The sequence below is a fragment of the Rhodococcus sp. MPR-R1B genome, from assembly GCF_058793255.1.
On record NZ_JBXAFO010000010.1, the window covers coordinates 82,402 to 197,744 of the forward strand.

General features: G+C 62.8%; 101 protein-coding genes (2 of these 101 only partly in view). 24 read left to right on the forward strand and 77 right to left on the reverse strand.

The window, feature by feature from the left end; genetic code table 11:
- The 6 genes from AC1Q61_RS16050 to AC1Q61_RS16075 all read right to left on the reverse strand — a co-directional run.
- Positions 1 to 11,731 carry the 5' portion of an amino acid adenylation domain-containing protein gene (locus AC1Q61_RS16050; RefSeq protein WP_492654893.1) on the reverse strand. The gene continues 731 nt to the left of window position 1, outside the view, so only the first 11,731 of its 12,462 coding nucleotides appear in the window; its start codon is at positions 11,729 to 11,731; its stop codon lies off the left edge, out of view.
- A 208-nt stretch (positions 11,732 to 11,939) separates the two neighbouring features.
- The gene (locus AC1Q61_RS16055; RefSeq protein ID WP_019748153.1) at positions 11,940 to 12,392 is read right to left on the reverse strand and encodes a flavodoxin family protein; all 453 of its coding nucleotides are present in this window, start codon (positions 12,390 to 12,392) and stop codon (positions 11,940 to 11,942) included.
- Positions 12,393 to 12,439: 47 nt separating this feature from the next.
- The gene (locus AC1Q61_RS16060) at positions 12,440 to 13,087 is read right to left on the reverse strand and encodes an isochorismatase family protein (protein WP_019748152.1); all 648 of its coding nucleotides are present in this window, start codon (positions 13,085 to 13,087) and stop codon (positions 12,440 to 12,442) included.
- A 36-nt stretch (positions 13,088 to 13,123) separates the two neighbouring features.
- The gene (locus AC1Q61_RS16065; protein WP_492651073.1) at positions 13,124 to 14,788 is read right to left on the reverse strand and encodes a (2,3-dihydroxybenzoyl)adenylate synthase; all 1,665 of its coding nucleotides are present in this window, start codon (positions 14,786 to 14,788) and stop codon (positions 13,124 to 13,126) included.
- A gap of 41 nt (positions 14,789 to 14,829) precedes the next feature.
- Entirely contained in the window at positions 14,830 to 15,630 is an 801-nt protein-coding gene (locus AC1Q61_RS16070; protein ID WP_021344032.1) for a 2,3-dihydro-2,3-dihydroxybenzoate dehydrogenase, read from the reverse strand.
- Positions 15,618 to 15,848 carry a phosphopantetheine-binding protein gene (locus tag AC1Q61_RS16075; protein WP_003942230.1) on the reverse strand — a complete coding sequence of 77 codons (231 nt, stop codon included), beginning with the start codon at positions 15,846 to 15,848 and terminating at the stop codon, positions 15,618 to 15,620. The genes AC1Q61_RS16070 and AC1Q61_RS16075 overlap by 13 nt, the downstream gene beginning before the upstream one ends.
- 201 nt (positions 15,849 to 16,049) lie before the next feature.
- On the opposite strand from AC1Q61_RS16075, the gene AC1Q61_RS16080 reads away from it, so the two are divergent.
- Complete coding sequence (locus AC1Q61_RS16080) at positions 16,050 to 17,207, forward strand: isochorismate synthase (RefSeq protein ID WP_492651074.1); 1,158 nt, start codon at positions 16,050 to 16,052, stop codon at positions 17,205 to 17,207.
- 7 nt (positions 17,208 to 17,214) lie between these two features.
- Here AC1Q61_RS16080 and AC1Q61_RS16085 read toward each other — a convergent pair whose 3' ends face one another.
- Entirely contained in the window at positions 17,215 to 17,613 is a 399-nt protein-coding gene (locus tag AC1Q61_RS16085) for a DUF1801 domain-containing protein (protein ID WP_133729341.1), read from the reverse strand.
- 202 nt (positions 17,614 to 17,815) lie between these two features.
- On the opposite strand from AC1Q61_RS16085, the gene AC1Q61_RS16090 reads away from it, so the two are divergent.
- Positions 17,816 to 18,763 carry a hypothetical protein gene (locus tag AC1Q61_RS16090; RefSeq protein ID WP_492651075.1) on the forward strand — a complete coding sequence of 316 codons (948 nt, stop codon included), beginning with the start codon at positions 17,816 to 17,818 and terminating at the stop codon, positions 18,761 to 18,763.
- A 47-nt stretch (positions 18,764 to 18,810) separates the two neighbouring features.
- A complete protein-coding gene (locus AC1Q61_RS16095) occupies positions 18,811 to 19,467 on the forward strand; it encodes a thioredoxin-like domain-containing protein (RefSeq protein ID WP_492651076.1) in 657 nt (218 codons plus the stop codon).
- Positions 19,468 to 19,501: 34 nt separating this feature from the next.
- On the opposite strand, the gene AC1Q61_RS16100 is transcribed toward AC1Q61_RS16095, so the two are convergent.
- Both AC1Q61_RS16100 and dapB read right to left on the reverse strand, forming a co-directional pair.
- Positions 19,502 to 19,966, reverse strand: a complete 465-nt coding sequence (locus tag AC1Q61_RS16100) for a hypothetical protein (protein WP_003942246.1) — start codon at positions 19,964 to 19,966, stop codon at positions 19,502 to 19,504.
- On the reverse strand, positions 19,963 to 20,718 hold the full coding sequence (dapB, locus tag AC1Q61_RS16105) for a 4-hydroxy-tetrahydrodipicolinate reductase (protein ID WP_492651077.1): 756 nt from the start codon (positions 20,716 to 20,718) through the stop codon (positions 19,963 to 19,965). Before dapB ends, AC1Q61_RS16100 begins: the two co-directional genes overlap by 4 nt.
- 111 nt (positions 20,719 to 20,829) lie before the next feature.
- On the opposite strand from dapB, the gene AC1Q61_RS16110 reads away from it, so the two are divergent.
- Positions 20,830 to 22,869 (forward strand): ATP-binding cassette domain-containing protein, encoded by a 2,040-nt coding sequence (locus AC1Q61_RS16110; RefSeq protein ID WP_215515866.1) that lies wholly within the window; start codon positions 20,830 to 20,832, stop codon positions 22,867 to 22,869.
- Positions 22,866 to 23,600, forward strand: coding sequence for an energy-coupling factor transporter transmembrane component T family protein (locus AC1Q61_RS16115; RefSeq protein ID WP_042922596.1), 735 nt, complete (start codon positions 22,866 to 22,868; stop codon positions 23,598 to 23,600). The genes AC1Q61_RS16110 and AC1Q61_RS16115 overlap by 4 nt, the downstream gene beginning before the upstream one ends.
- On the opposite strand, the gene AC1Q61_RS16120 is transcribed toward AC1Q61_RS16115, so the two are convergent.
- Positions 23,566 to 24,222: a TetR/AcrR family transcriptional regulator gene (locus AC1Q61_RS16120; protein ID WP_007735111.1), complete on the reverse strand. Its 657-nt coding sequence runs from the start codon at positions 24,220 to 24,222 to the stop codon at positions 23,566 to 23,568. The two genes, AC1Q61_RS16115 and AC1Q61_RS16120, sit on opposite strands and share 35 nt — an antisense overlap.
- 225 nt (positions 24,223 to 24,447) lie before the next feature.
- Here AC1Q61_RS16120 and AC1Q61_RS16125 point away from each other — a divergent pair, with 225 nt between their 5' ends.
- Together AC1Q61_RS16125 and AC1Q61_RS16130 are read left to right on the forward strand one after the other, a co-directional pair.
- A complete protein-coding gene (locus AC1Q61_RS16125; RefSeq protein WP_030535581.1) occupies positions 24,448 to 25,395 on the forward strand; it encodes a metal-dependent hydrolase in 948 nt (315 codons plus the stop codon).
- Positions 25,395 to 26,555, forward strand: a complete 1,161-nt coding sequence (locus AC1Q61_RS16130; RefSeq protein ID WP_492651078.1) for a DUF7802 domain-containing protein — start codon at positions 25,395 to 25,397, stop codon at positions 26,553 to 26,555. Before AC1Q61_RS16125 ends, AC1Q61_RS16130 begins: the two co-directional genes overlap by 1 nt.
- Positions 26,556 to 26,600: 45 nt before the next feature.
- Here the strand turns inward: AC1Q61_RS16130 and lplAB are convergent, their stop codons facing one another.
- Positions 26,601 to 27,650 carry a lipoate-protein ligase LplAB gene (lplAB, locus tag AC1Q61_RS16135; RefSeq protein WP_166502205.1) on the reverse strand — a complete coding sequence of 350 codons (1,050 nt, stop codon included), beginning with the start codon at positions 27,648 to 27,650 and terminating at the stop codon, positions 26,601 to 26,603.
- A gap of 276 nt (positions 27,651 to 27,926) precedes the next feature.
- On the opposite strand from lplAB, the gene AC1Q61_RS16140 reads away from it, so the two are divergent.
- On the forward strand, positions 27,927 to 28,082 hold the full coding sequence (locus AC1Q61_RS16140; protein WP_003942131.1) for a hypothetical protein: 156 nt from the start codon (positions 27,927 to 27,929) through the stop codon (positions 28,080 to 28,082).
- 19 nt (positions 28,083 to 28,101) lie between these two features.
- Here AC1Q61_RS16140 and AC1Q61_RS16145 read toward each other — a convergent pair whose 3' ends face one another.
- From AC1Q61_RS16145 to AC1Q61_RS16155, 3 genes are all read right to left on the reverse strand, one after another.
- Positions 28,102 to 28,917 (reverse strand): MerR family transcriptional regulator, encoded by an 816-nt coding sequence (locus tag AC1Q61_RS16145; protein WP_052027951.1) that lies wholly within the window; start codon positions 28,915 to 28,917, stop codon positions 28,102 to 28,104.
- A 52-nt stretch (positions 28,918 to 28,969) separates the two neighbouring features.
- Positions 28,970 to 29,476: a VOC family protein gene (locus AC1Q61_RS16150; protein ID WP_042922656.1), complete on the reverse strand. Its 507-nt coding sequence runs from the start codon at positions 29,474 to 29,476 to the stop codon at positions 28,970 to 28,972.
- 71 nt (positions 29,477 to 29,547) lie between these two features.
- Complete coding sequence (locus AC1Q61_RS16155; protein WP_042922591.1) at positions 29,548 to 30,729, reverse strand: GDSL-type esterase/lipase family protein; 1,182 nt, start codon at positions 30,727 to 30,729, stop codon at positions 29,548 to 29,550.
- A 108-nt stretch (positions 30,730 to 30,837) separates the two neighbouring features.
- Here AC1Q61_RS16155 and AC1Q61_RS16160 point away from each other — a divergent pair, with 108 nt between their 5' ends.
- The gene (locus AC1Q61_RS16160; protein ID WP_030535586.1) at positions 30,838 to 31,413 is read left to right on the forward strand and encodes a TetR/AcrR family transcriptional regulator; all 576 of its coding nucleotides are present in this window, start codon (positions 30,838 to 30,840) and stop codon (positions 31,411 to 31,413) included.
- Positions 31,414 to 31,587: 174 nt separating this feature from the next.
- On the opposite strand, the gene AC1Q61_RS16165 is transcribed toward AC1Q61_RS16160, so the two are convergent.
- The 4 genes from AC1Q61_RS16165 to AC1Q61_RS16180 form a co-directional block, all read right to left on the reverse strand.
- Positions 31,588 to 32,502: a tyrosine-protein phosphatase gene (locus AC1Q61_RS16165; RefSeq protein WP_042922589.1), complete on the reverse strand. Its 915-nt coding sequence runs from the start codon at positions 32,500 to 32,502 to the stop codon at positions 31,588 to 31,590.
- A 313-nt stretch (positions 32,503 to 32,815) separates the two neighbouring features.
- A complete protein-coding gene (locus tag AC1Q61_RS16170) occupies positions 32,816 to 34,405 on the reverse strand; it encodes an amidohydrolase (protein ID WP_492651079.1) in 1,590 nt (529 codons plus the stop codon).
- The gene (locus AC1Q61_RS16175) at positions 34,402 to 35,898 is read right to left on the reverse strand and encodes a sodium:solute symporter family protein (protein ID WP_492651080.1); all 1,497 of its coding nucleotides are present in this window, start codon (positions 35,896 to 35,898) and stop codon (positions 34,402 to 34,404) included. Before AC1Q61_RS16175 ends, AC1Q61_RS16170 begins: the two co-directional genes overlap by 4 nt.
- Positions 35,895 to 36,152, reverse strand: coding sequence for a DUF3311 domain-containing protein (locus tag AC1Q61_RS16180; RefSeq protein ID WP_003942271.1), 258 nt, complete (start codon positions 36,150 to 36,152; stop codon positions 35,895 to 35,897). Before AC1Q61_RS16180 ends, AC1Q61_RS16175 begins: the two co-directional genes overlap by 4 nt.
- A gap of 196 nt (positions 36,153 to 36,348) precedes the next feature.
- Between AC1Q61_RS16180 and AC1Q61_RS16185 the strand changes: the two genes are divergently transcribed.
- Entirely contained in the window at positions 36,349 to 37,551 is a 1,203-nt protein-coding gene (locus AC1Q61_RS16185; RefSeq protein ID WP_042922652.1) for a PucR family transcriptional regulator, read from the forward strand.
- Between the two features lie 16 nt (positions 37,552 to 37,567).
- Here the strand turns inward: AC1Q61_RS16185 and AC1Q61_RS16190 are convergent, their stop codons facing one another.
- A complete protein-coding gene (locus tag AC1Q61_RS16190) occupies positions 37,568 to 38,488 on the reverse strand; it encodes an alpha/beta hydrolase (RefSeq protein WP_042922586.1) in 921 nt (306 codons plus the stop codon).
- A gap of 176 nt (positions 38,489 to 38,664) precedes the next feature.
- On the opposite strand from AC1Q61_RS16190, the gene AC1Q61_RS16195 reads away from it, so the two are divergent.
- Positions 38,665 to 40,128, forward strand: coding sequence for a glycoside hydrolase family 5 protein (locus AC1Q61_RS16195; RefSeq protein ID WP_042922583.1), 1,464 nt, complete (start codon positions 38,665 to 38,667; stop codon positions 40,126 to 40,128).
- A gap of 51 nt (positions 40,129 to 40,179) precedes the next feature.
- Here AC1Q61_RS16195 and AC1Q61_RS16200 read toward each other — a convergent pair whose 3' ends face one another.
- The 3 genes from AC1Q61_RS16200 to AC1Q61_RS16210 form a co-directional block, all read right to left on the reverse strand.
- Positions 40,180 to 40,842 carry a GAP family protein gene (locus tag AC1Q61_RS16200; protein ID WP_042922581.1) on the reverse strand — a complete coding sequence of 221 codons (663 nt, stop codon included), beginning with the start codon at positions 40,840 to 40,842 and terminating at the stop codon, positions 40,180 to 40,182.
- Positions 40,843 to 41,155: 313 nt separating this feature from the next.
- On the reverse strand, positions 41,156 to 42,583 hold the full coding sequence (locus tag AC1Q61_RS16205; RefSeq protein ID WP_042922580.1) for a hypothetical protein: 1,428 nt from the start codon (positions 42,581 to 42,583) through the stop codon (positions 41,156 to 41,158).
- 103 nt (positions 42,584 to 42,686) lie between these two features.
- Complete coding sequence (locus AC1Q61_RS16210; protein WP_162113608.1) at positions 42,687 to 44,351, reverse strand: alpha/beta hydrolase; 1,665 nt, start codon at positions 44,349 to 44,351, stop codon at positions 42,687 to 42,689.
- 764 nt (positions 44,352 to 45,115) lie between these two features.
- Between AC1Q61_RS16210 and AC1Q61_RS16215 the strand changes: the two genes are divergently transcribed.
- Positions 45,116 to 46,909, forward strand: coding sequence for an ATP-binding protein (locus AC1Q61_RS16215; RefSeq protein WP_252194384.1), 1,794 nt, complete (start codon positions 45,116 to 45,118; stop codon positions 46,907 to 46,909).
- Positions 46,910 to 46,991: 82 nt separating this feature from the next.
- Here the strand turns inward: AC1Q61_RS16215 and AC1Q61_RS16220 are convergent, their stop codons facing one another.
- From AC1Q61_RS16220 to AC1Q61_RS16330, 23 genes are all read right to left on the reverse strand, one after another.
- Positions 46,992 to 48,809 carry an ABC transporter ATP-binding protein/permease gene (locus AC1Q61_RS16220; RefSeq protein WP_081557759.1) on the reverse strand — a complete coding sequence of 606 codons (1,818 nt, stop codon included), beginning with the start codon at positions 48,807 to 48,809 and terminating at the stop codon, positions 46,992 to 46,994.
- 31 nt (positions 48,810 to 48,840) lie between these two features.
- Positions 48,841 to 49,590, reverse strand: a complete 750-nt coding sequence (locus tag AC1Q61_RS16225) for a DUF6390 family protein (protein WP_042922579.1) — start codon at positions 49,588 to 49,590, stop codon at positions 48,841 to 48,843.
- Entirely contained in the window at positions 49,590 to 50,660 is a 1,071-nt protein-coding gene (hypE, locus tag AC1Q61_RS16230) for a hydrogenase expression/formation protein HypE (RefSeq protein ID WP_042922576.1), read from the reverse strand. The genes AC1Q61_RS16225 and hypE overlap by 1 nt, the downstream gene beginning before the upstream one ends.
- Positions 50,650 to 51,762: a hydrogenase formation protein HypD gene (gene hypD / locus AC1Q61_RS16235; protein WP_042450712.1), complete on the reverse strand. Its 1,113-nt coding sequence runs from the start codon at positions 51,760 to 51,762 to the stop codon at positions 50,650 to 50,652. The genes hypE and hypD overlap by 11 nt, the downstream gene beginning before the upstream one ends.
- A complete protein-coding gene (locus tag AC1Q61_RS16240; protein WP_003942168.1) occupies positions 51,759 to 52,058 on the reverse strand; it encodes a HypC/HybG/HupF family hydrogenase formation chaperone in 300 nt (99 codons plus the stop codon). The genes hypD and AC1Q61_RS16240 overlap by 4 nt, the downstream gene beginning before the upstream one ends.
- A gap of 16 nt (positions 52,059 to 52,074) precedes the next feature.
- The gene (hypF, locus tag AC1Q61_RS16245) at positions 52,075 to 54,363 is read right to left on the reverse strand and encodes a carbamoyltransferase HypF (protein ID WP_050655148.1); all 2,289 of its coding nucleotides are present in this window, start codon (positions 54,361 to 54,363) and stop codon (positions 52,075 to 52,077) included.
- Positions 54,360 to 54,647 carry a HypC/HybG/HupF family hydrogenase formation chaperone gene (locus tag AC1Q61_RS16250; protein ID WP_042450715.1) on the reverse strand — a complete coding sequence of 96 codons (288 nt, stop codon included), beginning with the start codon at positions 54,645 to 54,647 and terminating at the stop codon, positions 54,360 to 54,362. The genes hypF and AC1Q61_RS16250 overlap by 4 nt, the downstream gene beginning before the upstream one ends.
- Before the next feature lie 3 nt (positions 54,648 to 54,650).
- Positions 54,651 to 55,145, reverse strand: coding sequence for a hydrogenase maturation protease (locus AC1Q61_RS16255; protein ID WP_003942183.1), 495 nt, complete (start codon positions 55,143 to 55,145; stop codon positions 54,651 to 54,653).
- Positions 55,146 to 55,151: 6 nt separating this feature from the next.
- Positions 55,152 to 55,271 (reverse strand): DUF6893 family small protein, encoded by a 120-nt coding sequence (locus tag AC1Q61_RS16260; protein WP_003942178.1) that lies wholly within the window; start codon positions 55,269 to 55,271, stop codon positions 55,152 to 55,154.
- Between the two features lie 48 nt (positions 55,272 to 55,319).
- Positions 55,320 to 56,681 carry a hypothetical protein gene (locus AC1Q61_RS16265; protein ID WP_042922573.1) on the reverse strand — a complete coding sequence of 454 codons (1,362 nt, stop codon included), beginning with the start codon at positions 56,679 to 56,681 and terminating at the stop codon, positions 55,320 to 55,322.
- Entirely contained in the window at positions 56,678 to 57,316 is a 639-nt protein-coding gene (locus tag AC1Q61_RS16270) for a DUF6084 family protein (protein ID WP_042450719.1), read from the reverse strand. The genes AC1Q61_RS16265 and AC1Q61_RS16270 overlap by 4 nt, the downstream gene beginning before the upstream one ends.
- Entirely contained in the window at positions 57,313 to 57,933 is a 621-nt protein-coding gene (locus AC1Q61_RS16275) for a DUF5947 family protein (protein WP_042922570.1), read from the reverse strand. Before AC1Q61_RS16275 ends, AC1Q61_RS16270 begins: the two co-directional genes overlap by 4 nt.
- Before the next feature lie 19 nt (positions 57,934 to 57,952).
- On the reverse strand, positions 57,953 to 58,855 hold the full coding sequence (locus AC1Q61_RS16280) for a NifU family protein (RefSeq protein ID WP_042450723.1): 903 nt from the start codon (positions 58,853 to 58,855) through the stop codon (positions 57,953 to 57,955).
- 3 nt (positions 58,856 to 58,858) lie between these two features.
- Positions 58,859 to 60,652: a nickel-dependent hydrogenase large subunit gene (locus AC1Q61_RS16285; RefSeq protein WP_007735075.1), complete on the reverse strand. Its 1,794-nt coding sequence runs from the start codon at positions 60,650 to 60,652 to the stop codon at positions 58,859 to 58,861.
- Between the two features lie 54 nt (positions 60,653 to 60,706).
- On the reverse strand, positions 60,707 to 61,822 hold the full coding sequence (locus AC1Q61_RS16290) for an NADH-quinone oxidoreductase subunit B family protein (protein WP_042922651.1): 1,116 nt from the start codon (positions 61,820 to 61,822) through the stop codon (positions 60,707 to 60,709).
- Positions 61,823 to 62,003: 181 nt separating this feature from the next.
- Positions 62,004 to 62,816 carry a hydrogenase nickel incorporation protein HypB gene (gene hypB, locus AC1Q61_RS16295; RefSeq protein WP_030535604.1) on the reverse strand — a complete coding sequence of 271 codons (813 nt, stop codon included), beginning with the start codon at positions 62,814 to 62,816 and terminating at the stop codon, positions 62,004 to 62,006.
- A 2-nt stretch (positions 62,817 to 62,818) separates the two neighbouring features.
- Positions 62,819 to 63,148: a hydrogenase maturation nickel metallochaperone HypA gene (hypA, locus tag AC1Q61_RS16300; RefSeq protein WP_073512368.1), complete on the reverse strand. Its 330-nt coding sequence runs from the start codon at positions 63,146 to 63,148 to the stop codon at positions 62,819 to 62,821.
- A gap of 160 nt (positions 63,149 to 63,308) precedes the next feature.
- On the reverse strand, positions 63,309 to 65,003 hold the full coding sequence (locus AC1Q61_RS16305) for a cutinase family protein (protein ID WP_007735070.1): 1,695 nt from the start codon (positions 65,001 to 65,003) through the stop codon (positions 63,309 to 63,311).
- A gap of 181 nt (positions 65,004 to 65,184) precedes the next feature.
- Positions 65,185 to 66,297: an alcohol dehydrogenase catalytic domain-containing protein gene (locus tag AC1Q61_RS16310; RefSeq protein WP_198531556.1), complete on the reverse strand. Its 1,113-nt coding sequence runs from the start codon at positions 66,295 to 66,297 to the stop codon at positions 65,185 to 65,187.
- Positions 66,298 to 66,325: 28 nt separating this feature from the next.
- Positions 66,326 to 67,684: a M16 family metallopeptidase gene (locus AC1Q61_RS16315; protein ID WP_003942169.1), complete on the reverse strand. Its 1,359-nt coding sequence runs from the start codon at positions 67,682 to 67,684 to the stop codon at positions 66,326 to 66,328.
- Positions 67,685 to 67,811: 127 nt separating this feature from the next.
- A complete protein-coding gene (locus AC1Q61_RS16320) occupies positions 67,812 to 70,082 on the reverse strand; it encodes a polyribonucleotide nucleotidyltransferase (RefSeq protein ID WP_003942275.1) in 2,271 nt (756 codons plus the stop codon).
- A 452-nt stretch (positions 70,083 to 70,534) separates the two neighbouring features.
- Positions 70,535 to 70,804, reverse strand: a complete 270-nt coding sequence (gene rpsO / locus AC1Q61_RS16325; protein WP_007735061.1) for a 30S ribosomal protein S15 — start codon at positions 70,802 to 70,804, stop codon at positions 70,535 to 70,537.
- A gap of 158 nt (positions 70,805 to 70,962) precedes the next feature.
- Entirely contained in the window at positions 70,963 to 71,943 is a 981-nt protein-coding gene (locus AC1Q61_RS16330) for a bifunctional riboflavin kinase/FAD synthetase (protein WP_003942148.1), read from the reverse strand.
- 117 nt (positions 71,944 to 72,060) lie between these two features.
- Between AC1Q61_RS16330 and AC1Q61_RS16335 the strand changes: the two genes are divergently transcribed.
- Complete coding sequence (locus tag AC1Q61_RS16335) at positions 72,061 to 72,807, forward strand: metal-dependent transcriptional regulator (RefSeq protein ID WP_030535607.1); 747 nt, start codon at positions 72,061 to 72,063, stop codon at positions 72,805 to 72,807.
- A gap of 9 nt (positions 72,808 to 72,816) precedes the next feature.
- On the opposite strand, the gene AC1Q61_RS16340 is transcribed toward AC1Q61_RS16335, so the two are convergent.
- The 12 genes from AC1Q61_RS16340 to rimP all read right to left on the reverse strand — a co-directional run bounded on the left by AC1Q61_RS16340 (position 72,817) and on the right by rimP (position 84,479).
- The gene (locus tag AC1Q61_RS16340) at positions 72,817 to 73,293 is read right to left on the reverse strand and encodes a GNAT family N-acetyltransferase (RefSeq protein ID WP_030535608.1); all 477 of its coding nucleotides are present in this window, start codon (positions 73,291 to 73,293) and stop codon (positions 72,817 to 72,819) included.
- Positions 73,290 to 74,210, reverse strand: a complete 921-nt coding sequence (truB, locus tag AC1Q61_RS16345) for a tRNA pseudouridine(55) synthase TruB (protein WP_020907442.1) — start codon at positions 74,208 to 74,210, stop codon at positions 73,290 to 73,292. The genes AC1Q61_RS16340 and truB overlap by 4 nt, the downstream gene beginning before the upstream one ends.
- Before the next feature lie 24 nt (positions 74,211 to 74,234).
- Positions 74,235 to 74,894, reverse strand: coding sequence for a 4'-phosphopantetheinyl transferase family protein (locus tag AC1Q61_RS16350; RefSeq protein ID WP_003942126.1), 660 nt, complete (start codon positions 74,892 to 74,894; stop codon positions 74,235 to 74,237).
- Between the two features lie 13 nt (positions 74,895 to 74,907).
- Entirely contained in the window at positions 74,908 to 75,831 is a 924-nt protein-coding gene (locus tag AC1Q61_RS16355; RefSeq protein ID WP_042922556.1) for a metallophosphoesterase family protein, read from the reverse strand.
- Complete coding sequence (locus AC1Q61_RS16360; protein ID WP_054188593.1) at positions 75,816 to 77,219, reverse strand: MATE family efflux transporter; 1,404 nt, start codon at positions 77,217 to 77,219, stop codon at positions 75,816 to 75,818. The genes AC1Q61_RS16355 and AC1Q61_RS16360 overlap by 16 nt, the downstream gene beginning before the upstream one ends.
- Positions 77,220 to 77,229: 10 nt before the next feature.
- Positions 77,230 to 78,222 (reverse strand): DHH family phosphoesterase, encoded by a 993-nt coding sequence (locus tag AC1Q61_RS16365; RefSeq protein WP_042922553.1) that lies wholly within the window; start codon positions 78,220 to 78,222, stop codon positions 77,230 to 77,232.
- Positions 78,223 to 78,234: 12 nt separating this feature from the next.
- Positions 78,235 to 78,714, reverse strand: a complete 480-nt coding sequence (gene rbfA / locus AC1Q61_RS16370) for a 30S ribosome-binding factor RbfA (protein ID WP_003942248.1) — start codon at positions 78,712 to 78,714, stop codon at positions 78,235 to 78,237.
- Positions 78,715 to 78,980: 266 nt separating this feature from the next.
- Positions 78,981 to 79,271 (reverse strand): DUF503 domain-containing protein, encoded by a 291-nt coding sequence (locus AC1Q61_RS16375; protein WP_003942205.1) that lies wholly within the window; start codon positions 79,269 to 79,271, stop codon positions 78,981 to 78,983.
- 113 nt (positions 79,272 to 79,384) lie between these two features.
- Positions 79,385 to 82,327: a translation initiation factor IF-2 gene (gene infB / locus AC1Q61_RS16380; RefSeq protein ID WP_215515861.1), complete on the reverse strand. Its 2,943-nt coding sequence runs from the start codon at positions 82,325 to 82,327 to the stop codon at positions 79,385 to 79,387.
- A gap of 108 nt (positions 82,328 to 82,435) precedes the next feature.
- Positions 82,436 to 82,786 carry a YlxR family protein gene (locus tag AC1Q61_RS16385; RefSeq protein ID WP_019748063.1) on the reverse strand — a complete coding sequence of 117 codons (351 nt, stop codon included), beginning with the start codon at positions 82,784 to 82,786 and terminating at the stop codon, positions 82,436 to 82,438.
- A gap of 44 nt (positions 82,787 to 82,830) precedes the next feature.
- A complete protein-coding gene (nusA, locus tag AC1Q61_RS16390; RefSeq protein WP_003942738.1) occupies positions 82,831 to 83,862 on the reverse strand; it encodes a transcription termination factor NusA in 1,032 nt (343 codons plus the stop codon).
- Positions 83,859 to 84,479 carry a ribosome maturation factor RimP gene (gene rimP / locus AC1Q61_RS16395; RefSeq protein WP_003942795.1) on the reverse strand — a complete coding sequence of 207 codons (621 nt, stop codon included), beginning with the start codon at positions 84,477 to 84,479 and terminating at the stop codon, positions 83,859 to 83,861. Before rimP ends, nusA begins: the two co-directional genes overlap by 4 nt.
- A gap of 271 nt (positions 84,480 to 84,750) precedes the next feature.
- Here rimP and AC1Q61_RS16400 point away from each other — a divergent pair, with 271 nt between their 5' ends.
- On the forward strand, positions 84,751 to 85,203 hold the full coding sequence (locus AC1Q61_RS16400) for a hypothetical protein (protein WP_003942726.1): 453 nt from the start codon (positions 84,751 to 84,753) through the stop codon (positions 85,201 to 85,203).
- Positions 85,200 to 85,655 carry a ferritin-like domain-containing protein gene (locus AC1Q61_RS16405; RefSeq protein ID WP_080726667.1) on the forward strand — a complete coding sequence of 152 codons (456 nt, stop codon included), beginning with the start codon at positions 85,200 to 85,202 and terminating at the stop codon, positions 85,653 to 85,655. Before AC1Q61_RS16400 ends, AC1Q61_RS16405 begins: the two co-directional genes overlap by 4 nt.
- A 53-nt stretch (positions 85,656 to 85,708) precedes the next feature.
- Here AC1Q61_RS16405 and AC1Q61_RS16410 read toward each other — a convergent pair whose 3' ends face one another.
- Positions 85,709 to 87,133, reverse strand: a complete 1,425-nt coding sequence (locus AC1Q61_RS16410) for an MFS transporter (RefSeq protein WP_215515860.1) — start codon at positions 87,131 to 87,133, stop codon at positions 85,709 to 85,711.
- An 83-nt stretch (positions 87,134 to 87,216) separates the two neighbouring features.
- Here AC1Q61_RS16410 and AC1Q61_RS16415 point away from each other — a divergent pair, with 83 nt between their 5' ends.
- The 3 genes from AC1Q61_RS16415 (at position 87,217) to AC1Q61_RS16425 (ending at position 89,273) form a co-directional block, all read left to right on the forward strand.
- Entirely contained in the window at positions 87,217 to 87,852 is a 636-nt protein-coding gene (locus AC1Q61_RS16415; RefSeq protein WP_003942694.1) for a TetR/AcrR family transcriptional regulator, read from the forward strand.
- A 93-nt stretch (positions 87,853 to 87,945) separates the two neighbouring features.
- Entirely contained in the window at positions 87,946 to 88,443 is a 498-nt protein-coding gene (locus AC1Q61_RS16420; protein WP_007735030.1) for a nuclear transport factor 2 family protein, read from the forward strand.
- Positions 88,440 to 89,273 carry an SDR family NAD(P)-dependent oxidoreductase gene (locus AC1Q61_RS16425; protein ID WP_003942723.1) on the forward strand — a complete coding sequence of 278 codons (834 nt, stop codon included), beginning with the start codon at positions 88,440 to 88,442 and terminating at the stop codon, positions 89,271 to 89,273. The genes AC1Q61_RS16420 and AC1Q61_RS16425 overlap by 4 nt, the downstream gene beginning before the upstream one ends.
- Here AC1Q61_RS16425 and AC1Q61_RS16430 read toward each other — a convergent pair.
- Entirely contained in the window at positions 89,235 to 90,191 is a 957-nt protein-coding gene (locus tag AC1Q61_RS16430; RefSeq protein WP_007735024.1) for a DMT family transporter, read from the reverse strand. The genes AC1Q61_RS16425 and AC1Q61_RS16430 overlap by 39 nt on opposite strands.
- A 91-nt stretch (positions 90,192 to 90,282) precedes the next feature.
- Positions 90,283 to 91,575: an MFS transporter gene (locus AC1Q61_RS16435; protein ID WP_492651116.1), complete on the reverse strand. Its 1,293-nt coding sequence runs from the start codon at positions 91,573 to 91,575 to the stop codon at positions 90,283 to 90,285.
- Between the two features lie 160 nt (positions 91,576 to 91,735).
- On the opposite strand from AC1Q61_RS16435, the gene AC1Q61_RS16440 reads away from it, so the two are divergent.
- On the forward strand, positions 91,736 to 92,161 hold the full coding sequence (locus AC1Q61_RS16440; protein ID WP_003942732.1) for a pyridoxamine 5'-phosphate oxidase family protein: 426 nt from the start codon (positions 91,736 to 91,738) through the stop codon (positions 92,159 to 92,161).
- A gap of 75 nt (positions 92,162 to 92,236) precedes the next feature.
- Here AC1Q61_RS16440 and AC1Q61_RS16445 read toward each other — a convergent pair whose 3' ends face one another.
- The 5 genes from AC1Q61_RS16445 to AC1Q61_RS16465 form a co-directional block, all read right to left on the reverse strand.
- Positions 92,237 to 93,016, reverse strand: coding sequence for a nuclear transport factor 2 family protein (locus AC1Q61_RS16445; RefSeq protein ID WP_030535621.1), 780 nt, complete (start codon positions 93,014 to 93,016; stop codon positions 92,237 to 92,239).
- A complete protein-coding gene (locus AC1Q61_RS16450; RefSeq protein WP_007735018.1) occupies positions 93,013 to 94,743 on the reverse strand; it encodes an acyl-CoA dehydrogenase family protein in 1,731 nt (576 codons plus the stop codon). Before AC1Q61_RS16450 ends, AC1Q61_RS16445 begins: the two co-directional genes overlap by 4 nt.
- Before the next feature lie 58 nt (positions 94,744 to 94,801).
- Positions 94,802 to 95,461 (reverse strand): rhomboid-like protein, encoded by a 660-nt coding sequence (locus AC1Q61_RS16455; RefSeq protein ID WP_021343988.1) that lies wholly within the window; start codon positions 95,459 to 95,461, stop codon positions 94,802 to 94,804.
- Between the two features lie 22 nt (positions 95,462 to 95,483).
- The gene (locus tag AC1Q61_RS16460; protein ID WP_042450748.1) at positions 95,484 to 96,155 is read right to left on the reverse strand and encodes an O-methyltransferase; all 672 of its coding nucleotides are present in this window, start codon (positions 96,153 to 96,155) and stop codon (positions 95,484 to 95,486) included.
- A gap of 79 nt (positions 96,156 to 96,234) precedes the next feature.
- On the reverse strand, positions 96,235 to 97,980 hold the full coding sequence (locus AC1Q61_RS16465; protein WP_042450750.1) for a proline--tRNA ligase: 1,746 nt from the start codon (positions 97,978 to 97,980) through the stop codon (positions 96,235 to 96,237).
- 55 nt (positions 97,981 to 98,035) lie between these two features.
- Between AC1Q61_RS16465 and yaaA the strand changes: the two genes are divergently transcribed.
- The gene (yaaA, locus tag AC1Q61_RS16470; RefSeq protein ID WP_007735009.1) at positions 98,036 to 98,779 is read left to right on the forward strand and encodes a peroxide stress protein YaaA; all 744 of its coding nucleotides are present in this window, start codon (positions 98,036 to 98,038) and stop codon (positions 98,777 to 98,779) included.
- Positions 98,780 to 98,791: 12 nt separating this feature from the next.
- Here the strand turns inward: yaaA and AC1Q61_RS16475 are convergent, their stop codons facing one another.
- From AC1Q61_RS16475 to mqo, 10 genes are all read right to left on the reverse strand, one after another.
- Positions 98,792 to 100,300 carry a protein adenylyltransferase SelO gene (locus AC1Q61_RS16475; RefSeq protein WP_051649759.1) on the reverse strand — a complete coding sequence of 503 codons (1,509 nt, stop codon included), beginning with the start codon at positions 100,298 to 100,300 and terminating at the stop codon, positions 98,792 to 98,794.
- Between the two features lie 35 nt (positions 100,301 to 100,335).
- Complete coding sequence (locus tag AC1Q61_RS16480) at positions 100,336 to 100,764, reverse strand: CBS domain-containing protein (RefSeq protein WP_007735005.1); 429 nt, start codon at positions 100,762 to 100,764, stop codon at positions 100,336 to 100,338.
- Positions 100,765 to 100,844: 80 nt separating this feature from the next.
- A complete protein-coding gene (locus AC1Q61_RS16485) occupies positions 100,845 to 102,311 on the reverse strand; it encodes an MFS transporter (protein WP_042925809.1) in 1,467 nt (488 codons plus the stop codon).
- A 59-nt stretch (positions 102,312 to 102,370) separates the two neighbouring features.
- Complete coding sequence (gene cobA, locus AC1Q61_RS16490) at positions 102,371 to 103,597, reverse strand: uroporphyrinogen-III C-methyltransferase (RefSeq protein WP_047271356.1); 1,227 nt, start codon at positions 103,595 to 103,597, stop codon at positions 102,371 to 102,373.
- Positions 103,594 to 103,977 (reverse strand): cobalamin biosynthesis protein, encoded by a 384-nt coding sequence (locus tag AC1Q61_RS16495; RefSeq protein WP_003942729.1) that lies wholly within the window; start codon positions 103,975 to 103,977, stop codon positions 103,594 to 103,596. The genes cobA and AC1Q61_RS16495 overlap by 4 nt, the downstream gene beginning before the upstream one ends.
- A 13-nt stretch (positions 103,978 to 103,990) precedes the next feature.
- Complete coding sequence (locus AC1Q61_RS16500; RefSeq protein ID WP_215515858.1) at positions 103,991 to 105,367, reverse strand: cobyrinic acid a,c-diamide synthase CobB; 1,377 nt, start codon at positions 105,365 to 105,367, stop codon at positions 103,991 to 103,993.
- Positions 105,361 to 105,975, reverse strand: coding sequence for a cob(I)yrinic acid a,c-diamide adenosyltransferase (gene cobO / locus AC1Q61_RS16505; RefSeq protein WP_003942784.1), 615 nt, complete (start codon positions 105,973 to 105,975; stop codon positions 105,361 to 105,363). Before cobO ends, AC1Q61_RS16500 begins: the two co-directional genes overlap by 7 nt.
- A gap of 21 nt (positions 105,976 to 105,996) precedes the next feature.
- Positions 105,997 to 107,958, reverse strand: a complete 1,962-nt coding sequence (locus tag AC1Q61_RS16510; RefSeq protein ID WP_042925829.1) for a magnesium chelatase subunit D family protein — start codon at positions 107,956 to 107,958, stop codon at positions 105,997 to 105,999.
- A gap of 224 nt (positions 107,959 to 108,182) precedes the next feature.
- The gene (locus AC1Q61_RS16515) at positions 108,183 to 108,659 is read right to left on the reverse strand and encodes a GNAT family N-acetyltransferase (protein WP_003942808.1); all 477 of its coding nucleotides are present in this window, start codon (positions 108,657 to 108,659) and stop codon (positions 108,183 to 108,185) included.
- Positions 108,660 to 108,670: 11 nt separating this feature from the next.
- Complete coding sequence (mqo, locus tag AC1Q61_RS16520; RefSeq protein ID WP_003942820.1) at positions 108,671 to 110,209, reverse strand: malate dehydrogenase (quinone); 1,539 nt, start codon at positions 110,207 to 110,209, stop codon at positions 108,671 to 108,673.
- A gap of 146 nt (positions 110,210 to 110,355) precedes the next feature.
- Here mqo and AC1Q61_RS16525 point away from each other — a divergent pair, with 146 nt between their 5' ends.
- Both AC1Q61_RS16525 and mtr read left to right on the forward strand, forming a co-directional pair.
- A complete protein-coding gene (locus tag AC1Q61_RS16525) occupies positions 110,356 to 111,405 on the forward strand; it encodes an alpha/beta hydrolase (RefSeq protein WP_003942674.1) in 1,050 nt (349 codons plus the stop codon).
- Positions 111,402 to 112,778, forward strand: coding sequence for a mycothione reductase (mtr, locus tag AC1Q61_RS16530; protein WP_042925811.1), 1,377 nt, complete (start codon positions 111,402 to 111,404; stop codon positions 112,776 to 112,778). Before AC1Q61_RS16525 ends, mtr begins: the two co-directional genes overlap by 4 nt.
- Before the next feature lie 77 nt (positions 112,779 to 112,855).
- Here the strand turns inward: mtr and AC1Q61_RS16535 are convergent, their stop codons facing one another.
- Entirely contained in the window at positions 112,856 to 113,401 is a 546-nt protein-coding gene (locus AC1Q61_RS16535; RefSeq protein ID WP_003942671.1) for an alpha/beta fold hydrolase, read from the reverse strand.
- Between the two features lie 209 nt (positions 113,402 to 113,610).
- Complete coding sequence (locus AC1Q61_RS16540) at positions 113,611 to 114,072, reverse strand: PPOX class F420-dependent oxidoreductase (protein ID WP_042925813.1); 462 nt, start codon at positions 114,070 to 114,072, stop codon at positions 113,611 to 113,613.
- Positions 114,073 to 114,193: 121 nt separating this feature from the next.
- Here AC1Q61_RS16540 and AC1Q61_RS16545 point away from each other — a divergent pair, with 121 nt between their 5' ends.
- Both AC1Q61_RS16545 and AC1Q61_RS16550 read left to right on the forward strand, forming a co-directional pair.
- Complete coding sequence (locus AC1Q61_RS16545) at positions 114,194 to 115,063, forward strand: PhzF family phenazine biosynthesis protein (RefSeq protein ID WP_231915130.1); 870 nt, start codon at positions 114,194 to 114,196, stop codon at positions 115,061 to 115,063.
- Between the two features lie 85 nt (positions 115,064 to 115,148).
- Positions 115,149 to 115,343 carry the beginning of a DUF6069 family protein gene (locus tag AC1Q61_RS16550; RefSeq protein WP_042925815.1) on the forward strand. It continues 231 nt past the right edge of the window, so only the first 195 of its 426 coding nucleotides appear in the window; its start codon is at positions 115,149 to 115,151; its stop codon lies beyond the right edge, outside the window.

Sequence of the window (115,343 nt, forward strand, 5' to 3'; positions counted from 1 at the left end):
ACGCCGACTCGTCAAGGTGTGCTGCAAGTTCTGCAACTGTCGGACGGGCCATCAGCGTTCCCACACCGACGCTCACCGACAGGTCGTGCTCCATCTCCCCCACCAGTCGCATGGCTCGAAGCGAGTCGCCGCCGAGATCGAAGAAACTCTCTTCGGGATCGACTGCCTCGACGCCGAGTACGCGCGCAAAGACCTGGCACAGTTGCCTTTCCATCTCGGTTCGCGGTGCTCGGGCCGCTGCTCGGGCGGGGGGTGCCGGCAACGCACCGCGGTCCAGTTTTCCGTTGGGCGTCAGCGGGATCGAATCCACGACGACGATGTCCGACGGAACCAGGTGCGCCGGTACGCGTTCCCGCAACGCAGCTCGCAGATCGGTTGAATCAGCGCCGGGTTCTTCGATGACGTACCCGACCAGTCGCGGCGGCGCACCGCCTTCGCTACGGACTGACGCTGCCGCTCTCAACACTCCCGGCAACGACGCCAGCGCGGATTCCACTTCACCCAATTCGATCCGAATGCCTCGGATCTTGACCTGATGGTCTGCGCGACCCAGATATTCGAGTTCGCCGTCGCGGCGACGCAGAACGACGTCACCCGTGCGGTACATGCGGTGACCGACCGAGTAGGGATCCGCGACGAATACGGAAGATGTCAGCGCGGTCCGGTGAAGGTAACCCATCGCCGTTCCGTCACCGGACATGTACAGCTCGCCCGCCGCTCCGATCGGAACCTCCCGCAGCCCCGAATCGAGTACCCTCGCGGACGCGTTCAGAATCGGACGACCCAAGCACGGTGTCTCGCTCCCCTGAACCGGGGATCCCATCGCGTTGATCGTGAACTCCGTCGGCCCGTAAAGGTCGTACCCGTCGACACCGTCCTGATCGCGCAATCGCGACCACAGCTCGGCAGGTACAGCTTCTCCTCCGAGCATCACCAATACAGGCGTCCGCTGCCCGTCGAGGAGACCGGCGGCCATCAGTTCCCGTGCATACGAGGGGGTTACATTCACGACGTCGATACCGACTTCGCGGTAATGCTTCACCAGAGACGCGGGGTCCAGTCGCGCCTGCTCGTCGATCACGTGAACTTCATGCCCCGCGAGCAACCAGAACAGTTCCTCCCACGACATGTCGAACGAGAACGAGACTGTGTGCGCGATGCGCAAACGTCGGCCACCCACACTGTTTTCGGTCGGAGTGAAGATCTCGGCCTTGTGATTGTGATACATCGTCGTCAACCCGCGGTGACCCACCACGACGCCCTTGGGTTTTCCGGTACTGCCCGAGGTGTAGATGACGTAGGCAGGCTGGTCCGGTGAGGTCGGCCCGCACACCGCGGCCTCGTCGACTACAGGTGCCGGGGACTGCCCGTCGAGTACCCCGGTTACGTCCGGGTCGTCGAGGACCAGACATACCTGTCCATCCGGAACAACAAGGTCACGCGTCTGAGTCGTGGTGATCACCAGCGCCGCATCGCTGTCGAGGATCAGTTCGCGCAGGCGTGCAGGCGGGTGAGCCAGATCCAAGGGAAGGTATGCCGCTCCGGTTCTCATGACCGCGAAGATCGCTACGACGTGATCGGCGGTACGCGGAAGTGCGAGCGCCACAACACGGGTCGATCCCGCGCCTGGCACCGACTGCCCCAGCGCCGAAGCGAGTATCCGTGCCAGCCTGTCCACTCGAGTGTTCATCTCGGCTGCGCTCAGTGTGACGTCTCCGAAGACCAGCGCCGTCTCGTCCGGAGTTGCCGCTGCCCTTTCGCGGAGCAAGGCGTCCACGCTACCGCCGGCCTGGTCCGGCCGCGGCATCACAATGTGCTCCGAAACGAATTCCGCGGGGGTGCGCGAAAGCGGAACCGCCGTGTCCGCCACCGTGGCGGTATCGGAATTCGCCATCACTTCGAGGATCGTGATGGTGCGTGAAAGAACGTCCCGAGCCACGTCGTGGGGAATCAGGTCGGGACGATTTTCGAGAGTGAGCGCCATCGGCGCATCCCCGGCACCCGGATCCACGTCGAGCGTGAGCGCATAGTGGGTGCCGTCCACTGCGTCGAACCCGACGATTCCACTGCGCCCGAACGTGTCTCGACGTGCCTGTTCGTCACGAGGCGTGTTGCGGAAGACGTATAACGTGTCGAACAGTGTTGCGAACCCAGCGCTTCGCTGCACGTCGCCGAGCCCGAGCTGGTGATGCCCCAGCAGCGAACCCTGTTCACGGAACAGGCGTCCGAGCAACGCCGAGATCTCCTCGCCTGGCCGGACCCGGACACGCACGGGAATGGTGTTGAGCGCCAAGCCCACCATGCGGTCGGCGCCCTCGACCTCGGGTGAACGTCCCGAAACCGTCGATCCGAAGACCACGTCGTCACGCCCCGTCACGGCGCGCAATGCCAGGCCCCACGCCGCAGAAACGACGGTGGACAGCGTCACTCCGCTACGTCTGGCCAGCTCGCGAACGTGCTCGGTGATGCTCTGTTCGAGCTGAACGCGGGTGAACACCGGCAACGGAGCGCGTCCGCCTGATCCCGTACCACCCACGAGTGTGGGTTGCTCGAGATCCGCGAGGTAGTCCTTCCAGGACGAGAGGGCGTCCGTGCGATCCGCTTCGGCGATCCATCGCAGGTGATCACGGAAGTCCGCAGGCTTGTCGAGCGCGCCGTCGAGTCCAACCGGGTCCGTGCCGTGAGTGCGAGCAAACTCGTAGAGCGCAAACAACTCCGCGTACATCAAGGTCTGCGACCAACCGTCGGTCAGCAGGTGGTGCTGAGTGAAGACGAGATGCGCTCCCCCACCCGGTAACCAGACCAGCACCATTCGAATGAGTGGTGGTGCACTCAAGTCGAAGAGCGTGCCGAATTCGGCCTCGTCGACGGCGCGAACCTCGCGATCGATGTCCTCGGTCGCAACTGCGCTCAGATCGATCTCGCGGAAAGGCATTTCGGCTGCCCTGGGCACGAACTGCACCGGAGCGTCGAAACCGGCGTGTGTGAAGCCGGCCCGCAGGTTCGGATAGCGCCGCAAGAGCGCATCCCCCGCTGCTCGGAGTGCGCGAACGTCGACGGCAGCATCGGCGGAGAACTCGAATCGCGGCTGCATGTGATAGACATCCGTACCGCCGGCGCCGTCGAGAACCGACTGGAAGTACATGCCTTCCTGCAATGGACCGAGTGGTAGCACGTCCTGCCATCCCGGGCTTAGCGACTCGAGCCGTGCCCGACGATCCGCATCGACGTTTACGAGTGGGCTCGGCACACGATCCGGCGCGGTGTCGGGCAATGCCTTTCGGTCCACCTTGCCGTTGAGGGTGAGCGGGAGTGCTTCGAGCACCGTGATGCTCTGCGGCACCATGTGCTCGGGGAGCAGCCGCGCAATCTCCTTGCGCACCAGTACCGAATCGAGCGTGGTTCCACCTTCGGGAACCACATATCCGTGCAGACTTCCGGTACCCGCCGCATCGACACGGACGGTGGCTGCCGCGCGGAACACACCGGCCACCGATCCGAGCGCGCCTTCGACCTCGCCGAGCTCGATGCGGAAACCGCGAACCTTCACCTGATCGTCCGCACGACGAAGGAAGTGCAAAACCCCTCGCCTGCGTCGGACCAGATCACCGGTGCGGTAGAGGCGTGCCCCCGGCAGAGAAGGATCGGCAACGAACCGAGCTACGGTCAGATCGGGGCGATTCAGGTATCCGCGGACCACCTGCGCGCCGCCCAGATACAGCTCGCCCGCAACGCCTTCCGGAACCTCACGCAGGTCGTCGTCGAGGATTCGCACGTGCACGTCGGTCCAGGGCTGACCGATCGTGACTCGGTCGCCGGTCGTGATGACCGAAGATGTCGCCCACACCGTGGCCTCGGTGGGTCCGTAGACATTCCGGACCGAAGCAGCGTTGGCCACCAGATCGTCAGCCAGATCCTGCGGGAGGGCTTCCCCTCCCACCAGGGCTCGCACCATGGCGAGCCCGACTGCGTTCTCGTGTTCGGTGACCACTCGCCACAGCGCCGGCGTTGCCTGCATCACTGTCGCATTGCTTGCGATGATCAACGCCGACAACGCATCCGGATCGAGAACCGTCCTGCGGTCTGCGATCACGACAGTCGCGCCCGCTGCGAGCGGGCACAGCAACTCGAGTGCGGCGATGTCGAACGACACCGTTGTCACCGCGACGATGCGATCGCCCGGCCTGATCCAGCAATCCTCGAGTACCGTGTCCGCGAAGGCCGCGAGGTTGCCCGTCGAGACCATCACGCCCTTGGGGCGACCCGTCGAACCGGAGGTGTGGATCATGTAGGCGAGGTGATCACCCGCCGCGGGCGGTGAAGGAAGCACAACGCCCGAGTTGGTGAACTCACCGTCCACGAAGACACTCGTGGCGACCGTCGACGGAAGTTGCCCGGCGCTGTCGATACTGGTCAGGACACACACCGGGGCCGCGTCCTCGATCATGAACTCGAGCCGCTCACTCGGGTAGTCGACGTCGAGTGGCAGGTACGCCGCACCAATACGCAGTACCGCGAGCAGTCCGGCCACCAGATCCGCATCTCGATCGAGCGCGACGGCGACTACCTTCTCGGGTCCGGCGCCGGCCGCGAGAAGTTCGCGGGCCAGCTCGTCGACGCGCGCCGACAGTTCCCCATAGGTAATTCCGACCTCGCCGGAGATCACCGCGACGTCGTCGGGGTGACGGCTGACGTGTCGAGCGAACAACTGCGAGATCCCCGACGGCGGCGTCGCGCGTCGGCCCGGATCGCGATCCCACTTGCTTTCCGACAATCGCAGATCCGCGACGACAGTGCTGTTTTCGTGACCGAGGACCGCGATCACACCGTCGAGCAATGCGTCCGCAGTCGCGCCGTCGAACAGCCCGGCATCAACCGTCAATCGAAGTTCTGTTGCGGTTCGGACGAATTCGAGGTCGACGCTATTTCCGGGCGAGTGACCGACACGGGCAGCGAACAGACTGCTGGTGGGACGCCCGAGTAGATCGGCGATTCGGTCCAGGCTGACATCAGAATGCGCAAGTGCCTCAGAGACAGCGTTTTCGACTCGTCGAACGACATCGGCAATTCTCGGCCGACCGGACAGATCGACCCGAATCAGGCTGTCAGTCCCTTCCAAGAACAGTCCGACCGCAAGGTCCCGACCGCCACCGAAGCCGTTCAGCGTCGCCGCCACTGCGGCCAACAGCACCGCGTCGAATCCTGATCCGTCACCGAACCGAGCATCGCGTAGCTGACGAACGTAGGTGTGCGGGCGGTACTCTTCGCCGCGCGGGCGATCGTAGGGAAGGTCCGTTTCGAGGGGCAAGCCCGCGAGCGTGCGAACCCAATACCGCTCGTGATCAGGATTTCCCGCCACTGCCGGGGCGCGGAACGTCGCCACGGTCACGGCGGGTCGATCGACGACAGCAACCGAATCCGGCGAGAACTTCTTCTGATCGACGCGTGCGGCCACGGCAAGACCGAGGGGGGTCGGGGTGTCGAAGACATCGGAGACGACGACGCGTATTCCCAGCTTCCGCAGACTTCCCACCAACCGCATCGCTGTGAGCGAGTGACCGCCGAGAGTGAAGAAATTGTCACCCGGATCGACGTCGGGAATCTCCAACACCGTTGCGACACAGGCGCACACTGCATCGACGACCGCGGGATCGACATCGATCGCAGGATCGGACGCGGCCACCTTTTTCGTGACAGCCACATTTTTCGTGACAGACACCGCATCGGCAACGGACGCTGCCTGTCGGACAACCGTGAGCACCGCGGATGCGGGAGCTGTCGGCTCGGTCAGCAACCCACGCAGGATCTCCGCGAGCCGTGTGACCATTCGCTGCGCCGTGGCTTCGGAGACAACTGCCGGATCGTGGTACAGGACCAGATCCAGACCGGTGCTCGGCGGCGCCATCAACGTCATCGGATAGTGCGTGACTCCGCGGTTGGTGAATCCCTCGACTCGAAGTGTGTGCGATGCAGGCTGTCCCGCACCGGAGTTCGGGAAGTTCTCGAACACCAGGAGCGTGTCGAACAGTTGACCGATCCCGGCGATGCGTTCGATCTCGGCCAAACTGGTGTGCTCGACGTCCACGATGTCGAACTGCGCGTTCTGCAGACCGACGAACTGATCCAGCAAGGGCTGATCCGCGACGATGTCGAGGCGGGCCGGAATCGTGTTGCTGAACAACCCGACCATTCCCTCCACCCCGGAGAGTTCGGCAGGTCGGCCGGACACCGTGGCCCCGAACACGACGTCCCACTGTCCCGTCGCTTCGGCGAGCGCCGCTGCCCACGCACCCTGAACCAGGGTGTTGACCGTCAGCGCTCGCGCACGACCGAGTTCGATCAGCGCTTCGGCGTCCGATGTCGCGAGAGGAACCTCGAGCGCGACGGGCACACTTCGCGGCGCCCCTGCGTCGGCAACGAGAGTCGGCGCGGTGAGCCCACGCAGACGCTCACTCCACACTGCGCGGGCAGAGTCCTGATCACGGCCGGCGATCCATGCCAGGTAGTCGCGATACGGCGTCGGCGCAGGAAGGTGCGCATCGCCGTCGTGGTAGACGTTCATCAGCTCGCGCAGGACGATCGGAGTCGACCACCCGTCGGTGAGCAGGTGATGCGCATTGAGGACCAAACGGTGCACCCCGCCGGGCAGCCGAATCAGCAGCGCACGCAGCAGAGGCGGTGTACTGACATCGAAGACGTAATCGGCGGCCTCGTCCTCGAGCTGATCTGCAGAGCGGAATGCAGTGTCAGCTGGAACGGAGGTCAGGTCGACCGAACGCCACTCGACTTTTGCGCCGCGCGGAATGATCTGAACGGGCCGTTCGAACTGCTCGTAGTGGAAAGCTGCGCGTAGGTTCGGGTGCCTGTCGATCACGGTCTCGAACGCGTCGGCCAACTTCACCTCGTCCAACGGGCCGGAGAGGTCGAAGCGTGCAGTAAGTGTGTAGACGTCTGCTTCGCCGTCACGGACCGCATGGAACAGGAGGCCTTCTTGTAGCGGCGACAGCGGAAGTACATCGGCAAGCGGTCCGTGGACGGCTTCGAGTTCGTTGATCCCGGCTTGATCGACCACCGCGCCCTGGCCGAAGATCGTCGCCGAGCAATCGGAAGGCGTCAAACCACCCTCGAAGAGCGCGGCATGCGCGGTCAGTGCAGCGAGCGCACGTTCCCAATGCTCTTGCAGCTCGACGATCGTCGCGGCGTCGAGCACTGAACCCGCCGCAGTCCATTCGACTGCCAGCGTCGTCGAGTCGTCCTCTCGGACAAATGCGTTGAGCGCCAGCACTTCCGACATTGCCTTGCTCGCCGGTTCGATGACCGCGAATGGATCCTGCTCCGGCAATCGCCATCCGGTTCCGGGTAGGGACGGGAAGCGGCCGAGATAGTTGAGCAACAGTTCAGGTGTAGCGCACGCGGAAAGGTCAGGTGCGGTGTCGCGATCCAGATGCCGCAGAACTCCGTAGCCGACTCCACCTCCGGGTACGGCGCGTTTTGCTTCCTTCACCGCACGAAGCAGATGCCCGGCAGCTGCTCCGCCGCTCAGTGCGTCGGCAAGATCGTCTGCGGTGAGCAGTGCATCGGTGGGAACCCGGACGGGGAACTCACTGGTGAACCACCCGATGGTTCCGGCGAAGTCGGTGTCGCTGGTGAGCGCGTCGCGGCCATGGCCTTCGACGGTGACTGTCTGCGCGGGCAGGCCGATGAGGCCGCGGCCGTGCTGCCATGAGCGCAAGGCAAGCATCAAACCCGCGAGAAGCACTTCGTCGGCCTTGGCTCGATACGCCGCCGGAAGCGTGGTCAACAGCGCGTCGGTGACAGCCGGGGGTGCAACAGTTGTCGTGCGAGAGGCGGTTGCGGTGAGGTCGACTTTCGGGTCGAGACGACGACTGCCGATCGGCTCGTCGTCCGCCTGTACCGACGCGGACTTCCAGTACTCGAGCTCCGATGCCATGCTGCCCGAGGTCCCGAATTCTGCGAGCAACCCCGCGTATCGGCGCCACGAACTTCCGCCAGCACCCAGCCGGGCCGACCTACGCTCGCGCGCTGCATCGGTAGCTTCGTGGAGGTCTGGAAGCAGAATTCGCCAGGACACACCGTCGACGATCAAATGGTGAGCCACGACGATCAATTGGTCGGGTCGACCGGCCTCGGTATTGACCAGTACGACTCGCAGGAGTTCACCGGCGCGTGGGTCGAGACTCGCCGCCGACGCCTCCGCGAGCTCTCTGATCCGGGACGGCTCGGAGGTGTCGGACACCTCGTGAACGAGCCCCTCGCTGCGCACCGCGCCGACGTCTCGGACGATCAATTCGGTAGTGCCGCTGTCATTGTCACGGCGCAGGAGCAGACGTAGAGCGTCATGGTGATCGAGGATCGTCTGCACGCCGGACTGCAGGTCGCCAAGCGAGAGGCCGTCGTCGATGCGCACTGCGGTCCACTGCGTGTAGCCCGCGATTGCCTCGTCTGTCGGATTCTTGTCGATCAGTGCCCGAACGATCGGCGGAGCGATCACGGTGCCGGTCGCCACGTCCGCAACCGAGGCTACGGCGTCGGCGTCATCGGCAATCTCACGCGCCGCAGCGGCGATGGTTCCCAGATCTCGCTGTGCCAGTAGCTCTTTCGGAGCGACGACCAGTCCGCGCACCCGCAGGCGACTGCTGACACTGATTGCCGTGATGCTGTCACCACCGAGGCCGAAGAAATCCTCGTCCACACCGACGCGCTCGCGGCCTAGCACCTCGGCCACCACGTCACAGAGGATTTCCTCGTGTGGTGTGGATGCAGCGCGACCTTCCGATTCGGTGGCCGGGGCTGGTAGTGCCGCACGATCGAGCTTTCCGTTCACCGTGACGGGTAGTTCGTCCAGAACGACGATTGCGGCGGGAACCAGATGATCCGGTACGCGACCGGCGAGGTCTCGGCGCAATTCTTCCTGCGGCGGAAGCGTCGTACCGGCGGCGGCTACAACGTAGCCGACCAGGCTGGGCCGTCCTCCATCCGTACGGATCAGCGCGGCGGCCGCGCCGATTCCGGGCACCGATCCGAGAACAGCCTCGACCTCGCTCAACTCGACGCGATGTCCGCGGATCTTCACCTGCTTGTCGCTACGACCGATGAAGTCGTATCCCCGCCCGGGTACCCAGCGCGCGACGTCCCCGGCGCGGTACATCAAATCTCCCGGAGCCCCGAAGGGATCCGCGACAAAACGCTCGGAGGTCGCGCCGGCCCCACCGAGGTATCCCCTGGCCAATTGCGGTCCGGCCAGATAGAGCTCACCTCGTTCACCGTCGGCGACCGGTTCGAGCGCGCTGTCGAGCAGGTACGCACGGGTTCCCGCGAGCGGGTACCCGATACGCGGTCCGGCGCCTTCGACCGTGGTCGCGATCGCGTCGACCGTCGTTTCGGTGGGGCCGTAGAGGTTTCGAGCGGGAACGCCGGATTCGATGATCGCGTCCCACAGTGCGGGCGGTGCCGCCTCGCCGCCCACGACAAGCAGGTGCAGCCGCTGCGTGCGCAGCAATCCGTTGTCCACCATCGCTGCCGCCATCGACGGCGTCGTGTCGACCACGTCGACGCAATCTCGCTCGAACGCCGCAACCAGGGCAACTGCGTCCTTCTGCAGTTCTTCGTCGTATACGTGCACCCGATGACCACACAGCAGCCACAGCAGTTGATCGAGAGACGCATCGAAGGCGAACGACGCCGTATGCGCGGTGTGCAGTTGCCGGTTTCCGACGCGCTCGGCCGTGTCCCGATAGATGGTGGCGCGGTGATGGTGAAGCAGGTGCGCCAATCCACCACTTCTGACCAGCACTCCCTTGGGCTTGCCTGTCGATCCCGAGGTGTAGATGACGTAGGCCAGGTGATCGACATGCCGCGCCGTCGCCAGTTCACCGAGTTCGAGTGGAAGCTCGGAATGGGCACGGAGTTCTTCGCGCACTGCGGCGGAATCGAGTACGAGCGGGTCGGGTCGAGAATCTCCGACGAGTTGCTCAGCCAGTGTGGAAGTGGTGAGCACCACCTTCGGCTGCGCGTCGTCGATCAGATCCCGCAACCGCTCGGCCGGGTGCTGCGGATCCAGGGCCACGTACGCTGCGCCCGCGTTCAATGTCGCGAGCAGAGCCACCACCATCTCGGAAGTACGCGGAAGTGCAAGTCCGACAATGTCGTCCGGGCCGACATCGCGAGCCCGAAGCAACCGGGCGAGTTTGTGGACGCGGCCACCGAGTTCTTCGCCTGTCAGACGTTCCTCACCGCACACCAGGACCGTGTCATCCGCATGATCGGCGACGATGCGGTCGAAGACGTCCGGGACGAGGGCGACGGAGCCAGGCACAGGTTCAATTTCACGGCCGGCAAGGATCCGCGCAGCTTCGGGTGCCGGCATCATCTGCACCTGTCCGACGGCAGGGTCTCCCTCCCCCACCATCGCGTTGACGATGCTCACGAAACCAGCGAGGCGACGCTGAACCGAATCCCGAGTGTTGGTGCGCGCGTCCACTTCGAACCCGAGGAGAACTTCGCCGTCCGCGATGGGGGTGACCGTCAAACCCAGGTCCTCGGGCGGACCTCCGGCGACGTTACGTAGTACACCCACAGCGCCGGCGAAATCGAGGGCGAAGTCGAAAGCCTTGAGATTGATTCCGATCCCGTGAAGCAGTGCGCCCGTGCCGGCGACGCCCAGGTCCCGAGCAAGATTCTCACCGCGGTAGCGCTGGTGTGCGCGCAGGCTTTTCATCGTGGCGGCCACCTGCTTGCTCAGGTCACCGAGTCGATCGTGGCTGCGAATCGTCAACCGGAGAGGCAGAACGTTGACTGCCATCGCCGGGGTCTTGAGTGCCGTGCGCCCCACGCGCGCCATGAGTGGCATCGCGATGACAACATCCGTCTCACCGAGCAACCGGTGGAGAAACGCGCCGTAGCAGGCGATCAGCGCCTCGGCCCACGTTGTTCCCGTCGCGTCTGCCACCTCTTTGAGGCGGCCGAGGGCGTCGGCACTGATGACCTCGCGAACCTGGATCGTTCGTTCCGCCGGACCGGTGACCTGCTGGCCGCGTCCGTCCAACGCGGGCAAAGGCGTCAGGACATCACGCCAATAGTCACGATCTTCGACGAACTGGTTGCCCGCCCGGTACGCCTCGTCCTCGGCGACCAACGCACTCATCGAACCGAATCGCGTTGGTGCGACGTCGGTTCCCTTCTTCGCGGCCGTGTAGTGCGCGGCGACACGACGCGAAATCATGGCTGCGCTGTATCCGTCGACGATCAGGTGGTGATAGAGCTGGATGCACCAGATCTCGCGATCGGACAGCCTGATCAGCGAGTACGTGTAAAGCGGGCGCTCCACCATCAAGCGGCAGTACTCGGACGCCCGGCTGCGCTCGGCGTCGACCAGTGCGTGCGCCACGGCTACGGGATCGCGCTCGTCACGGACGTCGGTGATCGGGATGATGCCAACCGGCTCGTCGGAGATGTACTGACGCGGGCCGTCCGCCGTCTCGATCATCCGCAGCCGCATGGTTTCGGCTTCGCCGATCGTCGCCCTGATGGCGGTCGTCAGACGTTCGGTGTCGATCGGTTCGTCGCCCGAGATTTCGAGCACCTCACCGACGAGATAGCTCCGAGATTCGGGATCAAGCCTCTGTGCGTTCCAAATCCCGAGTTGAGCTCCTGTGAGAGCAAACGTAGCTTCGTTTGCCGCTCCGGAGTTCGAACCTGGAAGAACGCTCACACTGATCCCCTCGTCTGTGGACACACGTCACCCAAGGGTGACCTAACGTCGTTTTGGGTAGCCTAAACTAAATGTCGATGAATCGGGGAATCCGCCTCGCCGGTGACCCGAGAACCGACGGCTCCCGACGCGTTCACCAGAGGACACGCGCTTCTACAACCGCTTGCGGGACAGTCTCTTTCGTGAACCGAAACGAGAAAGTGGAAGGCTAGTCCATCAGCGTTGCTGCGACGGTTCCGCCCAGTTCATAACAACCATCGCGGACAGATTTGTCCACGCTCACAGTCACTTCGAGCGGATCCGCCACCGCGACCAACCCGAGCCCTGTCGCGAGTTTGCGCACCGACGACACGGCACCAGCAGTGTCGTTGTTGCCGTGAACCCACAGGCCGTACGGCCGATCCGACACCGCACCGAGACATTGGTAGTACGTGGTGTCGAAGAAGTACTTGAGCGCGCCCGACATGTATCCGAAATTGGCGGTGGTACCGAAAAGATAGCCGTCAGCAGCGAGTACGTCGGGCACCGTCGCCGCCAACGCCGGCACCACCTTCACCTCGACGCCCTCGATCTCCGGATCGCGAGCACCGGCAAGGACTGCATCCAACAATTCGTGGGTTGTCGGCGAGGGCGAGTGGTGAACCACCAACAAAGTCTTCACACACCTGACAATACGGCGACGGGTGGCGCACCCGTCGCCGTTCACGCCTACGCCGAAACCGTTTCCGCGCTCATCGCCTTGACCAGGTCATCGGTTCGGGTGACCGAGGCGCAGCGCCCGGCCGCGTACTCGAGGGCGCCGACATGCTCGCCCAGGGAGAAGTCGGCCACCGCGTCGCCCACGAAGAAGATCTGCACGTCTTGCATGAACCCGTCCAAAGCGGTAGTCAGGCAACCGATGTGGGCATAGATTCCGGTGATGATCAGCTGGTCACGCCCACTCTCGCGCAGCCGCTCACGCAGATCCGTTTTGATGAAGGCGCTGTAGCGCCATTTTGTGAGCATCACGTCGTCCGGATGCGGAGCCAACTCGGCGATCACGTCGGTGTGAGCGGGATCTGCCTTCAGTCCCGGTCCCCAGAAATCCGACAGCAACGCACGCTCCTCGGGATCCTGATCTCCGGGTTGCGCGGTGTAGACGATCGGGATTCCGGCAGCTCGCGCCGACGAACGAAGCCGGTCGATGTTCGGAACCACGGTTTGGAGCGGGTCGACGCTTCGGTCGTACGCGTTCACGAAATATTCCTGCATGTCGTGCAGAAGCAGCACCGCTCGGGAAGGATCGAGAGTCCAGTCGACCCGATTCTGCGGAAACTCGGTGGGCATCTCGTATCGCACTGCTGTGGGTAGCGCCATGATGAATCTCCTCGAAAATGTGGGGGTGGGAACCGATCAACTCGACAGAGTCTGTGCGGCAATCGATTCGCTGAGAACACGGCGCAAGGCCGCCTTGCTGGTCTTTCCGACGCCGGTGACGGGGAACTCGGTCACGAACTCCACTCGATCCGGAACCTTGTACGCCGCAACGCCTCGGCCTCGTATGTATCGCTTGATCTCGCCGACGGTCGGTGCATCTCCGGAAATCACCAGAACGGCGCAGGTTCGCTCGCCCAGGTACTCGTCGGGAACAGCGACGACGGCCGCATCGTGGACAGCAGGATGCGAGAGCAGGTGGTTCTCGATCTCCTCGGCGGCCACCTTCTCGCCGCCGCGGTTGATCTGGTCCTTTGCGCGGCCCTCGACAATCAGGTGTCCCGTATCGGTGACGCTGACCAGATCGCCGGTGCGATAGAAACCTTCGGCGTCGAAGACCTCGGCATTGTGCGCATCCGCCCGGTAATAGCCACGGATCGTGTACGGCCCCCGAGTCAGTAAGTGCCCCGTGGTTCCGGGCTCGACGAGCGCGCCATCGTCATCGACTACACGAACCTCGTCGTCCGGTGAAATGGGCCGGCCCTGCGTGCTGACGATCAATTCTTGCGTGTCGTCGAGGCGGGTGTAGTTGACCAAACCCTCAGCCATGCCGAACACCTGCTGAAGGGTACAGCCCAGCTCCGTGGGTACGCGTGCGGCAGCTTCGGCGCTGAACTTCGCTCCGCCGACGCCGAGAACCCGCAAGCTCGACAGGTCGTGATCTGCCTTGCTGGGGGCGGCCATCCAGGCCAATGCGATCGGTGGAACCAGCGACGCGTGCGTGACTCGCTCTGATTCGATCAGACCGAAAGCTGTGGACGGCATGGTGTCCGGCGCCAGAACCACGGTGCCGCCCGCGTGGAAGACACCGAGAATGCCCGGCGAACTCATCGGAAAATTGTGCGCAGCAGGGAGAACCACCAACATGCGCGTCGAATCGTCGACGCCGCAGATCGGGTTGGATGCCCGCACCGAGTAGAGGTAGTCGGCGTGCGTTCGCGGAATCAGCTTCGGAACACCGGTCGTGCCACCGGAAAGCTGAAGAAAGGCGACCGACAACGGATCGACGTCGGCAAGAACGGGAATCTCGTATCCGCGTAGCGAATCGAAACCGACAAACTCTTCGGGGTCGCCGGCCACGATCACAACAGGCGGAGTCTCGAGGCCTTCGTTCACCTCACGCGCCAGTGGGCGGTAGTCGAACCCGCCATGACGGTCGGCGACGATATAGGCAGCGACATCAGCGAACTGGCAGAAGTATCCGATCTCGGTTCGGCGATGCGCCGGCAACCCGAATACCGGCAGGGCGCCGAGCTTCAACACACCGAACAATGCTTCGACGTATTCCACGATGTTCGGCAGCTGCAGAAGCACACGGTCACCGGCGCGAACACCCAACCCGGACAGGCCTCCGGCCACTGCCGAGCTGCGACGATCGAGGTCGCAATACGTCAGCCGTGTTTGTGCCCCGGTGGCATCGCTGCCTACTACCGCTTCGTTGTCGGGATGCCGTGCGGCCGCGGCCGTGATGAATCCGGCCAGCGTCTCGTCAGTCCAGTAGCCTCGTTCCCGATAATGCGTCACCAATTCGGGTGGATACTGTGCGACGGGCGCCAAGGGCTCGCGAGCGATCCTCGATGTCATGCAAGTGACTCCTCTTCGAAAGTACTGTCAGCAAATACATCTCACGCTTTTAGCGTCGCTCCGCCGTCGACGTACAGCGCCTGCATGGTGATGTGGGCCGCCCGGTCGGACAGCAGGAAGTGCACCGAGTCCGCGATATCGTCTGCGGTGGCAAGTTTTCCGAGCGGAATGCCCAGGCGATAGCCCGCCAGATTGCCTTCGATGACAGCGTCGGCACCCGAATCGTCGGAAGGGTCCGACCACAAAGACCGCTGCATCGCTGTGTCTGTGGAACCCGGAGCGACAACGTTGACGCGAATCCCGTCGACAGCCAACTCCAGGCCCGCGGTTCGAACCAACATGGTGGCAGCAGCTTTGGACGAACCGTAAGCACCCATCCCGATACGTGGGACACCGGCCGCGTTGGACGAGACCACCACGATCGACCCAGCCCGCCGGCGACGCATTTCCAGTCCCACACTTTGCAGAACGTTGAGCAATCCGAATACGTTGACGCCGAATATCTTCCGCCACTGGTCTGGATCGGAGTCAAGCACCGATCCGGTGTCCAGAATTCCGGCGACGTGCGCGAGCGCGTCGATCCGGCCGAACGTATCCATCGTGGAGGCCACTGCAGCGTCGACTGCCTGCCGATCGGTCACGTCCACGACGTGACTCTCGATATCGGCGCCTTCGACGATTGTTTCTGCCAATTCCGCAGTTACCCGCTTCAATTCGACGTCGTCGCGATCGAGAAGCGCCAGCGAATACCCGTCGCGCGCAAGAGTCCGGGCAACTGCGGCGCCGATACCAGCCGCAGCACCGGTGACTACGGCAATTCGGCGATCGCTCACTGCGGGCACAGCACCTGAACCCAGGCATTGATCGTCGGTTCTTCTGCCAACTCCGCGAAGTCGGCATCCGCGCCCGCTCCTCGCCAACGTTCGACGAGCGTCATCAAGCGAACCGAGTCCAGGCCTTCGTCACCCAGGTCCGCGTCGTCGCCGAGTTGTTCTGCCCTCATCGACAGAACCTCGGCGACGTCGCGCACGATCTGGTCACGGTCCACGGTGTTGCTCATCGGTCTCCTCGAGTAGTGGTCGACGCGCTCAGATCGAGCCAACCCACCCCTCGTGTCGACCCCGTCCGCACGCCATTACTTTAGGCCAGCCTAACCATAACGGTACGGAAGTACACAACCCGGATGCTCACGACACAAATTCACCCGAACTAAGGCTAGCCTCAACATAGCAAGTAATCCTGTCGAACTGGAAGGGTGTCCATGTCAGCACTCGCCGAAGTCTCCGAATTCCCGTTGCGCAACAACCGGACTGACGATGAAACGGACTCCGTTTTCCTGCTCTCACGTAGGCAAACGTCGATCCGCACTTCGGGAGTAGTCGAAGAATTCGACTCGGCCTTCGACGCCGCTGAAGCCCTCAAAACGGGCCGCATCGACTCGATCGTCGGCGCCCTGCCGTTCTCCCCGGAGACGCCGTCCGCCCTCACCGCGCCACTGAGTTTCACACGAGTCCGCGGTGATCTATATCACTCGAACGTGCCGACGCTACCCACTTCGCGGGTAGCCGGATTCGAACCCAGCCCGCAGATCCACACCGACAGGGTCCGCGGCGCCATCGAACGTCTTCGAGCAGGCGAACTCGACAAAGTTGTCCTCGCACGCTCCCTGACCATCGAGGCCGAGTCCACGATCTTTCCCGCCGATCTGGCCGAGAAACTGATTGCACTCGATCACGCGCACAACGGTTTCTGCGTCGACTTGTCCCCCGCCGGAGGAAAGTACCGCGGGCGTTCGCTGGTCGGCTCGACGCCCGAGGTTCTGATCGAACGGCGAGGCGACGTCGTCACCTGCCACCCGTTGGCGGGCTCGATTGCACGGCACCCGAATTCGGATCAGGACGAGGCGAATGCCGAGCAACTCCGCGCGTCGACCAAAGATCTCGCCGAACACGCGTTTGTCGTCGACTCCATCAGCGCGATACTCGGACCACTGTGCACATCATTCAATGCACCCAGGGCACCGGAACTCCTTCGGACACCGCAACTGTGGCACCTCGGGACCAAGATCGAAGGTGTCCTGACCGATCCGAACCTGACCTCGCTCGAGCTGGCAATGGCGCTGCACCCGACCCCCGCCATCTGCGGAACACCGACGGGCGCCGCACGCGAGCACATCACCGCGACCGAAGGGGACCGCGGGTTCTACGCCGGTGCCGTGGGCTGGTGCGACCGAACCGGAGACGGCGAGTGGATGGTGGCTATTCGTTGCGCCGAGATTGCAGCAGACGGCCTCTCGGCGCGGGCGTACGCAGGCGGCGGAATCGTCGCTTCCTCCGATCCGGAAATCGAGCTGATAGAGACCAGTACAAAATTTCGCACGTTACTCAGTGCGTTCGACCTCGCTGAACATCAGCTCTGACCAGGCATCACTTCTTCGAGGTGTTCAGGGTAATCGCGGCGTGAACGAGTGCCTTGAACGCCTTTTCGTCGACGGCTTCACCTTCGTGAAAATCGATCGCCCGTCTCGTATTGCCCTCGAGGCTGGAGTTGAAGAGACCTGAGGCGTCGTCGAGTGATGCGCCTTTGGCAAAAGTCACCTTCACTGCACTCTTGTAAGTCTCACCGGTACAGATCATTCCAGCGTGGTACCACACGGGAACTCCTCGCCACTTCCATTCCTCCACCACATCCGGATCCACCTCTTTGATCAGAGTTCGTATCCGGGAGAGCATCTCGCCCCGCCAGTCTCCGAGTTCCTCGATTCGCTGGTCGATCAACTGAGACGGGGAATCTGCGCCTTGCTTTTCGGAATCACGCTTCGCCATCGCTTCGTCACTTCCTGCTCGTTGCCGCCGATCTCCGGTGAGTCGAGTATCCCCTCCTGCACCAACATTCACTCAGCGAATCACTGACGCATCACGACGTCTCGGCAAGCGCGATTTCTTGGAATTCGGACAAAGTGAGACGGACGTCCAGTATTCTCTGGGTACTAAGTCCCGATTCTTCGGCCCGGAGGACTGCATCGTTGTGTGGAATCGCCCGCTCGCCCATTCAGTCGCTGCGGCTGCCGGATCGGTTCTTCTCGCCGCCGCAGTCGTCGGCGTTCACACTGTTCCGGCGGCGGCGCAACAGGCCCCGCGCGTCTTCGACGTACTGTGCACACCCACCGATGCAGGCCTTTCCGAGCTGTCCGGACTCACCCTCACCGCGGCCGGGATATACGCAATCGGCGACAGCGGCTCCGATGATCGAGTCGCCGAACTCGATTCGAACTGCCACGTTCAGCGCTGGATCAACGTGGGCACCCCTCGTGTCGATATCGAGGATCTCTCGTCGACTCCCGACGGCCACCTGTGGCTGGCAGACATCGGCGACAACAACGCGGTACGAACGTCGATCGGGCTGATCGAACTCGATCCGACTTCAGGTGCCGCGACCTCCTACCCCCTGGTTTATCCGGACGGGGCGCACGATGCCGAGACACTGCTGATCCAGAGCAACGGGCTTCCCGTCATCGTCACCAAGGATTACCTGGGCGCAAGCGTGGTCTACACAACCGCTGAACGACAGCAGGTTCAGGATCTGAGTACGGCGTCGCCGACCATGTTGGCCAAGGTAGGTCAGCTCAGATTTACTCCCACCCTCACTTCCGGTGGACCGGTCCCCCATGCCGGAACGATGGCTGTCACCGGAGGCGCCGTGAGCAAAGACGGCACGGTGGTAGCGCTGCGCACCTACACCGATGTCTACCTCTACACAGCTCCCGACGGCGATGTCGCGAAAGCCTTGACCACCAATCCTATTCGTGTGCCCCTTCCCGACGAGCCACAAGGTGAAGCGATCGCGTTCGACGCGGCCGGTGATCTGATCAGTGGCTCCGAGGCATACCAAGGGCCGCTGCCTCCGCTCCGAATTCTTCGAGGCGCCAGTGACATCGCGCGCTCGGGCGGAACCACAAGCTCTCTCGGGTCGTAGTCGATTCACGTCTCGGGAAAGCGGACAGGCGCCGCTATCATGGCCGAGTGAACAAACAACTTCGAGCAACAGTGGCGATCTCGACAGTTCTCGCGCTGGCTTCGTGCGCGAATTCTCTCGAAGGAACACCTCGACCGGATGCGTTTGTTCCGAGCCTCGACAATCCGGATCCGTCCGAATCCATCGACGGAGTTGTCACGGTCGACTACCCGGCAGCTCAACACGTACGGCCGAACGAACGTGTGGCGTACACACATTCACCGCCCTTCGGTGGTCGCCATGATTCGGTCTGGGCAAACTGCACCGGAGTTGTCTACCCGCAAGCCATTCGAACCGAGAATGCGGTCCATTCCCTCGAGCACGGGGCAGTGTGGATCACGTACAACCCCGACCTGGTCTCGAGTGAGGATCAGGCGCGCTTGGCACAGCGAGTCGAAGGCATGAGCTACACCTTGATGTCGCCGTATCCGAACCTGGATTCGCCGATTTCGCTGCAGTCCTGGGGCCGTCAACTCAAACTCGACAACGCTGAGGACGCTCGCATCGATCAATTCGTCTCGGCGCTACGAGTCAACCCGAACACGTATCCCGAAGTGGGCGCGACGTGTTCGGTGCCGATGACTAGCTTCGACCCGAACAACCCGCCGCCATTCGACCCCACCACTCCGGATCCGTCATCTCCCACAACCGTTCCGGAGCGGTAGCGTCTCAGCAGGCCCCGCTCCGCGGCGTAGACACCTACTTGCCTCGTGAACGGCGTTCCAGTTCGACTGCCCGTCGCATGGTTTCCCGAGCCCGGCTTCGGTCACCGGCATAGTCGTAGGCGCGAGCAAGTCGGAAGTTCTGCTTCCAGTTGTCCGGGTCTGCTTCCCAGTCGACCTTGATCTGGGCGAACAACTCGTCGGCAGCCGCTCGCTCGATCCGGCCCGAAGGCAATTTCGGAAGCGCAGACGCATCGACAGCGAGGCCCTCGTCGTGAATCTGCTGCGCGAGGCGCTGGTGCGTGAAGCCGGCACGGAGTGTGGCGATGACGAGCCACAGCCCCAGGAACGGCAGGATCAGCACGCCGATCCCGAGACCGATCGCGGCGCCGCCACCGTCCTGGATGAGCTGGATTCCGCGCTGGCCGAGCAGCACGAAGTACACCGCGAGCGCAATGCAAATCGCGACGATCAGTGCGACGGTGCGGGTGGTCTTGTTCATAGATCGAGAAAGGAATCGATACCGACCGTCAGACCCGGACGCGAGCCGATCTGGCGGACACCGAGCAGAACGCCCGGCGCGAACGAATTCCGGTCGATCGAGTCGTGGCGAATGGTCAGCGTCTCGCCCTGAGTTCCGAGAATCACTTCCTGATGCGCGACCAGTCCGGCCATCCGCACGGAGTGAACCCGGACGCCGTCGACGTCGGCTCCACGCGCACCCTCGAGCTCGGTCGTGGTGGCGTCAGGGCTGCGTCCGACGCCTGCTTCCGCGCGAGCCTCGGCGATCATGGCGGCCGTTCGGTATGCGGTGCCCGAGGGAGCATCTGCCTTGTTGGGGTGATGGAGTTCGATGACCTCGACGGAATCGAAGAAGCGCGCCGCGGCAGCCGAGAAGCGCATCAACAGCACAGCACCGATGGCGAAGTTCGGGGCGATCAGAACACCCGTTGCCGGCTGGGCGTCGAGCCAGGACTGCACAGACGCAAGCCTGGACTCGTCGAAACCGGTGGTGCCGATCACTGCATGAATTCCGTTGGCCACGAGGAATTCCAGATTTCCCATGACGACGTCGGGGTGCGTGAAATCGACCACTACCTGAGTGCGGGTGTCGACAAACGTCTCGATGCGATCACCGGTGTCGACCTGAGCGACGAGTTCCAGATCGGGAGCAGCTTCCACTGCCTCGCAGATCGCTCGACCGACCTTGCCCTTGGCTCCCAGAACCCCGACCCTGATGAGTGCTGCACTCACGTCTTCCACGCTCCGTCCGATGCATTGTTTGAGGTGAAGCCTACGCAATCACCCCGATGCGCTCACCATCAGTCGGGCGGGAGTTATGTCACCACTGGCACACTGGACGTAGTGAGCAACCGTCCGCAAGTCCGCGAAACCGGCAACCTTCGACCACTCGAGTTGGCAACGGGTGCCGTCATGGCCGGATTCACGGTCGCGTTGTCCGTCATTGCCACGGTCATCCCCATGGCCAGCGCCCTCAACCTCGTGGCCGCCGTTCCGATGGGAATTGTTGCCCAGCGCTTCCGAGTCCGCGCCGTGACGACGGCCGGTATCTCGGCTACGGCAGTCGCCTTTGTCGCGGCGGGTTCGGGATCTGCGGCGGCGGTCGCATTGAGCGCTCTCCTCGGCGGAATCATCGGTACGGTCAAGCGGCGCGGTCTCGGCTTCGTCTCCGCATTGCTGTCGTCATTGGTCATCGGGCCCGCGCTGGCGTTGTTCTCCATAGTCCTGTTGCTTGTTCTCGCTCCGCTGCGCACCTTGTTGTTGACCTCGCTCGAGAACACCGCGTTGGGCGTGGCCGAGATCTTGAAGCGTGCCCCCACACTCGTCGGCGCAGCCGAATGGATCGAGAACAGCATCGGCTCGATCATCGACTACTGGTGGTTGTGGATCGGCGTGTCCATCATCTCCGGAATCGTCCTAAGCACCGTCGTCTCCTATTTCGTCCTCGGCGCCGTCCTCGACCGATTGGCTGCACTCCCTTCGGCCGACCCGCTCCAGACAGCACCCGACGACCGTCCGATCGATCCGCTGCCGGTCACTTTCGATCACGTGGGCTTCACCTATCCGGGTGCAACGACACCGGCCCTCGTCGACGTCAACTTCACCGTGCGACGAGGAGAGTTCGTCACCGTCGTCGGCCACAACGGCTCGGGCAAGTCCACACTCACCCGGTTGCTCGCCGGTCGCGCGCCGACTGTCGGGACGCTGACGAGACCCGGGTCCGCCGGTCTCGGCCGACACGGCGGAACCGCCGTCGTCCTCCAACGACCCGAAAGCCAGATCCTCGGAACCCGCGTCGCGGACGACGTCGTCTGGGGGCTCCCCCCCGAGTCGCATCCCGACGTCGATGCACTGCTGGCCGAGGTGGGACTCGCGGGCATGGGTATGCGTGAGACCTCCGGGCTGTCCGGTGGCGAGATGCAACGTCTGGCTGTTGCAGCCGCGCTGGCGCGGCGCCCCGCTCTGCTGATCGCGGACGAAGCCACCGCGATGGTCGATCAGGCCGGCCGGGAGGAATTGGTCTCGCTCCTCGCCGAACTTCCGCGACGCCACCCGATGGCCGTGGTACTGGTCACCCATCACCACGCCGACACCCGCAACGCAGATCGGGTGATTCAACTACAACGCGGACGGCAGATCGATCACCAACCCGGTTGGATGACGTCGACGTTCGGGGGTCCGCCGTCTGCGCCGTGGCCGGTCAGCACTCGAGCTGTCCTCCGACTCACCGATGTCACCCACACGTACAACGACCGGACTCCGTGGTCGCGGCGCGCACTGTCGGACGTCAATCTCACAATCGGCGACGGCGACGGGCTGCTGGTTCTGGGCGGCAACGGTTCCGGTAAATCGACTCTGGCCTGGATCATGGCGGGCTTGATCGCACCGAGCAAGGGAACCGCAGTCTTCGACGGCAAACCCGTCTCACGCCAACTCGGCACCGTCGGTCTCACGTTCCAGCATTCGCGACTGCAGCTGCAACGCCGAACCGTCGCCGAAGACATCGAGGCCGCCGGAGGTCCGGAGATCGGATCGGTGCAAGTCTCGTGGGCGCTCGACGCCGTCGGACTCGACCGTCACATCGCCGGCCGCAGCATCGACGAGTTGAGCGGCGGACAGATGCGACGCGTCGTCCTGGCCGGTCTCCTCGTGCGCCAACCGCGGGTACTCATCCTCGACGAACCGCTGGCCGGTCTCGATCCACCCGGTCGACACGAAATCCTGAACGTACTCAGGTGGATTCGTCGGAACGGAACCGCAGTAGTCGTCATCTCCCACGATGTCGACGGCATGGACGCCGTGTGCAGCAGAACAATTCGACTGTCGGAGGGTCGCATCCTCGACCCTGCCGCCAGCAGCGCCTTGGAAGGATCGACGACGTGACAACACTTCTGCGCGAAGTCCCGACTTCATCGCCGATCCACCGATTGTGGGCCGGAACGAAGATCGTTGCCGTCGTTCTCGTCAGCATCGTGGTCGTGACCGCTCCGTCCTGGCCGGCGATCGGCGTCGTACTCGGATTGTTGTTGCTGACCGCGGTGATCGGACGCATCCCCCCGACTGCAGTTCCGCGACCTCCGTGGTGGTTGTGGGCGCTGATCCTGCTCGGCGCGTTGATCAATCTTCCGATCGGCCTCGACGCAGTGTTCATCTACCTGCAAGCTGTGACGTTCGGTCTTGTATTGCTCTGCGTCTCACTGATGTTGGCATGGACCACGTCGATGAGCGATGTGGCGCCGGCACTGGCAACGCTCGGTAGACCGCTGCGATTCCTCAAGATCCCGGTCGACGAGTGGGCGATCGCGACGGCCCTCTGCATTCGTTCACTTCCGCTCTTGATCGACGAGATGCTCACCCTGGTGGCGGCGCGACGACTACGCCCGAAAGCTGTGGTGAACAGCGCTGCCGACAATTCGATAGTCGATCTGATCACCACGACCATGTCGGTGGCAATTCGGCGCTCTGCCGAGATGGGTGAAGCGATCTCCGCTCGCGGGGGCACCGGTTTGATCGCGGCCTACCCCAAGCGCCCTCAGCTCGCCGACCTCGTCGCACTGACCGTCGTCACCGCCGCGTGCGTCAGCGCGGTTGTTTTGACTCTGGTTCTGCGCTGATCGGGTCACCGCTGACAGAATTTCCCTGGGCGATGATCGCAGAACCCATCCAGCGCCGTAGGTATCGCCGCAGTTCTTCGTCGCTCCGCTTCGGGTCGCCGGGCGCGAGGAAAAACGACTGCATCGTCCGCAGGACGTATTCGACCAGTTCCTGAAGTGATGCGTCGTCGTATCCGAAACGCACCCAGTCCACGTCGAAGCGGGTGATCATCGCCATTCCGAAGGCCTGCGCCTCCTGAGAGGTCAGACCCTCGGGATGAAGACTCGAATTCGTGCTGGTGAGCAGAATGCCGAGATGCGGCGTTCGGTGGACCTGGGTCAGGGTGTAGACGACACCCTCGGTCATCGCCTCGACGGGATCTTCGATACCGCTCACGTGTGTGGTGAGTCGATCGAGATAGCCGTCGACCGACGCGATCGCCGCTGCCCGCATCAGAGCGTCGGCGCTGGGAAAGTATCGATACACGGTCTGCCGGATCACGCCCAGTGACTCGGCGACGTCGCCGATGCTGATTTCCGAACTTGTCCGTCCGATCAACTCGACCGCGGCCTCGACAATGCGACGAGACGCATCTTCGTCACTGTCCGGTGGATTGCCGCCCCACCCACGCCTTCGTGCCACTGCCCACTTCCTCGCTCGAACGAGGCTCGAACCATGTCTTTGCGCTCGAAGTCCAAGAGCCACAGGCTAACACAGGCAGGTTTTGCATCTGCGCCCCTCGAATTCACTCCCCTCGTCGAAAGTGAACATACAACTGCACACCAATATGTATGATTACCGCCACACGTGGCTTCCAGTGCCAGAGCGGCCACCTGACCAGCCCCTCCGAAAGACGAGGTTCGACAAGTGACCAACCTTCAGCCCCGAAAAATGGATTTCGGATTCGAGGATCAGGACGTTCCCTTCCTGTGGAACCCGGAGAACCCGGCCTGGTCGAGCATGTCCAACGCGGTCTCGTTCCTGGCCATCGGTTTCGAGAAGATGATCGTGAAGATGATCATGCAGACCAAGTCGCGGATCAGCGATCCTGAAGTGGCCGAGGAAGCCGTGGCGTTCATGCGTCAGGAAGGCCATCACTCGACCGCGCACCGCCAGCATGTGAAGGCTCTGATCAGGCGCTACCCCGGACTACAGAACACGCTCGACGCTGTGATCGGTGAATTCGATCTACTGACCGAGGCGACCTCGCTGAACTACCGGCTTGCATACACCGCAGATCTGGAGGCGACCTTCACTCCGGTGTTCAAGCTGATGCTCGACAACGAGGCGACCTTGTTCCGCCCGGGAGACGACCGCGTCGCGTCACTGTTCATCTGGCACTTCGTCGAGGAGGTCGAGCATCGCAGCTCGGCACTGATCATCTTCAATTCCGTTGTCGGAAGCGAGCTTTACCGGATGCGAATGGCGCCGTCGATCTTCGCACACGTCATGAAGGTGATTCGTATCGCCTGCGCAGGCTTCAACCAGCACGTTCCGCTCTCCGAGCGGCAAGTCGACTCACTGTCGATGTTCGCCACCCACCGCACCAAGCAGAAGATTCTGACGTCGTTCGCTCCGTATCTGACCAAGGGCACGATGCCTCGCGCCTTCGATCACCTTCAACTCGGAGAACAACTCGTCGCACTCGGCGGTGTCTTCCGCAGCCAGATGCCCAATCACAACCCGGACCACGAGAAACTCCCCGCACTCGCCGACCAGTGGTTCAAGCGTTACGACGACGGCTACGACTGCACACGCTGGTACACCGCCGAATCTCAGGCACAAGCCGAGTCGATCACGTCAGGGGCCAACTGATGGCAGAACACTGCTCCCCCACGTTTTCCCAGCTCGCAACAGAACTCGGTTTCTCCTGTCAGGAAGCAGGTGGACTCGTCGAGTTCCGTAACCCGGCGGCGCTGGAGAACTGGACCCTGCCCGTCCTCGAATGGACCATCATCGTCGGCTCGGTGCTCGCACTGGTCCTGGCGATCGTGCGGTTGCGCCGCAACGGCGACCCCACCAATCTGGTTCTCTGGTTCGGCGCCACCGCCTACCTGTTCATCATCGAGCCTCCGCTGTACTTCCCGGCGGCGTTCGGCATCGAAGAACAAGTGGACACGATGTTCGCGCACAACGTGTTCACCGTCGACTTCATGTGGGGTCGACTGCCGCTGTACATCGTTGCCATCTATCCACTGATGGCGACGTTGGCCTTCGAAATAGTCAGAATGCTCGGCGTTTTGCGCAAATACGGTCCACTACTGGGCGCTGTCTGCGTCGGCTTCGTCCACCATGCGTTCTACGAAATCTTCGACCACCTGGGGCCCCAGTTGCGGTGGTGGGAGTGGTCGACGTCGAACCCGATCAACCAACCCATGTTCGACGCGGTTCCACTTCCCAGCGTGGTCGTCTTCGCCGCGCTGTGGCCGATGTCGTTGGCATTCTGCGTCCAGTACTTCGTCGGACGGCACGTCGATGCCGGCAAGCACTTCTCCGGACTTCAATTGGTATGGCGCACCATCGTGATCGGCCTGCTGGCCTCGCTGGGTACGTTCATTCTTCCGCTCCCGGCGACGGTCTTCGGTATGGGAAGCGACACTGTCCGCGGGTTCCTCTACGCCGCTGAACTTGCAGTCCTCACAGTGGTCGCGATCGTGGTTCTCGTCCGCCAATGGACGCACCTGCGCTCGGCAGAATCGAACACTCCTGCACACACCAACAGGTTCGTGCAGATCTACAGCGTGGTGTACCTGGTTGTCATGGCCGTCCTGTGGGCGAGTGCGCTTCCCGACTTCTTCGACGCGGTCGACGGTTCCACCAGCGCTGGAGATCCCATCGGGAACCTCTGGTACACAGTGGCGTGCTTCGTCATCGCAATCCTGTGCGTGAGCGCAACTTTCACCATTCCGAAGCGGAACTCCGGGACGGCCGACGCCGAGCTCCTCGGGGCAAACTCAGCGACTCCGGCTACCTAGGCGACCGGGACGAGACCGCTCGGGTCTCGTCCCGGTTTCTCGGTTTCACGGGACGCGGTGAGTCCACTCTTCGGTTCTGAACTTCGTGTCCACCAGCTTGCGCGCCTGCTCCAACTCCGAGTCCGTGTAATCGCTGTCGTGGGTGTCGTATTGACCTCGGAAGTGCTGCGCAAACGACTCCAGGATTGCTGCACGCGTCATTCCGGTCTGCGAACGCAGCGGATCGACGCGCTTGGCCGCACTCTTGGTTCCCTTGTCCGACATCTTCTCTCGTCCGATTCGCAACACCTGCGTCATCTTCTCAGCGTCGATGTCGTAGGCCATGGTCACGTGATGGAGCACAGTGCCGGACGCGAATCGCTTCTGAGCGGCGCCGGCGATCTTGCCCTTGTCCGAGGCGATGTCGTTGAGCGGCACATACCGAGCGTTGATACCGACCTCGGCAAGCGCTCCCATGACCCACTGATCGAGAAACGCGTAGGACTGCTCGAAACTCAAACCCTCGACCAATGACGCCGGTACTGCCAACGAGTACGTGATGCAGTTGCCCGGTTCCATGAACATCGCGCCGCCACCGGAGATTCGGCGCACCACCCCGATGCCGTACCGCGCAGCCGCCTCGGAGTCGACCTCGTTACGCACGGACTGGAACGATCCGATCACGACCAAGGGCGAGTCCCAGTCCCAGAAACGCAATGTCGGCGGACGCTCACCCGATGCGACCTCACGCGCGATGACCTCGTCCAGCGCGACGTGCATCGCGGGATCGAGAACCACCGGCGGGATGAGGTCGAAGGTGTGATCCGCCCAGCTCGTGGCGTGGCCGAGTGCGCGCCGGATCGCGATGCCGACCGACTGCGGCGTGAAGCCGATCATCGAGGCGGACTCGTCGAGCGCAGTGGAGATGGCATGCGCCAACTGTTCTGCATCCGAGTCGGCGGGCATTCCGCGCAACGCCGCGTTGATGTCGTCGAGCGCGCTGTCGGGCTCGAGGAAGAAGTCCCCCGAGACTGCGACTTCGGACAGCCGACCGTCCGCCACCTCGACGTCGACCGCGACCAGTTTTCCACCAGGAACCTTGTACTCTCCACGCATCCGTCCAGCCTATCCCTGCGGGATTCTCTGCGGTGAGCACCGTCGAAGATCACACCGCGCGCGCAGTGCGCATCTGTTCGGAAGGCAGGGCGACCAAGTAACCACACCTGTAAGTCGCTGCGGGGCTGCACAATCGCGCGGACGGGACCGCACGTGTCGACCCCTGGCAATTTGGCCGAGCAACGGCCCTGCTTCTGCCGACAGGCGAGATGATCTCTGTGGTGGGAGGATTGCCGCAACGAGCCAACTCCCTGGCGAGCCACAACGGAGGTAGACATGAAGGTCCCGGCGTTCCACTCGACGGTTCCTTCGGATCTCGACGTCTATCACGACAACGAAAGCTGCATTTTGGCCGCGCGCATCGCAGTGTCCCATCGTGCGCCCGGAGTCGACGGCCGACCGTGGTGCACTGCGTGTGCGTCTTTGGACTGACGAGCGACCACCAGCTCACTCACACCCACGTCGCCGATTCGGGGACAACCCCGTTGGCCCGAGCATTCGCATCGATGACAGCGCGGAGCCACACTGTCAGACCGGTCTCGACCTGCTCGTAGAACGCGGTGAATCCCGGATCGGCCACGTACATCCGTCCCAGACACACCTGCATCGAATGTGTGCAGTCGAAGTAAACCCCGATCGACGCTCTGTGCCGTTCTGCCAGCAAATTTGCCTCGGCGCTTCCCGGTTCGACACCGGATCGGCAGGCCAGCGCCAGATTTTCGTTGAGCGTCTCGACGCAGTCGGCGATCTTCTGCCAATCCTCAGCGGTCCTACCCGCCGACCGTTCCGCGTGCTGCGCCCACTGCGCACTGTCACCCCAACGCTCGTGCGCCTCAGGTCCCCATGACGGCTGCCAGTGTCGGCCGAAGATCGAGACCTGCTCGTGTGCCGGCAACAGCACACCCGACTTCCTGGCATCGATGATGCGATCCAAGGACTCGCCCAGTTCCTCCAAGTCGGCTATCCGTTGCCGCAACTCGGCGCGCTGCCCACGCAGCGTCTCGTCCACGTGGGCTGCGGGCGCATCGAGCAATATCCTGATCTCGTCGAGCGACAAACCCACGTCACGGTAGACAAGCACCCGGCCGATGCGGCCGAGGTCCGCGTCGGTGTACTGCCGGTAGCCCCCGTCACTGCGCCCGGACGGACGCACCAAACCGATTGCGTCCCAATGATGGAGGGTACGTACGGTTATGCCTAGTCGTGATGCGGCAGCACCGACAGTGAGAGCACTGTCTGCCTCGTCTCCGAAGAGTTGGTCCGTCACGTGATCCAGTCTGACAGACGCGGTTCGGGAGGCCACAGCGTCAGACCTCGGTTCAGTCGACGGGTCCGTCAATTCCCATGCCTCGCAGATGCTCGGCCTCGGCACTGTTCGGGTCGTACGGACGAGCGGCCGTCATGATCACACGCGCGTTCTCCGGTGTCACAATCTCCAACTCCAGTGAATTCCACGGCTTCAGATGTGGACCGCTGGTGCATCCGGGCCGCAATTCCTCACACGCCTTGGCTATCTGATCGATCTGACTCAGCACACACGCAAAGCTCACGCTGACGGACGGTGGTGAATCTGCACATTCGCCGGGCACGAGCAGAACGTCTTGAAATGCCCAGCGTCGCAGGTGCGTCAGTCGATCCGGTACCGAAAAGAGGTCGAAGAAACCGAGCCCACGGATCCAGAAGTCGGCAGATTCGGCCAGATCCGATGTCGGAACCGACACGAACATGGGCATTCCGTAGAGACCTCGGAACTGTTCCGGAGGCACGGCGTCTGTAGCGGGGACAGGGACGGGGCTGATGTCGAATGCCGGGTAAGTATCGGTCATGAAGTCATCGTGAGCCCTCACGCTACGTCAGGGTCAAATCGTGTGAAATCCGATCGAACCAGATTGCGCGATCACACCGTGCGTGCGAATGCGCCGTCGTCTGCGAATACCCGTTGGGCAAAGCGTTCGCCGATGAGACGGTGCGTCGCAGCGTCCGGATGGAGCTGATCGGGAAGCGGCAACTCTTCGTTCTCGGCCGCACCATAGAGATCGCACCCGTCGACGTAATGCAGATTGGGATCAGCCGCCGATCGCTGGGTTACGATGCGCGCCAACTCTTCCCGAATAGAGCGCAGCGTCAGCTTTCCGGCTGCACGCTCGGCAGGATCGCCGGTAGCAACGAATCGCATTTCGCCTCTGGCAAGCGCGTCGAAATCGAATGCACCAGGTCCAGGCGTGTCTTCGTGAATCGGGCAATAGACAGGCGAGACGACCAGCAGTGGAGCCACTGGATGGCCGTCGCGGACCGTGTCGAGGAAGCCGTGCATTGCCGACGTGAAGGCCCGCAGGCGCATCACGTCGGAGTTGACCAGATTGATGCCTATCTTGATGCTGATGAGGTCGGCAGGAGTGTCTCGCATAGCGCGGGCGACGTACTGGTCCAGCAGAGCGCTGCCGCTGAACCCGAGGTTGATCAGATCCACGCCGCCGAGGGAGGCTGCGAGAGCAGGCCAAGTGCGGGAGGGACTTTCAGCGCCGGAGCCTTGACTGATCGAGCTTCCGTGATGGAGCCACACATCGCGCTTCGTGCCGACTGCGAGTTCGAGCGGGGCGTCGGTTCGCAATGCGACAAGTTCGGTGGTTTCGTTGTGCGGCAACCAGATCTCGACGGTCTTGGATCGCGCGGGCAAGTCCGCGAAGCGGATGGTGCTGACGGGTCCGGATTGTCTCTGAGCGGTACCGGTCGCCATGTCGATCGTCACCGTGTTGCCACCCTCAGCGATTGCGTGCCCGGTTGGTTCGCCGTCGACGATCAGGTCGTACACCCCTTGCGGCCTCGGCGGGGCACCGATGTAGATCATTTTCGTGGGCAGAGTGTCGAGTTCGATGGCCGTAGCGCTGGTTCGGAACACCAGCCGCACTCCGGACGGTTGTGATTGCGCCATTGCCATCTGCCCGTCAGCGAATTGCGTGCGAGCTCTGGCAGGCAGACGGTGTGTCAGCACACCGCGTTCGGTCCGCTCGAGCTCGAGGGCTCCGCGCACGATGTCCTCGGAAATTGCGGTAGTAATCCAGCTGCTCTGGCTGTTCATCTCATTCACCTGTAGATAAGTTGCGAAGGTTTTAACTACAGCACACAGTAATTTGCCTATACTATTTAGGCAAGCGGTTTCACTTCTCGACGAACAGGACCAACGGACATGCCTCGCGCAGGACTGACACCCGAACGCCTCGCCGTGGCGGGCGCCGAATTGGCCGACGAGGTGGGCTTCGAGCAGGTGACCGTATCGGCGGTCGCCAGAGCGTTCGACGTCAAGGTCGCAAGCCTGTACTCGCACGTGAAAAGTTCGAACGACCTCAAAACCAGAATCGCGCTGCTTGCCTTGGAAGAGATGGCCGACCAGGCTGCCGACGCCGTGGCCGGTCGGTCCGGCCGCGACGCCTTGACCGCCTTCGCGAACGTGTACCGCAACTACGCGAGGTCACACCCTGGTCGGTACGCCGCGTCACAGATGCGCCTCACCCCGGAGGCCGCGGCCGCGAGCGCGGGTTTCAGACACTCGCAGATGATGCGATCGATTCTGCGCGGGTACAACCTCACCGATCTCGATCAGACCCACGCAGTTCGGTTGCTCGGCAGCGTTTTTCATGGGTACGCCAGCCTCGAGCTGGGTGGATCGTTCAGCCACAGTGCACCGGACAGCGCCGAAAGCTGGGCAAGAATCCTCGAGGCTCTCGATTCGATGCTGACCAATTGGCCAGCGTCAAGTCCATGACCAGGCGTGATTCTTGCGCGCCAAGTTCTTGCGCCACTTGGTGATCGCACACGGCCAAGAAACCTCGGGCCCACCCCAGGAGCGGCGCCACACAATCGCGCGCTCCCGCAACCACAGGTCGCACTGGGACAGAAGAAGGTCCGAGTAGGCAAGAAGCCGGGCGTGGAGCTCCGCTTAGAGGAGAAGCTTGGCGCGCAGTGAGTCGACAGTGCCCTGGTCGACGCCGAGGCCCTCCCGTACGTAATTATCCATACCGCCGTAGAGCCGGTCCACCTGTGCATACGCCGCATCGAGCCACGACAGGTCCACCGCGTCGTCCCGGCCCAGGTACGTGTTCGACGCCATGAAATCGGCACTGATGACCTCACGCGGGACACCGAGGATGGTCAGCAGGATCGCGGTACCCCAACCGGTGCGGTCCTTCCCTGCACTGCAGTGGTAGACGGTTGCGCCGTCGGAGTTGTTCGCGATCGCAGTCAGCAGGTCACGGAAGGCGACATCGGAACCACGGTAGTTGACCATGAACGGGTAGCCGATGCTCTGGCCGATGTTCGAGGTTCCCTTGACTGCGCCGTCGATCAACGCGCGACCGAGGGTCAGGGGAACGAACTCGTGGAACGCGATGCCGTGTTCGATACTGACGACGTCGGCGACCTGGTAGGTGACCCCGGCGGGGATCCGATCGGGATCCTCCGCACGTTCGGAGGCGTTGCGCAGGTCGACGTCGAGGGTGAGGTTCGCGGCGGTGAGTTTTGCCAGATCAGTCTCATTGAGCGAGCTGAGCTTGTTGGAACGGAACACCAGGCCTGTCCGGACGGTCCTGCCGTCGGTAGTCCGATACCCGCCGATGTCGCGGAAGTTCCGCGCCTCGTCGAGCCTGATCTCGGCCGCGGACGGCGGTGGGATCTCCGGCAGCGGCGGTTGCTCCCCGGACGATCCGAACTGACTCGAACCCAATTGCAGGTCGCCGCTCGAGGCGGAGGCGAGTGTGGGGCCGGTCAGGGCCGCACCCATGGCGACCAGCGCAGCGAGGGCGATTCCGAAAGGGCGCGCCCCTCGGCGGCGCGTGTAGACAGTTGTCACCTTCATCCTCTCATTCGCTGTGCGGGATACCCCGCGCCCCGCAAACTCCCGTGCGAGATTACAAGGGTGGCACGCTCCTCGTCCCGACTTTGCTCCAGAAACCGGACATGTGTTCAGGTGCCCGGCCAGCCGCCATCCGGCAGGAAGAAACTCTTGCCCGTCACTGCGTCGCCATCGACCACGCCGGGCCCGTTCGAACGACAGACCGCGGCCGCGGCGGCAGCCGTAACTGCACAGCGCCGAACAACTTCACTGTCGAGCAACTGCACGAATCTCCACCTCGAGCTGGTAACCGTTGGGACGAAATCAATCTCATGCGCTACCTGCCGTCGACCATGACCAGTGCAGGCTGAGGAATGTCGGACGAAGCGTCTGCGAGAGCAGCAAGAGTGCCGTCGAGCGCGACAAGGTCCGCACGACGACCCGGCGCCAAGATCCCCGCCCGTCCTTCGTCATGGACCAAGTACGCACTGTCCACAGTCATGGCCTGCACTGCACGCTGCACTCCGATCCGTTGGTGGGCGCCAAGCACGGCACCGCCCATGGTCAGCCGATTCACAGCAGTCCTAATCGTCTGGAGGGGATCCATCGGCGTTATCGGGCAATCCGAGTGCAGCCCGAATTTCAAGCCGATGTCATCGGCGCACGCCAGCGGGTCCAGGTTGCCGGCTCTCTCAGGACCGAGGAAACGGTCACGGTGACGATCGCCCCAATGAAAAACATGGTTGACGAAAAAGCTCACCCCGATCTCGGCATCACGTATCGCCTCGAGATCCGCAGGCCTACTCACCTGGCAGTGCTCGATACGGTGCCGCGCTCGACGTCCGTCACTGCGGTGCGCACTGCGCAGCGCCGCGATGGCGGCGGCTACAGCCGCATCGCCGTTGGCGTGCACCGCGACCTGACCTCCCTCGCGGTGCACCTGGAGAACCATGTCGTCGAGTTGCTCCTGCGGATAGAGCAGATCACCGTGATGGTTCGGGCTGCAGGTATACGGAGTTCGCAAGGCTGCAGACAATCCTTGAATGGACCCATCCGCCCAGAATTTGGCGCCGGCCAGGCGGAAGCGTGACCCTGGGGCCGGTGCAGCCGTGAAAGCGATGTTCCTTTCCTCCAGTTCTGCGATCGCGAGATCACCCCGAAGGAAGCCAACCGTGTGCACGGGCATCTCGCCCATGGTGTCCAGGGCACGATAGGCGGCCAACTCCTGCATGCCCGCCGACAGGCCGACCCCTAAATCGTGGACGGTCGTAATTCCTCGCGAACGCGCCAGTGTCAAGCTACGCAGCAACGCGGTCTGCACCTCTGCCTGTGTCAGGTCTGGTATCGCGCCGCTCAACCGTGCCACGGCGTCGATTTCCCAGGCCATCCCTGTGAGCCTCCCGTCCGCCCCACGCGGAAACTGCGAGTCCCCGGGATCCACCGTCGATTCGTCGATGCCTGCAGTTGCAAGCGCAACAGTGTTTGCCACCGCAAAGTGCCCCGAGATGTGCAGAACGATGATCGGGCGGTCGGTGCAGACTGCGTCGAGGTCATCGCGTGTGAGATGGCGACCTTCTCGAAGTTGTGTGTCGTCGTACCCCCATCCACGTATCCAGCCGTGAGTGGGAGTGGAGTTCCGCAGAGCCCCTTGGATATCCGTGATCGAGGCGCACGGTGGCGTCCGGCAATCGGCCCATCCGTCAGTCAAGCCGGAGTAGGTCGGGTGAATGTGCGACTCGATCAGCCCCGGGATCACAGTAGCGCCGGCGAGATCGAGCCGACGAGTTTCCGGTCCGGCGTACTCCCCCATGTCCTTTCGACTTCCGGTGACGACAACCAGGCCTCCATCGAGGACGAGCGCCTCAACCTGGGGTGACGCTGCGTCTTGGGTGAGGATTGCATCTGCGGTGAGTAGTGTCCGAGTCATCGGATATCCGCCTTCGTGGTCGGGGCTGCGGGGCAAGGCACTGGTGCCGATCGATTTTCTGCACGGAGGCCCGAAACCGCTTCGACAGGAGGCCACATCACTCGGGTGGCGGACACGAACAACACGTTCAGAACGAGCGCTGCGGCACCGATGTTCATGCCTTTGTCCGCCAACCACATCGATACCATGCCGTGTGTGTCGAGGTACAGCCAGAGCACCAGCACGTCGCCGAGCACCACGCCCATCGCGAGCGCTGCCGGTCGCAGCTTCCATCCGAAGATCATCGTCGCGAACACCACCACGGCCTGGGTCACCCCGTAATACGCGGTATTCACCAGCGTCAGCAGCAATTGGGGTGCGGCGAGGGTGAGGATCAGCGACAGGCCGAGGTAGGCGACGATGACCCCGCGCACCCACACTCTCTGACGTGATTCGGGTATTCCAGGAACGATGTTTCGCGAGACGATCGAGCCGATTCCCAGCGCCGAGCCACACAGAACAACGATCGCGCACAGTGCCGCACCACCCGCCACCACTCCGGTCAGCCAGTCCGGGAGCACGAGACGGGACAGTTGCAGGAGCACCTCATTGGACTCTGCGCCCTCGAGCTTGTTGGGCAGCAATGAAATTGCGCCGAAGGCAGCAGCGACGAGGAAGGGATACATGAGCATGTACAGCGGGTTGAATCGGGCGACTCGCTTGAGGGTTGCCTCGGACTTCGCCGATAGCACCGCTTGCACGATGAAGGGGAAAACGAAAAAACCGAGTGACTGGAACACAATTGTGGTGAGAACGAAGGTCAGCGACGAACCGGTGACGGTGGATTGCGAGGCTTGCCCGGCCCCATGGGATGCCGCATCGGCAAAGAGCTTCGTGATACCGCCCGATTTGGCCGTGGCGGCCAGTCCGATCAGGATCGCTCCCAACAGCAGAGCTGCGTCCTTGACGTAAGACACGAACGCCGGTGCACGCACACCCGAAAGCAGGAGGAAGAGCAGAGCAAGCGCAGCGCCGACGAAAACCGCCACCGTCGGGTTGATGGTGATGCCAAGTCCGCTCAGTGCGACCTGGAGGCCGGCAAGCTGCAACTGCCCCCAGGGAATGAGGAAGACTACCGAGGCAATCGCGATTGTCAGTTCCAACCCGCGCGACCGAAAGTGCCGCCCTGCCACATCGGGCAGCGTCATCGCGTTATACCGCTTGCCTGCCCGCCAGAGATAGGGCGCAAAGAAGTATCCGATCGGGTAGGCAAGCAAGATGTATCCGATGAACCAGACGCCGTAGCTTGCCCCGTGGGCGTACACACCCCCGGGAAATCCAATGAGCGTGCCGATGCTGTAGGCCTCACCTGCTCCCAGGATGAAAACCAGCACGGGACCGAAAGACCGCCCGCCCACGAGGTAGTCGGAGATCTCTTTTTTGCTTCCACGGCGTGAAAGCACTCCGGCGCCGAGCGCGAGGAGTAGCACGAGCGTAAATGTTGCAGCGATCATGTCGGATCCCCGATCTCGGTCTTGGCCTGAGCCAGTTCGTTTCGTTCCGCTTCCTCGAAGTCCTTGCGGTCAAAGAACTTCCATGCCATGTGGAGACACAACGAGGTCAGCGGCATCCACAGGAAAAGCCACGCGAACAAAATGGGAAATCCGAGAACAGTCAGTTCGGATCCGGAGAGCGCAACTATCCCGCCCAGCACCCCGACGAACGGAACTCCGATTGCGAGCAAGGCACTCTTCGCCTCGTTGGACATGATTGTGGCTCCTTAGCCGTTGATCGATCCGGAGCAGATGAGGCGAGGGGCGTTTTGCCGTCGAATCGTCGTCCGGTCTAGCGTTGAGTGTGCCTCCCGTCACTATGGCGGGACCATGGGTGAACCCCGGAATCCACGACGCTCGTTCGTGAAATTCACGGGACGCAAGACCAAGCACGCACAAAGGAGTAACCCCGTGGACGTAACCGACGTCGAAGAAGAAGACACGATCCGTCGGTTGTGTCGCGAGGTTTCCGACGAGCTCGAAGCGCTCACCGAACGCGCGGTACAACAGATTCGCAGCGAACTCCCGGCCTACTCCGCGGTACCAGTGGCCGAGCAAGGCAACTACATCCGCAAACAGTTGTCCGCAATGCTGTGTGCCGTCGCCGAGAACGAAACGATCACCACAGAAGACACCGACCGAAACCGCGAACTCGGGCGCCGTCGCGCGATGCAAGGGCTCCCCCTCTCCGATGTCATCGAGACCTATCACATTGCATCTCGTGAGCTCTGGGACACGATGGTCCAGCGGTCCACGAAACCAACACACGAGCTGCTGCAAGCAGGCGGCAAACTCTGGGACCTCGTTCACGCCGCGACGAGCGCAGTCGCAGTCGGACACTCCGAGGCAACGCGCAGCGAGCAGGCCATCCGCGCCGGCGTTCGATACCGATTCTTCGAAACACTGCACAGTGCAACGGATATGGAACTGAGCAACGCCCGAGAGCTGGCACAAACCCTCGGATTCGATACACAGAAATCGTTCCAAGCACTGTCGGCCGTCGAGGAGGAATGGTCAGAAGCACAAGTGGAAAACCTGCAACGAACCCTGGATTCCGTGCATGCTGTCGCGCATTGCAGTCGACATGGCTCCCGAGTAATCGTGATGTGTCAGGGCGAACCAACCGAAGTCATCCACGCAATCATGCGAGATCATCCACGAACGTCACTAGGTATCGGGATGCCCCGGGTCGGGCTCGTCGGCGCAGCTCAAAGCATCAAAGACGCCGAGCGCACATTGCAGTTGGCGACAGCGCCGGGCACGACGGTCAGTTTTGCCGACGAATGGCTCATCGCCACTCTTGCCACCCACCAGGACGAGCTGCTGCCGCTTCTACAGGCTGGGGCGTCCGTGGCCGAAGAGCACTCACATCTGATGGATGCCGTCCGCGCCTTCGCCCGAAGCGGGTTCTCCGTCAGCGCTGCCGCCCGTGACATCCACCTGCATGCGAACTCTGTCACGTATCGACTCGACCGCTGGCAGCATCTGACCGGATGGGATGCGCGAACCCTCGACGGCCTGATGAAATCTATCGTGAGCCTCGAACTGTTTCATCGCCGAACGCTCGACCACCATCTGACACCGAACACGCGCCGCGTGTCCTCGGCACGCTGAACCGCGCCCGTGCTTGTCACTCCGACTCGCCGTCGAGACATTGCCCAAGCCAGGCACCCATATCCGACGCAGCGCGGCGGGCAACAGGCGTTGGATGGTTTGTAAATCCATGCGGGACATCAGGATAGAGACGCAAGTCGACGTCGTTTCCGGCCGCCGACAGTCGCGCCACCATGGCAAGGTTCTCTGCCAGGACCACGTCTTCTGATCCAACGACAACGAGGGTCGGCGGCAGGCCGCTGAGGTCGCCGAATGTCGGAGAAATATCCGGGAGAGTGCGATCATCGACATGGCCGACGTAGGCTTCGATGAAGTATTCGTCGCTGATGGTGCGGCCCGCGGGAGTCTGGGCACTGACGTCGTACGTGCCCGCTTCCAGCACCGCACCCGAAAATGCCTTGGCCAGACCTCGATCACGAAGGCGCAGCAACGTCGTCGTCACCAAGGTTGCTCCCGCCGACATGCCACCGATGGCGAGCCTGGTCGTCCCGAACCGTTCGGCAGCGACATCAAGCAGCCACAAGGCGACTGCCTCACAATCGTCCGGCGCTGCCGGCCAAGGGAATTCCGGTGCAAGCCGGTAATCGACGGTAACCACTACCACCCCGACCTCGTCGGCAAGTCTCATGCTTCGGGCGTCAGCGCTGGCCGCTGAACTCATGTAGAAACCCCCACCCGGAAGATACAGATAGACCCCGTTGACATCGCCGTCTTTCGGAGTGACTACGCGCACCGAAACGGATCGGCCCTCGATGTCGAGTGTGTGTTCAACAGCCCGGCTCGCCGTGGGATCAACCACCCTGGATGCTCGCACCACAAGCAGTTCTTGCAGGGAACTCGGACCGACACCGGCAGGCCGCGACGCATAGAACGCTCGCGTACTCGCCAAATCGTCACGAGGCATTTGTTCGATCAGATCAGTCAATGCAAGCTTCACCAGGGCTCCCTCGGGTCGAGACTTGTCGACAATGATGACACCTCCAGCAGGAGCACGTGTCCGACGTGTTCTCGGCAACGCGGGGCCGTGACAGGTATGAGCAAACCGCGCCGGAAACGGGTCTTCTCACGCTAGCCTCGACTCGGAATTGGACGTTTGTCTAGAAAGGTCGATGGATGCGTGCGCTGTTGCTTGCCACCCTCGCAATCCTGGTCCTCCAGATTGCAACTCCGGTGGCGAACGCTGCACCACCGGATCCGGGCTGGACTCTCCCTCAACTGACCGTCGCAGATCGAACGATCAAGGACGTCGACGGACGAACGGTGTTGCTCCGCGGCGCGAACGCCAACGGTCTCAATGACTACGCAACCAACGGCACCGGTCTACCCACCGTTACGCCGCTGGGAAGAACGGACTTCGCGCAGATGGCAGCGCTGGGCTTCAACGTCGTCCGGCTCAACGTCGCGTGGTCCCTCCTGGAACCGACCCGCGGTGCATTCGACACTGCGTACGTCGACCGCGTTCGAGTAGCGGTCGAGGATGCAAAAGACCACGGCATCTACACCGTTCTCGACATGCATCAGGATGCATGGGGCCCGTACGTCGGCACTCCGAGCGACCAGTCGTGCCCGTCATTCATGCGGCCGGGAGTCGGCTGGGACGGCGCACCCGAGTGGGCAACCCTGACCGGCGGATGGACAACCTGCAACATCGGTGGACTCAGGGAAGCCGCACCCGCGATCGCCCATGCCTTCCAGGCGTTCTACGACGACGAGCAAGGAATCCAGAGTCGCCTCGTCGCGACGTGGGCGCGGTTGGCTGCCGAGTTCAAAGACGAACCAGCTGTAGCCGGATACGACCTGTTGAACGAACCGAACCCCGGCCTGCGCGATCCATTCACGGCAGCTGATCAGATCGGGCAGTTCTACAAGCGGGCCACCGACGCCATCAGACAGGCCGAAGCAGGAGGATTTCCACACCTCGTGTTCTTCGAGCCCAGCGCGATCTGGTCGGCTTTCGGCCTCGACGCGCTGCCTCCACGCCATTACCTGACCGATCCCCTGGTGGTCTTCTCGCCCCATCTCTACAGCGAATCGATAACGGTCAGTAGCGAATTTCCCGGAATCGAAGACGGATTCAAGATCGCCGACCTCGCTGCCGCCTGGTACGACGCACCGTTGTGGACAGGTGAATGGGGTTGGTTCGGCGACGCCGACGAGCAGAGAGCAGACGTCGACCGCTTCGTCGATGCCACCGACAGGTACCGGATGGGCGGCGCGTGGTGGTCGTGGACACAAGCGTGCGGTGACCCCCACCCGGTTCGCGACGGCAATACCCACCAGCCGCAGGGAAATCTGAATCGCATCGACTGCCCGTCCGGTGAATCACTCGGGCTCGTAGAGGGATTCACCGCGCCACTCTCGCGAGCGTATCCGCGGGCAGCGCCCGGCTCGCTGACGGAGGTATCGCGTGACGGGTTTGACGGGAGCGGCACCGGACGGGTCGAGGCCTGGTACCCCGGCACCGACCGGCCACAGCTCGAGACCACGAATCTCTCCGACGTCCGACTGTCCCCGATCGAGGGCGGATGGCAACTGATCGGTCACGCCGACGGCGACTACGCGGTCAAGCGCGCCTGATCGAACGATCATCCGGGAATCGCGCGTTCACACCACGCGAAAGAGCGGGTATCAGAAGATTCCGCCAATTCCCTTGCCGATCAGAACAACTCCGACGACCAAGATCAACACACTCATCACCGTGGTGTTGTTGTCCTCGAGCCAGACTTTGAGATTGGCCAATGGCTTTCGCAGGCGATCAGCAGCCACCAGGTATCCGATGACCGGGATCGCGACAGTTGAACTGGCGATGACCGTGAATACGAGAATCGAGGTGATCGCTCCGCTGGTCGCCAACGACGCCGAGCCGATCGACACTCCGGCCGCGATGCACATGAGCAGGTTCTTCGGGTTGATCGCGGCGAGCGCGAATCCAAGGCCCAATCCCTTGACCGCGGTCATCTCGTCGACGGCTTGCATCCACTTCGGTGTTTCGTGCTCGCCGCTGCGCCCCCGCCACTGCTTGACCCCGACGGCCAACAGGAGGACACCGAGAGCTAGTTTGATCCACGAAACCGTGGCGGACGGTCCGTCGTCTGACGTGCTGACGGCACTGGACAAGATGACGAAAAGAACTGTAGCGATGAAGATTCCGAGTAACCAGCCCACCGCGAACCCGGCGCTGGTGCTACCCGCTCGCTTGGAGAGCAACATCAAGATGGTGGCGATGACGGCCACCGGCGACACGGCGACACCGACGGCCAATGGGAGAAGTTCTCCGACAACGGAACCCATGTCAAAACTCATTTCTGATTGCGGCAAGCAGGATAGGCGGTAGGCGAGAAAAGCCGCCCCTGTCCGCCACGACGGACAACAGAGCACAGCTGATACCGCTGCGCGACAATGCTGACACTGCGAGCGCCTGCGTAGTTGATGCCTCATTCGAAAGGGATGAGTGCCTGAACCGCAGGCCCCGATTCCCCACCGAAGATCGCGAAAAGACTTGGTCAACGGTGTGTCGGCTGCGCTCGCAGCAGAGCGCAGCCGACATCATCGAGGAGGATCACCAGACACAATCTCGAGTAGTGACCTCACGCGTAGGGACGGGTTACTTCGCGCAGCCACTGCCCTCGAACGCGAGCTTGGACGTATATTGCCCGTCCGGCAGATACTCTCCCATCACTGCCTTCTCGTCACCGGGCGTCTTGGTGTCGTGTGCAGCGTGGCTGAAGTCCTTGGCCGGCAGCATGTTCCGCATGATCAAGAGGGAATCGTCGGGGTGCCCTGCGCCGTCACCGGCCGGCGAGAGCGAAAGCCATGACACCCCGCATTCCTTCGTAGCGTTTGCGGGTCGGTCTTCAGGGAGCGACGCGACAATCGTGTAGCGACCATCCGCATCAGTGGCCATCTGCTCGTCGAACAGACACGTCGCTACCTTCGTCGTTGCCAGCGATTCATTGCTGCACATCGACCAGAACCGCATGTCGACTGCGCTGTCGAGATTCTTTGCGCCGCCTGTCGTCTTCGGAGTCCTCGGCAGCTCTCCCCGAAGTACTAGAACTTCGCCGAACCCACGGTTGACTTCGGCGGTGACGTAGCTGTTGTCGATGTTGGAGTACTGCCCGCCCACCCGCTGGGGTGTGCCATCGCATTTGCCGAGATAGGTACAGCCGAGCGTGAACTCGGCGCTGTAGTACGCCCGCCAGACTGGTGTCTGCTCGGAAGGGAATGTCGCAGGCTTGCCCGGTTGGTCACGCAATGCCTTGTACGTGTCCAGCGGCAGCGAAGCCGGCTTCAAGATTCCGTTGTCCGCACCGACCGCTGAACACAGATCCTGCCCGCGCAACACCTGACCACCCGAAAGGTGCAGCTCTGGCTCCGGCAGTCCAACGCCGCCGGTGAGATCACGCCCGTTGTCCGGCAGGTAGATGCGATAAAGCAGGCTTATCCGGTCCTGACCTGGCACACCGGCATACAAGGTGTTGGGTTTCGGCTCAGCAGGCGAGGCCTCGTTGAGGACGGAAGCCGTGTACGACCTGGCACTTTCGTTCGATCGATCGGCACCGGGAAGATAGGTGTTGCGCGAACCTGCGTCGGGAGCTGTCGAAATGTCATTGAGGACGGCGGTCGGCATCGCGGTTGCTGCGTTGTACGAGTTCAACGACTGATAGCGCGCATGCGCATACTGCCCTCGGATAACCAACTCGGCGTTCTCGGGGATTGTGAACTGCGCAGCCCAGTAAATCGCCGCAGGGTCAGGAAAGGCGTAGTTGAGCTGTGGGTCCGCGCGCTCGGGATTGATCGGCACGGACCAGAAGCAGGTCGACACCGGATGCTCGACGTCCGGTCCGCCGGATCCGAAATCGACAGAACCAGATTCGGATCCGCTAGCCGAACCGGTTCCTGATCCGGATCCGCTCGACGAACCGAAATCGACAGATCCGACCGCCGGCGCGGCAACCGCGGACCCAGCCCCGGCAAATACAGTGATCGCGCTCAGCGCCACCGCAGCTACGAGTGTTCTTGATGAATGCATCGCGCTCCTTGTTAGATAGCTGACAAACAGTGATAGAACGATCTAGAGCGAGTACTCCCGGTCCAACGACGAGAGACCGTCACGAGGTCCGCACTCCGCACTACTACTTGGTGGGTTGAAAGTCGTTCGTCAGAGCGCCGCGAATCGCGTCGGTGTCCGACTGAGACCAGTTGTCGGGGTGCAGGATCCGCGCCCACATGTCCGCCGCGTCGGCACCGTAGTTGTGCCCGTGACCTGGCGGAACGTCCGCCGAGAAGACCATGTCGAGTGTCACCTGCCAGAATGTCACGAACGGTATCCACGTCATTCCCGGATCGACATCACGGCCGAGAGGCTCGGCAAGCCAGTCCGGCTTGTTCAGAAGCAGGTCGAAAGACCACCAGACAATTGGGTCGCTGGCGTGCTGCCAGTACACGACGCGTGAGTCGTTCCACGGCGCATCCAGTTCGAGATCCTCCGGATAGGCAGCGAAACGAATCGACTGCCCGTCGTCGATCACCGGCACGGCTTCCCGTGAGCCGGAGTCACGACTGCTGGTGATCTCCTGCCATTGAGCGGTGAAGTTCGGAGTCCCCGACCACAACGCCCCATCCACCCGCGTCGCCATGTCCTGTGCTCCCGCGAACGCGGCCTGTCCCCCGTACGATCCGAGGCTCTCGCCGAAAACGACAAGCTTGGGGCGCTTGTCGAGCGGCAGATCGATCCACTTCGCATAGACAGAGTTGAACAGCGCCCGGCCTGCGGCCATCGGGGTTTCGCGATCGGCGATGAATGCCAAAGGGCTGGGAAGGAACGAGTACTGCATCGCCGCGATGGCGGTATCGCCGCCCTGGACGTATTCGAAAGCGGACGCCACGTCGTCGTTCACCCAGCCGCGGCCGGTGGTGGTCACTACTGCCAGGACGGCACGGTCGAAGCCGCCGGTGCGCTCGAGTTCGTTGACGACCCGCTGCGCGACACCGTCGACGGAATCCGACGACTCACGGCCGGCGTACACGCGGATGGGTTGCTTCGCGTCCCGGCCGGTCAGCGCGGAAATCTGCACCGCAGACGGCCCGCTACCCACGAAAGTGCGACCCTCCTTGCCCAGCGAATCCCATGCCTCCGCAGACATGGGTGAACCACTGCGTTCGGCGATCAGAGGCTGGTCGATACCATCGGGCGTGTCGTTGTCCGCGCCGGAGAAACTCCAGTTCGCAAAAGCGATGAGCCCGTTGTAGAGGGCACCGTTGACGACGAAGATCGCCAACGCGAAGACGACGACCAAGCTCGCGACTTTCGCTGCTTCCTTGGGAACAAACCGCAGAGCAACGGCAGCGAGTCCTCTGGTGAGATGCCGCAGACCGCGACCCGCCTCCAGCAAGATCAACCACACCACTAGCGAAACCAGCAGCACCAGAAGATAGTTCGCCCGGTTCACGCGAGGCGCCTCGACCAGATCACGGACGATCTGCTGCCACCACGAACCCAAGATCAGAAAAAGAGGCACCAATATCACTGCCAGTACGGCGAGTACGGCCCAACCGATCCGCTTGGTCCGGTCCGACCATGTCGGTTCGACTCCGCATTTGCGGATCATCCACGCCACGCTCACACCGATGCCGTACCCGGTGGCGACGGAAATACCGGTTGCCACGCCCTGCAGGTACCACGCGCGCGGTAAGAGGGACGGGCTCATCGAGAGGACGAAAAACACCAGACCGAACGACAACCCGACCGAGTGCAGCGTCTTGCCGTAGCGCCGCACACCTTCCCACACACGTTTCATGCCCGAATCGTAAGTGCGCCAGAAAGATGAAATGCGCCTCTCATCCCTTTCGAATGAGGCGCGAACTACGTCGGTGGAAAGTGTTCGCTATTCCGCGTCATGCACCGAAAAGCTTCGGCCCAACGGCAATCACGGGCGAACACCGGTGGTGCGTTGACAGATTTCACACACGCGATTCCGCGTACACTGTGTGGGGTCAATCCACTCAGCACGTACAAATTCGGCGCGATTCTCATGGCGGCAAAACGAGGAAACCTACCGATCGAACTGAGCAGTTTCGTCGGTCGTCGGTCCGAGGCCAAAGAAGTCCGACGCCTGCTGTCGGACTACCGGCTTATGACCCTTACGGGCCTGGGTGGGGTCGGCAAAACCCGCTTGGCGCTCCGTGCCGCCGATGATTCCTCCCGTGCGTTCCCGGGGGCGTCTGGTTCGTCGACTTCAGCGAACTGCGGGAGCCGGCACTTCTCGATCAGACGATTCTTGCCGCACTCGGAGTACAAGACCGATCTACGCGGTCACCGCGATCGGTACTGATCGGCCGTCTCGTCGACGAACGTGTCCTGCTTGTTCTGGACAATTGCGAACACCTCATCGGCTGGGTTGCCGACACCGCCGCCGAACTTCTCCGGTGCTGTGCCCGATTGGCACTTCTGGCGACCAGCCGAGAACCGCTCGACATTCCCGGCGAGATGGTATTACGGGTGCCGCCTCTGCGATTTCCCACCGAGGCGCCGTCGCCAACCGACACCCGTGATGGTGATGCGATGATGCTGTTCGAGCAGCGGGCACATTCCTCCGTGACGGACTTCCGCATCACCAGCGAGAACAGCGCGGCTGTGGAGAAGATCGTCCGCCGGTTGGAAGGACTACCGCTGCCGATCGAGTTGGCGGCTGCCCGACTGAGGGCGATGTCGGTCGATCAGATCCTGCAAAAACTCGACGACCGCTTCCAACTGCTGACGCGGGGCAGCCGGAACGCTCCAGCGCGTCAACAAACGCTTGCACAGAGTATCGACTGGAGCTTCGATCTGTGTACGCCGCCGGAGAAGTCGTTGTGGGCGAACTCGAGCGTATTTGCGGGTAGCTTCGATCTCGGGTCCGTCGAAGGAATTCTCGCCGACGAAGCACAGAACGACGACTTGGGCGATCTCGTGATGTCCCTTGTCGACAAGTCGATCCTCATCCGTGAACAAAACGGCTCGTACGTCCGCTACCGCCTACTCGAGACTCTTCGCGACTACGGGCGTGAACTGGTGTCAGTCGACGAGTGGGTCTCGCTGCAGCGCAGGCACAGTGAGTGGTTCAGGCAACTCGTCTTCCGCGCCGGAGTCGACTGGACGGGGCCGCACCAAATCGATTGGATGACGCGGATCGACCGCGACTTACCCAACGTGCGCACCGCGTTGGAATTCGGTCTGACCGAACCCGACTCGGTCGAAGCCACATTGCGTACCGCAAGTGCCTTGCATGATTACTGGCTTGCACGTGGTCGATTCAACGAAGGTCGCTACTGGTTGGGTCGCGCCCTGGCCGAGGTGCCCGAACTGACCGAGGGCACTCTCGGTGAGGCGGTAGTCGAGGCCGCCGCGACAGGCGCACTGCTGGCAGCCCTCCAACGAGATATCGCTTCGGCGACAAGCATTGCCGAAGAGGCTCGGCGACAGGCCGAGATGCAGCGGAACGACGACGGTCGCATACTGGCGCGGTACACGCTCGGATTCGTCGCGGTCGCCGACGGCGATCTCGTGCGCGGCGCCGAGTACCTGGAGCAGGCTGTCGCAGCATTCCGGGCAAACGACGACATCGCCCGTCTGGTACCCGCGCTCTACTGGTTCGCCTTCGTCGTCGACGCACTCGGCGAAACTGACCGGGCTGCAAGCATTTACGAGGAGGAGTTGGCCCTCACCGAATCGCGCGGCGAAATCTTGTGGCGGTCGATGACGATGTCGGACTACGGATCCGCCCTGTGGCGTCATGGCAACCACGCTCGCGGTATCGAGCTACTCGAAGATTCTCTCCGATTGCTTCGAGGGCTGGGTAACCAGTTCGGATGTGCATGGTGCCTCGAGGAAATCGCGTGGACGCTTGTCGACCGGGACGCAAAGCTGGCAGCCACACTGATGGGAGCTGCCGACACGCTGTTCACCGCCACGGGCAGCCCGATGGACACCTTCAGGAGCATGGTCCCGTACCACGAAAACAGCGTGACCGAGGCTCGTAACCGGATCGGAGACAGGGTGTTTCAAACAGCATTCGATCATGGACGAGCTCTGACTCTCGACGACGCAGCGGCCCGCGCGCTGAGAGAGCAACCGCCCGGTGGATCACCGAAATCGGCGGCTGACGAAGTGCTGACTCCGCGGGAGCAGCAGGTGGCCGAACTCGTCGCACAGGGCCTGACAAACCGAGCAATCGCGGACAAGCTGGTCATTTCTCAGCGCACTGTCGACGGCCACGTCGATCACATACTGAACAAACTGGGGTACGGCTCGCGCACCAGGATTGCGGCCTGGGTGCTCCAGCGCACAAACGACTTCCGCAACCCTTCGACCTCGTGACGGTCGGTGTCTTCGATCGATCGCGGCGCGGCGGGTAACCCGGCCGAATCCTGTCGCAAGAATCCGACCGTCGAAAGTTTTCTCAGCCTTCGTGATCAGCGAGAGTCCAGTGTCCTGCACCGCGCAGTTCGAGTTGTCGATTGTGAAAAACGTCGAGAGTGCTGCGATGCCCGACGCTGACAATGATGCTGTCGGGCAGTTCACGGCGAAGGATGTCGTAGAGCGTGTACTCGAGGCCTTCGTCGATTCCGGATGTCGCCTCGTCGAGAAATGCGGTTCGCGGTCGGATCAGGAGGACTCGGGCGAACGCCAACCGTTGTTGTTCGCCCGGCGACAGAATTCGAGTCCAATCAGCCGGCTCGTCGAGCCGACCGATCAAATGTGCGAGATGCACCTCGGCGAGCGCGTCGTGGAGCCTGCGGTCGTCGAAGTCCGAGCGCCCGGTGTTCGGCTGACCTGAGGGCAACTGGTCCGGATATGCCAAACCCGCGCGCAGAGAACCCAATGGTAGGTATGGCCGTTGTGAGAGGAACAGGACGTCTCCGACCGGGGTGGTCACGGAACCGTTTGTGTACGGCCACAACTGCGCGATGCTGCGGAGCAGCGTGGTTTTGCCGCTACCCGACGGACCCTTCACCAGCAGTGCATCGCCGGGCCCCAGTGACATGTCGAGTTCGGAGATCAACGCCTCACCAACCGGCGTGCGCACGTCGAGTCCCCGAACAACCAAATGACTGCCAGCGGAGAACGCGTCGAGCACGGGAAGTGCGCGGGCACGACGATCGGCATCGGCGAGCCCGGTCAAACGGATCAGTGTGGCCCGGAAACTTGCAAAATCGCTATAGGACTCTCGAAAGAACGACAACGAATTGTGCACCTGGCCGAATGCTTGAGCAGTTTGCATCACGTCGCCGAAAGTGATCTGCCCGCTGAACAATCGAGATCCCTGGACCAGAAACGGAAACACCACCGCTGTCTGATCCACTGCCAGATTGAAGCCACTGAACTTGAGCGTCCGGAAGACGATCGCCCACATATTGCGGATCACTGCAGCAAAACGTAGTCCGAGCGTGCGTCGTTCGACGTTCTCTCCGCGATAGAAGGCGATGCTTTCGCCGTACTCCCGTAGTCGAACCAACGCGTACCGGAAGGTGGCGCCGAGTTTCTCGTTCAAGAAGTTCAGCATGATCAAAGGCCGGCCGATCCAGAATGCGAGTGCCGTGGTCACCAACACGTAGATGTAGACGAGAAAGATCATCGCTCGCGGAATCTCGGCACCGAAAACAGTCAACGGCCCGGACAGATCCCACAGGATCTTGGTGAAGCTGACGATCGACACCATTGCGGCGACGGCGCCCATGGACAACGTGCGGGACGACGTCGCGAATGCGGTGATGTCTGCCTGAATACGTTGGTCCGGATTGTCGACGGGGTTCTCCAGGAAGTTTCCGCGATAGTAGGCGCGGCCGTCGAGCCAATCGTCGGTCAATGTGTCATTGAGCCAACTGCGCCAATTGATATCGAGTGTTTGGCCCACCAGGTAGACGACGAGTGAGCTAGCGACGTGGACTGCGGCCAATATCGCGAACACTCGCAGGTAGTGCCAGAAAGCGGTTTCGTCGAGGTTCTGAATGGCGTCGTAGAAATCCTTGTACCAGTACGAGAACAACACCGTCACGCGGACACCGAATATCGTGAGCAGCAGCAGTAACGCGAGAATCGACAGCGGAATGACGGTGCGCCGGGGATCGAAGTAGGGCCAAGCCATTCGCCGAAACTGGTTGCCCCAGCGGGTATACCGAGCTAGCAGCAGCGCGGTGACGACGAGAACCGCTACCGTGATCGCATATGCCTCTGCCAACCACAGTGCGCTGTCCGTTACCGCGCTACCCCAATTCACCGTAGCCTCCGTCCTGGAGGGGAACTGACGATCACATATCGGTCGACAGCATTCGGTTCGCGATCCGCAATCCCGAGTCTTCCGCGGCATCCAATGCACGTGATTGCTCTGCCGTTATCCTGTCGCACACCCAATCCCAGTGCATCGTCACCACAGCGCCGGGGACGGGCATCGCCGCAAGCGCGTTGCCCTCGACCCTCCACCGCACTCTCTGCGTTGCCGGTCGGCCGCGTGCGAGTTGCTCACCGTCGAACTCGAGCGGGGACGAAACCACCAATGCATGCTCCTCGCCGACGTCCTCGACCACTCCCCATCTGATCCGGCAGTTCTGGAGGACGGACAGTGGGACCGCACCGCGCTTCCGAAGAAGCTTGACCCACGGATACACCAGAAATACGTGAAAACTGTGGTGCGCGAGCGCGCGGTCCCGACCCCCGAGGACGGGGAGGAACCCGGTGTTCTCGCGTTCACCGAATGCTTTTCTCAGGTGCTGCAACAACTTCCCCGAATCGAGAGAGTCGAGGAGATCACCTCCCACCCAATAGGCTTCGATCACTCGCGAATCCAGAGGGTCGTCGATGCCCGCTCCTACAGCCAATGCCTCGAGGTACGGCCACGCACCGTCGAATTGACGAGCGCGATCACGGTCGCCGCTGCCCGAGTTGCCGCTGGCCAGACGAAGCAGCACTGAAGGATCGTCGGGTCCGCAGTAACCCAACTCGTTCGGCGGATACGCGTAGCGGGCAAACAATGCCGGCCCGTTCATACCGACGGCAGTCATCAGCAGATCCGCGGGAGTTGTTCACCTGCCGGCAGATCCACTACCCGATTGCCTCCCAATGCCGTACGCGCCACCACCATTGTGCGATGTTCGGCCACACACTCCCCGATCACGGCGGCTCCCACACTCAGTGGATTGCCGTGCATCGCTTCCAGAACCAGGGCGGCATCTTCGCGTGGAACGAAAGCGATCAACTTGCCCTCGTTTGCGACGTACAACGGATCCAAGCCGAGTAGCCCACAGGCGTCGCGCACGTCAGCGGGAATCGGCAGATCTCGCTCCACCAGCGCAACCCCGATGTTCGACGCCTGAGAGATCTCGTTGAGGGTCGCGGCGACTCCGCCCCGCGTAGGGTCGCGCAGGACGTGGATGTCGACACCGGTGGCAATCATGTCGGCCACCACGCCGTTCAGGGCCGCACAATCACTGCGCACTTCGGTCCCGAATTCGAGACCTTCGCGACAACTCATCACGGCCACGCCGTGAACGCCGATGTCGCCGCTGACGATCACGACGTCACCCACTTGTGCGCGAGTGGGGCTGATGTCCACCCCGTCTGCGACAATCCCGATTCCTGCGGTGTTGATGAAGACTCCGTCGCCGTGACCGGCATCGACGACCTTGGTATCACCTGTCACCAGCCGAACGCCGGCAACGTGCGCGGCCTCACCGAGCGCCTTCGCGATTCCCGCGATGTCGGTCAGTGCCGTCCCTTCTTCCAGGATGAATGCCGTCGACATCACCAATGGCTGCGCTCCCACCATCGCCAGGTCGTTCACCGTTCCGTTGACAGCGAGATCGCCGATCGTTCCGCCGGGAAACACCATGGGTTTGACGACATACGAGTCGGTCGAGAACGCGAGCCGCACCCCACCGACGTCGAATACGGCCGAGTCACCGAGTTCTGCATCGGCAGCGCTTCCGAACGAGGGCAGGAACAGGTGCTCGATGAGCTCGGCGGACATCGCTCCTCCACCGCCGTGCCCCATGACGATGTTCGGCGAATCACGCAGCGGCAGTGGGCAGACCCACGCCGACAAGTCCACGACAGCGGTCTCCTCAGCCGGCATGACCCGCCTCCTGAAGTTCCAGGCGCCGGTACAGGTAGTACGCGGCGCACGCCCCCTCGGACGACACCATCGTGGCACCGAGCGGATTCCGCGGAGTGCATTCCTTCCCGAAGGCACTGCACTCGTGTGGCTTGATCAAACCTTGCAACACTTCTCCGGAACGGCAGACGCTCGACTCGTCAGTGTGGATATCGGTCACCGAAAAACGCTCTTCGGCATCAAAATACGCATACTTCGGTGCCAGCTGCCAACCGCTGTCCGGGATCGATCCGATGCCGCGCCACGTCCGGTCCGACACGGCGAACACATCCTCGAGCATCGCTTTCGCTGCGGTGTTGCCCTGCGCGGTGACGGCACGGGCGTAGGCATTTTCGACCTCGTATCGACCCGATTCCAACTGCAGCACCGTCTTTCGGATGCCCTCCAGCAGATCCAGCGGCTCGAATCCGGTGACGACGATCGGGACCTTGTACTTCTCGGCCAGCGCCGGGTACTCCGACGTTCCCATCACACTGCACACATGCCCGGCCGCCAGAAATGCCTGCACGCGGCACTCTGGCGAATCCATGATCGCGGCCATCGCCGGCGGGACCAGAACGTGCGAGACGAGTAGCGAGAAGTTCTCGATACCCAGGCGATTGGCCTGATAGACGGTCATGGCGTTGGCCGGCGCGGTGGTCTCGAATCCGATCCCGAAGAACACCACTTGCCGGTCCGGATTCTCCTTGGCGATAGTCAGTGCATCCAACGGTGAGTACACCACCCGCACGTCACCGCCGGCGCTCTTGATGCGGAACAGATCCGACGAACTCCCCGGAACTCGCAACATGTCCCCGAAGGAGCAGAAAATGACATCGGGTCTTGCCGCGATTTCGAGAGCTTTGTCGATGATCTCGAGCGGGGTGACACAGACCGGGCATCCGGGTCCGTGGATCATCTCGATCTGTTGGGGAAGTAATTGATCGATGCCGTGTCTGATGATCGAATGTGTCTGACCACCACACACTTCCATGATCGCCCATCGCCGTGTGGCCAGCGCACGGATCTGATCCAGCAGTTTGCCGGCCAGTTCCGGATCGGAGAACTCGTCCAGATATTTCATGATTCCGTCTCCTTCGGTTCGATCCCCGCGGCCCGGGCAGCCCTTTCGAACCCGTCACCGAATTCCTCTTCGAGTACGCCGAGGTGCTCGAATTCCGCCAGCGTGCTGCGAGCGGATTCCTCGTCGAGTCGCTGGATGGCAAATCCGACGTGCACCACGACGTACTCGCCGACTTGGGCGCCCGGAATGTACTCGAGGCACACTTCTTTTCGGACGCCACCGAAGTTCACCACCGACATCGTCGTTCCGTCGCGTTCCTCCAGGGACTCGATACGTCCCGGTACGGCTAGGCACATGACACAACTCCTGACCTCATGACGAACTCCCCACCAGCACTTGGCCGTAGGCGAGACCGCCGTCGTTCGGCGGCAACTCCAGTCCTGTCAACGGCGTGAATCCAGCGTCTGAGAGCAGAGCACACGCCCGAACGAGCAGTAGAGGGTTCTGAAAGACACCTCCGGTGAGTACTACCTCGTCCACTCCCGCCAGTTCCCGGCCACGAATTGCCCACTCGAGCACCAGGTGCGCTACGGATTCGTGGAAACGGGCGCCGATCACTTCAGCGGGCAACTTCTCCCGGAGATCGCGGACAACAGCCCGAATGACCGACCGCGGATCTGCTGTCCACGAATCGTCGTCCGACTGCGTCCAATCGAAGGTGTACCGCGAACCGGCGCTGTCGACTCCCCTCGACACCCCCTCCAACTCGATGGCAGCCTGCGCTTCGTAGTCGACCCTCTGTCGGACCCCGGTCAGCGAGGAGACTGCGTCGAACAACCGCCCCATGCTGGAGGTGTCCACGCACCCGAAACCGGTTTCCATCTGGTGAAGTAGGACCGACTGCTCTCGGGGCGGACAGGCTGCCACGGGCGCGAGGTCGGATTCCCAGTCCAACCCGGCATGCCACAGGTGGGCGAGCGCCATTCGGTACGGCCGTTCCACTCCGGCATCGCCACCGGGCAGCAGTACGTATCCCAGATGCGCGAGACGGCGATAACCCTTGTACGTCGCCAGCAGTAGTTCCCCTCCCCACACTGCGCCGTCCGCCCCGTAGCCGGTGCCGTCGAACGCTATTCCGAGAACTGGTTCGCTCCCGTCCCGGCCGTTCTCCCCCATCACGGAAGCCACATGTGCGTGGTGATGCCCGACGATGCGCACCGGTCGGTCACCACTACGACTGCGAGCCCACGAGGACGAGCGATACCGAGGATGCTCGTCACAGGCGATCTGGTGCGGCACCACCCCTGTGATCGATTCGAAGTGACTCTCCGACGCAGCAAAACTGTCGATGACAGCGAGGTCGCCCATGTCTCCGATGTGCTGACTCGGCCACACATATCCGTCCTCGGCAAGACAGAAGGTGTTCTTCAGGTCGGCCCCGACCGCCAAGGTAGGCGGTACGTCGAACGGCGCGGTGACGGGCAGCGGAGCATATCCGCGCGAGCGACGAAGCAACTGTCTTCCACTGCCGACTATTCGCATCACCGAGTCGTCACACGGCATCAAGATCGGACGGTTGTGGGTCAATACCCCGTCGGCCAGGTCACCCAATCGTTCGAGATCGTTGTCGGAGTACAGAATCGGCTCACCGCCGATGTTCGCCGATGTCATGACCAACACCGCTGGGCCCGCCTCTTCTCCGGCCAAACCTAGAAGAAGATGCTGAATCGGGTTGTAGGCCAGCATGATTCCGATATCCGGAATGCCGGGGGCAATCAAGGGGGAAAGCGCGTATCCAGACGCTTTGGCAACCAGCACAATCGGGCGCTCGCGCGAGGACATGGCATCAGCCTCGGCATCACCGACCACACCCAACTCTCTGGCTTCTGGCACATCGCGCACCATCACCGCCAACGGCTTGCTTGCTCGATGCTTGCGTTCACGCAACTCGTGAACCGCGCGGTCGTCGCGGGCATCACAAGCCAGGTGAAATCCTCCGATTCCCTTGACAGCAAGAATCTTCCCGTCTCGCAGTAGGGATCGGGCTCGTAGCAGTGCACCCTCACCGGTCACGGCGGGCGCGTCCCCTTCCACGAACGATAGCGTTGGACCGCACTGCGGGCAGGCAATCGGTTGCGCATGAAACCGGCGGTCGGCGGGATCCACGTACTCCGCCGCACAGTTCGCGCACAACGGGAATCGCTTCATCGTCGTAGCGGCCCGGTCGTAGGGCAGCGATTCGATGATCGTGAATCGCGGACCGCAGTTGGTGCAGGTGATGAATGGATGACGATATCGCCGATCGCTCGGATCAGTCAGTTCCCGGAGGCAGTCGTCGCAGATCCCGACATCCGCCGGCGCCAAGGTTCGCCCGACCGACCCCGCATCCGTCTCGACTATGCGAAACCCCTCACGACCAACCGGCCGCGAGTCCTCGCGCTCTACCGACTCCACCCGTGCCAGCGGTGGGGGGCGGTTTCGCACCCGAGCGACAAATGCATCGATTGTCTCTCCGTCGCCTTCGACGTCGATCACGACACCGAGAGCAGAATTTCCCACCGAACCCGACAGTCCCAGTTCGGTGGCGGTCGCATGGACGAACGGCCGGAAGCCCACCCCCTGGACTACGCCACGAACGATGACACGGCAGGCGATCTTCATGTCCCGACCTCGCCGTTACCAGTATCGGAGTCGACTATCTCACCGTCGTGGCCACCACGGCCCATCAGTTCGAGGCCGGCCCGAGCGTGGCGAGCTTCCTGCTCGTCGACCTTCTCGACTGCAAAGCCCATGTGGATCACCACCCAGTCACCTGCAGTGACGGTGCCTTCGTCGAGCATTCCGATGTTGACCTTGCGTGGTGCCCCCTCCACGTCGACGAGAGCGAGTTGACCGCCGTATCCGTCCAGTAGTTCGCGTACCCGTCCCGGAATCCCCAGACACATGACTCACACCTCCGGCCCCAGTGTGGTGGCATCACAGTCCACGTCGATGGACCGGACGAGTGCCAGCACCGCCGAAGCGGCTTGCCCTACCGAATCACGCATCTCCGCACTCAATCCGATTCCGTCGCCGATCGATTTCGCATGTGCCCCCACCACGAACGTCCGCGGGAGTGTTCCGCCGAGGGCCTGCAGGCTGGCAAACACCGAACTCGGATGCATCGAGTGCGCGTCGAAACCTCCTTGCGGGCCTTCACTTTCGGGGTCCACTTCGATGATCGCGAGCTTGCCCGGAACTCCGGTCGCCGGTAAGGCATCGATCAGGACCAGGGCGTCCCACGACTCCAACAAGTCGTACGCCAGATGCACGCCCCGAATCCCGTAGTCGACCAGGCGAGCTCCCGATGGGAGATTCTCATGCTGCAGCGCCCGAACAACTTCGGGGCCGAATCCGTCGTCTTCGAGAAAAATGTTTCCGACACCTGCAATCAGCACGCGCACAGCGCTTTACATCTTTCGCATTCGCAGATAGCGCTGGATGTCCGGCATCGACACCACCAGGACGATCGCGGCTGCGATCGCGGTGGCGCCGAGAAGTGCCGTCGACAGCAATCCCATGCTCCTCATGGCGAGTTCTCCTCTCGATAGCTGTGAAGTTCGATACCTGTGAGTACGTCACGCGCTGTCGCGCGGCATCGGCTCTATCTCGTCCGGCGCGAAGTACAGGTAGCGGCCGTACCAGTTGTGCAGATCGGCGGCCGGATCGTCCAACAGTGTCACCCCAACATGAATGTCGCCGTCCACGTCTTCATGAATGGTGGCGACGTGGGCGATCCGGCCGTCGAAGAACAGGTCCTGAGCATCAGCGCGGCGTGAGGGGTGGAGCCGAACCGTACTTCCACCAGAGACACGGACGCCGTTGATCAGAACTGCGTCGGTGCGTGGTTGAACACTGGTGTCGGCTTCCGGGGTCCACCAGTCCACACCGTCAGGCACCTCGGGTATCAGATCAGAACCGGCATTCGAATCTCGCAGCACGCCGTGCAGGCCGGCTAGATCGTCGTCCGTCAATCGCTCACATCGGTCGATGATGTCGGCAGCTCTGGAGTCGGTAGCTCGCGCCCGCGCCTTTTCCTCGTCGGTCATGGCAAGGATTCTCAGGGTGAGAATTTCGTCGATCTCGGTCGAGTCGAAGAGAGATCCCTCGCTCTGCGGCGCAATCTCGGGAAAGTCGTACAGGATGATCGGTGACACCAGAACGGTGGGCGATGTGCCAGGGTGAGTGGGGTTCTCGGTCCCCGCAAGCACCGGATAACAGCGATTTTGCCGCAACTGCTCCGAGTGATCTGCTTCTTCGAACAACGACAGGAACCTCGAGCCTGTGCAGTTCACAATGACGTGAGTCCCCAGCATCGATTGCGCGGTGGCCGTGCCCTTGTCCCGTACGTCGACGCTCGTGGCGTTCATGATCTCCACCGAAATCACCGTGCGTCCGTCCCCGGCGGAGGCGCTCACCGCCAAGAGGCCATTCACCGGAAGCCGTGTCCGAATGATCCGTCCGACCACCCTGCCCCGAGAGTCCGACAGAGTCTCTCCTTCGACAACTCCGGCCGCACAGAAGGTTTCTTGGACGCCGGCCTCGAGTTCGTCCAGACCCCACGGACCCAACACGATCTCGGACTCGGTGGCTTCGTCCCACGAGATGGACTCCCGCTCGTCGACTACCAACCGATCGACCGGGATCCACGCCCCGCCGGCGCCGAGTCGTTCAACCGTCCGCGACTGGTGGTGCAGAAATCTCACAGTCGCAGTCACTTCGACGCCGTTCCGCTCGAATTCGCCGAGCAGACATTGCGCGGACATCGACGGTTCCTCGCCGACTCCGACCTCGGCGGCGCCGGGCGGTCCGAGAACCCCGAACTGCCAACGGGATTGATTCTTCGCCGAGCCGGCCCGGTAGGGATAGAGAAGATATCCCTCGTACAGGACGGCGTCGGCCACGGCCCGAACGTCGTGATCCATCCCCGTTCGAGTCATCGCGGCACCTGGCTCGCCGTCAGCAACTGCCGCACGGCTGAATCGAGGTCCGTGAGGCCGTGCGCTGCCTTGAACCGCACGAGATCGGCAATCGTCTCATGGTCGAGGCGTACCCAACCAGACGCCGGATAATGCGCAGCCATCAGCTGTTTCCACACGTCGACCGGCAATTCGTAGGTAGCAGATCTGTCCCACGGGATCTGCTGCACGGAGAAACCACGCGGTCCGTCGGTGAATACCGTGCCGCTCAGTAGAACTACGATCGGAATCGTTCCGTCTCCGAGTGCGTGCATGTACTTCGACGCCGTCACCGAGAAGTCGTACGTACACGCCATGGGCAAGGCCGCGACCGTTGTTCCGGTGAATCCTTGAACGACCGTGGAACATTCCATCCACAGGAAGGTGCGCAGCGTACTCGACCAACGCTCCCGCGGACCGAAGAGATCGCGCAGACCTTCGCCTTCGGCGTCGGAGTACGGTCGGCGGTGTGGTTCGATTCGTACCTGCGCGCGCAGAGCCACCGCACGGACGGTCGTGCCGGTGGATTCCGACATTCTCAATCTCACCGTCAGATTCGGCGTAACCGCGTACGGTTCCACCTCCATGTTGTCGATCGAGAAGTCGAGAACAGTCATGCCGACCTGCTTCGCGCCTCGACGCGCCCGAAGAACTCGTCCACTGCGCGTGCGGCATCCTGGCCACCGTCGAATCCGCGCCACACGGTGCGCAATCGTCCCACCAGTTCGTAACAGGCGTCGATGGGAACAACGAAGCATCTCGGCGATTGTCCTGACGTGGGCACCGACACGATCAACGCCTCGACGTCGGCCCGCATCTGCGCGAGCCCCGGATTCTCCTCGAGCACAGTCTCGAACGAGTCGATGGGCAACTCGGATTCGGTAGCTCCGGCCGGTCCCGGATAGAAGACTATGTACTTGTCGAGGAGTGAGTTGCGGAAGAAGAATGCCAGGCCGACGGGGATTTCCAGAGACTCCCACCGGCCAGGGCCGAGGTCGAAGTCCGGAAACTCGAGGTACCGATCGGGAACCGCTTTGTATCGAAGGTCCGCGTCGACCGGTGCAAAGAGTAGATAGCACGGTCGGCACACGCACATCAGGCTCCGGACCTGTACGTCCACGACGTGCTGGTGTTCGTCGCCTATGCCCGCCGCACACATCTCACACCTCGGTCCGGTCGGAACGACACGCGACGAGGCGATTCGTGTGAGCACCTCTCCCACAGTGACTTTCATGACGGGGCTGCGTTCACGGCTAGGTCACCGGTATCACAGACTCGTCAGCAAGCGCGACCGAGAGCACTCCGTCGCGAATCAGCACCGGCACAGGCGCCAGGTGCTCGGAGCCGGTGCCCACCCGCGCTCCCGCCCCGTACACACTGAAGTGGGCAGAGCACGTCGGACAGGTGAGGACAGCGGCGTCTCGGGCAGGACGGCCCATCATGCGTTCGAGCACAGCCCCCGCCATCGAGTGCTCACACACCGGGCAATGGTCGCGATACGCGTACAGATCGTCACCGGAGCGGCAGACCAACAGATCGGTGCCCGACACGCGGAAGCCCGCGACCTCTCCCACCTCGACTTCGGCGAATTCGGGGACCTCCACCCAGTGCGTACCTCCCCCGTCGGCGTGAACGTGCGAGAACAGGGACTCGACCGAAATCACACCCGACTTCAGCTCGTGCGAATCCGGTGTTTCGACGTCGATTCCGGTGGTCTCGGGTGCCGCCGCCTGCACCGCGTCCTGGACCGCGGTTTCGAGGGTCACCGAGGACGAAGGGCAACTGTTACAGCTTCCGAGAAGCCGTAGTCGCACTACGCCGTCCGCCACCTCGATCAGTTCGACGTCGCCTCCGTGCGAACCGAGGTACGGACGCACGCTGTCGAGCGCAGTGCGGACGCGGGTCTCCACGTCGTGCGGGTGAAGTCCGTGCACCAGTAGCATGCTGGACACCAGATCGTCGCGAACCATCGCATCCATCGTGGCCGGATCTGCCAGAGCGACGGTGCGTTCGAGTGCTGCGCCGTACAACTGCACGACCTCACGCACCAGTTGCTCGGCGCGATCTCTCGCCACCGGGCCTGCGCCGGCGTTGGCCTGCAACAACGTCTCGATGCGCTCACCTGCTCCGCGCCAGTAGTCGGCCGATTGCTCCATCGATCACTCCCCGGTCACGGACTGCGTCGGAGAGTGCAACTTCTCCAGGGTCTTGCCACCGCCGAGATACATGTGAACACCACACGGCAGGCAGGGATCGAAACTACGCACGGTCCGCATGATGTCGATGCCCTTGAAGTGGTCTCGATCGTTCTCCTCGAAGATCGGCTGACCCTGCACGGCATCCTCGTACGGACCGGGGGTTCCGTAGCTGTCGCGCGGGCTCGCATTCCACGGTGTCGGTGGGTACGGGTGATAGTTCGCGATTTTTCCGTCACGAATCACCATGTGGTGTGAGAGAACTCCGCGGACGGCTTCGGTGAATCCGCAACCGATACCCTCGTCCGGGACCTCGAACGACTCCCACGTCTTGGTCCGGCCGGCCCGGATCTCGACAAGCGCCTTCTCGGCGAAATGAAGGGCAGCCGCGGCTGCGTATGCCTGGAAATATGTTCGCGCGCGGTTTCTTTCGAGGGTATTGCTGCCATGTTCGGGAATCTTCCACTCGAGCGAGACAGGACCCTTCAGTGCTGTTTTCGGAAGATTGATCTTCACACTGTGTCCGGTCGACTCCAGGTATCCGATGTCGACCAGGCCGGCCAGAGCGGTGCTCCACAGACGAGCCAATGCTCCCCCGCCCGTGTCCAGAGCAAGGTTGTCTTTTCCGTCGAACCATCGCGGTGACATGACCCAGCTGTACTTGTCCTCGAGGTTCCGCTTCTGCGGGTGGGGGTTGGTGTGCTGATTCCACGGGTGCCTGCGATCGACCGGGTTACCCAGCGGATCGGTTTTGACGAACATCTCCTGATCACTCCAGTCCTCGTAATACGAGGAGCCCAGCATGATTCGGATACCGAGGTTGATGTCCACCAGATCCGTGGTGACCAACTTTCCGTCGACAACCACACCGGGAGTGACAAACATCTTCCGGCCCCAGTCGGTCATGTCCTTGTAGGAGAAATTGCAGTACTCGGGGTCTTGGAACGATCCCCAACAACCCAGCAGGGTCCGCCGCAGGCCAACCTTTTCGTAACCAGGCATCGCCTGGTAGAAGAAGTCGAACAGGTCGTCGTGCATCGGCACGACCTTCTTCATGAATTCGACGTACCGCATCAGCCGCGACATGTAGTCCGTCATCAGTTCGATCGTCGCGACGGTGCCGACGCCGCCGGGATAGAGCGTCGACGGGTGAACGTGCCTGCCCTCCATCAAGCAGAACATTTCGCGAGTCGAACGCGAGACTTGCAACGCTTCGCGATAGAACTCACCCGTGAACGGATTGAGAGTCCGCATGATGTCCGCGATCGTGCGATACCCGTGCTGCTCCTCGTGCGGGCAGCGCGTGTTCTCTGCCTGCGCCAGCACACCGGGATTCGTCTCGGAGACCATCTTCTCGCAGTAGTCGACGGCGACAAGATTCTCTTGAAAGATGTTGTGGTCGAACATGTACTCGGCGGCCTCGCCGAGATTGACGATCCACTCGCCCAGATGCGGCGGCTTGACGCCGTACGCCATGTTCTGTGCGTAGCACGAGCATGTGGCGTGATTGTCACCGCAGATGCCGCAGATACGACTGGTGATGAAATGCGCGTCGCGCGGGTCCTTCCCCTTCATGAACAGGGAATACCCGCGAAAGATCGACGACGTGCTGTGGCACTCCACCACTTCGCGATTGGCGAAGTCGATCTTGGTGTAGATGCCCAGACTGCCGACGATTCGGGTGATGGGGTCCCACGCCATCTCGACAAGACCGTCGCGGTCCGCAGTCGAGGTGGGTTCGGGAACGATGGCCGTCATTGCAGTGCCTCCCAGAGACGTTGCTCACGAACTGATTTGAATGTATCCGGTCGGTCACCACGTACGCGTCGCACCGGTGAGTAATTTCGACCCCCGCTCGCGCCAGTGCGGTTCCTTGTCCAACGTGTTTCCGGTGATCCGGCGGAGACTGTGGATCACGGACCCGTACATTCCCACCGCATTGGTGGAGAGTTTGCCGCCAGGTGGTTCATCCATGAACGGCATGAACTTGTCGGGGAATCCCGGCATCGTGCACCCGATGCAGATCCCGCCGACATTAGGACACCCGCCGACTCCGTTGATCCAACCACGTTTGGGGACATTGCATTTCACGACCGGACCCCAACATCCGAGTTTGACGATGCACTTCGGTGACCCGTACTCCGTCGCGAACTCACCCTGCTCGTAGTACCCACCACGGTCACAGCCCTCGTGTACGGTGGCACCGAAAAGCCACTGCGGGCGCAGGGATTCGTCCAAGGGAATCATCGGCGCCTGATCAGTGGCCATGTACAGAAGGTAGGTCAGGGTCTCGGAGAGGTTGTCCGGCTGAATGGGACACCCGGGAACGCAGACGATCGGGATGCCCGCCTTCGATTTCCAGGTCCACCCGAGATAGTCCGGCACGCCCATCGCACCGGTCGGATTGCCGGCCATCGCATGTATGCCGCCGTAGGTCGCGCACGTACCGACCGCAACTACCGCAGTGGCTTTCGGTGCCAGCTTGTCGAGCCATTCGCTCGTGGTGACCGGTTGGCCGGTTTCGCGATTGTTCCCGAAGCCGCACCAATACCCCTCGTCGTGAAGTTTCTCGTTCGGTATCGATCCTTCGACGACAAGAACAAAGGGTTCCAGTTCTCCGCGGTCGGCTTTCCAAAACCACTCCAGGAAATCGTCAGCGCCACCCTGCGGTCCGCATTCGAAGTCGATGAGCGGCCAATGAACCGCTACCTGCGGCAGGCCGGGCAAGGCGCCGAGCGCGATCTCCTCGATACTGGGTTGCGTGGCTGCAGTGAGCGCCACCGAATCTCCGTCGCAACTGAGACCGGCATTGATCCACAGCACGTGGATCAGAGTTTCTTCCGCTTTGGCCGCTGCGCTTGCGGGGGTAGCTGCGCTTTCGGAGGCAGGTTCCGCCGTGGTGCCAGCAGTCGATTTTTGTGTGTCCATGTCAGCCGCTTTCACGGGTGCACTTGCGCCTTGACTCTCAGCGCCGCGACTGGCCTGACACGCTATGGCCTCAAGACTCTGTGGCCTCGAATTGCCGCGGCACCGAAACGCTGACGCCACCGGAGTCGAACCTCGGCCCACTTGCGTGGCACCCACTCATTTCATTAACTACCCGAGCAGATCAGTTGTCAACGGCCACCGGAGAAATCGCCGAACGACTACCGATCCACTCGTACCACTCGTCCATGCCCTCACCTGTCGTGGCAGACAAAACAACAACGCGCACAGCAGGATTGAGTATTCTCGCCTGCTCGACGCAGGCATCGACGTCGAACTCGACGTATGGGAGCAAGTCGATCTTGTTGATCACCACGAGGTCCGCGACAGCGAAGATGTGTGGGTACTTTTTCGGCTTGTCTGCCCCCTCCGGCGTCGAAATTAGGACAACCTTGCCTTCCTCGCCGAGGTCGAAGAGCGCGGGGCACACCAGGTTTCCGACGTTTTCGATCAGAAGCAGCGATTCTTCAGCGGGATCCAAGGCGCGCAGTGCGCGGTCGATCATCGCGGCATCGAGGTGACATCCGGCCCCGGTATTCACCTGCACCACCGACGCGCCGGTCTCTCGGATCCGCTCGGCGTCGAGCCGGGTTTCCTGGTCACCTTCGATCACGGCTATCGGTCGCTGACATCCGAGCTCCCGGATGGTTCGCGCCAGCAATGTCGTCTTCCCCGCGCCGGGGGAACTCATGATGTTGAGCGCCGTGATTCGGCGGTTCCGCATCCACTGACGATTGTGAACCGCAATGCCGTCGTTCTTGGCGAGCACCTGCTGCTCGAGAATCACGGTGTGGTCGGGGTGGCCGCGCTCATGGTCATGCTCGTGACCGTGCCCATGACCGTGCCCATGATCGTCGTGTTCCTGCTCGTGTTCTCCGTCTGCGACTACCGACACCCGAGGTCCTGTGGTGTCCCCGCACCCACACGTCGCGCACATGCTCAGCTCACTTCCATCGACAGGATCCGTAACTCTCGGCCGGCAAGCACCTCGACATCAGCACTGCCGCATTCACACAGCAAGAACATGTCGGGCGGCGAGAACATCACGCCGCAGCTTTTGCATCGCGCGCTGGTTGCAATCTCATCGATGTGCAAGCTGGCACCTTCGGCGTGAGTACCCGCGGTGACGACGTCGAAGCAGAACAGCAGAGAGTGTGGAACCACCGCGCAGAGTTGCCCTACTTCAAGCCGCACGCTCGATACTCGTCGCTCGCCGGCACGCTCACACACGGCTTCGACCACACTCTGCGCAATGGACAGCTCGTGCACGGTGAAACCCACGATTCGTGATCCGGAAACCTCCCTTCCACGATAAGCACCAACGGTCGTTGTGCGTAACCCGTACACGAAAACAGGCTGCGATCCGCAACTAATTGCGGATCGCAGCCTGTGACAGCGTTATTCGTGTGACGAACGCCGGCGAGAAGGATTACGGGTTCGGAACCGGCACCTTCGTCGTCGTGGTCGTCGACGTCACTGTCGTAGTCGGGGGCGCCGTCGTTGCATCCGTTCCCGCTACCGGTGTGGTCGGAACTGTCGACGTCGGCGTCACTGCCGCCGAACCCGTCGGAGTGGCAACCGCTCCCGATGTGACCGACGCCGATCCCGCCGCAGGCACCTGTGACGTGGTTGCGGGCGCTCCAGCAGATCCCGTGGAGCCAGTGGTCCCGGCCGGTGCCTGACCGGTTCCGGTGCCTTCAGCCACCGCGGCGTCGCCCTCAGCATTGCCGTCAGCCATGTAGGCATCGACAGCAGCACTGATCTGTTCCGGGGTCGGCTTCGCAGTTGTGTCGACGGGCTTTCCTTCCTTCGCCTGCTGGGCGAGGTAGGTGAGCCAGGCCGCTGCGTACTCAGCTGAAGTCAACGGCTTGCCGTTGGCCGCATCCGCATCTCGCCAGTAATCGAAGTGGTGTCCGACGTCTGGAGCGAGTGTCTGCTGGTAGGGGTCGCTCAAGATCACGGGAATCGTGTTCTGGTTGGTAGCAATCAGACCGACAATCTCCTTGAAAAGCTTCTGCGGCAGATATGCCAGCGGAGACACCTTGTCGGTGGACACCGTCTCGCCCTCGGCTACCGGCGCCGGCGCGGGTGTTTTTCCGGGCTTGTACTCCGGATCCGAGACCTTGAGCATCACCTGAAGGAATGTCTCGTCACTCTGCATCCAGTTGGGATTGGACGAAATGTCTGCGAACGCCTCGAAGACGATCTGGCCGAACACCACCGCGACGTCCTGACCGGTGGCCGGGTTCAGACCCTGCGCTTCGAGTTGGTCGATGTTCAACTGCCGACCGACATTTGCCGCCAAGATCAACAGAGAGATGTTGCTGGGAGCCGAGCAGGTGAAGTCACCGTCCGAGCAGAAGGACGCGACCTTGCCGTTCAGCTTGCCGAAACCTCCGGCAGTGCCGGGGAGTACACCTTCGCCAGGTGTCGCGGAGGTGCCGTTCTGGTACTTCGTATTGAAGTTATCCGGGTTCGTGAACGGATTCGTGGCACCGAGGAACGTGCCGTCGCCCGCTTCACGGCCTGCATCCGCCAGCATGACCACACCGACAACCTTGTCCGGGTCGACCCCGAACTCGTTGTTCTCCTGCGTACCGATGTCCATCGCGACGCGACGCACCACATCGGCGCCTTCGCTGTACCCGACGATCGAGAACTGAGTCTTCGGGCATTCCTTGGCGATGGCACTCATCACGGACTGCGTATTTGCAGCGCCGGCAGCGACGGCATCCTCGTAGGACGCCATGTTGGCCGGGTACGCGATGTACACAGCCGCGTACGAGCCGGGCTTGTTCGCGTTGACGGAGCCTGCCGGGTTGATCACCTGGTCGACGCGTTCACTCTTGTAGTCACCGGACAGGGCGGCCGGCAGCGGCTTCCCGTCGGCTCCCAGCAACATCTTCACCGTCGAAGCGTCCGGTGTGTCGTGTCGACCGGCAACCGCGATGCTGACCATGTCGTGACACTCGGTGACCGACGACGTCAATTGTGTCTCGATCGTGCGTGACTCCGGAGAGTCCACAGCGACCGCAACCGCGACCAGTGCGGCCACGCCGAGCGCTGCGGGCGCTACTGCACCCGCCAGTATTCGATGTCGCGAAAAGAACCCACGAACCGGCATATCTTCTCCCCAATCAACTTTTGGAAAACGTACGACCGACCCCCGGGGCGTCACGCAACGTCATTCGAGTAGTCGTCCAGTACGAGAGGAGCGTTACAACGGGTAACGATTTTCCGTGGCGACTCGGGAGGGAATCGGGAGCGCAAACGCCTCATTTCCGCTGCATAACACCGACGTGCACCTACTCGGCGTCGAAGATAATGACCTGTCGGATTGCTTTTCCGTCGGCGAGTTCGTCCATACCCGAATTGATGTCGGCCAATTCGATTCGCGAGGAAATGAGCTTCTCGACCGGCAGCTTCCCGTCGCGCCACAACTGCGCGTAGATCGGGATGTCGCGGGACGGGACCGCAGATCCCAGGTAGCTGCCGATGATGGTCCGCGCTTCGGCGACCAGTCCGAGAGGTGAGATCGACGAGCGCGCGTCAGGCGCCGGCAACCCGACCGTGACGGTCGTGCCACCCGCTGCCGTCGCAGCCACCGCTGTCTCGAAGGCCCGAGCATTTCCCGCGGCCTCGACGACGATGTCTGCGCGAGCGCCACTCTCGGACAGGCCGGACGGTGTGAAGACCTCGGTCGCGCCCAGTTCCAGCGCCTGAGCCAGCTTGGACTCCAGTGCGTCGACACCGATGACGTTCTCGACCCCGAGTGCCCTAGCCGTCAGGATTGCGGCCATCCCGACGCCACCCAAGCCGACCACCATCACGGTGTCTGCCGGGCGAGGCTTCGCCGCGTTGAGGAGCGCTCCCCCACCGGTCAACACCGCGCAACCGAGTACGGCTGCAATTTCGGCCGGGATGTCGTCGTCGACGGGAACAACCGACTTGGCGTTGACCACAGCATGCGTCGCGAAACCCGAAACACCGAGATGATGTTTGACGTTCTCGCCGGAGCGCCGCAGTCGATGCGCGCCACCGAGCAAACTGCCGTCGTTGTTGGCGGCGCTACCCACCGCGCAAGGCATCCGGCCGTCAGTGGCGCATCCCGCGCATTCACCACACCGCGGAAGAAAAGTCATCACGACGCGGGTGCCCACCGACAACGAATCAACTCCGTCGCCGAGTTCGATGATTCGACCTGCCGCCTCATGGCCCAACAACATCGGCACGGGTCGTACCCGATTCCCGTCGACCACGGAGAGGTCGGAGTGACAAAGCCCGGCAGCTTCGATCTTGACCAGGATCTCACCCGGGCCCGGGGATTCGAGGTCGAGTTCCGAAATCGAAATCGGAGTCGAATCTGCGAAGGGACGCTTCCGGCCGATCTCTTCGAGCACTGCACCACGGATCTTCAACTGCACACCCCGATTTCGATAGTTCGAACTACTTGCCCACGATCCCGCGTACCGACGCGGGGAGGTCACGAACCCGCTTGTACGGACCCACGACGGCGGCTGCAAACGGCCTCGTCAAGAGCACCTGCGCCACCTCGAGCACCTCTTCGGAGGTGACTGCGTCGATGGTCGCGAGCGTCTGCGCAACACTGCGATGGTTGCCGTAGTTCAGTTCACTGCGACCGATACGGTTCATGCGTGAGCCTGAATCTTCCAGTGCCAGAACCAATCCGCCGCGCAGCGATCCCTTGGCGCGGGCGATCTCGGCATCGGTGATTCCGTCCGTCGCCACGTTCGCGAGTACCTCGCGGATCACTGTGGCAACCTCCCCGAGGTTCTCCGGCTGGCAACCTGCATACACGGAGAATGCTCCGGTGTCCGCGAAGGTGTCGACGCCCGAATAGACGGAGTACGCAAGCCCGCGCTTCTCCCGAATCTCTTGGAACAGACGAGAACTCAGCCCACCGCCCACTGCGGCGTTGAGCACCGACAGCGCCCAGCGATGGCCCTCGTGCCGGCCGAACGCGCGCACCCCGAGCGCAAGGTGGACCTGCTCGCTGTCGCGGTGGGTCAAGCTCAGTTCAGGCATCGTTCGCAAACGCAGAGTGCCTTCGCGCCGCGGCGCCGGCTTGACCCCGCGCTCGAGATGTCCGGCAAATGCACGGCGAGCGAGCGTCACAACCTGCTTGTGGTCGACGTTTCCCGCTACGGCCAGCACCATCCGCTGCGGTGTGTAACGCCGAACATGGAAGGAATGCAACTGATTGCGCGACATCGACTCGATCGATTCGACGCTACCGATGATCGGACGGCCGACAGGATGATCGCCGAACAACGCGGTCAGGAACGCGTCGCCGAGCAAGTCTTCCGGATCGTCGTCACGCATCGCGATCTCTTCGAGCACTACTTGCCGCTCGACGTCGACGTCCGCGGTTCTGCAACGCCCTCGCAGCACGACGTCGGCGACAAGGTCAACCGCCATCGGAAGGTCGTCGTCGATCACGTGCGCGTAGAAACAGGTGTGTTCCTTCGACGTGAATGCATTGAGTTCGCCGCCCACACCATCCATGACCTGCGCGATGTCCAACGCCGTCCGTGACGGCGTCGACTTGAACAGCAGGTGCTCGAGAAAATGCGCGGCACCGGCCACACTCGGCTGCTCGTCGCGCGAGCCGACTCCGACCCACACACCGACGGAGGCGGAACGCACACCGGGAATGAACTCGGTGACGACGCGCAGGCCGCCGGGAAGGACCGTGCGCTGTACTCCGGATTCGGGAGTCGCATCGATCGGCGATTTCAGCACAGCGCTGCGGCTGCGCGTGGTGTTGGGAGTGGTCTTTGCCATGAAAAGGTTCAGCAGTCCTCGGTGCAAGTGGTCAATCAGGTATCTACAGGCTCTGTGTCTACAGACAGTACAGATGCGGCCCCGCACGGAAATCCGCGCGGGGCCGCATCAGAGTACGAAGTGAGATCTACTCGGAAGCAGCCTCGTCGGCGGCCGGAGCGGCAGCCTCGTCGTTGCCCTCTTCGACCGGGATCAGCGAGATCTTGCCGCGAGCATCGATGTCGGCGATCTCGACGCGGATCTTGGATCCGACGTTGACCACGTCTTCGACCTTGGCAATGCGCTTACCGCTGCCCAGCTTCGAGATGTGCACCAGTCCGTCGCGTCCCGGCAGGAGCGAAACGAAGGCACCGAAGGCGGTGGTCTTGACGACCGTGCCCAGGAACCGCTCGCCGACCTTGGGGAGCTGCGGGTTGGCAATGGCGTTGATCATGTCGATCGCGGCCTGTGCAGACGGTCCATCGGTGGCGCCGACGAACACGGTGCCGTCGTCTTCGATGGAGATGTTGGCACCGGTCTGCTCGGTGATGGAGTTGATCATCTTGCCCTTGGGGCCGATGACCTCACCGATCTTGTCGACGGGGACCTTGATGGCCGTCACGCGGGGAGCGAACGGGCTCATCTCGTCCGGGGTGTCGATGGCTTCCGCCATGACCTCGAGGATCGTGGTCCGTGCGTCCTTGGCCTGCGAGAGTGCACCGGCGAGGACCTGCGACGGGATGCCGTCGAGCTTCGTGTCCAGCTGCAGGGCCGTGACGAAGTCCTTGGTACCTGCGACCTTGAAGTCCATGTCGCCGAAGGCGTCTTCGGCGCCGAGGATGTCGGTCAGCGCGACGTAACGGGTTTCGCCGTCGACCTGGTCGGAAACCAGACCCATGGCGATACCGGCAACCGGAGCGCGAAGCGGCACACCGGCGTTGAGCAGTGCGAGCGTGGACGCGCACACCGAGCCCATCGAGGTGGAACCGTTGGAGCTCAGAGCCTCGGAGACCTGGCGAATCGCGTAAGGGAACTCTTCGACGCTGGGCAGAACCGGCATGAGGGCGCGCTCGGCGAGTGCACCGTGACCGATTTCGCGACGCTTCGGCGAACCGACGCGGCCCGTCTCACCGGTGGAGTACGGCGGGAAGTTGTAATGATGCATGTAGCGCTTGGTGGTCTCGGGACCGAGCGAGTCGACCTGCTGAGCCATCTTCACCATGTCGAGAGTGGTGACACCCAGGATCTGGGTCTCGCCGCGCTCGAACAGTGCGGAGCCGTGTGCGCGCGGGATGATCGCGACCTCGGCGGACAGCGAACGGATGTCCGTGACGCCGCGGCCGTCGATGCGGAACTGATCGCGCAGGATGCGCTGGCGAACCAGCTTCTTGGTGAGCGAGCGGAACGCTGCTCCCAGTTCCTTCTCGCGGCCTTCGAAGTTGGGTGCAACCTGCTCGAGAACCTCGACCTTGACCTCGTCGGTCTTGTCGTCGCGTTCCTGCTTGCCGGCGATTGTCAGTGCGGCATTGAGCTTTTCGGACGCAGCAGCCTCGACGGCAGCAAAAACGTCGTCCTGGTACGCCGGGAAGACCGGGTAGTCACCCGTGGGCTTTGCAGCCTTGGATGCAAGTGCTGCCTGTGCAGCGCACAGGCGTGCGATGAACGGCTTGGCGGCCTCGAGGCCCTCGGCGACAATGGCCTCGGTCGGTGCCTGAGCGCCGTCGGCGATCTTCGCGATGACGTTGTCGGTGGCCTCGGCCTCGACCATCATGATCGCGACGTCGGCGTTGTCACCGCTACCGGAAACGACGCGGCCGGCGACGACCATGTCGAAGACGGCGTTCTCGAGCTGATCGACCGTCGGGAATGCAACCCACTGGCCGGTCTTGTTCTCGTCCGAGACGATGAGTGCAACGCGCACGCCACCGACGGGTCCGGAGAACGGCAGGCCGGCGATCTGCGTCGACGCGGAAGCGGCGTTGATGGCCACGACGTCGTACAGATCCTGGGGGTTGAGGCTCATGACCGTGACGACGACCTGGATCTCGTTACGGAGACCGTCGACGAAGGACGGGCGCAGCGGCCGGTCGATGAGGCGGCAGGTCAGGATCGCGTCGGTGGAGGGGCGTCCCTCACGACGGAAGAACGAACCGGGGATGCGGCCCGCTGCGTACATACGCTCTTCGACGTCCACCGTCAGGGGGAAGAAGTCGAAGTGCTCCTTGGGGTGCTTGCTGGCGCTCGTGGCGGACAGCAGCATGGTCTCGTCGTCCAGGTAAGCAACGACGGCGCCGGCGGCCTGCTGAGCAAGGCGTCCGGTCTCGAAACGGATGGTGCGGGTACCGAAGGACCCGTTGTCGATCACGGCGGTGGATTCGAACACGCCTTCGTCGACCTCTACTACGGAATTCTCTGTCATTCTTTTCTCTTCACTTCCCTCTCGTCTTCGCCGTACCCGCGCGGGCGTTTCCACCCTCCTGGTGGAAACTGCGCACCGAGGGACGTCCCCCTCTTGAATTGCAGACGCTCCTTGCGATGCGAGCGATTTCTGCTTCGGGACGTCACGACGTTCGGGCGGCCGTCGATCGAAGTCCGCCGGAGCTTTCGGGCACTTGCCCGGTCCGGAGAACCACTACCGACAACCGACACCACGTTCTCTGGTGCATACGGTGTGCTGGCTGCGCACTGCACAACTGCGCATAAACAACGGCGCCTGGACAACTGTGCATAGCGCCGACAGCGGAAACTGCCTTGCGGCAGCTAACGCCGAAAGCCAGCGAAGCCCAGTATATGCGTGGCTTCGCCGGCTGACGGAGTGTTCGGCAAACCGAAGCATGCCGTGTTGCTTTCGATCAGCGTCGTGAGAAAAATCTAGCGACGCAGGCCGAGACGCTCGATGAGCGTGCGGTAGCGAGCGACGTCGGTCTTTGCCACGTACTTCAGCAGACGACGACGGCGACCGACCATCAAGAGCAGTCCACGACGCGAGTGGTGGTCATGCTTGTGGGTCTTGAGGTGCTCGGTGAGATCGGTGATGCGCTTGGTGAGCATTGCCACCTGAGCTTCAGGCGATCCCGTGTCGGTCTCGTGCAAGCCGTACTCGCCGAGAACGGCCTTCTTTTCTTCCGTGGTCAATGCCACTTGATTCACTCCTGTGATGACGTTTGCGTGAAAGGAACTAGATCGGGCGCGGCCACCGCAAACCGCAGCACGCACCGAGAGAAGATCCTACCAGCAACAATGAGGCGCTCTCGCCCACCTGGAGCGAATGTGGCGCCCGCCACTGACACAGGAGGAACTCAACCGACGCTGCGTTCTGCATCCTCACTCAGAATCCGGCGTGCGCGTTCGACATCTCGGTTCATTGCCGTGATGAGCGACTCGATCGAGTCGAACTTCTCCATACCGCGAATCCGCGAAACCAGGTCGACCGCGACGTGTTGTCCGTACAGGTCAGCTTCGGTGTCGAGAACGTATGCCTCGACGGTTCGGGTCCGGCCGGAGAAGGTCGGATTGGTACCCACAGACACCGCGGCTTGGTATCGGCGACCGGGAACGACGGTTCCGAGTTCCTCGCCGGCACCGAGCACCGTGAACCACGCCGCGTACACGCCGTCGGCCGGAATCGCCGAAAACATCGGCGGTGCAACGTTGGCCGTCGGGAACCCCAACTCGCGTCCACGCTTGTCACCGTGGACGACCACACCTTCGACACGATGTGGACGGCCCAGAGCTTCGGTAGCCGCTTCCATGTCGCCTGCGTCGACGCACGAGCGGATGTAGGTCGACGAGAACGTCACCGCATGCTCGGCGAGCAGCTGGACGCCGTCGACGGCAAAGCCGAAGCGAGCGCCCATTTCACGAAGAAGATCGACATTGCCGAGCGCCTTCTTGCCGAAGGTGAAGTTGTCCCCCACCACGACCTCGGCGACATGTAGACGTTCGACGAGAATCTCGTGGACGTAGCGCTCCGGCGTCAGCTTCATGAAATCAGCGGTGAACGGCATCACGCAGAACACGTCGATGCCCAGATCCTGAGCCAATTCCGCACGCCGTTGCAGCGTCGTCAACTGGGCTGGATGACTACCCGGCCGCACAACCTCCATGGGATGCGGGTCGAACGTCATCAACACGCTCGGAACACCACGTTTGCGGGCAGCGGTAACCGCTCTCGCTATCAATTGGGCATGCCCACGATGCACACCGTCGAACACACCGATAGTGAGCACACAACGACCCCAATCGGCCGGAACTTCGTCGAGACCACGCCATCTCAGCACGATTGGCAGCCTACGGGTCCACCGGCGGCGGGTCACGTTCGGACCCGCCCAGCGAATCACCGCTGTGCTGCCGCTCACGTACGGAAGTTCCGGATTTCGTAGCCTAAGCTAAGCGTTGTGGCAGCTCACAAGACCGGAACCTCGGAAGCATCATCGACGTCGGATGGCGACAGCACTTCGGCGCACGACGCGGCAATCGACACGCTCGCACTCTCGTCGGTGGCCCAGGACTACCTCAAGGTCATCTGGACTATCCAGGAGTGGTCCCACGAGCGGGTTTCCACCAAGCTCCTGTCCGAGAAAATGAGCGTCTCGGCCTCGACGGTGTCCGAGGCGATCCGCAAACTCTCGGACCAGGGCCTGGTCGATCACGCCCGCTACGGATCCATCGCCCTGACCGACAGCGGCCGCGCCGCCGCCGTCTCCATGGTCCGGCGCCACCGGTTGATCGAGACCTATCTGGTTCAGGAACTCGGATACGGCTGGGACGAAGTCCACGACGAGGCCGAAGTCCTCGAACACGCCGTTTCCGATCTGATGATCTCGCGGATGGACGCCAAACTGGGCTTCCCCGAACGTGACCCGCACGGTGATCCCATTCCCGCCACCGACGGTTCGGTGCCGACTCCCCCGGCCCGCCAGCTCAGCGACTTCGCCAACGGTGAGCGGGGCCGCGTTGCCCGGATCTCCGATTCCGATCCCGAAATGCTCCGGTACTTCGATTCCGTCGGCGTCAGTCTCGATGTCGAGATCACCGTCGAGGAGCGCCGCGATTTCGCCGGGACAGTGTCCGTTCGACTCGGCGACAGCCCCAACACCATCGACTTGGGAAGTCCAGTCGCTCAAGCAATTTGGCTCGTCTAGCCGAGGTAGTCAAAGCGGCAGTCGGTATCGGCGTTCCACGGGCCGGACGCCGTCGGTCCGGGTCCAGTCGGCGAGCCTCTCGTCGACGTACACCCACCCTCGACGCTCGTACAGTGCGATCGCCGGCAGAGCGTCGTCGACGACGTCGAGCACCAGTTCCAACCGACTCTCGGCTGCGAAGTCCGTCACGGCATCGAGTAGCGCATCGCTGAGGCCGTTTCCACGTGAGCCGGGATGAACGAACAATCGCGACACGGCTATCGATCCCGCGGTTGTGGGCGCACCTGCGACCTCGCTGTCGACGGCCACATGACCGACAACACGACCGTCGCTCTCACCGACCCACGCCTTCACCACCGTGGGCGAACTGAGCCAGCGGTGCGGGTTCTGCGGCCACGTGTTCGGATATCCGTCGCACTCGTGGACCTGTGCCAGCGCATCGACGCAACCGTCGAGGTCGCCGTCGACACGCTCGCGGACGATCACCCGCGAAGCGTCGCCGGTCGCACGACCATCACCGAACTGGCGCGTCGACCCTTCTCCTGCAGAAGCGCAATCGTGTGACCGGTGGGATCGATCGCCGCACAGATCCCCTTCATCCCGATCGGCTCGAGCCAGCGCCCCTGGCTGATCGCCTCGGCTTCCTCCGCCGTGATCTGCCGATGCGGAAAAGCCGTCTGCGCGGCCTGATCGATGTCGAGGCTCACACCCGGCTGATCCGCGAGATCTTCGAGCGTGCGCGCATGTTCGAGAGTGAACGGCCCGACGCGGGTGCGGCGCAATGCCGTCAAATGACCGCCGACGCCCAATTCACGACCGAGGTCGCGGGCAAGCGAGCGGATGTACGTACCGGACGAGCACTCCACGTCGACGTCCAGATCGACGAAGCCACCCGGGACATCTCGCCGAGCCAGAACCTCGAAAGTCGACACCGTTACCGGGCGCGGCGCCAGCTCGACGGTTTCTCCCGCACGCACCAGAGCATGTGCGCGCTGACCGTCCACCTTGATAGCGCTCACGCTTGCCGGGATCTGCTTGATGTCCCCGGTCAGCGTGGCCACGATCGCCGCGATCTCCGCGTCCGTCACCTGCGAAGCGTCTGCGGAGGTCAGGACCTCCCCCTCGGCATCGTCCGTGTCCGTCGCTGCCCCGAGGCGAATGGTCGCCGAGTACGCCTTGGTTGTCAGCGCCAGGAGTCCGAGCAACTTGGTCGCACGCTCGACGCCGAGAACGAGAACACCGGTCGCCATGGGATCCAGCGTCCCGGCGTGTCCCACCTTCCGGGTGTTCAACAACTTGCGGCACCGAGCGACCACGTCGTGGCTGGTGATACCCGCCTCTTTGTCGACAATCAGAATTCCGGCGCCGACAAGACCGGAGGAAGGCTTTTCACGAGCTGACACGTGTGCCGATTCTGCCAGTCGCGCTCACTGCACCGAAATTGCCGTCAGGATGAGTCCGTCCGACACCAACCACCTGCCGTCGAAAGAGGTGAGCGGCGGACCGGACGTCGCCTCACCGGGGACCAGCAGACGCGAGTTGAAAGTGCCGGACGTTTCCGACTCCGCCTCGAACGTGATGTGGGCGTCCTCGAAACCCAACCAGCGCCCGGTGAGTGGAAACCACGCCTTGTACGTGGCTTCCTTCGCGCAGAAGAGCACTCGATCCCAGTGCACCGGACCGCCGGTTTCCTGAGTGTCCAACCACGTTCGTTCCGCCTCGATGCTGACCGCGGGCAATACCCCGTCCGGCAGCGGGCCGTGCGGTTCGGCGTCGATACCGAGTGAGCGGACCTGCATGGAGTACGCCAGGACAGCGCCGCGGTAGCCGTCGCAATGGGCGAGGCTCCCGACCACTCCCTGCGGCCAGAGCGGCGCACCACGCTCACCGCGCATGACAGCGGCAGACGGAACACCGAGCTTGCCCATCGCCTGACGCGCAAGGTGCCGGGTGGTCACGAACTCACGACGACGCTTCTCGACCGCGCGGCCGATCAACGCCTCCTCACTGGGGTGCGGAACCAGACCGGGCGGATCCACGAAGGCCTCGGCCGTCGCAACTCCACCGGGAAGAATCTGTTCGATCACGTAGCGATACCTCTCAGCGTCCGGCGCGCATGCGCTCGACTTCGGCTTCCTGCTCCGGCGTGACCTTGAAGTGGCCACCCCACTTGTTGAGCGTTCCCGGCGGGTACTCCGGAACGGGAAGAATCTGACGCAACAACTTCTCCGGCAGTCCACGCCGACGCCACTCGCGCGGGTATCCGAGTGAGACTTCCTCGAAGCGGACGCCGTCGTAGTACGTGGTTCGAGGGATGTGCAGGTGCCCGTACACCGAGCACACCGCGTTGTACTTCACGTGCCAGTCGGCGGTCGCGGTGGTTCCGCACCACAGTGCGAACTCCGGATACATGAGTACGTCCGTCGGCTGCCGGACCATCGGGAAATGGTTCACGAGAACGGTTCTTGTGCCTTCGGGAAGCGCATCCAACCGCGCCTGGGTGTAGTCGATCCTCGCCCGGCACCATGCGTCGCGCGTCGCATACGGCTGCGGTGAGAGTAGGAACTCGTCGGTGGCGACGACGTTCTTGTCACGCGCGATCTCGAGCCCGTGTTCCTTGTCTCGCGCACCTTCCGGCAGGAAGGAGTAGTCGTAGAGAAGAAACATCGGGACGACCGTGACCGGTCCATCGTCTCCCTCCCACACCGGGAACGGGTCCTCGGGTGTGATGACGTCGAGTTCGCGGCACATGTTGACCAGGTACTCGTAGCGCGGCGCTCCGTGAATCTGAACCGGATCCTTGGCGGTCGTCCACAGTTCGTGGTTGCCCGGAATCCAGATGACCTTTGCGAATCGGCTGCGAAGGAGCTTCAACGCCCACCGAATGTCGTCAGTTTTCTCGGAAACATCTCCGGCGAGAATGAGCCAGTCGTCAGGCGAATCCGGAAACAGTTCCTCCGTCATCGGCTTGTTGCCGTTGTGACCGACATGAATGTCGCTCACCGCCATCAGCTTTGCTGCCACGATCCCTCTGCTTCCTCAGTTGAACTTCCGCGCTTCGCCGTCGCCGGACCTGTCACTGCCCACTTGCCGGAAAACGCTCGCCACGACACCGCGACCATCCGAAGTACTACGAACACGGTAAGCCCTGCCCAAATTCCGGCGAGCCCCCAGTCGTAGGCGAGAGAGAGCCAGATCGCGGGCAGAAACCCGAGAACTGCGCACAGCATGGTCGCGTTGCGCAGAAACACCACGTCCCCGGCGCCGAGTAGAACACCGTCGAGTGCGAAGACGATTCCCGCCACCGGCATGATCGCGACGAAGAACCACCATGCGATCGACATCTGACCGAGCACCTCGGCGTCGGACGTGAAGAGTCCGGGGATCACGGAGTGGCCGGCGGCGAAGAAGATCGCGAGCACCACGGCAAATACCGTCGACCATGCGGTGATCCGCCAGGTCATCCTTTTCGCCGCGGCTGCGAATCCACCGCCGAGCGCCGCTCCGATCAGCGTCTGAGCTGCGATCGCCAAGGAATCGAGAAGGAGCGAAACCAGGTTCCACAGTTGGAGGACGACTTGGTGTGCACCGACTACAGCCGCACCGAACCTCGACGCCACTGCAGCCGCGGAAACGAAACACGCTTGGAATGCGAGGCTGCGCAGAATCAGGTCACGGCCCATCAGCATCTGCGCCCGCATGATCGCAAAATGTGGTCGAGCCGAAACCGGTTCACGAAAGAGCGCCCAGGCGAACAGCACACCCGAAACACTCTGGCCCACCAGATTCGCAACAGCTGATCCTTCAAGTTCCAGACGCGGAGCACCGAGCAAGCCATGCACCAGAATCGGACACAACACCGCCGAAATACCCAGGCCGACAAGGACGAACCGCAGCGGTCGCACCGTGTTCTGAACCCCGCGCATCCAGCCGTTGCCGGCCAGGGCCACCAGGATGAGTGGAACACCCAACACCGCTATCCGGAGCCAACTTTCCGCAGCCGCGGCGATGTCGGGAGTCCCGGCCACCGCCGAAGTCAGCGGGCCGGCGATCACCTGCACGATCACGACCAAGGCCAAGCCGATCGCGGCCGCCAGCCAGGTCGCCTGAACACCCTCACCCACCGCGTCGCGCTCGCGGCCCGCCCCGTGAAGCCGTGCGGCCCGCGCCGTGGTGCCGTACGACAAGAAGGTCAGCTGCGTACTCACCAACGACAGGATCAGACCACCGACTGCCAACCCGGCCAGCGGGAGTGCCCCGAGTCGGCCGACCACGGCGATGTCGAACAACAGATAGAGGGGTTCGGCTGCCAGCACCCCGAGTGCCGGAAACGCCAGGGAAAAGATTCGTCGCCCAGTGACGTCGAAATCAGCTGCCGAAGATCCCGCCGAGGTGGCGTCAGATTCGCTCAATGCCGCGGATTCAGCCGAGTGCCGCGACGAGCGCGGCAACAATCTCGTCGCTGGAACTGGTCGACGTGTATCCGGCCGACAGCCGATGTCCGCCGCCACCAAGACTTTCAGCGACCGCCGACACGTCGATCGCCGACTTTGCACGCAACGAGATCGACCAGCTTCCGGAAACCGACTCTTTGAGTACTGCGGCAACTTCGGCTTCCGAAGTGGTTCGCACGATATCGACGACGCTCTCGATCTCCTCGGAGCGAAGATCGCCGATGTCACTGCGTCGGATGACCGCGTACACCAGCCCACGGCCGTCCGCGGCTTCCGGGACCAGCACCGCGGACCCGAGTACCGAAGCCAGCATCGGCAACCACCCGAATGGATGGGTGTCGAGCAGCTTTCGCGCAATCGCGTCGCCGTCGATGCCGGTCGCCAGCAAACGCGCCGCGAGCACGTGCGGAAGCGGACCTCCCCACCGGAAGGAGCCGGTGTCGGTGACCAGTCCGGCATAGAGACAGTGCGCGATATCGCGATCGATCGCGACTCCCCACGCATCGAAGAATCGTGCGATGAGCGCCGTCGTCGAAGCCGCGGTTTCGTCGACGACGTTGATACTTCCGAATTCGGAATTGGAGCGATGGTGATCAAGGACGATCGTGCGATTCGCGCCGGCGAGTCGACTCGACAACTCACCGAGACGGCCCTCGCTGCCGACATCCACCGTCACCAGTACATCGACACTTTCCCGAACATCAGTGGGCGCCACGAGCAAGTGGAGACCGGGGAAATCGCGCATCGACTCGGGCAGCACCGACGGCCGACTGAACGCGACCTGCACCGAAACTCCCCGACGCTCGAGAACGAGACCGAGTGCAAGTCCGCTGCCGATCGTGTCCGCATCCGGCTGCACATGGCAGAGAATTGTCACCGTGTGTGCCGATTCGAGAACCTCGGCCACCTGAGCGAACTTCGCCTCGCAGGGGTCGACGTCCGAAAGTGCGGTGATCGTCATTCTCGGTGCGCGTCAGTCGGCTTCACGAACATCTGGCGACGCCTCGTCTTCGTCCGAAGCCACTCGCGGCTCCTTGTACGGATCTGCATCTCCGGCCGGTTGTGCATTCTCACGCGCCTTGGCGACCTCGTCGTCGGCGGCCTTGGCACGGGCCAGCAGTTCTTCCATATGACGCGCGGTGTCGGGAACGGTATCGGCGACAAACGTCAGAGTCGGTGTGAAGCGAACTCCGGTTCCGGCACCGACCTTCGAGCGCAGAACACCCTTGGCCTTCTCGAGACCTGCGGCGGCGGCTTCCACATCGGGTGCGGAATCGACCTTCTCGCCCATGACTGTGTAGTACACCGTCGCGTCGTGCAGATCGTTGGTGACCTTGGTGTCCGTGATGGTCACGAATGCGAGTCGCGGATCCTTGATCTCGTGATCGATCGCCGTCGCGACGATGGTTCCGATACGCTTTGCCAACTTGCGTGCCCGGGCTGGATCTACCATGACTGTCAGTCTCCTCTACCTGGCCACTCGAATCGAGGTGACTCGATCGATCAAAGTTCTGGTTAACAAGAATTATTCCCGACAACAGTCTCGTCCATCGGCTACCCGGCAACCAAATCACCATCGGTAGAGGTCAGTTGTCGCATGCGTCGAGCGTGAGCACAAACACCGCCACAGTTGGTCCCGAAGCCACCGAATCCCTTGCCGACGAACTCGATTCGTTACGGCGTCTGGAAGAGTGGCTAAGCGACACAGATCGGTGACGCTCAGTCTTCCGGGCCGAAAATTCGCCTTCGCACAGCCAGCAACTGAATCTCCGGACGCTCGGCGACCGCCCGCTCACAATGATCGAGAACGTCGTGCAGGTGATCGACGGACGAACTGACCACACCGACGCCCACGAGCGCACGACGCAGGCGTCCCTGCTCCCCCGCCTCCGCTGCACTCACACCGAATCGACGGAGTTCCGTCAGGATCGGCGACAGCATCGAACGCTTTTCCTTGAGTGAGTGGACATCGCCGAAAAGGATGTCGAACTCCAGTGCCCCTACAAACATTTTCCCCCTAGACAGAGCCGAATGGACTCTCTCGGACTTGTATGTTCAAGTCCGAGAGAGTCCATGTCAGCTAGTACTCACGTGCGTCCGCCCCAACGCCCGTGTCGACATAATCAGTCGCGCGGCTTCTCGCGAAGCTCGTAGCACTCGAGAACGTCACCGATCTTGATATCGGAATAGGTGACGGTCAAACCACATTCGTAGCCTTCGCGAACCTCGGTAGCGTCTTCCTTCTCCCGCTTGAGCGAGGAGATGGTGACCGTCTCGGCGATGACCTTGCTGTCGCGGATGAGACGTGCCTTGGCGTTGCGACGGATGCTGCCCGACGTGACCAAGCAACCGGCAATGTTGCCGATCTTGGACGAACGGAACATGGCGCGGATCTCTGCCTTGCCCAGCTCGACCTCTTCGTACACCGGCTTGAGCAGACCCTTGAGTGCCTTTTCGACCTCGTCGATGGCCTGGTAGATCACCGAGTAGTAGCGAATGTCGACGCCCTCACGGTTCGCCAGCTCCGTTGCCTTGCCTTCGGCGCGGACGTTGAAGCCGATGATGATCGCGTTGGACGCAGCAGCCAGGTTGACGTTGGTCTCCGTGATGCCACCGACACCGCGGTCGATGACGCGCAACTGCACCTCGTCGTCGATCGGAATTCCGAGGAGAGCCTCTTCGAGGGCCTCCACGGTTCCCGAGTTGTCACCCTTGAGGATCAAGTTCAGCTGTGAATGTTCCTTCAGAGCTGCATCGAGATCGTCGAGGCTGATGCGCTTACGACTCTTCGCTGCAAGCGCGTTGCGCTTACGTGCGTTGCGACGGTCCGCGATCTGACGAGCGATACGGTCCTCGTCGACCACGAGCAGGTTGTCGCCTGCACCGGGGACCGACGTGAAGCCGATGACCTGGACCGGACGTGAAGGCAGTGCCTCGTGGACGTCCTGACCGTGCTCGTCCACCATGCGGCGGACGCGGCCGTAAGCATCGCCGGCAACGATCGAGTCGCCGACCCGCAGCGTTCCGCGCTGAATGAGCACGGTAGCGACGGGGCCGCGGCCACGGTCGAGGTGCGCCTCGATGGCAACACCCTGAGCGTCCATGTCCGGGTTGGCGCGCAGATCCAGGGAAGCGTCGGCCGTCAACAGCACTGCTTCGAGCAGTGCGTCGATGTTGAGACCCTGCTTCGCCGAGATGTCGACGAACATGGTGTCTCCGCCGTATTCCTCGGCCACCAGTCCGTACTCGGTGAGCTGCTGCCGGATCTTGTCCGGGTTCGCGCCTTCCTTGTCGATCTTGTTCACCGCGACCACGATCGGCACGTCGGCCGCCTGGGCGTGGTTGATCGCTTCCACCGTCTGCGGCATGACGCCGTCGTCGGCTGCGACAACAAGGATCGCGAGGTCGGTGGCCTTGGCACCACGAGCACGCATGGCCGTGAAGGCCTCGTGACCGGGGGTGTCGATGAACGTCACGAGACGCTCGTTGCCCTCGAGCTCGGTCAGCACCTGGTAGGCACCGATGTGCTGCGTGATGCCGCCGGCTTCGCCCTCACGGACATTCGCCTTACGGATCACGTCGAGCAGACGGGTCTTACCGTGGTCGACGTGGCCCATGACGGTGACCACAGGCGGACGGGACTCGAGGTCCTCTTCTCCGCCGGCGTCCTCGCCGTAGGTGAGGTCGAAGCTGTCGAGCAGCTCGCGATCCTCGTCCTCCGGGCTGACGACCTGCACGACGTAGTTCATTTCGCCGCCGAGCAGCTCCAGCGTCTCGTCGTTGACCGACTGAGTTGCCGTGACCATCTCACCGAGGTTGAACAACGCCTGCACGAGTGCTGCGGGGTTCGCGTCGATCTTGTCCGCGAAGTCCGACAGCGATGCGCCGCGAGCGAGACGGATGGTCTCGCCGTTGCCGCGTGGCAGCCTGACGCCGCCGACTGCGGGAGCCTGCATGCTTTCGTACTCGGCGCGCTTCGCCCGCTTCGACTTACGTCCACGGCGAACTGCTCCGCCGGGACGACCGAATGCACCTGCCGCTGCGCCGCGCTGACCGGGACGGCCACCGCCGCCGGGACGACCGCGGAATCCACCGGCCGGAGCTGCTCCACCGGGAGCACCTGCACCAGCACCGGCGCCGGGAGCGCCGCCACCGCGGTATCCACCGCCGCCACCCGGACGACCACCGGGAGCGCCACCGGGACGACCCGGACGTCCGCCGCCACCGGGCGCGGGACGAGCGGAACGAGCAGGCATTGCACCCGGGTTCGGGCGAGGAGGCATGGAGCCGGGGCTGGGACGGGGTCCGCCCTGACCTGCAGGCGGACGGGGTCCACCCTGACCGGGAGCCGGACGGGGACCGCCCTGACCCGGAGCCGGACGAGAACCGCCCTGACCGGGAGCCGGACGGGGACCGCCCTGACCTGGAGCCGGACGAGAACCGCCCTGACCTGCGCCCGGACGCGGTGCGCCGGGAGCCGGACGAGGTGCCGGACGCTCGGCGGGTGCCGAGGAGTACGGGTTGTTACCGACGCGAGGTGCCTTCGGTCCCGGACGCGGTCCGCCGGGCTTTGCGCCGGTGGACGGTGCGGCCGGAGCCGCGGGGGCTGCCGGTGCCGACGCTGCGGGAGCAGCCGGAGCCGGACGTGCCGGCTGTGCTGGTTTCGGAGCGTTGAACGTCGGGGTGGGGACCGGCGCTGACGGTGCTGCCGGAGCAGCGGCTGCGGGAGCCGCGGGGGCTGCCGGGGCCGGAGCTGCGGGAGCAGCCGGTGCGGGTGCGGCCGGCTTGGGGCCGGGACGCGGTGCGCCAGGCTTTGCAGCCGACGGCGACGGTGCGCCGGGCTTTGCCGCGGGGCGAGCCGCCGGAGCGGCTGCGCCGGTCTCGGACTTGGTTTCTGCTCCGCCTGCCGACGGGAATGACTCCCGCAGACGACGGGCGACGGGCGCCTCCACTGTGGATGACGCAGACTTCACGAACTCGCCTTGCTCCTTGAGCGTTGCGAGTAGTTCCTTGCTGGTGACACCGAGTTCTTTAGCCAACTCGTGCACGCGGGCCTTGCCTGCCACTGCTCTCCTCACTGATGAGGTCGAGCAGGAGGCATCCCACAGATGTGGGTCCCGCACGACCTCGGGTTATCGCCGATGGACGTTCATCGTTGGTGCTTCACGGTGTGCTCATGAGTGCTTGTGCCTGTTCTTCTCGAGAGGTACTGCTTTTGTGTGAACTGCGTCGACCAGCTGGTCGACAGCGGACGTGTCCAGATTTCCGGACACTCGCAGTGCTCTGCTGAATGCTCGGCGCCGCTCTGCCAGGCTCAGACAACTCGGATCCAGGTGCAGCCATGCACCTCGACCGGGGAGTCTTCGCGATACGTCGGGGACGAGCGGGGAACCCTCCGGCCCCTGCTCACCAACCACGACCCTCAACAGATCGACAGCCGACCCTTGTTCCCTGCATCCCACACACGTTCTGACCGGCGAACCGGGTTTCACGCGCGCAGAATCCGAGGACTCACGTCGAACCATTGTCCACTCTACCGCCGAACCGTCTCGATCACTGCATTCCACCGTTATCCGTTGGACGTGGCGGGCCGGTCGGACGCGTCGCCAACGGGTGCCGCATCGCTACGAATGTCGATACGCCAACCCGTCAACCGCGCAGCCAGGCGGGCATTTTGACCCTCTTTTCCGATGGCCAACGAAAGCTGGAAATCGGGCACGATGACACGGGCCGCACGAGCCTCGGGATCGACGACAGTGACGGAGACCACTTTCGACGGGGAAAGTGCGTTGCCCACAAACGTCGCGGGATCTTCGTCGAAGTCGATGATGTCGATCTTCTCCCCCGCGAGTTCGCTCATGACGTTGCGGACGCGCTGACCCATCGGGCCGATGCATGCACCCTTTGCGTTGAGCCCCTGCACACGTGAGGCGACGGCGATCTTGGAACGATGCCCCGCTTCGCGCGCGACGTTGATGATCTCGACGCTGCCGTCCGCAATCTCTGGAACCTCGAGTGCGAACAACTTGCGAACCAGGTTCGGGTGGGTCCGCGAGAGGGTGATCTGTGGGCCGCGGGCTCCGCGAGCAACCCCGACGACGTAGCACTTGATGCGCTCACCGTGCTCGTAGTTCTCGCCGGGAACCTGTTCTGCAGGCGGCAACAATCCTTCGGCGCCATTGGATTCGCTGCCGATTCGGACGACGACCATTCCGCGGGAATTCGCACGCGTGTCACGCTGAATGACACCGCCGACGATTTCACCCTCATGGGTCGAGAACTCACCGAAACTGCGCTCGTGCTCGGCGTCGCGCAGACGCTGCAGGATGACCTGGCGTGCGGTGGTGGCCGCGATGCGTCCGAATCCCTCGGGAGTGTCGTCCCACTCCTCACCGATCATGTTGCCGTCGGCATCGGTGTCGTGCGCCATCACTCGCACCGAACCGGTCTTGATGTTGACATCGATCCGAGCGTTCTGCTTGTGCCCCTCGGTGTGGCGGTACGCCGTCAGCAGCGCGGTCTGGATCGTGGCGATCACAGTTTCGATCGAGACACCTTTTTCGGCTTCGATCGCTCGCAACGCTGCAATGTCGATATTCACTTGTCGAACCCTTCTTCGTTTTCTACGTCTTCTAATTCTGCTTCGTCGTCTTCGACACTGTCCACGCCCGAGTCCTCGGTGAGGTCAACCGCATCGGAGGGAACTGCGCGCCCCTCCGGGATGCCGCCCGCGAGTTCCAACTCCGCCTCACTGGGCTTCGAGAACTCCACCTGAACTACAGCCTTCTGAACGTCGCCCAGTGCAATCTCGCGCACGGTCAGTCCGCCACGGCCACCGATGACAACTGCCACGGAATCGTCGTTCAACGTTCCGATACGGCCCACCACGGTCTCGCCGGCCAGATCGATTCGCGCTTTACGTCCGCGAGCCCGACGCCAGTGACGATCGAGCGTCAGTGGGCGATCGATTCCCGGAGAGGTCACCTCGAGGGTGTACGGCGTTTCACCGATTTCCTCGAGGGTGTCGAAAAGTTCCGAAACGAGTCTGCTGATCTCCGCGGCGGCATCGAGCTCGATCCCGGCATCGCTGTCGACCATGATGCGCACCGCGCTGTGCTTGCCCGCACTGGTCACGACAACGTCTTCGACGTCATAACCCTGGGCGTGCACGAGTTCGGAGATCAGCTCGATCACCCTCTCCCTGGATGGCACCGGCATCTCGCGAACTCCTCATTTCAGTTGTCGTCGATTGTCCGACTTGTGTCGACTGTCGACGTGGGCGGCTGCGAGCATGAAAAGACACCAGGTGCCACATGCTGCAAGCATCCAAGAGTACCGCTCATTGCGCGTCTCCGTGACCAGAGTGCCCGACGCACGTCACACTTGAACACGTGCCGCGGATTCGAACGATCGGCCGACCACCTGGCACGATGGACTGGTGCTGACGCCCATGACTACTACCCCACTCTCCCGGCGGAGTGCGCTCAAGATGACGGGAACTGCAGCAGCGTTGGGCGCTGCGGCCTTCTCGTTGTCCGCCTGCACCGACAACGGCACAGCGGAGGCGGCTGCAGAAGTCGACCAGCTGACGGCCCAGGCCGATCGAGCCCGCTCCGACGCGGCAGCAGCAACCGCCGCCATCGCTCTTGCGCCGGACAAGTCGGCATCACTGACCACGATCAGCGCCGAACGCACAGCGCATGCACTCGAACTCGACGCCGAGATTGCGCGAGCAGCGGGCAGCGGCGCCGCTACGACCACAGCGCCCCCGTCGACCTCGGTCGCAAACGCTCCTACGGGCGTCGAAACCTTGAGTACCTCGCTGGCCGATTCGGCGCGCAGTGCCGCGGATCTCGCTCGGACGATGTCCGGCTATCGCGCGGGCCTGCTCGGTTCGATCAGCGCGTCGTGCTCGACTCAGGTTGCGGTGTTGCTTCCGTGATCACTTCGCACACCCGTCGATCCGAGAGTTCTGCCTTGCTGACCGCAATCGAATCAGAGAATGCCGCGATCTTCGCTTACGGAGTGGTTGCCGCGTTTTCGAATCCTGCCCGTGTCAACGAGGTTGCCACGCACACAGCAGCGCACCGCGCACGACGTGATGCGCTGGTTGCCCTGTCGACCGACGCGGGCGTGACCCCACCGACAGCCGCGGCAGCTTACGAGATCCCGTTTCCGGTGACGGACGCCGTTACCGCGGCACAACTGGCAGCACAGATCGAATCCGACACCGCCGTGACCTACAGGGCATTCGTCGAACAGGTCGATACCGACCAACTCCGCACGTTCGGAATCGACGGCCTGACCGATGCGGCAATCCGCGGCGCCGGATGGCGGTCCGCGCTGGGAACCGCTCCGGCCACCTCAGCGTTCCCGGGGGACCCGGCTTCGTAACTGCTGTGCGCCTTTATTAACCCCCGGCGGTTAATAAAGGCGCACAGCAGTGCTCAGGCCTTGCGATGCGAGGGCACGAACCACGCCGCGACCACGGCCACTAACACGAAGCAACCGCCGACGCGCAGTGCAGGTGTCAGCGCATCTCCGTAACCGAGGGGCGTGAGGGCACCGCCGGCGGCAAGGAAGACCGCAGTGAGAACCGCGATTCCCAGTGCAACACCGATCTCACGAAGCGTCGAGTTGGTCGAACTGGCCGTTCCGTGATCAGGCTCGTCCATATCGACGAGTACCGCCGTCGAGCTCGGCGCGAAGGTCAGGCCCATACCGATTCCCGCCATCAGTAGAGCCGGAACCAGCGACCCGTACGTCACGTCGGGACCGATCAACGCTGCCAACCAGAACAATGCTCCGGCCTGGAGCAACAGACCGGTCAGCAGAAGCGAACGGAGCCCGACCTTCGGCGCCAGAAAACCGGCGAGAGGCGCGAAGATCATCGGCGCTGCCGTCCACGGAAGCGTCCGCAGGCCTGCTTGGAACGGGCTGTAGCCCATCACGATCTGGAGGTACTGCGAGAGCAGGAACACCGCCCCGAAGATTCCGATCGAGAAGGTCAAGCCGATGACGTTCGCCATCGAGAAGCTGCGTGAGCGGAACAGACGTAGGGGCATGACCGGATGCGAGGTCTTCATCTCGCGAAAAACGAACAGTGCCAACGCGACTGCGGAACCGACCAACGACGCAACTACTCCAAGCGATCCCCAGCCCTCGTCGTTGCCGTGAACGATCCCCCACACCGCCAGGAACACACCGAGTCCGGCGAGTGCGACACCGGGAAGGTCGAGAGGCTGTGTGCGACCGGTCGATTCACGCAACGCATACAACGCGAGAGGAACAGCGACGATCGCAACCGGCACGTTGATCCAGAAGATCCCCTGCCACGAGAACCCGTCGACTACCGCTCCACCGACCACGGGACCCATCGCGATCCCCAGGCCGGAGACGCCACCCCAGACGCCGATTGCCATGGCACGCTTGGCTTCCGGTACCGCTGCCACGAGGAGAGTGAGTGAGAGCGGCATGATCGCGGCAGCGCCGGCGCCCTGAAAGGCTCGGGCCGCGATGAGCAGGCTTGGTGTCGTCGACAACGCCGAAGCAATCGACGCCGCCGTGAACAGCCCGATCCCGAACACGAACATCTTGCGGCGCCCCCACCGATCGCCGAGCGTCGTCGCCGAAAGCATCAGCGTCGCAAAGCAGAGCGTGTACGCATTCATGAACCACTGAAGTTGCCCGACGGACGCATTCAGCTCCTTCTCGATCACCGGCAGCGCGCTCGTCATCACGAGGTTGTCGAGGGTGGCCATGAACATGGGCAGAGAGGCAGCAACCATCGCTATCGCGATCGGAACCTTACGTCCTCCACTGCTTTCCGACCCGGATGCGGCGTCCGATCCGGACTTCGTCAAAACGGTCATCGTGATTCCTCGAGTGAAGGTGCCTTAAGGCATCGAATGATTACTTAGGTCGAAACTAAGCTATCCGGTGATAACGTGTCAACATGTCGATCGGTGCAGCTGAACCACGTACCCGCAGGATGAGCGCACCGGAACGTCGCGCGTTGGTCCTTGCCGCGGCAACGCGAGCATTCGCAAAGGGTGGATACTCGGGGACCAGTACGGACGCCGTCGCCAAGGAAGCCGGTGTCTCGCAGCCCTACGTCGTGCGCATGTTCGGAACCAAGGCAGATTTGTTCCACGCAGTGTTCACGCGCGCGCTCGACGAAATCGTCCGCACCTTCAACGACAAATTGGATACGGTCACGATCGATCCGAGCAATCCGCAGTTCTGGGCCGAACTCGGATCCGCCTACGGCGAGCTGGTTCTCGACCGAGACCTACTGCTTGTCATGTTGCACGGCTTCGCCACCAGCACCGATGATGTCGCCGCCGTCTCCCGGAACGCCATGTCCGGCATCTACACCTTGCTGCGCGAGCGCACCGGTTGCACACCCGAGCAAGCGCGTTTGTTCATCGCGAACGGGATGCTGATCAACAATCTGCTCGCAATGATGGCGCCCGAACACGCCGAAGAAGATCCAGCCCTCGGCGAGCTCTGGGGCAGCGTCTTCAGCGACTCGACTGCGATCACGCTCACCGGCGACGAATCCTCGAGCGAAACCGACACCGATTCCTGACCGGTCACTGGGAAAAACTACACACATGTGACTGAGGACACCCTACAGTCGATCCGACATGTCTCCGGGAAACCCAGACGAAAAGGACCGACGTTGGATCTCGCACAACGCCTCGACGCACTCGAACAGATCGAGGAAATCAAGAAGCTCAAGCACGGCTACTGGCGAGCATGTGATGCCAAGGATCCAGTTGGGTTCCGCAACAGCTTCATCCGTTCCGGAGCGTCGATCGACTACGGCCGCCTCGGCGCCTTCGACGACGCGGGGCCGATGGCGGACATCTTCGAGAAGATCGCTCTTCGCAAGGTCGACGGCCGGTACGCGGTCCTCGACATGCATCACGGATTGCATCCCGACATCACACTGACCTCGGAGACGTCGGCGGTGGGGCGATGGGCTCTGCAGTTCCGCCAGATCGACACCGTCGGGCGCACCGAGAAGTTGATGACCGGCGAATACGACGACAAGTACGTGATCGAGGACGGTATGTGGAAAATGAGTCAATGCCATTTCACGGAGACGTGGTCGATCACCACTCCCCTTTCCCCGGACGCTGACATCGCCGAGGGTTCGTTGGGTGGGCCGCGATGACGACGAACGGAAAAGTTGCGCTCGTAACCGGTGCCAGCCGGAGCGTCGGCAAGGGCATTGCCCTCGCGCTGGGAAGCGACGGATGGACGGTGTACGTGACGGCCCGAGGAACCGTCGGCGACGACGGCCCACTCGATCGCACCGCAGCCGAGATCACCGAGCGCGGTGGTCACGGCATTGCCGTGCAGTGCGATCACGCCGACGATCAACAGATCGTCGACCTGTTTGCACGCATCGCCGAGGAACAGTCAGGCCGCCTCGATCTTCTGGTCAACAACGTCTGGGCAAACCCGGCGGGTTATGCAGGCTTCGCCGATCCGTTCTGGAAGAGGCCGATCGACGATTGGGATTCGCTGATCGGAATCGGACTGCGCGCCCACTACGTTGCTTCGGTGGAAGCGGCGAAGTTGATGGTTCCCCGGGGCAGTGGAGTGATCGGCAACATCTCGTCGTTCGGCACCCGCGGGTACCTGCACTCTGTGCTGTACGGGATGTCGAAGGCAGGTTTGGACAAGATGGCCGCGGACATGGCTGTCGAATTGAAGGGGACCGGCGTCACCGCACTTTCCTTCTGGCTCGGGTTGATCCGCAACGAGCGGATGGAGGCGAGTGGGATCGAGAGCTTCGAAGGCTTCTCACTGGCCGAGGCCGAAACCCCGGAATTCGTCGGCCAAGTCATCACTGCATTGGCCAACGATCCAGAAGTGAACGCGCGCAGCGGTCACACACTGATCACCGCCGAGACGGCCGTCGAGTACGGAATCACCGACGCCAACGGGAAACAACCGGCGTCACACCGCAGTGCCTTCGGTGGCGGCCCGCTTTTCTGATTCATCAGTAGCAGTGGTCGCGTCGCGTGCCGGCACAGCACGCGGCGCTGCCACTCGCGCCTTCAGGGCAAGCCAGGCACACCCGATGACGACGACACCGCCGGCCACGATCGAGGGTGACAACGTCTCACCGAGTATCAGCGCCGACCAGGCAATGCTGAGCACCGGTTGAACCAACTGTGTTTGGCTCACAGTGGAAATGGGACCGATCGCCAGACCCCGGTACCAAGGAAAGAACCCGAGAAACATACTCACGCATCCCAGGTAGGCAAACGAAAGCCACGAATTCACATCGGCAGAGACCGGAGCCTGGGCCATGGACGCCACCGTCAACGCAATCGTGACCGGCAGTCCGAGAATCAATGCCCAGGCAATCGTCTGCCACGACCCGATCTCGCGGGCCAGCAACGCACCTTCCGAATATGCCAGCGCTGCACACACCACCGCGGCGAACAGAAGAAGATCAGCGAGATGAAACGAGCCGAGTCCGCCGTTTGCAATCGCCACGAACCCTACGACCGATACCGCGCCGGCGGCGCTTGCCCACCAGAATCCCTTACTGGGACGCTCTTTTCCTCGGACGACCGCAAATACCGCGGTCGCAGCGGGAAGTAGCCCGATCACGACTGCCGCGTGACTCGCCGGCGATGTCTGCAACGCAAACGTGGTGAACAGTGAAAACCCCAGTACCGCACCAACAGTCACGAGTGCGATGCGCAACCACTGCCGAAGCGTCGGAAGCGTCGCGCGAGTAACCGACAGCATCACAATCGCAAGGGCCCCGGCAACGACGGCGCGGCCCGCACCGACGAACAGGGGGTCGAGATCCGCGACGGCGACCCTCGTGAGCGGAACGGTGAACGAGAACGCCAGCACACCGAGCAAGCCCCACCACAAACCGGATCGAGACGATGGCATCGGTAGCGGTTCCTGCGGCGCGACGATAGCGCTACTCTTCATACTCATGTTTTACGATAGCAGTAGCACGTCAACCAGCGAAACTGGTATTTCAGGTGCGCACCCGTGTGCAGGAGATAGAAATTGCTCCGAGCAGTTCGACGAGCGCGAAAGCGTAGAAGCCCCACGGCACGGCGTAACCCGCACCCAGGAGGACTCCGCCCAGGATCGGGCCACAGATCGCACCGACCCGGCCGACACCTGCCGACCATCCGAGCGCGGTCGCGCGAATCTGAGGTGGGTGATTGGCGCTCGTGAAGGCGTAGACCAGTACCTGCGCGCTGAATACGAAGCATCCGGCGAGGAAGACCATCACGTAGATTCCGAACGACACCTTCACACTCAGAAGCGCCAGGAACAGTGCAGCTCCGGCGAACCACACGATGGCTGCAGTCCGCGGGCCGATCTTGTTCGCGACGCCCCCGGCGATCAACAGCCCGACGACGGCGCCGGCATTGAGGACCAGAAGGAACGTCAACGACGCCCCGAGGTTGTAACCGGCCTCACGCATGATCGTCGGAAGCCATGTGTTCAATCCGTAGACGAGCAGCAAGCCCATGAAACTGGTGATCCAGATGGCGATGCTGTTGCGCAAGAACTTCGAAGAGAACAGTGCGCGAACGGGATTGGCGGCTTCGGCGCGCTCAACTTCGGACGTGGGCGCAATCTCGAGTTCGACTCCGTAACGGGCAGCGATTTCCTCGGCTTCGGCACGCTTTCCGTGAGCGAGAAGGTACGACGGGGATTCCGGCAGATACCGCAACATGAGTGGAATCAGGGCGACGGCAGGAAGTGCGCCCACAACGAACATCGCTCGCCAACCGAAAGGTTCGATCACGACGAGCGCCAGCGCTGCGGTGGCAACGGCGCCGACGTGGTAGCCGGTCATCAGCATGGTCGACGCAGATCCACCGCCTTGTTTCTTCGAGAATTCGTTGACCAGAGCCAATGCCGTCGGTAGGGCGCCACCCAGCCCCACACCGGCAAGGAAGCGCAGCAGCCCGAAGATGAACGGATTGGGCGCAATTGCGCACAACAGAGTCAGAATCGAGAATGCGGCAACGGCGTACAGCAGCGCGCGGCGTCGACCGATGACGTCAGTGAGAGTGCCGATGACGAGGGCGCCGATGGTCATGCCGATGAGCCCGAAGGTCGAGATCATCGTAATCGTGCCGGTACTCAAACCCCACGGGTCGTAGTCGAGAAGCGAAGGAATGACCGCGCCGAGTACGACCAGGTCGAATCCGTCCAGAAGCACAGCGATCCAACACAACGGTGCTACCCACATTGCGGCACGCGCCCCAGGCGAACCGGTGATTGAACTCGACTGCGTATGTGCGGTCATCGGATCCTCGACATTCACTGCTTGTGGGCGTTCGCGACCGGTTGGGATCCAGTAGTTCGGATCGAAAACGTGTTCGCATTGCGAACGCCTGTTCATAATGAGCACATCGATTGTGTACGGAGTCACAACGCCATGTCAAACGTCGCGGTAATCTCGAGGAATGGCACTCTCCGAAAATGAGCGTGAACAGTTCCTGGCCGAACCCCACATCGGGGCGCTGTCCGTGGCGGACGGCACCGAGCGCGGTCCGTTGACCGTCCCGATCTGGTACCTGTACTCACCCGGTGGCAAACCATGGATCCTCACGGGCAAGGATTCGCGAAAGGCACGACTCATCGAGTCGGCCGGGCATTTCTCGTTGATGGCCGAAAGGCTCGATCCGACAATCCGTTACGTCAGCGTCAGCGGATCCGTCGACAAGATCGTTCCGGGCACCGACGAGATGCTGGTCGAAGTCTCGCGGCGTTACCTGGCTCCGGACAAGGTCGACGGGTATCTCGAATTCGCGCGATCGCAGTTGGGCGAACAGGTAGCGATCTACATGAATCCGCAGCACTGGCTGTCTGCGGATCTCGGGGCGATCTGACAATTCTCAGAAAAGCGAAGGCTCGGCGCGCCGGAGTGGCGCGCCGAGCCTGACCTGCATGTGGAGGGCTCTATGTCAGCTCTCGGTGAAGAAACGCACCCGATTGAGTCGATGACCGCTCGCCTCGAAGCCGAACAATGCGATGGCCGGTTCCCCGCACACGATGACGCTCGCCGTCACGGTGCGACCGGCAACCAGCATCTTGCTCTTCGTCACGCCGGTGAGCAGAGCGTTGACATCAGCGTTGGACAACTGCGTCCCCGCCGGAAGCTCGACGGGTACCGGCGGCGTTCGGCCGACAGCGGCCGCATCGAGGAACCGCGACGCTGCCTTCTTGCCTTTGTCTCCGACGCCGAAGATGCCGCGCGAGAACCCGAGCGCCCCGCCGATCCCCTGGTTCGAGAGCAACTGCGGCGTCAACTTCGCGGCCGCCTTCACCCCCGCCACACCAGCAGTCGCGAGCTGGCTCAACATCGTCGCCAATTCCCAATGCGCGTAGAGGGTTCCGATCCGCAAGGAATCGGGCTCCCCCACCAAGTCGTAGCGCAAGTGCATCGGAACGTCGAGAACGACTCCGGTCGACATCTCGGTAGCGAGGCTCAGATCGCGCCACACCGTCCGGCCGCACACGATGTCGCGCTCGACATGGAAGGTGATCGAATTGGGGGCGATGAACGTGTCGTAGAAACTCTCGATCGCCGCCTGACCGTTGTGCGGACGTGAACCTACAGGGTCGTTGACCTGTCCGTCGCCGGCAAACAGGGCCACCCAGGTCGAGCGGTCATGCGCGCCGACGGCTTTCGGGGATCCCTCCACGACGGCCATCAACTGCTCGCGCGTCACCGGCGCGGTCATGCGCGCATCTCGTATGCACCGTCGTACGCCTTGACCTGCTGCCACACCCGGTCGAAGCGTTCACTGTCGACAACAGGCTTCCGCACCGCGGCCAGGGCCCACTTCTGCTGCTCGGGTGTCGACGACGGCTTTCCGTGCAGCGCGATCGCGTATCCCGAGAAGTCACGAATCTGGAAGTCGAAGATCTGATCGACAACGTCGGCGTCGAGCCCGCTGATCTCGGCCTGTTCGAGAATCAGATGACCGTAGACGACGAGAGAGAACAGGTGCCCGACGTTGAGCATGAAATCGAGATCCTTCTGCTGCTGCGCGTCCGGCGCTGCAGCAGTGAGCAATTCGGTGAGCGCGATCGCCTGCTCGTAAAAACGGGCGACGTTCGGAATCGAAGAGTGCTTCTCGTAGACGGGCTTCCACTCGTGGAACTGAATCTTCGCAGCGCCGCGGGTAGGCCCCTGGTTCCAGAAGAACTCGTCGTCGGCGGCGTCGTCGCGCGTGACGATCTCCGGGAACTGCGCCGAGTTGAACAGATAGTTCGGCAAGAACTTGAGAATCAGGCCGACGTTGACGTGGACGGTGCCCTCGAGCTTGGGCAGCGTGCCGATCATCTGCGCTGCCTCGCGGAAGTACGTTGACTTCTCGTATCCCTTGGCTGCGATCACATCGTGCAGCAACCCGACCACCTTCTCACCTTCGGAGGTGACCTTGGCCTTGGTCATGGGATTGAACAGCAGGTAGCGACGGTCCTCGAGGCTGGCGCTGCGGAAGTAGTCGACCGCCCGCGCACTGAACTGCTTCATCGCGATCAGACGTGAGTACGCGTCGACGAAGGCGGCGCGAACGTGGGCAAAATCCGTGACGGGATTGCCGTACAGAATTCGATTCTGCGCGTGAGTTATTGCCTCGAAGAACGCATGCTCGGTGATGCCGATGGAGCCGGTGCAGAGGTTGAACTTTCCGACGTTGACCGTGTTGAGCGCGGCCTCGAATGCGGCGACGCCGGTGTGCAGAATGTCTTCCTCGCGCACCGGGTAATCGTCGAGGCGGAAATTGCTGACATACATCTGCCCGCGCAGGACGTTGTCCACGAGCTGATAGTTCGGATGTGCACTGTCGGCGACAAAGAACACGTAGCCTTCGGGGCCCTCGACGTCGGTACGACGCCCGAACACAGACACCATTCCGGCTACGTTGCCGTTTCCGATGTAGTACTTCTCGCCGCTCGCGCGGAAGGCGACGTCGCCGTCGGTGGGAGTGAGGAGCATGTCGGTGGAGTACACGTCGGCGCCGTGGTCGCGCTCGGACAGCCCGAACGCCATGACACCACCGTCGGCAAGTTCCTGCGCTGCACGCTTCTTCGCAGCGTCGTTGTCACTCATCCAGATCGGTCCGAGTCCGAGGATCGTGACCTGCCAGGCGTACCAGTAAGCGAGTCCGTAAAAACCGAAGATCTCACTCAAGGCCGCGTTGCGGGCACCGTCCCAACGACGGTTCTCGTCACCGTCGGCGAATGCCGCCGGAGTCTGGAACGTCGCGAACAACTTCTCCTTGCCGACGAATTCGAGAAAGTCGGAGACCCACACGGCGTCGAGGTCGTCCTGAAGCAGTTGCTTCTTACCGCGGCTCTCGAACCATTCGATGGTGGCTCGCAGCAAACGGCGGGTCTCCGGATCGAACTGAGCGGGGTCGTAAGTATGGGGGTTGAAGAGCAATCCATCGGTGCCAGACACGTCATTACCTTTCGTCGATGACGCTAAACTACCAGCGGGTAACTTTCCGCGGTGCGATTCATGGAAGACCTGCGATTCTTCGCGAATGCCACAGGTCCATCGGATTCCACGTGCCCGCCCGAGCACGCGTGATCGGGTAGCACGCCAACCCGAGCAACAACGCAGACATGTGGCCGATGGCGGTGAAATTGGTGGCGAAAATCAGAGGTACACCGTAGAAGAGCAACAGCCCCGCGAGATAGACGTATCGCCACGGATCGACGATGCGGTACACCAGAATCCCCATGATGCCGGCCAGACCGTAGCTCACACCCACGTCGAGAGTGTTGACCGCCGACTCCGCCACGTATCCGTGCCGAATACCTTCGTACAGAACACCTTCGCTGATGTACGTGGCTCCGACGTGGGCGATGACGACAACACACAGCCACCGCCACGTCCCGAGCCAACGCTCAGCCGTTGCATGAAAGATGGTGAAGAGAACCAGGTATCCCAACCAACCGCCACCTTCGAGCCAGAAGGCACTCGAGAACAGGACTCGCAGCGGGTCTTCGGCCAGGTGATGCAGATTGGTCGAGCGCTTGCCGAGAAAACGCTCCTCGACATTGTCGGGCAGATGCCGAAGGAAGAGCGTGGTGAACAGCAGGGCCAGCAACCAGACGTAGGTACCGGGAGCACTGCGCACCCATCGCCATGCCGCCTTTGCTGCCCCCAGCATCCTCACCGCTTCGAGTCTGCGCTCACTCGTTCACTACTGCAACGGCAAACCCGTCCCATCCCTTCGAACCCACGGTTTGAATGGCGGTGCCGTCGAGTTTCGGCTCGGCCGCGATCATCTCCAACACCGCTCGACTCGCTTTGACGCGCTCGTCGTCGATATCCGGGTTGGACACATGTCCCCCACGCACCACGTTGTCCACGATGATGACGGTTCCGGGATGCGAAAGGGCCAACGCCCACCGCACGTACTCGGTGTTGTTCTCCTTGTCGGCGTCGATGAAGACCAAGTCGAAAGGTCCCAACTCTTCTTTCGCGATCAACGGGAGACTGTCGAGCGCAGCGCCGACGCGGATGTCGACACGGTCAGCCAGTTCGGCACGCTCGATATTCGCCCGAGCGACATCCGCATGGGTGGGATCGAATTCCAGCGTGATGACCTGGCCCGAGGGACCGACCGCGCGAGCGAGCCAGATCGTGCTGTATCCGCCGAGCGTTCCGATCTCGAGAACATTGCGCGCCAAGCACATTCGCGCCAGAAGGTTGAGGAGCTTGCCCTGGTTCGGCGCCACGTCGATGGGCGGGAGACCTGCCTCGGAATTGGCGGCGAGTGCCGCGTCGAGAACCGGATCTTCACCTACCAACGTGGAAACGAGATAGCCGTCGACTTCTGCCCAATCCGGTTCGCGTTCCATAGCCACGATTGTGGCAGAAAAGAAGGGCCGCCGCAGACACCTCGGAAGGTGACTGCGGCGGCCCGGACAGCTATTCGAATCAGCCGCGAACTGCGGCGATGATCTCCTCGATCGCTGAATTGGCGTCGATCTCACGGCTCTCGCCGGTGAAGCGGTCGCGAATCTCGACCTTGCCGTCGGCCCAACCACGGCCGACGACAACGATCAGCGGAACACCGATCAGCTCGGAGTCCTTGAACTTCACGCCCGGCGATGCCTTGCGGTCGTCGAGGATCACTTCGAGTCCCGCGCGGTCGAGCTGCGCGGCGAGGCCTTCGGCGCCTTCGCGAGCGGTCTCGTCCTTGTTCGCAATGACGAGGTAAACGTCGGCCGGTGAGACCTCAGCGGGCCAACGCAGACCCTTCTCGTCATGGTGCTGCTCGGCAATGACGGCCACCAGACGCGAGACGCCGACGCCGTACGAACCCATGGTCGGGCGGACGGGCTTGCCGTTCTCGGCGAGGACGTCGACGGTGAAGACGTCGGTGTACTTGCGGCCGAGTTGGAAGACGTGCCCGATCTCGATACCGCGAGCCGAGACCAGCGTGCCGGCTCCATCGGGAGAGGCGTCGCCGTCACGAACCTCGGCGGCTTCGATGGTTCCGTCAGGGGTGAAGTCGCGACCGGCAACGAGGCCGACCACGTGCTTGCCGTCTTCGTCGGCGCCGGTGATCCAGCTGGTGCCGTCGACGACGCGCGGGTCGACAAGGTAGCGAACTCCGTTGGCCTGCAGCGCCTTCGGGCCGATATAACCCTTGGCCAGGAACGGGTTGTTCTTGAAGTCGGTCTCGGTGATCATCACGAACTCGGCCGGCTCCAGCGAAGCCTCGAGGCGCTTTTCGTCGACCTCACGGTCGCCGGGGATGCCGATGCCGAGAAGTTCCCATTCGCCGCCGGGCAGGCGGGTCTTGACCATGATGTTCTTGAGAGTGTCGGCGGCGGTCACGGTACGGCCGAGATCAGCGCCGTTCGCCCAGTCCACCAGGGTGTCGATGGTGGGTGTGTTCGCGGTGTCGTACACCTTGGCTTCGGGCAGCCCGTCAAACGGAATCGAGTCGGGAACAACAGTCTTGACGGCCTCGACGTTGGCGGCGTAGCCGGATTCGAGGCAGCGCACGTAGGTGTCTTCGCCGATCTCGCTCTCGGCAAGGAACTCCTCGGACGCGCTGCCGCCCATCGCACCGGAGGTCGCCGAGACGATGACGTACTTGACGCCCAGACGCGTGAAGATCTTCTCGTAGGCACCGCGATGCGCCTGGTACGACTCCGTCAGGCCTTCGTCGGTCAGGTCGAAGGAGTAGGAATCCTTCATGAGGAACTCGCGGCCACGCAGAATGCCGGCACGCGGACGCTCTTCGTCGCGGTACTTGGTCTGCACCTGGTACAGGGTGACCGGGAAGTCCTTGTAGGAGTTGTACTCACCCTTGACCGTCAGAGCAAAGAGCTCCTCGTGGGTCGGGCCGAGCATGTAGTCGTTGCCCTTGCGGTCCTTGAGGCGGAACAGGTTGGGGCCGTACTCGGTCCAGCGGTTCGACGCTTCGTAGGGATCGCGCGGGAGCAGCGCAGGCAGCAGGATTTCCTGGCCGCCAATGGCATTCATTTCTTCGCGGACAACACGCTCAACCTCGCGCAGCACCCGCAATCCCAGCGGCAACCACGAGTAGACGCCTGGAGCGATACGACGCACGTAGCCGGCACGAACCAGCAGTTTGTGGCTGGCAACTTCGGCGTCCGAGGGATCGTCACGCAGGGTACGCAGGAACAGGTGGGACAGACGGGTAATCACGAGGTGTAAGGATAGTCGCCGCAGTCGGCCGAGCGGGCCTCGGTACGGTTACAGCGTGCTTGTACTGCTGCCTCCCTCAGAAACCAAGTCCGACGGCGGCAAGGATGCGCCCCTCGATCTGGCCGAACTGTCGATGCCACAGTTGACCGAAACGCGCGAATTGCTGGTTCAGACGCTGGTCGATCTGGCCGCTGACGTCGAGGCGTCGTGCGAAGCGCTCGGGCTCGGTCCGACGCAAGCAGACGAAGTGGAACGCAACGCCAAGCTGTGGGTGTCCGCGACGCGGCCCGCGCTGCAGCGCTACACCGGGGTGCTCTTCGACGCCCTCGACGCCAAGTCGTTCACCCGTGCCCAGAAGGCCAAGGCTCTCGATCGGATCGCGATCGGCTCCGCTCTGTTCGGTGCAGTCCGTGCGGGAGATCTGATCCCCGCCTACCGCCTTTCCGGCGGGTCCAAGCTGCCCGGGATGGGCACGCTCCGCTCACTGTGGAAGCCGGAGTTGCCGAAGGCCTTGGCGGCCGAAGCCGACGGCCTTGTCATCGATCTACGGTCCGGCACCTACCAAGACCTCGGACCTGTTCCGGACGCACTGATCGCAACGGTCCTCACCGAGAAGCCGGACGGCACCCGGACGGTGGTCAGTCACTTCAACAAGCACCACAAAGGTCTGCTCGCCCGTGCGCTGGTGGTCTCGCGTGCCGAACCGACCGACATCAAGGGTGTTGCGCGGGTGGCGTCGAAGGCGGGCTTGCGCGTCGAAATCGCGTCGGAGCGTGAATTGATCATCCTGACGGATTGATGGCTTCGTCTGTCAAGTGCCACAGAAGGTTTGGAATGTTTCGCTGAAAGACTGCGGAGCCGCCTCGGTGTAGTCAGCCCACTCGTCGCGTCGGTCGAAAGGATGCGTGACAACCTCCAGCAGCTTCTCGAATGGAGCGAGGTCGCCGTCGGTCGCGGCGCGCAGGGCAGCGTCGAGCCGATGATTACGCGGAATGTACAGCGGGTTGACGCGATCCATCGCGCTCGCGGTCTCCGCGGCCCCGTGTCCGTTTTCGGTCAGGGCTCCCTGCCACCGCTGCAACCAGGGCGCGATGTGCTCCCGTGGCACGAGGTTGTCGAGAGGCACCGAATTTCCGCGCAATTCGTCGGCGAGAGCGCGGAAACTGCCCGTCCAATCAGCACCGTGTTCCGCCAACAACGTCAGCAGATCGTCGACGAGCGCCCGATCGACAAACGGCTGGGCCAGACCCAGCTTTGCCGCGAGACCGGCCGCGTAGTGACCCTCGTAGCGCTCGTCGAAGGTCTCGAGAACTGCTGACGCCGCGGAAATTGCTTCGTCGGGTGTGGAATCGATCAGTGGCAACAGTGTTTCTGCCAAGCGCGCCAGGTTCCACTTCAGTACAGCGGGCTGATTGCCGAATGCATAGCGGCCCCCGTGGTCGATCGAGCTGAACACTGCCGCCGGATCGAACGCGTCGAGGAAGGCGCACGGACCGTAATCGATGGTCTCCCCCGAAATTGTCGTGTTGTCGGTGTTCATGACCCCGTGCACGAAACCGATGAGCATCCACCTCGCCACCAGTGATGCCTGCGCCTCGACCACTGCCTCGAGGAATTTCAGGTAGCGATTGTGTGTACCCGTTGCCGGAAGTTCGGTCAGCTCCGGATAGTGCCGGGCAATCGCGTAATCGGTGAGCGGCTGCAAGACCTCGCCCTGCCGGGCCGCGAACTCGAAGGTCCCAACGCGTAGGTGACTCGACGCGATCCGTGCAAGCACGGCACCGGGTTCTGCGCCGTTGCGGCGAACGTCTCGGCCCGTCGCCACCACCGACAGCGCGCGCGTAGTGGGGACACCGAGGGCATTCATCGCCTCGCTGACGAGATATTCGCGCAGCATCGGCCCTACGACCGCATACCCGTCGCCGCCCCGAGAGAACGGTGTGCGCCCGGAGCCTTTCAGATGCAAGTCCACTCGCTGCCCGGCACTGCTGACGAGTTCGCCGAGTAACAACGCCCGACCGTCTCCGAGAATTGGTGCATACCCACCGAACTGATGACCCGCATACGCCATCGCCACCGGTGTGGCCCCGACCGGCACCGTCGACCCGGACAGGACGCCGATCCCGTCCACACTTCGCAGCGCTGCTACGTCCAATCTCAACGACGCAGCCAGCTGCTCGTTCACCACGAGCAACTGCGGGTCAGGGGCGGCAGCACCTTGCCACGGCACCGTCAGAGCGCCGAGTTCGTCGGCGAACGTGCTCTCGAGGCCGGCCACGATGGTGACCGTGTCTGCTGTGGATTCCTGGAATGCGGCCATCACACGAGAGTAGTCACCGTGCGACAACCTATCGATCAGCCCTGATCGATGTACGACTCGAGCTGATCGCGTTCGCTCTTGAGCTCGTCGATGCGGCTCTTCACCACGTCACCGATACTGACGATGCCGAGGAGGTTGCCGTCCTCGATCACCGGCAGATGCCGGATTCGACGCTCGGTCATGATCGCGGCAATGCTGTCCACTGCGTCTGCCGGAACACACGTGTACATCAGAGCGGTCATGACCTCGGAAACCTGGATCCCGAGAAGGTCCGGGCCACGCTCGTGCAGGCGTCGAACGACATCGCGTTCGGAGATGATGCCGACCACCGCGTCGTCGTCGACCACCACCATGGCTCCGATGTTGTGGCGGGCAAGATCGCACAGCAGCCCGTTGACCGTCGTGTGGGCGTCGATCGTGACGATGCTGTTGCCCTTGTTTCGCAATATGTCCGCGATCCGCATCACGGCACCCCGATCCGTCGAGACTCTCGGCACGTCCTGCAACGATCGTAACGGCTAGCGAAGCGGAAAAACAGGACTGATCAGGCGATTCCCTGAGCTGCCTTCTCCGCAGCCTGTGCCTGGGCCACCTGAGCGGGAGTGAATTTGATGAACAGCGCAGAGATCGCGGCCAGCGCCGCGAAAATCGCGCAACCGAAGAGCGCGAAGACATAGCCTTCGCTCAGCGCTGACAGCTGCGCGGGCGTCATATCTGCAGCGACTCCGCTCACGCCGCCGAGCGAGAGGGTCCGGGACGTCGCCATCGCCCCCACGATCGCCAGTCCGACCGGACCGAAAAGTACCTGAGCAACCTGTGCAATCGCGGTCAATGGCCCGATGTCCTGTGGGCCCACGCCAGCAATAGCACACAGCGGGAGGGGAACGACGGCCAAACCCACACCGAAGCCGATTCCCACGACGAGGACAAACAGGTTGCCCATATAGGTGGTCGTCTCGTCCAAGGTCGACCCGTACAGGAGTCCCACGAACGTCAGCAGCGAACCCGTCACGATCAGCCATCGCGCCTGTACGCGAACTGCAAGTTTGGACGCGACGAATGCTGCCGCTCCCAGCCCGAATGCAAAGGGCACGAACGCGAGACCTGCGTGGAGCGGGCTGTATCCGAGGATGTCCTGGACGAAGAGCGCCACGAACGGCGCCAACGAAAACATCACGGCACCTATCAACGCGAGTGAAATGAACGTGAAGACGCGGTTTTTGTTCTTGAAGAGGCTGAACGGCAGCAGTGGATTCTCGGCGCGCCGTTCGACCAGTAGGAAGACGACGAACAGCGCGACTCCGCCGACGAGAGCACCCAACACTGCAGGGCTGGTCCAACCCATCTCGGGACCTTCGGTGAATCCGAAGACGATTCCGGTACAGCCCACAGTGGCAAGAATTGCCCCTGGCACATCCAACTTCAGTCGCTCGGCTCCAGTTTCGACCAGGGCCTTGAATGCAAAACCGATGATCATCAGTCCAATGGGGACGTTGATCAGGAAGATCCACCGCCATGACACCTCGGTAAGTGCACCGCCGATGATCAATCCCGTCACCGAACCGATTCCGGTCATGGCGGCAAAGATCGCGATAGCCTGATTCCTGACGGGGCCGGGCGCAAACGTCGTCGCCACGAGAGCCAACGCCGTAGGCGAGGCGATTGCTGCACCGACGCCTTGAACTGATCTGGCCGCCACCAACATCGCTTCGTTGGTGGCCAAGCCGCATGCGAGGGAAGCAAGCGTGAACAAGATGACTCCGCTGAGGAACACCTTTTTTCGCCCGAAGGTGTCACCCAACCGGCCACCCAAGAGCATCAGTCCGCCGAAGGTCAATGCATACGAAGTGATGACCCAGTTCCGACCGGAGTCGCTGAGATCGAGATCCTCCTGGATCCGGGCCAAGGCCAACGACGCCACCGTGCCGTCGAGCACCATCATCAATTGCATACCGCTCAAGACGATGATCGCCAGTCCGAATGCCCGTGTCGCCACAGGGTACTTCGTCATGGTGTTTTCGGACCCAGCAGCGTTTTCGGATCTCAGGGAGTCAGACACAAGACTTCACGTTACCCAGCGTCGACGGAAAAGCCCGCGACCGGCCCGATCACGATGATCGCCGGAGGCTTGATCTCCTCGTCCTTGACGCGCTGAGCAACGGTCGCCAGATCGGCCCGAAGTTCACGCTGGGTGCGCAGAGTGCCCTCTTGGATCACGGTGACCGGCGTGGTTGACGGGCGTCCACCGTCGACGAGTGCCTTCGCGAACTGATCGATGCGCTCGACCGCCATGAGCAGCACGATCGTGCCGCGCAACTTGGCCAGTGCCGACCAGTCGACCAGCGAATCCGGATGATCCGGAGCCACGTGCCCACTGACGACGACGAACTCGTGGGTGACGCCGCGGTGGGTGACCGGGATGCCTGCGGCCGACGGGACCGAGATCGCGCTCGTGATTCCGGGCACTACGGTCACCGGAACGCCGGCAGCGGCACACGCTTCGAGTTCTTCGTATCCCCGTCCGAAGACGTACGGGTCCCCGCCCTTGAGGCGGACCACGAACTTGCCTGCCTTCGCGTTGTCGATCAGCGCGGCGTTGATGGCCTCTTGAGCCATGGCACGGCCGTACGGGATCTTCGCGGCGTCGATCACCTCTACGTCCGGACCCAGTTCGGCGAGCAACTCCGGCGGAGCCAATCGGTCGGCCACGACGACGTCGGCGCGGGCGAGCAAACGGCGTCCGCGCACGGTGATCAGATCGGGATCACCGGGGCCACCACCGACGAGAGCAACACCCGCAGCGGCAGGCTCGGCCGTATCGGCTAGCACGCCCGACTGAAGACCCTCGACGACGGCGGTGCGGACCGCTGCCGAACGACGGTGATCGCCGCCCGCCAGAATTCCGATGCTCATACCGTCGTACTCGGCGCTCGCGGGAGTGACGGCGGTGCCGTGCTTCGCGTTGTCGGCGCGCACGCAGAAGATGTGGCGACGCTCCGCTTCGGCGACGATCGCCGCATTGGTTTCCGGCTCGTCGGTCGAGGCGATGGCGTACCACGCACCTTCGAGGTCGCCGTCGGCGTACGGGCGCTCTTCGACCGTGATCTGACCGGCAGTGGCCATACCTTCGACGGCTGGAGTGAACGCGCGACTGATGACGTGAACGCGGGCACCAGAGGCGACCAGCAGTCCGAGTCGGCGCTGAGCCACAGTGCCGCCACCGAACACGACCACGCGTCGATCGGTCAGGTTGAGGCCGACCAGGTAGTTGGTCTCGTCTGCGGTGGACTCGCTCACTCGCACTCCGTTTCGTTGTCAGAATTGGTCAAGCTGGAGGGAACTTTACGGGCCGCGGCCACGGTCACTCCATCCCTGGCAGTCTTGGCCAGCACAAGTCGGCCGCCCCCGGACGCGAGGATCGCAGCCGCTTCCGCGACGCTTGCCGTTCCGACGGCGTTCTCGACGCGAGGCGATGGTGACGGAACTTGAACTCGCGCAAGTACGTCCGGGGCGAAACTCACAATCGGGACGTTCAGTTCATGGGCCGCTGTCAGAAGAGCCGAAGACTCAGCTTTTGCCGCCACAGTGGCGAGTACCACGATCTTCCCTTGCGCCGCGGGCACAGCCTTCACCGCAGCGACGATGTCCTTCGCGGTGACACTCGTCGTGAATCCCACGCCTATACAGAGGTCATCGCCGTGCGGCATCGACGAACTTCGCGATCGATTCGGGCTGCCCCACCGGATGAGTGTGGAGATACGACGCGTGGACGCCACCGCGAACAAACCCTTCGCGGACACTGCCGCCGTCCCAGGGCCGCCACCCCCACGCACTTCCGCAACCGTCCCCGTCTGCCGAGACGAGAGACGTTCGGTGGAACTCGTGACCGGTGACGCGGGAGCCTGCGCCGAAGAGGCTGGAGTCGCTGATCGCGACTGCTTCGCGATACCCGAGGGTCAGGCGTTTCCCGAACGTCGCATCCACTCCGACCACACCGGCCATGCTGTGACCGTCCAAGCTGCGAGCGAGGTAGAGCAGACCGGCACACTCGGCGTGGATCGGTGCACCGCCGTCCGCCAGATCGCGAACCTGCTGCAGCAGTACGGTATTGGCCGCAAGGTCTACCACGTGTTCTTCCGGGAAGCCACCGGGAAGGACCAAAGCGGCAGTTCCCGCAGGAAGCTCGTCCCGCAACGGGTCGAACACCTGCACGTCCGCGCCGGCGGCAGTCAACAGCTCCCGGTGCTCGGCATAGCCGAAGGTGAAGGCCGGGCCACCCGCCATGGCAACCACAGGCCGAGACTCTGCGTGTGCGCCGACCTCGGCAACCGGATCCCATGCAGCTGCACTCACGTTCGAGGCGGCCAGTGCGCGAACAGCACCCAGATCGACGTGCGAGGCAATCAAATCGGACATCGCGTCCACTGCGGCCACAGCGGCGGCGCCGTGCTCGGCCGCCGGAATCAGGCCGAGGTGCCGGGAGGGAACTTCGAGTTCCGTCAACCGTGGCACAACTCCGAGCACTGCGACGCCGACCTTGTCGCACGCATGACGCAACACCTGCTCGTGACGAGCGCTCCCGACGCGATTGAGAATGACGCCGCCGATGCGCACACCTGCGTCGTAGGTCGCGAAGCCGTGGAGTACGGCGGCCAGACTCTGACTGTGCCCACGGGCGTCGATCACGAGCACTACCGGCGAACCGAGGATCGACGCGACCTGCGCCGTCGATCCCTCCGCCGACGGCTGCGAGTTTGCCTCGTCGATCTTCCCGTCGAACAGACCCATGACGCCTTCGACCACGGCGATGTCGCAACCAGCGGTTCCATGCCGGTAGAGCGGTCCGATGCGATCCGGGCCCACCAGAACAGTGTCGAGGTTGCGTCCGGGCCGCCCTGCCGCGAGTCCGTGATAACCCGGGTCGATGTAGTCCGGCCCCACCTTGAAGGGTGCAACGCTGCTACCGGACCGTCGCAGCGCGCCGATCAATCCCGTTGCCACCGTGGTCTTTCCGCTACCCGAGGCAGGAGCGGCGATCACCACGGCCGGAGTGGAAGGACTTACCATTCGATGCCCCGTTGGCCCTTTCGGCCGGCATCCATCGGGTGCTTGATCTTGGTCATCTCGGTCACGAGGTCGGCGGCGTCGATCAACGCCTGCGGGGCGTCGCGTCCCGTGATGACAACGTGCTGGTTGCCCGGACGATCGCGCAGTGTCTGCACGACCTCGTCGACGTCGACCCAGCCCCACTTGAGCGGATAGGTGAACTCGTCGAGGACATAGAATCGATGTTCCTCGCTCGCAAGCCTTCTCGCGATCTCCTGCCAACCCTCCGCAGCGGCAGCAGCATGATCTTCCTCGCTACCGGCCTTGCGTGTCCATGACCAACCTTCGCCCATCTTGTGCCACTGCACCGGCCCACCGACGCCGGTTTCGTCGTGCAGGTTTCCGAGCGCGCGGAACGCGGCTTCCTCTCCGACCTTCCACTTGGCACTCTTCACGAACTGGAACACGCCGATGTCGAACCCCTGATTCCAGGCACGCAGCGCCATGCCGAAAGCGGCGGTGGACTTACCCTTTCCCGGGCCGGTGTGCACGGCAAGTACCGGCGCGTTACGACGCTGACGCGTGGTCAGACCGTCGTCGGGAACTGTCTCGGGAACACCCTTGGGCATCGTGAACTCCTGAGCTGGGATCTAGGCTGCGGCGCGGACGACACCCGCGACCTGCTGCGCTGACAATTCGGCGAGGCGGACGTATCCGCCACGTAGTTCTCGCGCCAACTCGGCCGCCAGCCCCAGACGCACGAGGCCGGTCTCGCAGTCGACGACGATGGACGCGACGGACGCGTCGGCGAGAAGATGCGCGGCGACGCGGGCGCGGTGCAGCGCGTCCTTGCCGCCGGTTGCCCGGCCGTCGGTGAGTGTGACGACGAGGGCGCGACGCTGCGGGTCACGAAGTCGTTCACGCAGAACCACTTCGCGAGCACGCAGGAATCCCTCTGCGAGTGGGGATTTGCCGCCGGTACGCATCGACTGCAAGCGACGGACAGCGATGTCCACCGAAGATGTCGGCGGCAGTACGAGCTCCGCTTCACGACCACGGACGGTGATGACGGCGACCTTGTCGCGGCGCTGATAGGCGTCGCGGAGCAACGAGACAACCGCACCGGTGACCGCGGAGAGGCGGTCGCGTGCTGCCATCGACCCCGACGCGTCGACAACGAAGACGATCAGATTGCCTTCTCGCCCTTCACGTATCGCGCCGCGGAGGTCAGCCGGTGCCAGCCGCAACCGTCCAGCAGTGCGACCACGGGCAACTTGAGACTCGGCTGCGGCAAAGACCGTGCTCGTCAGATGCAATCCGTGCCCACGCTCCCGCGTGGACCGCACAACTCGTCCACGGGACGACATGGACCGCGAGCGTCGTCCCGGTGCACCTTCACCGACTCCCGGAACTTCGAGGAGCTTGGCCTTGAATTCGCCGGCCGGTGGAGCCGAGGGACGATCGGTGGCGCGCACTCCCCCACCAGGTCCGTCAGGGTCGTCCGGGCCGTCGTCGTCCGGGCCGTCGTCGTCCGGCCCTTCGTGTCCGGGACCGCCGTCATCGGAGCCGCCATCTTCCGGGCCACGGTCTTCGTGATTTTCGGGAGGTTCGGGCTCTCCGTCGCGCGCGTCGTCCTCTACCTGCGACTGAGCATCCTGGTCGGCCTGCTCGAGCGCATCGTCCAACTGCTGCTGATCCAAGCCGGGCTCGTCGAACGGATCGCGGCGGCGGCGATGCGGCAGCGTCAGTTCCGCCGCTACTCGTACGTCCTCCGCAGTGACTTCACTGTCGCCGCGCCAGGCAGCGTGGGCCGTCGCGGTGCGCGCCAGCACCAAGTCCGCGCGCATACCGTCGACGTCGAACGACGCACACAGCGAGGCGATACGACGCAGTTCGCGGTTGCTCAGCTCGACCGAGTCCAATTTCTCACGCGCCGTGAGGATTTCGGACGCCAACTCCTCATCGGCGGATACGTACCGAGCGACAAATGCCTCGGGGTCACGCTCGTAGTCGAGTCGGCGACGCACCACTTCCATGCGAATGTCGACGTCGCGGGAAGCGGCGACGTCGACAGCCAGACCGAAACGGTCCAGAAGTTGCGGACGCAGTTCTCCCTCTTCGGGATTCATCGTGCCGACGAGTACGAACTTGGCCGGATGCGAATGGGAGATGCCGTCACGCTCGATGTGAACCCGGCCCATCGCCGCGGCGTCGAGAAGCACGTCGACCAGGTGGTCGTGAAGCAGATTCACCTCGTCGACGTACAGAACACCCTGGTGAGCGGCGGCGAGCAGTCCAGGTTGGAATGCGCGCTCACCGTCACGCAGAACCTTCTCCAAGTCGATCGAACCGATCACCCGGTCTTCGGTGGCGCCCACGGGCAGTTCGACCAAGCGGGCCGGTCGTGTCGTTCCGGCGTCGTCGACCGCGGGCAGCAGCGCAGTCAGCGCGCGCACGACCGTCGACTTGGCAGTTCCCTTCTCACCGCGAACCAGGACCCCGCCGATCCCTGGATGCACCGCACACAGGATCAGCGCCAATCGCAATTGATCCTGGCCGACCACAGCACTGAACGGGAAGCCCGCCACTGGTCGATCTTCTTCACTTCGCACGTCGATATCCCTCCACCTCTCGGTTTCCTCGCCGAGAATTTGGCTGCACTCGAATGTCGCGGCAACCTGGCTGAGATCTCCCGGTTTATCGGTAGAGGAGAGATCTTTCACAGTGGCGGGACCGCGCCTGGATCGAACAGGACTTCCCCGCGAACATTCGGTATCGAAAAAACCCTAGTCGGCTCGCTTTCCCACGAGCCGACCAGGGTCAATTCTCCGACAAACTAGCTGACGGCCACGAAAGGCTCTCCCCCACCACGACGCATCGGGGTGTGCGGGATGCCGTCTTCGATGAACTCTTCGCCGTCAGCCTTGAATCCGTGCTTGGCGTACATCTCGACCAAGTAGGTCTGTGCATTAATCCGGCACGGCGCTTCGCCGACCTCGGCCAGTGCGGCCTGCAGGAGGCGGGTCGTGTGGCCCTGGCCGCGAGCCTGACGCGACGTGCAGAGGCGTCCGATTCGGAAGCTCTTGTTTCCGTCGTCGTGCTCTTCGAGCAGCCGGAGCGTGCACACCACCTGGCCGTCCTGCTCGAGCCAGAAGTGGCGTGTTTCCGTCAGCAGGTCCCGCCCGTCCAACTCGGGATACGGGCAAGCCTGCTCGACGACAAAGACCTCCACTCGAAGCTTCAACAACTCGTAGAACGTCTTGTTGTCGAGATCGAGTGCCCATGAACGCTTCAAAGCTGCTGTTGCCGTCATGGGTTGGACTATCACACAGTCGCGGCGGTATCCGCGACCGGAGCCGATTCGGAAGCACCGGCGGAATCGAGCTCGAGAACCTTCGAGGACCAATCCCAGACCTGGTTGAACAGGCCTTCGTTGTCGGTGAGCTTGACGCCGATGGACGGAACCATCTCGCGGAGCTTGCCCTTCCAACCCTGGAACTCGGTCGGGAAGCAGCGCTCGAGTACGTCCAGCATCGCCGGGACGGCCGTGGACGCACCGGGCGAAGCACCGAGCAGGCCGGCGATGGAACCGTCCTCAGCGGCGACCACAGCGGTACCGAATTCGAGGACACCACCCTTGCCCTTGGCACGGCGGATCACCTGGACGCGCTGGCCCGCGGTGATGAGTTCCCAGTCCTGGGCCTGCGCCTTGGGCGCGAACTCACGCAGATCCCAGATGCGACCGGCTTCGTTCTTGGCAAGCTCGCTGACCAGGTACTTGACCAGGCCGAGCTCGCTGACACCGACACCGAGCATCGAGAGGATGTTGTTCGGCTTGACCGAGCCGGGCAGGTCCGTGACGCGACCCTGCTTGAGGAACTTCGGCGACCAACCAGCGTAGGGACCGAACAGCAGACCCGGCTTGTTGCCGATGACACGGGTGTCCAGGTGAGGCACCGACATGGGCGGGGCGCCGACGGCAGCCTTGCCGTAGACCTTGGCGCTGTGCTGGTCGATGAGTTCGGGGTTGGTGCATCGCAGGAAGGCACCGCTGACCGGGAAGCCACCGAAGCCCTTGGCTTCCTTGATGCCCGACTTCTGCAGCAGGTGCAGGGCGCCGCCACCGGCACCGACGAACACGAAGCGCGAGCGAACGGTGCGCTTTTCACCGGTGCGACGGTTGGTGACCTTGACGGTCCAGGACTTGTCCGAGTTCTGCGTCAGGTTGGTGACCTCGTGGCCGAAGTACATCTTGCCGCCGGTCTTGCCGATGTAGCCGATGAGCTGCTTGGTGAGCGCTCCGAAATCGACGTCGGTGCCGTCCTGGCTCCAGTTCAGGGCGATGGGATCGGAGAAGTCGCGTCCCTTGGCCATGAGCGGCAAACGCTTGCTGAACTCGGCCGGATCGTCGATGTACTCCATACCGCGGAAGAGCGTGTGGCCGGCAAGTGCGTCGTAACGAGCACGGAGGTACTTGGCGTTGGCCTCACCGTGAACGAAGCTCACGTGCGCGATGGGGTTGATGAATTCCTTGGGCTGTGTCAGGACGCCCTGCTCTACCGCGTGTGCCCAGAACTGGCGTGACACCTGGAACTGCTCGTTGACGTTGACGGCCTTCTTGATGTCGACCGTGCCGTCCGAGTTCTCAGGTGTGTAATTGAGCTCACACAGGGCTGAGTGACCGGTTCCCGCGTTGTTCCAGGGGTCGCTGCTCTCGGCTGCGACGGCATCGAGCCGCTCGAAGGTCGAGATCGACCAATCGGGCTGCAGCTGGCGCAGCAATGCACCCAGCGTGGCGCTCATGATGCCTGCGCCCACGAGCACTACATCCGTCTTCGTCTCTACCGCGTTCTGATTCGACACTGGAGAATCGACTTCCTTGTCATTAGCCGTGCGCGCATCCGCCTGCTGTGTTACGCCGAATAGGTTACCCGTGCGTACACGCGCGGTTCACCACCCCCAATTGTGCTCTACAACGCGCACTCGAAACGACGATTAGATTGTGATTTGTGACTACTTGGGTTCCAGACGTCCTCGGTGACGGATATCAGCAGCTGACGATCCCGCTCGGAACGGATCCGGACGGCGAAGGCGAGGTGGACGCAACACTGGTCCGCTACCAACCGCAGAAGGAGGCGGTGAAGACACACCGTGCCGTTTTGTACGTGCACGGCTTCACCGATTACTTCTTCCAGAAGCACCTCGCCGAGCACTTTGCCGAGCAGGGTTACGCCTTCTTCGCACTCGACCTGCGTAAGTGCGGCCGCTCCCTCAAACCGGGGCACACAGCTCATTACGTCTCCGACCTTGCGCTCTACGACGCCGAACTGAACGAAGCGCTGCGCATCGTCCGCAGCGAGACCGAGGGCAGCGAGGTGCTGCTCATGGCGCACTCCACCGGCGGTCTGATCGTTCCGCTCTGGCTGAACCGTTTGCAGCGCAAGCCCGGTGGCAGCGACGGCGCCGGAATCTGCGGGCTGGTACTCAACAGCCCCTGGTTCGACCTTCAGGGTCCCTCAGTGGTGCGCAACGTCGGTACTACGGCGATCGATGCGCTCGGACGGGTATCGGCGAAGACGGTGATCCCGGGAACTGGATTACCGACTTACGGTTCCAGTCTTCATGTTTCGGCCAACGGCGTCTGGGATTACAACCTCGACTGGAAGCCACTGGCCGGCTGCCCCGTTACCTTCGGCTGGATGCGGGCCGTCCGAGCGGGTCACGCAAAACTTCACCGCGGCCTCGACATCGGAGTGCCCGCGCTGATTCTGCGCTCGAAGAAGTCACAGTTCGCAAAGGCGTACAACCCGAGCGTCGACCTCGCCGATTCCGTGCTCGACGTCAAGCAGATCGCACGTTGGGCCGGTTGCCTCGGCGATCGCACCACCATCGTCCCGATCGACGGCGCCCGTCACGACGTGTTCCTTTCGACCGAGAAGCCCTTGGCCACGGCCTTTTCCGAACTCGACCTGTGGTTGGAGTGGCTCGACGGCCACCTCACCCCGGCCGCAGAAAGTTCGGCAAGCACAGCAAGCAACACACAGGAGATCGCGCAGTGACGCACTACGACCTTGCAATCATCGGCAGCGGATCCGGAAACTCGCTGCCCGACGAGCGGTTCGACGGCAAGAAGATCGCAATCCTCGAAGAGGGCACCTTCGGCGGAACGTGCCTCAATGTCGGGTGTATCCCGACCAAGATGTTCGTCTACGCCGCCGAGGTGGCACGCACCGTCACCACTGCCGAGAAGTACGGCGTCGACGCCACTCTCGACGGCGTTCGTTGGTCCGACATCGTCAAGCGCGTCTTCGGCCGCATCGATCCCATTTCTGCAGGTGGTGAGCGGTACCGCAGCGAAGACAGTCCCAACACCACCGTCTACCGCGGCCACGCCACGTTCACCGGCGACAAGACGATCGACACCGGAACCGGCGAGACGATCACCGCTGACCAGGTGGTCATCGCAGCCGGTTCGCGTCCGATCATCCCGGACGAGATCGCGTCGAGTGGTGTGAAGTACTACACCAACGAAGACATCATGCGACTGCCCGAACTTCCCGAGCACCTCGTGATCGTCGGCTCCGGATTCATCGCAACCGAGTTCGCACACGTGTTCTCCGCGTTGGGTTCTCGCGTGTCGATCATCGGTCGCAGCCAGCGACTGCTGCGGCACCTCGACGACGAGATCTCCGAGCGCTTCACCGAGTTGGCCGAACAGAAGTGGGACGTCCATCTAGGCTCCCCCCTCACGTCGGTACGCGGCGATGGCGACAACATCGCCGTCGAACTGGCAAATGGCACAGTCGTTTCCGGTGACGTTCTCCTCGTCGCGGTGGGTCGTCAGCCGAACGGTGACCTACTCGGTCTCGACAAGGCCGGCGTCGAACTCGACGACAAGGGCTCGATCGTGGTCGACGAATACCAACGCACCACCGCCGAGGGCGTATTCGCACTCGGTGACGTCTCTTCGCCGTACCAGCTCAAGCACGTCGCCAACCATGAAGCGCGCGTTGTTCAGCACAACCTGCTCCAGGACGCGTGGAAGGACACGTCCGGGCTTCGCAGCACCGATCACCGCTTCGTACCGGCAGCCGTGTTCACCGACCCGCAGATCGCCGACGTCGGAATGACGGAGAAGCAGGCTCGCGACGCCGGACTCGACATCACCGTCAAGGTGCAGGCTTACGGCGACGTCGCGTACGGCTGGGCGATGGAGGATCAGGAGGGCATCTGCAAGGTGATCGCCGAGCGCGGCACCGGACGCATCCTCGGTGCCCACGTCATGGGCACTCAGGCTCCGACCGTCATCCAGCCGCTCATTCAGGCGATGAGCTTCGGTTTGTCAGCTCAGGACATGGCGCGTGGCCAGTACTGGATCCACCCGGCCCTGGCCGAAGTGGTCGAGAACGCGTTGCTCGGCCTCGACATCTGAGCCCCGCCGCCCCAACGACGCCGAAAAGGCGGGCACTCCTCGCAATGGGAATGCCCGCCTTTTCGTAGGTCAGAGTTTCACCAGGGGCTGGTACGCAGCACGATCTCGGTTGCGAGTTCGGCCGGTGCCGACTTGACGACGTCGTCGACACCCGGAAGTTCCGTCACGCGGAAGTCGGAGTACACGAAACGACCGCTGGCGTCGGCGATGGCCCGACCTCCACTGCCCACGACTACGGTGGTCGGAACCTCGACCGGCGGTACGCCGGCAATATCGCTGGCCGACGGATGTCCACGGTCCACGGCGATCAAACTCGCGAAGCGGCCGAACTGACGTGCAGCCAACAGCCACGCGAGATCGGCGCCCTCCCGGTGACCGACCAGGTTCACCCAGGCGATGTTCAACTCGTCCAGAAGTACCACTGCCGAGGTCTCGTCGAGATTCTCGATCGATTCCACCGCGACGGTCCGCAGATCCGAATGGTGCAGTCGCTCACACACATCGTCGTACAAGTCGACGGGGTCGCCCTTGCCGGGAAGCAGGAGTACCGCATGCTTGCTGACCGGCCCGTCGATCCGAACGGTGCACGAACCACTGCCCACCGCTACTCGAGTCAATTCCATGTCTGGAAACGGTACGCGATCCACACAGTGGAGGACCCTGGAGTCGACAGAAGTATGACCACTCATACATTCACGCGCCGCTACGAGCCCGAATTGTTCGCTCTGCACCGCCTCCACTCGGAGCGAAAGTGGCTTTCGGCGCATCTGAGGCGACGGACGTACCGTTCGCTCGAAAGTGGGGGTGGGCCGAACTCCAGTGGGGCGCGGCTCTAGGTACCGGACGGCTTGGGGAGCCTCGTCATTCCGTAGACGTGATCAGCGCGCACCGTGAGGATCTGTCGACGCTCCGCAACCATCGCTTCGCGGTACTCCTCCCAATCAGGATGCTCCTGACCGCTGATGTCCCGGTACAGCTCGACCAGGGCGTCCGACACTTCATCGTGAGGATCGGCCGCGACGGGTGTCACCACGGCAAGTCCTTCGATCACGGCGTAGCTCCAGAAGTCGGGCGCGCTGACGTGAAGGGAAACCCGCGGATCGCGGATCGCATTTTTACTCTTGGCGCGATCGGCCGTGACGGACACGGAAGCCGTCTTTGACTCGTCATCCCAGCGGTAAATGATGTTGGACAACTGTGGGCGGCCGTCACGCTTTACGGTTGCCAGCACACCTTGTTTTCCCTCGGCCACGAGTGCGAACAACGCGTCGTCGGTGTCTGTGTCATTGCTCATGTCTGCACCAACGACGCCGTGCGGCCGGTTTGTTCCGGAGGCAGTCCAGTTCGAAGATCGCGGACCGCAATCGCGCGATGTCTCTTCCCCCGATGGACGACAGCGGACAAAGATGGTCGACATGGCAACTTCTCACGACATCCTCCGGCTGACTGCGTTCAGTTCGGATCCGGCCGGCGGTAATCCGGCCGGCGTAGTGCTCGACGCGCGTGGACTCGACGACTCCGAATTACAATCTGTTGCAGCCGAAGTCGGGTATGCCGAGACGGCGTTCCTCATCGAACCGGTACTCGGAGGCAACCCGCGCCACAGCCGGATCCGGTACTTCTCCCCTATCGCCGAAGTACCGTTCTGCGGTCATGCCACTATTGCGACGGCCATCGCTCTCACCGAGCGAGACGGTGACGGAACCTTCACATTCGAAACACCGATCGGACCGGTATCCATCGACACGGCGACCGACGAGGACGGAACGTCCACCGCGACCTTCACCAGCGTCGAACCATCGGTCTCGCCGATCGATCATGCTGTACTGACAGCACTGCTCGGGCTCATCGGCGTCGATTCGTCTGCGCTCGACGCGCGGTATCCCGCAATGCTCTCGTACGCTGGCAACACGCACCCGATTGTCGTACTTCGTGATCAGGCGGCCTTCGACGAGTTCACCTTCGATCCATCCGCAATGCGAACTCTGATGGACGCGCAGGGGTGGGCGGGCACGGTGACGATCCTGCATCCCCTCGACGACAACACCTTCGAAGCTCGAAATCTGTTTCCGGTGGGAAACATCGTCGAGGATCCCGCGACCGGGTCCGCAGCGGCGTCGACCGGCGGTTACCTGCGCAAACTCGAACCCGCGGCCACTCCGCGGCGGATCACCATCCACCAGGGCCGACACGTCGGGCGACCCAGCGTTCTCGCGGTCGAGATCCCGGTCGACGGCGGTATCGCGGTCACCGGCACCGCCGTGCCGACAGACGACCCCCGGTAACCACCAGCGATGAGTTTCTCCCGGCCGGCGGGTCTATTCACCAGAGCGACGTCACAAGAGCATCGCATCGAGCCGGGAGAACATCATGTCTGCAATCGCTTCAACCGCACACAACCTCCACCTCACCAAGCCGCGTGCCGTACTCGGGGCCACGGTCATCGCCCTCGTCGCCAACCTGATCCTGTGGCTGATCGGCCTGGCATCGGGCGGATCGTTCGAGATGACAGATCAGGGAAAGGTGGCGAGCGTAGCTCCCGGCGGGGTCATCACACTTACGGTA

What these genes read in the sequence shown, in the direction of transcription:
- AC1Q61_RS16475 (WP_051649759.1), bottom strand. Translation starts at nt 100,300, where the DNA reads ATGGCCGCATTCCAGGAATCCACAGCAGACACGGTCACCATCGTGGCC.
- AC1Q61_RS16540 (WP_042925813.1), bottom strand. Translation starts at nt 114,072, where the DNA reads ATGAGCAATGACACAGACACCGACGACGCGTTGTTCGCACTCGTGGCC.
- AC1Q61_RS16480 (WP_007735005.1), bottom strand. Translation starts at nt 100,764, where the DNA reads ATGCGGATCGCGGACATATTGCGAAACAAGGGCAACAGCATCGTCACG.
- hypE (WP_042922576.1), bottom strand. Translation starts at nt 50,660, where the DNA reads ATGCCGGCTGAGGAGACCGCTGTCGTGGACTTGTCGGCGTGGGTCTGC.
- rimP (WP_003942795.1), bottom strand. Translation starts at nt 84,479, where the DNA reads ATGCCGGTGCCATCCAGGGAGAGGGTGATCGAGCTGATCTCCGAACTC.
- AC1Q61_RS16315 (WP_003942169.1), bottom strand. Translation starts at nt 67,684, where the DNA reads ATGGCAAAGACCACTCCCAACACCACGCGCAGCCGCAGCGCTGTGCTG.
- AC1Q61_RS16400 (WP_003942726.1), top strand. Translation starts at nt 84,751, where the DNA reads ATGACGGGAACTGCAGCAGCGTTGGGCGCTGCGGCCTTCTCGTTGTCC.
- AC1Q61_RS16100 (WP_003942246.1), bottom strand. Translation starts at nt 19,966, where the DNA reads ATGAACAAGACCACCCGCACCGTCGCACTGATCGTCGCGATTTGCATT.
- AC1Q61_RS16460 (WP_042450748.1), bottom strand. Translation starts at nt 96,155, where the DNA reads ATGGAACGCGAACCGGATTGGGCAGAAGTCGACGGCTATCTCGTTTCC.
- AC1Q61_RS16130 (WP_492651078.1), top strand. Translation starts at nt 25,395, where the DNA reads ATGGCAGAACACTGCTCCCCCACGTTTTCCCAGCTCGCAACAGAACTC.
- AC1Q61_RS16320 (WP_003942275.1), bottom strand. Translation starts at nt 70,082, where the DNA reads ATGACAGAGAATTCCGTAGTAGAGGTCGACGAAGGCGTGTTCGAATCC.
- AC1Q61_RS16285 (WP_007735075.1), bottom strand. Translation starts at nt 60,652, where the DNA reads ATGACGGCCATCGTTCCCGAACCCACCTCGACTGCGGACCGCGACGGT.
- AC1Q61_RS16280 (WP_042450723.1), bottom strand. Translation starts at nt 58,855, where the DNA reads ATGGAGCAATCGGCCGACTACTGGCGCGGAGCAGGTGAGCGCATCGAG.
- AC1Q61_RS16080 (WP_492651074.1), top strand. Translation starts at nt 16,050, where the DNA reads ATGTCAGCACTCGCCGAAGTCTCCGAATTCCCGTTGCGCAACAACCGG.
- AC1Q61_RS16160 (WP_030535586.1), top strand. Translation starts at nt 30,838, where the DNA reads ATGCCTCGCGCAGGACTGACACCCGAACGCCTCGCCGTGGCGGGCGCC.
- AC1Q61_RS16545 (WP_231915130.1), top strand. Translation starts at nt 114,194, where the DNA reads ATGGCAACTTCTCACGACATCCTCCGGCTGACTGCGTTCAGTTCGGAT.
- AC1Q61_RS16205 (WP_042922580.1), bottom strand. Translation starts at nt 42,583, where the DNA reads ATGCATTCATCAAGAACACTCGTAGCTGCGGTGGCGCTGAGCGCGATC.
- AC1Q61_RS16210 (WP_162113608.1), bottom strand. Translation starts at nt 44,351, where the DNA reads ATGAAACGTGTGTGGGAAGGTGTGCGGCGCTACGGCAAGACGCTGCAC.
- AC1Q61_RS16250 (WP_042450715.1), bottom strand. Translation starts at nt 54,647, where the DNA reads ATGTGTCTGGGGATTCCGGGACGGGTACGCGAACTACTGGACGGATAC.
- AC1Q61_RS16515 (WP_003942808.1), bottom strand. Translation starts at nt 108,659, where the DNA reads ATGACGGCAACAGCAGCTTTGAAGCGTTCATGGGCACTCGATCTCGAC.
- AC1Q61_RS16175 (WP_492651080.1), bottom strand. Translation starts at nt 35,898, where the DNA reads ATGATCGCTGCAACATTTACGCTCGTGCTACTCCTCGCGCTCGGCGCC.
- AC1Q61_RS16140 (WP_003942131.1), top strand. Translation starts at nt 27,927, where the DNA reads ATGAAGGTCCCGGCGTTCCACTCGACGGTTCCTTCGGATCTCGACGTC.
- AC1Q61_RS16150 (WP_042922656.1), bottom strand. Translation starts at nt 29,476, where the DNA reads ATGACCGATACTTACCCGGCATTCGACATCAGCCCCGTCCCTGTCCCC.
- lplAB (WP_166502205.1), bottom strand. Translation starts at nt 27,650, where the DNA reads ATGCGTGGAGAGTACAAGGTTCCTGGTGGAAAACTGGTCGCGGTCGAC.
- AC1Q61_RS16365 (WP_042922553.1), bottom strand. Translation starts at nt 78,222, where the DNA reads ATGACGATCACCGCACTTTCGGACGTCGACCCCTGCGAGGCGAAGTTC.
- AC1Q61_RS16440 (WP_003942732.1), top strand. Translation starts at nt 91,736, where the DNA reads ATGGCACTCTCCGAAAATGAGCGTGAACAGTTCCTGGCCGAACCCCAC.
- AC1Q61_RS16430 (WP_007735024.1), bottom strand. Translation starts at nt 90,191, where the DNA reads ATGCCATCGTCTCGATCCGGTTTGTGGTGGGGCTTGCTCGGTGTGCTG.
- AC1Q61_RS16180 (WP_003942271.1), bottom strand. Translation starts at nt 36,152, where the DNA reads ATGTCCAACGAGGCGAAGAGTGCCTTGCTCGCAATCGGAGTTCCGTTC.
- AC1Q61_RS16165 (WP_042922589.1), bottom strand. Translation starts at nt 32,502, where the DNA reads ATGAAGGTGACAACTGTCTACACGCGCCGCCGAGGGGCGCGCCCTTTC.
- AC1Q61_RS16500 (WP_215515858.1), bottom strand. Translation starts at nt 105,367, where the DNA reads ATGGTAAGTCCTTCCACTCCGGCCGTGGTGATCGCCGCTCCTGCCTCG.
- AC1Q61_RS16425 (WP_003942723.1), top strand. Translation starts at nt 88,440, where the DNA reads ATGACGACGAACGGAAAAGTTGCGCTCGTAACCGGTGCCAGCCGGAGC.
- AC1Q61_RS16240 (WP_003942168.1), bottom strand. Translation starts at nt 52,058, where the DNA reads ATGTGCCTAGCCGTACCGGGACGTATCGAGTCCCTGGAGGAACGCGAC.
- AC1Q61_RS16410 (WP_215515860.1), bottom strand. Translation starts at nt 87,133, where the DNA reads ATGACCGTTTTGACGAAGTCCGGATCGGACGCCGCATCCGGGTCGGAA.
- AC1Q61_RS16435 (WP_492651116.1), bottom strand. Translation starts at nt 91,575, where the DNA reads ATGACCGCACATACGCAGTCGAGTTCAATCACCGGTTCGCCTGGGGCG.
- AC1Q61_RS16375 (WP_003942205.1), bottom strand. Translation starts at nt 79,271, where the DNA reads ATGTTTGTAGGGGCACTGGAGTTCGACATCCTTTTCGGCGATGTCCAC.
- AC1Q61_RS16485 (WP_042925809.1), bottom strand. Translation starts at nt 102,311, where the DNA reads ATGACGAAGTACCCTGTGGCGACACGGGCATTCGGACTGGCGATCATC.
- AC1Q61_RS16065 (WP_492651073.1), bottom strand. Translation starts at nt 14,788, where the DNA reads ATGACATCGAGGATCGCTCGCGAGCCCTTGGCGCCCGTCGCACAGTAT.
- AC1Q61_RS16265 (WP_042922573.1), bottom strand. Translation starts at nt 56,681, where the DNA reads ATGACTCGAACGGGGATGGATCACGACGTTCGGGCCGTGGCCGACGCC.
- AC1Q61_RS16225 (WP_042922579.1), bottom strand. Translation starts at nt 49,590, where the DNA reads ATGACTGCCGTCGGTATGAACGGGCCGGCATTGTTTGCCCGCTACGCG.
- hypD (WP_042450712.1), bottom strand. Translation starts at nt 51,762, where the DNA reads ATGAAATATCTGGACGAGTTCTCCGATCCGGAACTGGCCGGCAAACTG.
- AC1Q61_RS16270 (WP_042450719.1), bottom strand. Translation starts at nt 57,316, where the DNA reads ATGACTGTTCTCGACTTCTCGATCGACAACATGGAGGTGGAACCGTAC.
- AC1Q61_RS16260 (WP_003942178.1), bottom strand. Translation starts at nt 55,271, where the DNA reads ATGAGGAGCATGGGATTGCTGTCGACGGCACTTCTCGGCGCCACCGCG.
- AC1Q61_RS16535 (WP_003942671.1), bottom strand. Translation starts at nt 113,401, where the DNA reads ATGGAATTGACTCGAGTAGCGGTGGGCAGTGGTTCGTGCACCGTTCGG.
- AC1Q61_RS16455 (WP_021343988.1), bottom strand. Translation starts at nt 95,461, where the DNA reads ATGCTGGGGGCAGCAAAGGCGGCATGGCGATGGGTGCGCAGTGCTCCC.
- AC1Q61_RS16155 (WP_042922591.1), bottom strand. Translation starts at nt 30,729, where the DNA reads ATGAACAGCCAGAGCAGCTGGATTACTACCGCAATTTCCGAGGACATC.
- cobO (WP_003942784.1), bottom strand. Translation starts at nt 105,975, where the DNA reads ATGCCCAAGGGTGTTCCCGAGACAGTTCCCGACGACGGTCTGACCACG.
- AC1Q61_RS16385 (WP_019748063.1), bottom strand. Translation starts at nt 82,786, where the DNA reads ATGGTTCGACGTGAGTCCTCGGATTCTGCGCGCGTGAAACCCGGTTCG.
- AC1Q61_RS16200 (WP_042922581.1), bottom strand. Translation starts at nt 40,842, where the DNA reads ATGGGTTCCGTTGTCGGAGAACTTCTCCCATTGGCCGTCGGTGTCGCC.
- hypB (WP_030535604.1), bottom strand. Translation starts at nt 62,816, where the DNA reads ATGTGCGCGACGTGTGGGTGCGGGGACACCACAGGACCTCGGGTGTCG.
- rbfA (WP_003942248.1), bottom strand. Translation starts at nt 78,714, where the DNA reads ATGGTAGATCCAGCCCGGGCACGCAAGTTGGCAAAGCGTATCGGAACC.
- AC1Q61_RS16075 (WP_003942230.1), bottom strand. Translation starts at nt 15,848, where the DNA reads ATGAGCAACACCGTGGACCGTGACCAGATCGTGCGCGACGTCGCCGAG.
- AC1Q61_RS16305 (WP_007735070.1), bottom strand. Translation starts at nt 65,003, where the DNA reads ATGCCGGTTCGTGGGTTCTTTTCGCGACATCGAATACTGGCGGGTGCA.
- hypF (WP_050655148.1), bottom strand. Translation starts at nt 54,363, where the DNA reads ATGAAGATCGCCTGCCGTGTCATCGTTCGTGGCGTAGTCCAGGGGGTG.
- AC1Q61_RS16060 (WP_019748152.1), bottom strand. Translation starts at nt 13,087, where the DNA reads ATGGCGCTACCCACAGCAGTGCGATACGAGATGCCCACCGAGTTTCCG.
- AC1Q61_RS16085 (WP_133729341.1), bottom strand. Translation starts at nt 17,613, where the DNA reads ATGGCGAAGCGTGATTCCGAAAAGCAAGGCGCAGATTCCCCGTCTCAG.
- AC1Q61_RS16415 (WP_003942694.1), top strand. Translation starts at nt 87,217, where the DNA reads ATGTCGATCGGTGCAGCTGAACCACGTACCCGCAGGATGAGCGCACCG.
- AC1Q61_RS16445 (WP_030535621.1), bottom strand. Translation starts at nt 93,016, where the DNA reads ATGACCGCGCCGGTGACGCGCGAGCAGTTGATGGCCGTCGTGGAGGGA.
- AC1Q61_RS16195 (WP_042922583.1), top strand. Translation starts at nt 38,665, where the DNA reads ATGCGTGCGCTGTTGCTTGCCACCCTCGCAATCCTGGTCCTCCAGATT.
- AC1Q61_RS16290 (WP_042922651.1), bottom strand. Translation starts at nt 61,822, where the DNA reads ATGGACACACAAAAATCGACTGCTGGCACCACGGCGGAACCTGCCTCC.
- AC1Q61_RS16215 (WP_252194384.1), top strand. Translation starts at nt 45,116, where the DNA reads ATGATGCTGTTCGAGCAGCGGGCACATTCCTCCGTGACGGACTTCCGC.
- AC1Q61_RS16170 (WP_492651079.1), bottom strand. Translation starts at nt 34,405, where the DNA reads ATGACTCGGACACTACTCACCGCAGATGCAATCCTCACCCAAGACGCA.
- AC1Q61_RS16275 (WP_042922570.1), bottom strand. Translation starts at nt 57,933, where the DNA reads ATGAAAGTCACTGTGGGAGAGGTGCTCACACGAATCGCCTCGTCGCGT.